This is a genomic window from Alistipes sp. (genome assembly GCF_020026455.1).
In the GTDB taxonomy this organism is placed as follows: Bacteria; Bacteroidota; Bacteroidia; order Bacteroidales; family Rikenellaceae; genus Alistipes.
The window spans coordinates 1-101,316 of record NZ_JAHHQJ010000009.1 but is presented as its reverse complement, the minus strand read 5'-3'; the positions used below and the strand labels follow the sequence as shown (position 1 = coordinate 101,316).

The 101,316-nt window shown below is 56.6% G+C and carries 79 protein-coding genes, 2 tRNA genes, 1 other RNA gene, 3 pseudogenes, 1 CRISPR repeat array and 1 riboswitch; of the genes and pseudogenes, 57 read left to right on the top strand and 28 right to left on the bottom strand.

Going from position 1 to position 101,316, the window contains the following annotated elements:
• Positions 1-648 precede the first annotated feature (648 nt).
• From QZ460_RS06850 to QZ460_RS06735, 24 genes and pseudogenes are all read left to right on the top strand, one after another.
• Positions 649-969, top strand: coding sequence for a hypothetical protein (locus tag QZ460_RS06850; RefSeq protein WP_290540831.1), 321 nt, complete (start codon positions 649-651; stop codon positions 967-969).
• Positions 970-1,122: 153 nt separating this feature from the next.
• On the top strand, positions 1,123-2,046 hold the full coding sequence (locus QZ460_RS06845; RefSeq protein WP_290540830.1) for a YWFCY domain-containing protein: 924 nt from the start codon (positions 1,123-1,125) through the stop codon (positions 2,044-2,046).
• A 636-nt stretch (positions 2,047-2,682) separates the two neighbouring features.
• Positions 2,683-4,335: a group II intron reverse transcriptase/maturase gene (gene ltrA / locus QZ460_RS06840; protein ID WP_290540829.1), complete on the top strand. Its 1,653-nt coding sequence runs from the start codon at positions 2,683-2,685 to the stop codon at positions 4,333-4,335.
• A 4-nt stretch (positions 4,336-4,339) separates the two neighbouring features.
• Positions 4,340-5,551, top strand: coding sequence for a TraM recognition domain-containing protein (locus QZ460_RS06835; protein ID WP_290540828.1), 1,212 nt, complete (start codon positions 4,340-4,342; stop codon positions 5,549-5,551).
• A gap of 126 nt (positions 5,552-5,677) precedes the next feature.
• Positions 5,678-6,964 (top strand): DUF3945 domain-containing protein, encoded by a 1,287-nt coding sequence (locus QZ460_RS06830; protein ID WP_290540827.1) that lies wholly within the window; start codon positions 5,678-5,680, stop codon positions 6,962-6,964.
• A gap of 12 nt (positions 6,965-6,976) precedes the next feature.
• Positions 6,977-7,453: a DUF1896 family protein gene (locus QZ460_RS06825; protein WP_290540826.1), complete on the top strand. Its 477-nt coding sequence runs from the start codon at positions 6,977-6,979 to the stop codon at positions 7,451-7,453.
• Between the two features lie 36 nt (positions 7,454-7,489).
• On the top strand, positions 7,490-8,521 hold the full coding sequence (locus QZ460_RS06820; protein ID WP_290540825.1) for a fimbrial protein: 1,032 nt from the start codon (positions 7,490-7,492) through the stop codon (positions 8,519-8,521).
• A gap of 76 nt (positions 8,522-8,597) precedes the next feature.
• Positions 8,598-11,177 (top strand): DUF4906 domain-containing protein, encoded by a 2,580-nt coding sequence (locus QZ460_RS06815; RefSeq protein ID WP_290540824.1) that lies wholly within the window; start codon positions 8,598-8,600, stop codon positions 11,175-11,177.
• Between the two features lie 12 nt (positions 11,178-11,189).
• On the top strand, positions 11,190-11,747 hold the full coding sequence (locus QZ460_RS06810) for a DUF3575 domain-containing protein (protein ID WP_290540823.1): 558 nt from the start codon (positions 11,190-11,192) through the stop codon (positions 11,745-11,747).
• Between the two features lie 2 nt (positions 11,748-11,749).
• Positions 11,750-13,405: a hypothetical protein gene (locus tag QZ460_RS06805; protein WP_290540822.1), complete on the top strand. Its 1,656-nt coding sequence runs from the start codon at positions 11,750-11,752 to the stop codon at positions 13,403-13,405.
• Between the two features lie 4 nt (positions 13,406-13,409).
• The gene (locus QZ460_RS06800) at positions 13,410-13,589 is read left to right on the top strand and encodes a hypothetical protein (RefSeq protein WP_290540821.1); all 180 of its coding nucleotides are present in this window, start codon (positions 13,410-13,412) and stop codon (positions 13,587-13,589) included.
• 132 nt (positions 13,590-13,721) lie between these two features.
• A pseudogene (locus QZ460_RS06795) lies at positions 13,722-14,858 on the top strand (transposase).
• A 66-nt stretch (positions 14,859-14,924) separates the two neighbouring features.
• Entirely contained in the window at positions 14,925-16,223 is a 1,299-nt protein-coding gene (locus QZ460_RS06790; protein WP_290540820.1) for a DNA cytosine methyltransferase, read from the top strand.
• Positions 16,224-16,270: 47 nt separating this feature from the next.
• A complete protein-coding gene (locus QZ460_RS06785) occupies positions 16,271-17,740 on the top strand; it encodes an ATP-binding protein (RefSeq protein ID WP_290540819.1) in 1,470 nt (489 codons plus the stop codon).
• A complete protein-coding gene (locus QZ460_RS06780; protein WP_290540818.1) occupies positions 17,737-20,541 on the top strand; it encodes a Z1 domain-containing protein in 2,805 nt (934 codons plus the stop codon). Before QZ460_RS06785 ends, QZ460_RS06780 begins: the two co-directional genes overlap by 4 nt.
• Positions 20,528-21,544, top strand: coding sequence for a PD-(D/E)XK motif protein (locus tag QZ460_RS06775; protein WP_290540817.1), 1,017 nt, complete (start codon positions 20,528-20,530; stop codon positions 21,542-21,544). Before QZ460_RS06780 ends, QZ460_RS06775 begins: the two co-directional genes overlap by 14 nt.
• Positions 21,531-23,891, top strand: coding sequence for an AIPR family protein (locus QZ460_RS06770; protein ID WP_290540816.1), 2,361 nt, complete (start codon positions 21,531-21,533; stop codon positions 23,889-23,891). Before QZ460_RS06775 ends, QZ460_RS06770 begins: the two co-directional genes overlap by 14 nt.
• Before the next feature lie 8 nt (positions 23,892-23,899).
• A complete protein-coding gene (gene vsr, locus QZ460_RS06765) occupies positions 23,900-24,316 on the top strand; it encodes a very short patch repair endonuclease (protein ID WP_290540815.1) in 417 nt (138 codons plus the stop codon).
• Between the two features lie 77 nt (positions 24,317-24,393).
• Positions 24,394-24,732, top strand: a pseudogene (locus QZ460_RS06760) (ATP-binding protein); the annotation flags it as partial.
• A gap of 596 nt (positions 24,733-25,328) precedes the next feature.
• Entirely contained in the window at positions 25,329-26,417 is a 1,089-nt protein-coding gene (locus tag QZ460_RS06755; protein ID WP_290540814.1) for a Fic family protein, read from the top strand.
• Between the two features lie 61 nt (positions 26,418-26,478).
• Positions 26,479-26,613 (top strand): annotated as a pseudogene (locus QZ460_RS06750) (IS5/IS1182 family transposase); the annotation flags it as partial.
• A gap of 202 nt (positions 26,614-26,815) precedes the next feature.
• Positions 26,816-27,157, top strand: a complete 342-nt coding sequence (locus QZ460_RS06745) for a DUF2958 domain-containing protein (protein WP_290540813.1) — start codon at positions 26,816-26,818, stop codon at positions 27,155-27,157.
• Between the two features lie 298 nt (positions 27,158-27,455).
• Positions 27,456-27,896 carry a translesion error-prone DNA polymerase V autoproteolytic subunit gene (gene umuD / locus QZ460_RS06740; RefSeq protein WP_290540812.1) on the top strand — a complete coding sequence of 147 codons (441 nt, stop codon included), beginning with the start codon at positions 27,456-27,458 and terminating at the stop codon, positions 27,894-27,896.
• A gap of 6 nt (positions 27,897-27,902) precedes the next feature.
• On the top strand, positions 27,903-29,162 hold the full coding sequence (locus QZ460_RS06735) for a Y-family DNA polymerase (RefSeq protein ID WP_290540833.1): 1,260 nt from the start codon (positions 27,903-27,905) through the stop codon (positions 29,160-29,162).
• Between the two features lie 150 nt (positions 29,163-29,312).
• Here the strand turns inward: QZ460_RS06735 and QZ460_RS06730 are convergent, their stop codons facing one another.
• The 4 genes from QZ460_RS06730 to QZ460_RS06715 all read right to left on the bottom strand — a co-directional run bounded on the left by QZ460_RS06730 (position 29,313) and on the right by QZ460_RS06715 (position 31,570).
• On the bottom strand, positions 29,313-29,609 hold the full coding sequence (locus QZ460_RS06730; protein ID WP_290540811.1) for a helix-turn-helix domain-containing protein: 297 nt from the start codon (positions 29,607-29,609) through the stop codon (positions 29,313-29,315).
• Positions 29,609-29,896 (bottom strand): helix-turn-helix domain-containing protein, encoded by a 288-nt coding sequence (locus QZ460_RS06725; protein WP_290540810.1) that lies wholly within the window; start codon positions 29,894-29,896, stop codon positions 29,609-29,611. Before QZ460_RS06725 ends, QZ460_RS06730 begins: the two co-directional genes overlap by 1 nt.
• Positions 29,897-30,013: 117 nt before the next feature.
• A complete protein-coding gene (locus tag QZ460_RS06720) occupies positions 30,014-31,231 on the bottom strand; it encodes a site-specific integrase (protein WP_290540809.1) in 1,218 nt (405 codons plus the stop codon).
• Positions 31,232-31,478: 247 nt separating this feature from the next.
• A tRNA-Ser gene (locus QZ460_RS06715) sits at positions 31,479-31,570 on the bottom strand.
• Between the two features lie 394 nt (positions 31,571-31,964).
• Between QZ460_RS06715 and sufB the strand changes: the two genes are divergently transcribed.
• The 9 genes from sufB (at position 31,965) to QZ460_RS06670 (ending at position 43,710) form a co-directional block, all read left to right on the top strand.
• Entirely contained in the window at positions 31,965-33,410 is a 1,446-nt protein-coding gene (gene sufB / locus QZ460_RS06710) for a Fe-S cluster assembly protein SufB (RefSeq protein WP_290540808.1), read from the top strand.
• A 207-nt stretch (positions 33,411-33,617) separates the two neighbouring features.
• Positions 33,618-34,370 (top strand): Fe-S cluster assembly ATPase SufC, encoded by a 753-nt coding sequence (sufC, locus tag QZ460_RS06705; RefSeq protein WP_290540807.1) that lies wholly within the window; start codon positions 33,618-33,620, stop codon positions 34,368-34,370.
• On the top strand, positions 34,370-35,191 hold the full coding sequence (locus QZ460_RS06700; RefSeq protein ID WP_290540806.1) for a SufD family Fe-S cluster assembly protein: 822 nt from the start codon (positions 34,370-34,372) through the stop codon (positions 35,189-35,191). The genes sufC and QZ460_RS06700 overlap by 1 nt, the downstream gene beginning before the upstream one ends.
• Positions 35,192-35,194: 3 nt before the next feature.
• Entirely contained in the window at positions 35,195-36,421 is a 1,227-nt protein-coding gene (locus QZ460_RS06695; RefSeq protein WP_290540805.1) for a cysteine desulfurase, read from the top strand.
• 133 nt (positions 36,422-36,554) lie between these two features.
• A complete protein-coding gene (tmk, locus tag QZ460_RS06690) occupies positions 36,555-37,241 on the top strand; it encodes a dTMP kinase (protein ID WP_290540804.1) in 687 nt (228 codons plus the stop codon).
• A complete protein-coding gene (locus tag QZ460_RS06685) occupies positions 37,238-38,344 on the top strand; it encodes a BT_3928 family protein (RefSeq protein WP_290540803.1) in 1,107 nt (368 codons plus the stop codon). The genes tmk and QZ460_RS06685 overlap by 4 nt, the downstream gene beginning before the upstream one ends.
• Before the next feature lie 62 nt (positions 38,345-38,406).
• Entirely contained in the window at positions 38,407-39,435 is a 1,029-nt protein-coding gene (locus QZ460_RS06680; protein WP_290540802.1) for an efflux RND transporter periplasmic adaptor subunit, read from the top strand.
• A gap of 7 nt (positions 39,436-39,442) precedes the next feature.
• Positions 39,443-42,475: an efflux RND transporter permease subunit gene (locus QZ460_RS06675; RefSeq protein WP_290540801.1), complete on the top strand. Its 3,033-nt coding sequence runs from the start codon at positions 39,443-39,445 to the stop codon at positions 42,473-42,475.
• On the top strand, positions 42,472-43,710 hold the full coding sequence (locus QZ460_RS06670; RefSeq protein ID WP_290540800.1) for a TolC family protein: 1,239 nt from the start codon (positions 42,472-42,474) through the stop codon (positions 43,708-43,710). The genes QZ460_RS06675 and QZ460_RS06670 overlap by 4 nt, the downstream gene beginning before the upstream one ends.
• 49 nt (positions 43,711-43,759) lie before the next feature.
• Here QZ460_RS06670 and QZ460_RS06665 read toward each other — a convergent pair whose 3' ends face one another.
• Positions 43,760-44,167: an OsmC family protein gene (locus QZ460_RS06665; protein WP_290540799.1), complete on the bottom strand. Its 408-nt coding sequence runs from the start codon at positions 44,165-44,167 to the stop codon at positions 43,760-43,762.
• A gap of 111 nt (positions 44,168-44,278) precedes the next feature.
• Here QZ460_RS06665 and QZ460_RS06660 point away from each other — a divergent pair, with 111 nt between their 5' ends.
• From QZ460_RS06660 to QZ460_RS06650, 3 genes are all read left to right on the top strand, one after another.
• The gene (locus tag QZ460_RS06660) at positions 44,279-47,257 is read left to right on the top strand and encodes a tetratricopeptide repeat protein (protein ID WP_290540798.1); all 2,979 of its coding nucleotides are present in this window, start codon (positions 44,279-44,281) and stop codon (positions 47,255-47,257) included.
• Positions 47,258-47,259: 2 nt separating this feature from the next.
• Positions 47,260-48,999, top strand: coding sequence for a hypothetical protein (locus QZ460_RS06655; protein WP_290540797.1), 1,740 nt, complete (start codon positions 47,260-47,262; stop codon positions 48,997-48,999).
• A 171-nt stretch (positions 49,000-49,170) separates the two neighbouring features.
• Positions 49,171-49,908, top strand: coding sequence for a Fe-Mn family superoxide dismutase (locus QZ460_RS06650; RefSeq protein ID WP_290540796.1), 738 nt, complete (start codon positions 49,171-49,173; stop codon positions 49,906-49,908).
• A 67-nt stretch (positions 49,909-49,975) separates the two neighbouring features.
• Here QZ460_RS06650 and QZ460_RS06645 read toward each other — a convergent pair whose 3' ends face one another.
• The 3 genes from QZ460_RS06645 to ffs form a co-directional block, all read right to left on the bottom strand.
• Positions 49,976-50,251, bottom strand: a complete 276-nt coding sequence (locus QZ460_RS06645) for a putative quinol monooxygenase (protein WP_290540795.1) — start codon at positions 50,249-50,251, stop codon at positions 49,976-49,978.
• A gap of 177 nt (positions 50,252-50,428) precedes the next feature.
• Complete coding sequence (locus tag QZ460_RS06640; RefSeq protein WP_290540794.1) at positions 50,429-51,370, bottom strand: nitronate monooxygenase; 942 nt, start codon at positions 51,368-51,370, stop codon at positions 50,429-50,431.
• Positions 51,371-51,491: 121 nt separating this feature from the next.
• Positions 51,492-51,590, bottom strand: an RNA gene (gene ffs / locus QZ460_RS06635) — signal recognition particle sRNA small type.
• Positions 51,591-51,638: 48 nt separating this feature from the next.
• On the opposite strand from ffs, the gene mltG reads away from it, so the two are divergent.
• From mltG to QZ460_RS06580, 11 genes are all read left to right on the top strand, one after another.
• Entirely contained in the window at positions 51,639-52,652 is a 1,014-nt protein-coding gene (gene mltG, locus QZ460_RS06630; RefSeq protein ID WP_290540793.1) for an endolytic transglycosylase MltG, read from the top strand.
• A gap of 48 nt (positions 52,653-52,700) precedes the next feature.
• On the top strand, positions 52,701-54,185 hold the full coding sequence (gene proS, locus QZ460_RS06625) for a proline--tRNA ligase (protein ID WP_290540792.1): 1,485 nt from the start codon (positions 52,701-52,703) through the stop codon (positions 54,183-54,185).
• A 196-nt stretch (positions 54,186-54,381) separates the two neighbouring features.
• Positions 54,382-54,984, top strand: a complete 603-nt coding sequence (locus tag QZ460_RS06620; protein WP_290540791.1) for an L-threonylcarbamoyladenylate synthase — start codon at positions 54,382-54,384, stop codon at positions 54,982-54,984.
• A gap of 103 nt (positions 54,985-55,087) precedes the next feature.
• On the top strand, positions 55,088-55,603 hold the full coding sequence (locus QZ460_RS06615) for a DUF4199 domain-containing protein (protein WP_290540790.1): 516 nt from the start codon (positions 55,088-55,090) through the stop codon (positions 55,601-55,603).
• A gap of 2 nt (positions 55,604-55,605) precedes the next feature.
• The gene (locus tag QZ460_RS06610; RefSeq protein WP_290540789.1) at positions 55,606-56,565 is read left to right on the top strand and encodes a glycosyltransferase family 2 protein; all 960 of its coding nucleotides are present in this window, start codon (positions 55,606-55,608) and stop codon (positions 56,563-56,565) included.
• Positions 56,566-57,033, top strand: coding sequence for a DUF4293 domain-containing protein (locus tag QZ460_RS06605; protein ID WP_290540788.1), 468 nt, complete (start codon positions 56,566-56,568; stop codon positions 57,031-57,033).
• A 246-nt stretch (positions 57,034-57,279) separates the two neighbouring features.
• Positions 57,280-59,604, top strand: coding sequence for a DUF5689 domain-containing protein (locus QZ460_RS06600; RefSeq protein ID WP_290540787.1), 2,325 nt, complete (start codon positions 57,280-57,282; stop codon positions 59,602-59,604).
• 134 nt (positions 59,605-59,738) lie between these two features.
• A complete protein-coding gene (locus tag QZ460_RS06595; protein ID WP_290540786.1) occupies positions 59,739-60,950 on the top strand; it encodes a DNA/RNA non-specific endonuclease in 1,212 nt (403 codons plus the stop codon).
• 34 nt (positions 60,951-60,984) lie between these two features.
• The gene (locus tag QZ460_RS06590; protein ID WP_290540785.1) at positions 60,985-62,019 is read left to right on the top strand and encodes an endonuclease/exonuclease/phosphatase family protein; all 1,035 of its coding nucleotides are present in this window, start codon (positions 60,985-60,987) and stop codon (positions 62,017-62,019) included.
• Positions 62,020-62,037: 18 nt separating this feature from the next.
• Positions 62,038-64,875 (top strand): TonB-dependent receptor, encoded by a 2,838-nt coding sequence (locus tag QZ460_RS06585; RefSeq protein ID WP_290540784.1) that lies wholly within the window; start codon positions 62,038-62,040, stop codon positions 64,873-64,875.
• Positions 64,876-64,893: 18 nt separating this feature from the next.
• The gene (locus QZ460_RS06580) at positions 64,894-66,126 is read left to right on the top strand and encodes a DUF5689 domain-containing protein (protein ID WP_290540783.1); all 1,233 of its coding nucleotides are present in this window, start codon (positions 64,894-64,896) and stop codon (positions 66,124-66,126) included.
• Positions 66,127-66,207: 81 nt separating this feature from the next.
• On the opposite strand, the gene QZ460_RS06575 is transcribed toward QZ460_RS06580, so the two are convergent.
• The 5 genes from QZ460_RS06575 to QZ460_RS06555 all read right to left on the bottom strand — a co-directional run bounded on the left by QZ460_RS06575 (position 66,208) and on the right by QZ460_RS06555 (position 72,949).
• Positions 66,208-68,253, bottom strand: coding sequence for an LTA synthase family protein (locus QZ460_RS06575; RefSeq protein WP_290540782.1), 2,046 nt, complete (start codon positions 68,251-68,253; stop codon positions 66,208-66,210).
• Between the two features lie 120 nt (positions 68,254-68,373).
• Positions 68,374-71,172, bottom strand: a complete 2,799-nt coding sequence (locus QZ460_RS06570) for a pitrilysin family protein (protein ID WP_290540832.1) — start codon at positions 71,170-71,172, stop codon at positions 68,374-68,376.
• 34 nt (positions 71,173-71,206) lie between these two features.
• Positions 71,207-71,428 (bottom strand): helix-turn-helix transcriptional regulator, encoded by a 222-nt coding sequence (locus QZ460_RS06565; RefSeq protein WP_290540781.1) that lies wholly within the window; start codon positions 71,426-71,428, stop codon positions 71,207-71,209.
• Between the two features lie 51 nt (positions 71,429-71,479).
• On the bottom strand, positions 71,480-72,193 hold the full coding sequence (locus QZ460_RS06560; RefSeq protein ID WP_290540780.1) for a DUF2975 domain-containing protein: 714 nt from the start codon (positions 72,191-72,193) through the stop codon (positions 71,480-71,482).
• A gap of 144 nt (positions 72,194-72,337) precedes the next feature.
• Positions 72,338-72,949, bottom strand: a complete 612-nt coding sequence (locus tag QZ460_RS06555) for a hypothetical protein (protein WP_290540779.1) — start codon at positions 72,947-72,949, stop codon at positions 72,338-72,340.
• Between the two features lie 85 nt (positions 72,950-73,034).
• On the opposite strand from QZ460_RS06555, the gene QZ460_RS06550 reads away from it, so the two are divergent.
• The 3 genes from QZ460_RS06550 to QZ460_RS06540 all read left to right on the top strand — a co-directional run bounded on the left by QZ460_RS06550 (position 73,035) and on the right by QZ460_RS06540 (position 75,913).
• A complete protein-coding gene (locus tag QZ460_RS06550) occupies positions 73,035-73,763 on the top strand; it encodes an acyl-ACP thioesterase domain-containing protein (protein WP_290540778.1) in 729 nt (242 codons plus the stop codon).
• Between the two features lie 72 nt (positions 73,764-73,835).
• Positions 73,836-74,375 carry a ferritin-like domain-containing protein gene (locus tag QZ460_RS06545; RefSeq protein WP_290540777.1) on the top strand — a complete coding sequence of 180 codons (540 nt, stop codon included), beginning with the start codon at positions 73,836-73,838 and terminating at the stop codon, positions 74,373-74,375.
• A gap of 395 nt (positions 74,376-74,770) precedes the next feature.
• Positions 74,771-75,913 carry a glycosyltransferase gene (locus QZ460_RS06540; RefSeq protein ID WP_290540776.1) on the top strand — a complete coding sequence of 381 codons (1,143 nt, stop codon included), beginning with the start codon at positions 74,771-74,773 and terminating at the stop codon, positions 75,911-75,913.
• 87 nt (positions 75,914-76,000) lie between these two features.
• Here QZ460_RS06540 and QZ460_RS06535 read toward each other — a convergent pair whose 3' ends face one another.
• The 5 genes from QZ460_RS06535 to QZ460_RS06515 form a co-directional block, all read right to left on the bottom strand.
• Positions 76,001-77,389: an MFS transporter gene (locus QZ460_RS06535; RefSeq protein ID WP_290540775.1), complete on the bottom strand. Its 1,389-nt coding sequence runs from the start codon at positions 77,387-77,389 to the stop codon at positions 76,001-76,003.
• 16 nt (positions 77,390-77,405) lie between these two features.
• Entirely contained in the window at positions 77,406-79,394 is a 1,989-nt protein-coding gene (locus QZ460_RS06530; protein WP_290540774.1) for a tetratricopeptide repeat protein, read from the bottom strand.
• A 42-nt stretch (positions 79,395-79,436) separates the two neighbouring features.
• Positions 79,437-80,318: a GTPase Era gene (era, locus tag QZ460_RS06525; protein ID WP_290540773.1), complete on the bottom strand. Its 882-nt coding sequence runs from the start codon at positions 80,316-80,318 to the stop codon at positions 79,437-79,439.
• 657 nt (positions 80,319-80,975) lie between these two features.
• A complete protein-coding gene (gene ffh / locus QZ460_RS06520) occupies positions 80,976-82,307 on the bottom strand; it encodes a signal recognition particle protein (protein WP_290540772.1) in 1,332 nt (443 codons plus the stop codon).
• 97 nt (positions 82,308-82,404) lie between these two features.
• Entirely contained in the window at positions 82,405-82,980 is a 576-nt protein-coding gene (locus QZ460_RS06515) for a DUF4294 domain-containing protein (RefSeq protein ID WP_290540771.1), read from the bottom strand.
• Positions 82,981-83,114: 134 nt separating this feature from the next.
• Here QZ460_RS06515 and QZ460_RS06510 point away from each other — a divergent pair, with 134 nt between their 5' ends.
• Positions 83,115-83,489 carry a thioesterase family protein gene (locus QZ460_RS06510; RefSeq protein WP_290540770.1) on the top strand — a complete coding sequence of 125 codons (375 nt, stop codon included), beginning with the start codon at positions 83,115-83,117 and terminating at the stop codon, positions 83,487-83,489.
• 474 nt (positions 83,490-83,963) lie between these two features.
• On the opposite strand, the gene QZ460_RS06505 is transcribed toward QZ460_RS06510, so the two are convergent.
• Genes QZ460_RS06505 through QZ460_RS06485 form a run of 5 tightly spaced genes read right to left on the bottom strand, consistent with a single transcriptional unit; the run spans position 83,964 to position 90,879 of the window.
• Positions 83,964-85,142 carry a DUF1735 and LamG domain-containing protein gene (locus QZ460_RS06505; RefSeq protein WP_290540769.1) on the bottom strand — a complete coding sequence of 393 codons (1,179 nt, stop codon included), beginning with the start codon at positions 85,140-85,142 and terminating at the stop codon, positions 83,964-83,966.
• A gap of 25 nt (positions 85,143-85,167) precedes the next feature.
• On the bottom strand, positions 85,168-86,280 hold the full coding sequence (locus QZ460_RS06500; RefSeq protein ID WP_290540768.1) for a glycoside hydrolase family 18: 1,113 nt from the start codon (positions 86,278-86,280) through the stop codon (positions 85,168-85,170).
• Between the two features lie 30 nt (positions 86,281-86,310).
• Positions 86,311-87,831 (bottom strand): SusD/RagB family nutrient-binding outer membrane lipoprotein, encoded by a 1,521-nt coding sequence (locus QZ460_RS06495; protein ID WP_290540767.1) that lies wholly within the window; start codon positions 87,829-87,831, stop codon positions 86,311-86,313.
• Positions 87,832-87,843: 12 nt separating this feature from the next.
• Entirely contained in the window at positions 87,844-89,598 is a 1,755-nt protein-coding gene (locus QZ460_RS06490) for a hypothetical protein (protein ID WP_290540766.1), read from the bottom strand.
• 30 nt (positions 89,599-89,628) lie between these two features.
• Positions 89,629-90,879, bottom strand: coding sequence for a TonB-dependent receptor plug domain-containing protein (locus QZ460_RS06485; protein ID WP_290540765.1), 1,251 nt, complete (start codon positions 90,877-90,879; stop codon positions 89,629-89,631).
• A 768-nt stretch (positions 90,880-91,647) separates the two neighbouring features.
• Here QZ460_RS06485 and QZ460_RS06480 point away from each other — a divergent pair.
• A tRNA-Gln gene (locus QZ460_RS06480) sits at positions 91,648-91,718 on the top strand.
• 164 nt (positions 91,719-91,882) lie between these two features.
• Here the strand turns inward: QZ460_RS06480 and QZ460_RS06475 are convergent.
• Complete coding sequence (locus QZ460_RS06475) at positions 91,883-92,140, bottom strand: GlsB/YeaQ/YmgE family stress response membrane protein (RefSeq protein ID WP_290540764.1); 258 nt, start codon at positions 92,138-92,140, stop codon at positions 91,883-91,885.
• Between the two features lie 63 nt (positions 92,141-92,203).
• A complete protein-coding gene (locus tag QZ460_RS06470; protein ID WP_290540763.1) occupies positions 92,204-92,452 on the bottom strand; it encodes a TIGR03905 family TSCPD domain-containing protein in 249 nt (82 codons plus the stop codon).
• A gap of 109 nt (positions 92,453-92,561) precedes the next feature.
• A riboswitch (cobalamin riboswitch) is annotated at positions 92,562-92,761 on the top strand.
• A 51-nt stretch (positions 92,762-92,812) separates the two neighbouring features.
• On the opposite strand from QZ460_RS06470, the gene QZ460_RS06465 reads away from it, so the two are divergent.
• Complete coding sequence (locus tag QZ460_RS06465; RefSeq protein ID WP_290540762.1) at positions 92,813-95,200, top strand: anaerobic ribonucleoside triphosphate reductase; 2,388 nt, start codon at positions 92,813-92,815, stop codon at positions 95,198-95,200.
• A 145-nt stretch (positions 95,201-95,345) separates the two neighbouring features.
• Positions 95,346-95,831 carry an anaerobic ribonucleoside-triphosphate reductase activating protein gene (gene nrdG, locus QZ460_RS06460; RefSeq protein WP_290540761.1) on the top strand — a complete coding sequence of 162 codons (486 nt, stop codon included), beginning with the start codon at positions 95,346-95,348 and terminating at the stop codon, positions 95,829-95,831.
• Positions 95,832-96,028: 197 nt separating this feature from the next.
• Here nrdG and yajC read toward each other — a convergent pair whose 3' ends face one another.
• The 3 genes from yajC to QZ460_RS06445 form a co-directional block, all read right to left on the bottom strand.
• On the bottom strand, positions 96,029-96,349 hold the full coding sequence (gene yajC / locus QZ460_RS06455) for a preprotein translocase subunit YajC (RefSeq protein ID WP_290531552.1): 321 nt from the start codon (positions 96,347-96,349) through the stop codon (positions 96,029-96,031).
• A 74-nt stretch (positions 96,350-96,423) separates the two neighbouring features.
• Complete coding sequence (locus tag QZ460_RS06450; RefSeq protein WP_290540760.1) at positions 96,424-96,837, bottom strand: DUF1573 domain-containing protein; 414 nt, start codon at positions 96,835-96,837, stop codon at positions 96,424-96,426.
• A gap of 12 nt (positions 96,838-96,849) precedes the next feature.
• Positions 96,850-97,785 carry a transcription antitermination factor NusB gene (locus QZ460_RS06445; protein WP_290540759.1) on the bottom strand — a complete coding sequence of 312 codons (936 nt, stop codon included), beginning with the start codon at positions 97,783-97,785 and terminating at the stop codon, positions 96,850-96,852.
• A gap of 398 nt (positions 97,786-98,183) precedes the next feature.
• On the opposite strand from QZ460_RS06445, the gene QZ460_RS06440 reads away from it, so the two are divergent.
• From QZ460_RS06440 to QZ460_RS06430, 3 genes are read left to right on the top strand one after another with little or no spacing between them, the layout of a single operon-like run.
• Positions 98,184-99,455: an NAD(P)/FAD-dependent oxidoreductase gene (locus QZ460_RS06440; protein WP_290540758.1), complete on the top strand. Its 1,272-nt coding sequence runs from the start codon at positions 98,184-98,186 to the stop codon at positions 99,453-99,455.
• A gap of 5 nt (positions 99,456-99,460) precedes the next feature.
• Positions 99,461-99,973: a hypothetical protein gene (locus QZ460_RS06435; protein ID WP_290540757.1), complete on the top strand. Its 513-nt coding sequence runs from the start codon at positions 99,461-99,463 to the stop codon at positions 99,971-99,973.
• Complete coding sequence (locus tag QZ460_RS06430; protein WP_290540756.1) at positions 99,970-100,521, top strand: cob(I)yrinic acid a,c-diamide adenosyltransferase; 552 nt, start codon at positions 99,970-99,972, stop codon at positions 100,519-100,521. Before QZ460_RS06435 ends, QZ460_RS06430 begins: the two co-directional genes overlap by 4 nt.
• Before the next feature lie 151 nt (positions 100,522-100,672).
• A CRISPR array of direct repeats spans positions 100,673-101,300; the repeat unit is 37 nt; unit sequence GTTGTATCTTATTCGTGTTCTACATCAAACCACAACT.
• Between the last annotated feature and the right edge of the window lie 16 nt (positions 101,301-101,316).

Here is a 101,316-nt window from a genome sequence, read left to right as displayed (position 1 = left end):
GGCATAGTGGCAGAAGCCGCTTAGCCAATATGTTGAATTTTTAACGGACTATTATCATATAAAAAGCAATCCTAAGTAATATGAGTAACTCTAATAAATCCTCAGAACGGGGTAATCTCCTTTACAAGGATTATCCTTTTATTGCCCTGCAAGATAGAATCACATGCATTTACTCATAGCATTTTAATAGGATTACATGAAATGTGTAATGCATCGTAATAACATAGTTGTTGGAATTTTTTCCAACATGTCGTGATCCGTAGCATCTACAGTTTTTTATTCGAATCAAAGAACGGGTGATGGGTGGGTCTGTGATCAGGCCTTCCCTTTCATTTAATCCAAAAAGAATATGCTATGAATAATATGGCAAAAAGATTCAGCCGTAGCGAATTCATTAAACTTCTCCATACAACGAATGAGAATCCGAATAACATAGATAATCAACGTCTTAGTTTGGCTTATACCCGTTTTATCAATCGTGTTCAGACCGTATCCAAACTGGACTCCTGTTCCAAACTGGAGGCTCTGCAAGCATTGGCGAGGACGAGTGAAATTCTTTTTCGACTTCAGTCACAACATAAGGATTCGGAGTCTCTCAGCTATCAATTTATTCGCTCCTCACTCTCGCTGATCAAATTTGAGAAACAAATGATCTGTCTGCAGCTCAAATATCCGGGGATCCGGAATGTGCATACTTCACGTCCTCATTCGCCGCTGAAAATCTCGAAGCGATTCACCAATTCCGACCTGATGGAGGTAATTGCCGCCTTGTCGGCCGTGGGGTTCTTCTGCCAGCAGGATGACTCTCCGGCCACCTTCATGCAGATTACGCGCGAGTTTGAGACGCTCTGCAATACGAGTTTCAAGAATCCGGACAACTGCCGCTGGGCCGTCCTGAACCGCAAGAACCGCCTGACCCACTTCCTCGATACGCTGCGGGGTACGTTAATCGAGTTAAGCCAGAAGTAAACCTATTCATCCCGAATGGCCGTTGATCCGTTCGGGATTTTTGCAGGAGCGGGGTAGTGAGCACCACACTACCGGCCATTCTCGGCCTCGGAAGGTCGGCTGGAACAGACGGCCTCATTCCTCCGCTATCTTGCCGTCCTTAAACCGACAAGCATGCAGCAGGAGGATGATTTGCGGGCATTGGAGAAGATTGTCCAGTTTGCCCGGGCCCTTGGAATCGTGTTTCTGGGGCTGAACAGTTACTGGTTCTGTTACGACTGGTTTGCGCTCCATGCGTTGACCACTCCCGTCGTGGACCGAATCTTCTGGAACCTTCAACAGTCGACCGGGATCTTCGCCTGGTCTTCTATTACAAAACTCTGCTCCCTTTTCTTTTTGGTGCTGGGGTGCTACGGCACACGTAGCGTACGGGACGGGAAACCCTCGAAGCGGCAGATTCTCCTCCTGGCTCTGGCCGGTTTCTTCCTGCTCTTCGGCAACGATCGGCTGCGAAGCCTTCCCGTGGGGCTGGAGGTTCGCTTTTGGAGCTATGTGCTGACTCTGCTGGGCGGCTACCTTGCGCTGCTGACCGCCGGGGTGTGGGTTCGCCGCCTGCTGCATACGACCCTTGTCCGTGATCCCTTCAACGAGGACAACGAGAGCTTCGAACAGGAGGCGCGTCTGCTCGAAAACGAATACTCGGTCAACCTTCCGACCCGCTACTACTACCGGGGCGAGTGGCGGTCGGGGATGATTAACGTCATCAACCCCTTCCGGGCGACGATGGTGCTGGGAACTCCCGGATCGGGCAAGTCCTACGCCGTGGTGAACAGCTACATCCGCCAGCAGATCGAGAAGGGCTTCGCGATGTATATCTACGACTTCAAGTTCGACGACCTGTCGCTGCTGGCCTACAACCACCTGCTGCGTCATCTGGATGCCTACCCGACGCGGCCGCGCTTTTGCGTCATCAACTTCGACGACCCCCGCCGCTCGAACCGTTGCAATCCCATCGCCCCGGAGTTTATGACCGACATCTCGGACGCCTACGAGTCGGCCTATACCATCATGCTGAACCTGAACAAGACGTGGGTGTGACCTGGAAAGTCACGTAATTGATTGTTAGACAACAATGTATATTGTAAGATTTAACCCGCTGTTCCGTCAGCGGTAGCCTACTATAAGGTGCATCTCCAGTGATGGGTTGTGCCAAGCTTATAGGACAAAGTACACTTTCCGAAAGGACAAGACTGAACCGTGAGGGAAAGTCAAGGGTGGTTAGTATCATACTGCCAAGTGGCGAGGCTGGATAGCATGGTTAACGTAAGTGAACTGACTTTAGCCGTCGTAAGGTTTGAAGGAGCGCAAGATACTTTAGCTCTCACCAAAAGGTAAGCAGTCGGATAACCCTTGCCCATGTTAGGGTTACACGGACACAGAACTGCCGGCGGACTTGGCAGAACCTAAACTATCCGTTTGTCAATTACGTGGAACAGGGCAAGCCTGTATCTCTCTCGTAAGAAAGCGAGTAAGCAAACCGCAAGGCAAGCCGAATGGGGTGCAGGTATGAGATAACGGAAAAAGCGAACGCCATCCTGTAATGGGGTGGATACGGATTGAATCGACATCACGGGTTGCTGTTGGTGACATCATCCGACACGAAAGTGGGCAGACTTCCGTATATGGTAACTCTTTACAAGATAACTTATAGAACTTTCAAAAGGAGGAAAGCAAATGAACGAAACTAAAACATCGTGTGCGCCTGCTGACAACAGGAATCAGACTTGGGACGGTATGGACTGGTCCAAGTGTGAAACCTATGTCCGAAAGCTACAAGCGCGTATTGTAAAGGCTCAGAAAGAAGGCAGACATAATAAGGTAAAAGCCTTACAATGGATGCTTACTCACTCTTTTTACGCCAAGGCATTGGCGGTAAAGAGGGTTACTTCCAACAAAGGGAAGAATACGTCTGGAGTAGATAAACAGCTTTGGGATTCTCCCAAGCGCAAGTACAAAGCAATTGATGAACTCAAACGCCGTGGTTATAAACCTCAACCGCTCCGTAGGGTTCATATCAAGAAAAAGAACGGCAAACTTCGACCGTTGGGAATACCGACAATGAAAGACAGAGCGATGCAAGCATTATACCTAATGGCTTTAGAACCGATAGCCGAAACGACAGGCGACCGCTTTTCATATGGTTTCCGCAAGAAACGCAGGACAATGGACGCTATCCGTCAGATTGACACGGTTCTAAACCGCCAACATTCCCCCGAATGGATTTTGGAGGGAGATATTAAAGGCTGCTTCGACCACATCAGCCACGACTGGCTTCTTAATCACATTCCTATGGATAAGACGATACTCAGAAAATGGCTGAAATGTGGAGCTGTATTCAATGGCAAACTGTTCCCGACAGAAGAAGGTACACCACAAGGAGGTATCATATCACCGACACTTGCAAATATGGCACTTGACGGACTTCAACCACTCTTGGCTGAAAGATTCAAAAGACGTTTCATCAACTATAAGACATTCCACTATAAAGTGAATCTTATCAGATATGCGGACGATTTTATAATCACTGGTCGGGATAAGGAGCTTTTGGAAAACGAGGTCAAACCTATAGTAATAGAATTTCTCAAAGAAAGAGGTCTTACTTTATCTGAAGAGAAAACTACCATTACAAACATATACAACGGTTTTGATTTCTTAGGTTTCAATATAAGGAAGTTTGGCAAAAGGCTATACACGTCACCGTCAAAAGAGGCACAGAAACGCTTTAGAGCTAAAATCAGTGACATCGTTAAAGGACATAAAACGTGTAAGCAGGAATCGCTGATACGAATGCTCAATCCTGTAATTACAGGCTGGGGAAATTACTACCGATATGGTGCATCAACCGCTGCTTTTCATGATTGCGACTACCACATTTATAACCTCACGAAGCAATGGGCTTTACGCCGTCATCCGAAGAAACGCATAACCTGGGTGGCAGACAAGTATTGGCACGAAATTCGGGGGCGTAAATGGACATTTGCATGGAAATATGAATCAAAGAACAAGAAAGTAAATTACTTGACTCTTAAAAGGTTGTCGGATATACATTATACTCCGTACAAACAAATCAAGGGTGAAGCAAATCCTTTCGACCCTGAATATGATGATTATTTCTCTCAGCGAAAGGAACAACAAATGCTGGAATCTCTCAAAGGACGTAAGTCTCTCTTATATTTATGGAACAAGCAGAATCGGACATGTCCGTTATGTGGAAAAGTTATAGATTGTACAAAAGCATGGAACGTCAACAAAATACATGTTAACGGTTCGATTGTACGACAACTTGTCCACAACAACTGCTACAAGCAAAATAAACGAAAATGTTGAAAGTATGAGCCGATTTCTAATAACAAATAGGAATATTGAGTTGCTTGAGCCGTATGAGGGGAAACTCTCACGTACGGTTCTTAGGGGAGGAAGAGGCAGCAATGCCTCTGACTTACCCGATATCCAGAAGCAGGGCGACTTCTTCGTCGATTCGCCGATCATCCTGCTGGCAGCGATCATCTGGTACCTGAAGATCTACGACGGAGGCCGCTGCTGCACCTTCCCGCACGCCGTGGAGTTTCTGAACCAGCCCTATGAGAAGATCTTCCCGGTGCTGACCTCCTATCCCGAACTCGAAAATTACCTCTCGCCCTTCATGGACGCCTGGCGTGGCAATGCGCAGGACCAGTTGCAGGGGCAGATCGCCTCGGCAAAGATTCCTCTCTCACGGATGATCTCGCCGCAGCTCTACTGGGTGATGACGGGCAACGACTTCTCGCTGGACATCAACAACCCGGTCTCACCCAAGATTCTCTGCGTGGGAAACAACCCCGACCGACAGAACATCTACTCGGCAGCCCTGGGACTTTACAATTCACGCATCGTGCGGCTTATCAACAAGAAGGGGCGGCTGAAATCCTCGATCATAATCGACGAGCTTCCGACGATCTACTTCCGGGGGTTGGATAACCTCATTGCCACGGCCCGTTCGAACCGTGTGGCCGTCTGCCTGGGCTTTCAGGACTTCTCGCAGTTGGAGCGCGACTATGGTGACAAGGAGGCGAAGGTGATCTTTAACACCGTGGGTAACATCTTCTCGGGGCAGGTGGTGGGCGACACGGCCCGCACGCTCTCCGACCGCTTCGGCAAGATCGTCCAGCTGCGTGAGTCGCAGTCCGTCTCGAACGAGAATATCACCCATTCGACAAACACGCAGCTCGACGCACTGATCCCGCCGTCGAAGATCTCGAACCTGACTCAAGGGATGTTCGTCGGTTCGGTGGCCGACAACGTCGACCAGCCCCTGCCGCAGAAAATTTTCCATGCCCGCATCGAGCAGGACGGCGCGGCAATCCAAGCCGAGGAGCGGCGCTTCGTTCCCATCCCGCAGATCTCCTCGTTTCTCGACGAGGAGGGTACGGACCGCATGGAGGAGATCATCCGCGAGAACTATTACCGCATCAAGGAGGAGGTGGTCCAAATTGTCGATCGGGAGATCCGTCGCATCGAGAGCGACCCCGACCTTGCGGGACTCCTGCCGAAGAAAAAGAAGTAAACCGCCGTGCGGAAAACCCACCTCTGACGGCCATGTGCGGCCTGTGCAGGACGATTGGAAGCGACGGACATTCAGCTCTTTATATTCGCGGCATCAATCTTTTGTTTCACTTAAAACAGTTGCATTATGCCCGAAGAGAATCTGAATCAACCGATCAACCAGGCCCCGGAGCAGGCCGATCCCTCCTACAAGGAGACGCTGCTGCTCTACAACGAGCAGAACGGTGCCGTGGAAGCCGTCTCGGAGCTCAAGCAGGAGGGACGGCAGTACAAGGCCATCACCACCTCGCCGCTCACGGCCAACAAACCTGCCTTTTTCGACTTGCGGAACAGCTCGGCCGTGGGCGCCTTCATCAAGGGCTTCCTCTCGCAGGAGAATGCCAAGCCGTTCCATTTCCTGAAGGTTGCGGCGGACAAGGCCAGCGAGGTGGCGCAGTCGCTGCTGCGGCTGGCCGACAACCCGAAGGACCCCGAGGGGCTGAAGGCCTTGAACGACCACCGCGTTACCTCGTACCAGCTCGAACGGGTCAAGTTCGACACGCGGGACCTGCACCTGCAGGAGCTGAAGGAGATGGGCGCCGTCGTTACGCCGAAGGAACTGGAGGCGATGAAGCTGGGTCTTCCCACGACGGAGCTCCACAACATCAGTCTGAAGGTCGGCGACCTTTCCGTAGCCGGAGAGTTTGCCCTGCATCCTTTCCGGGATCAGAACGGCGACGTGCAGGTCGGGCTCGAAAGCGCCCTGGCCCGCCCGGAGTTCGAACGCGAGGAGTTTCGGCTGATGTTCACGGCCAGTGACAAGGAGCAGATGCTGTCGGGAAAGACCCCGGATCGCCTCTACGAGATGCCCAACCCGCATACGGGTGAAAAGGAGTGGTGCTACGTGACGCTGAACCCGGCGACCAACCGCTTCGTAACGGTTCCCCGACGCGAAGTCCCGGACTTGCGCTTCTTCAACGGTGTGCGTCTGACCGAAGCCCAGCAGGAGAACCTCGCTTCGGGAAGCCGTGTGCAGGTCGAGGGGTGCACGATGCGTAACGGCGACATCACCTATTCGGGAAAGGTCGGCTTCGATGCTTTGACACGCGAATACCGGATGACGGACTACCGTTACAGCAAACCCTACATCCCCGAGTCGCTTGCCAAGCAACTTGACGAACGGCAGCTTGCCGCCGTGAAAAGCCCCGGAGGGCTCGACTGTTCGAAGGAGAAGGCCCGCCCGATTCTCGGACGCAACGGTAAGCCGCTCTCGTGCATCATCCGGCTCAACTCCCGGACCAACGGCGTGGACTACGACTTCACGAACCTGCGCCGCCAGGAGCAGCAGGCCTCCCAAACGAAACAGCAAGAGCAGAAACAACCCCAAAAACAGGAACCTGCGTCCGAGGCGCCGAGCCGGGGCCGGAAACGCTAATGCCGCACGACGATGGAACGACCCGATCAAACGTGGTTCAGCGAGCGCCTCCGGCAGTTTCTTGAGGAGCGGCACCCTTCGCAGCCCCGTTACCGACGGATGATCGAACGGCGCAGCCGGTTGGCATTCGAGGGCTACAGCCAAAGCCTTGAAGCCGGTGTTCCGGTCGACCAGGCGATCCGTGTTGCCGATCGGATTCTATTCCGGGGGCTGCTCTTCTCGCCCTACGATACGGTCCATCTGATCCTCGAGACCGACTACCCGGCCATTCCCCCAAACCAGCGTCAGGCGGTGGCGCTGAAGCTGACCCGGATCTGTTCGCCGATCTTCGAGCGCACACCGCTGGGGGATGACTTTGCCCAGCGTCCCGAGTTCCGGCTTCTCAAGGAGCGGCTTCGACGGGCCATCCGCCGGTGGATCGACGAAAACGGAGTGCCGGGCTACCAGAGTCCCGAAAGCTCGGCATCCCTCGCGCAACACTTCAAATAACCCATCTTTCAATCACCTTTTCAAATCATTACAACTATGAAAAACCGATTTTTTGCGATGGTGGCTCTCGCCGTTGCGCTGTTTGCCTCTTGCAACAAGGAACCCGAGATGATGAATTCCGCCCCGGAGGCACGCCCCGATGGCGCGTCGGTAACGATCACCCTCTCTGCGGGCGATGATGCGCAGAGCCGTGCCTTCTTCGATGCCACGGCTACGGCCGAGGCGTGGGAGAAGAGCCTCTCGTCGCTCTCGGTCTTTACGTTCAACACCTCGGGCGAGCTGCTCCTGCGACGTGATTTCACCGCTTCGGAACTCGCCTCGAAATCGGCGATCTTCTCGCTTCCGAAGTCCGCGGCCGGCACTGAATGCTCGTTCTATGCCGTTGCGAACTACGACGCCTCGCCGGTCAAGACCAAGTCGGCACTTATGGCTCTCGTGGAGCAGTCGGCCGGAGCCTACAACGGCACCTTCGCGGATGTCTCGACCAAGGCGCTGCGCTCGGGCGGCTTCGTGATGTCGGGCTCGACGACTAAGACCGTCGGTGCGGTGAACACCTCGACGCAGATAGGCATCTCTCTGAAGCGCACGGTGGCGAAGGTCGCCCTGCAGACCACGATCGCCCCGGAGTTTTCGGAGAAGTATCCCGGCTCGATCACGATCAACTCGGTGAAGCTCTCTCGCGCCGCTTCGCAGTCGCTTGTCGTGGCCGGCGAGCCCTCGACGGGAGCCATGACCTACACCCATACCCAGACCCCGGGAACGGCTTCGTCGAAGTACAACAACCTCTTCTACCTCTACGAGACAGGAACACTCGATACCGGAAGCCGCGTGCTGCTGGAGATCAACACGACCTACGATGGTGACGGCAGCAGCTCGACGAGTGACGACCGTTCGGAGGTGACCTATTCGGTTGAGCTGACGGGTAAGGCTGCGGGTCGGATCTTCCGCAACGGCTACTACCGTGTCGCGGCCAATATCACGGGCCTTGTGGGCCAGGATTGCCAGGTGTCGGTGACGGTTGCCGATTGGGAGACTCCCGTCACTCAGTCGGTTGATCTGGGCGCCTAATCCATGTGTTGCGGGTCCCGCCTTGCCCCGAGGGGTCGGACGGGACCCTTTTTCTAACCTTTCAAAACAAACTGTTATGAAACGAATCCAGCAATTGGCGCACCTGCTGTCGGTCCTCCTTGTGACGTTGACCGGATGCCGGGAGAGCCTGACGGAGGAGGCCGTGGCGCCTCGCGGTGTGGCGGTCGAGATTGCCATCCGTCCCGACGGGATGCAGGAGCAGACCCGCTCGACGGCCGAGGATGCGATCGACGATCTGAACTTCTACCTCTATGACGACAAAGGCGAACTGCTCCTGCATCGCTACCAGCAGGCGACGCCCCTTCGCTTCGAGGTCGTCCCCGGACATTATCGGATGCGCATCGCCGCCAACCTCGGCCGCGACCTTGGGGAGAACCCCTCGGAAGAGGAACTCCGAATCTCGGACCCCGAAAGTTACGAGCGTCTTCCGATGGCTGCCGAGGAGGAGTTTGACGTTACGGCTGCCGGGGCAAGCCTCTCGACCATTGAGGTACGGCGGTGCGTAGCCAAAGTCTCCTACGAGATCGACGTCAAGGACTCCAATATCGTGCTTCGCTCCGTGCAGCTGATCTCACTCCCGCGCACGGCGGCGCTCTTCGACCCGGAGGCGGCTCCGTCGTCCGATCCGGCCGATTATACGGACAGCCCCGAGACGATGCTCACGGGAACTACGGTCTCGGGTACCTGCTACCTGCTTCCGAATCTGCAAGGCACCGTTCCCTTGATCACGGACCAGCGGCAGAAGAGCCCCAAGAATGCCCCGGAACACGCCTCGTACCTGTTGATCCGCGCCACGAACGGCAGCCGGAACCTCCTCTATACGGTCTACCTGGGCGGCAACAACACCTCGGATTTCAACGTCCGGGCCAATGTCCACTACACCTTCCGCATCTCGATTCTGGGCGACGATGAGATCGACACGCGCGTCTATTCCTACTCGATTCAGGTGTGGGATGACTTCGATGACTACCGCTTTGGCGACTACTGCATCTACGAGGGGACGCCCCTGCTGCATATCGATGTGGAGAACAACGACGGGGAGCTGCCGCTGAACGGGACGTTTGCCGTTGTGTCGGGCGAGAGCTCGAAGGTGTTTTTCGACGACTTCCACGGCGAATCGGGCCCGGATTTCAAGGTGTATAATCCAAACAGCACCAATCTCTTCGGTGTGCAGTACAGCCCGACGGTTTACACCTCAACGAACTCCCGCTTCGCCTACCGCATCACGCTGCGGGATCCCTATGGGGTCTGCGGGACCTACGACTTCGAACATCGGATGGCCAACGTTGTCTATGCCAAACCCTCGGCCGGCGGCACGATCTCGGCCTCGGGCGCCTTATGGAGCGGAGAGACCGGCTCGGGCAGTAGTCTTCGGAGCGTGGCGCTGTGCTACGAGCAGGGCTGCAACCTGACGGCATGCGCCGGTGCGGGGTATCAGTTCGAGGGATGGTACTCGGACGGCGGCTATACGCAATGCCTCTCCACCTCGGCGACCTATGCGTTCCGTCCGCAGCAGGCCCGCACGGAACTCTACGCCCGCTTTAAGGCCGAAGCCATCCCGCTGGATGAAGACGGCACGGCAAACTGTTATATCGCCCGCAAGCTCAATACGACCTACTCGTTCGACGCTACGGTGCAGGGCAACGGAAAAACGACGACGAACATCCGTCCGCAGCGACTGAACGGGACCTCCGCCATTCTGATCTGGGAAACCGGAACCGAACGCAATGCAATCATCTCGGATGTCTCTTTTGCCGACGGACGAATCACCTTTACCACGGGATCCAAGCGCGGAAATGCTGTCATTGGGCTGCTCGACAGCCGTGGCGATTGCATCTGGTCGTGGCATATCTGGTCCGTGGATTACGATATGGAGAACTCGGTCCAGACCTATGCCTCCGGTGCGGTATTCATGGATCGGAATCTCGGCGCCGAGACGACGGACTATACCCAACCCGCCTCTCGTGGGTTGTTCTACCAGTGGGGCCGCAAAGACCCGATGGTCTACTCCTCGCTGCTTCGTGAAGCCGTCTGGGATGAGCCGTGTCGTGCCGATGTTATTTATGCTCCCGGATATGACTATAAGCTCTGTGATCCGCGGGAATATGCTGTTCCCTACGACGTGATGACGATCAAGTGGTCGATTCAGCATCCGACGTGGTATATGTATGACGCCACTTTTGAAGATTGGGAGCCGTGGGAATCGGTTTCGGACTGGCTTTATGATTCCAATTCGAATTTGTGGGGCAACCGAACCTCCGGTTCGGAGATCATTATGATTACGGATAAGACGATCTATGATCCCTGTCCCCCGGGCTGGCGGGTTCCCGATCTGGAGGATTTCAAGGATATTAGCGTTGCTTCGGCCTCCGTGCCATATTATGCCATGATCTACTGCAACGGCTCACAGACGGCCAAGTACCCGCTGGGCGGATTTCTGAACGGCTCACGTTACGAAAATAACGGAGAGAACGCCTGTGTCTATACGGCGTCGCCGTACACCTGGAATGGCTCGAAACTCAACCATTTCGGGGTTGGTTGCTCTTCGATCAACATCTCCGGAGCGTATCAAAGCATCTATGCGACCTCCTATTTCCGTTACGGAGCACATCCCGTCCGTTGTGTCCGCGAATAAAATGCAAAGACGATGAAACGACGACAAATCATACCGATTCTGACGGTGCTGCTCATGGCCTTGTGGGGCGAACCCCACAAGGCTGCGGCACAGATCTTCGCCGTGCGTGCCAATGCGTTGGCAGCCTGTACGGCGACGCTGAACCTCGGCGTCGAGGTGGCCCTGACGGACCGCTGGTCGTTGGGGGGAGCGCTGTTCTGGAATCCCGTGCGCACGGAGGATCTTGCCACCTCGTTTCGTGCTGCGCAACTTGGCGCCCGCTACTGGTTCTACGAAACGCAGGTCGGCCCCTTTGTGGGTGCGCAACTCTCGCATGTCAATTACCTTGTCGGCCGCCGCACGCGCCGCTACGACGGCCGGGCATGGGGCGCGGGCCTCTCCTGCGGCTATTCGTGGATGCTCTCCAAACGGTGGAGCGTGGCCGTAGAGGGGGGCCTCGGGCTCTTCCATACGAAGGATACCCGACGTGACCCTACGGTCTCGGACTGGGACGACGAATATATCTACCACTCGCGACGCTGGACCTTGGCCCCTTCCCGCCTGGAGGTGTCGTTTGCCTATCTGTTTTAGCCATGAGAAAGCAACGAATGATTCTGGGCGGCATGCTCGCCGCTGCAATATGCGCCGCGACGGGCTGCTCGGTGGCCACACGCCTGGAGCGTCAACGCGCCTCGGCGCACCTCTCGCAACTTACGCGCGCGGAACGTCAGGCCCAACAGCAGGACTACCGGCCGCAGGTCGTGCGGCTCCAGCGCGACAGCAATACCTTCTTCCTGGCTCCGGTCGATACGCTGCCCGACGGCGAGCGGGTCATGTCGCTTCAGATCGAGCAGGTGACGGTCGTGGCGAAGATCCGCTCGGTTCCCGAACGCAACGGACGGGTACACCTCGACTTTGTGGTTACGCTTCCGAAGCAGCTGCTGGGCAGCAGCCGCAGCGTGGTCATTACGCCCCTGCTGCACAAGCCCGACGGGACCGTTCCGCTGGAGGATCTGGTGATCCGCGGAGGGCGCTTCTCGCTGTTGCAGGAGCGCGACTATTGGCAGTACGAGACCTATGTCCGACGCTTCCGGCCCGATACGCTGGGCCGCGAGGCGGCCTTCCAGCGCTTCGTGAAGTTTCCCTACCCGGAGGATGCCCGGCTCGATTCGCTGGTCGAGAGCCGCAGCACGATCACTTGCTACTATTCGCAGGAGGTACCGACGGACGAGACCTCGAAGAAGATGCTCATCACGCTCACGGGGAAGGTGCAGGCCGTGGACGACAGCGCCTACCGGCTGCCGCCCTCGGATACGCTGGCCTACCTTGTCTCGTCGATGCTCTCCTTTGTCGATACGCTGCCGCGCTACAGCATCCGTGTGATCGACAAGTATGTTACGGTGGAGGATCGCAACTACATCCGCTTCTTTGTGGGTGACACCCGTGTGGTGGATACGCTGGGCGACAACGGTCGTGAGCTGGAGAAGATCTCACGCCTGATGCGCCGGATCATTGAGCAGGAGGAGTTCTACGTCGATACGATCACCCTCACGGCCTCCTCCTCACCGGAGGGCCGCTACGCCTTCAACGAACGCCTCTCGCGGGGACGAGCCGAGGCGCTGAAACGCTACCTGGTGCGTCGTTACGGCTGGGATATCGACACGCTGCTGACCGTGCGGTGGGTCGCCGAGGCGTGGCCCGAACTAATGAACCGCATCCGCACGGACCCTGGGCTGACGAACCGCGAGGCGATGCTGGAGCTCCTCTCCGCGGAGCGAAATCCGGACCGGCGCGAGCGGCTGCTGCGCGAACGTTTTCCCCGGGAGTATGCCTACCTGAAGGAGGAGATCTACCCGCAGCTCCGCACCGTGGACTTCCGCTACAACCTCCGCCGCAAGGGGATGGTCAAGGATACGATCCATACCACGGAACTCGACACGACCTATGCCCGGGGTGTGGAGCTGCTGCAGAGACGTCAGTATGCCCGGGCGCTCTATATTCTCAACGACTATAACGACCGCAATACGGTGGTGGCGCACCTCTCGATGGACCACAACGAGCGGGCGCTGGAGCTGCTCTCGACGATGCCGACAGATGCCGAGACGGAGTACCTGCGGGCCATTGCCTGCTCGCGGCTGGGGCGTAAGGCCGAGGGGCGCGAACACTTCCTCGAAGCCTGCCGTCGGGAAGAACGCATGGAGTACCGGGGGAATCTGGATCCCGAAATTTCGGAACTGTTAAAAGACTAAACACATGAAACGCAAACGCATAATAACGATTCTGACCTGCGTTCTTCTGGCCGCAGCCTGGGGCGCGATCTTCGTCTCGCTTTTCACGGCCTGCAACGTCTACGAGGATACGACGGTCGAGGTGATCCGATGTCCCGAGATCCGGGACACCATCCAACTCCCGGAGTGGAAACCCATGGAATAAAGGTTAGTAATAATATATTTAGTCATCTCTTAAAAACATCTTTATTTGCAGGTATTCATTAATTTAATCAATAAAAATGTTTGATAAATCTGCAAGTTTCTTAACCTAAAGATAAGAAAACTTGCAGATTTTATGATTATAAAGACAAATAATATCCCTTCTTTATTTAATCACCTATCTGAAATGCTGAACCAATCGCACCCTCTTTACCTGTTGGCCGACAAAATAGATTGGAAAAAATTGAAACAGCTTTTCAACCTTTGTTTTTCCAGGACAACTGCCGTCCCGGCAAGCCCATCCGGTTAATGTGTGGTTTACTCATTCTGAAGCATCTTCGTAATCCGTCAGATGAGTCTTTGGTAGAACAATGAAGCGAGAACGTTTATTATTCGTATTTCTGTGGCATGCAGGAGTTCACTCCGTCTATGCCGTGTGCCTCTTCAGAACCGGATCATTTCCGCAAACGTATCGGTGAAGCGGGAATTGAACTTCTCTTTCAGGAAAGCATTCGTGTGAATAACGAGGATGATGAAAATAACCATCATGATACGGCCTTTATTGATTCTGGCGTTCAGGAAAAGAATATCACTTACCCCACGGATGTAAAGTTGCATAAGAAGTCCGTGAAAAAGTTCTTGGTATTGTGGAAAAACTGGGCCTTCCTCTTCGTCAAAGCTACACCTTTGTGTTGATTTTCCAAAGGCGGAGTAGCCGGAAAAAGATCTATTCCATTCATGAGCCTGAGGTCTAATGCATCAGCAAGGGCAAAGAACATAAGAAATACGAATTCGGCAACAAGTTGTCCATCATCCGTTCTGCGTCCTGCATTATTCATGGAGCCATGTCCTTTCGCAATGAATATGACGATCATACCATCGAGTCTTCCTTGGGGCAGGTAAAACACAGTTAACCGGAAGAAAGATCAAAGTACAGGCCGGTGATAGAGGACGCAAAGGCCGGAAGGAAATTAACGGGACTAAGATTATGATTCCCTATGTATCCAGGAAATCAGACAGCCGGTATCAGAGGCTGAAAAAACATAAACTCTTCTGTAAACATGCAGGTATAGAACCAACAATAGGTCACTTAAAGTCTGATTGCCGATTGGGCCGCAACTTTGATAAGGGTGTGGTAGGAGATATTGTGAACGTACTGCTGGCGGCTGCGGCCTATAACTTCAAAAGAGCCATGAAAGCTCTTTGGTGCGTGCTTCAAAAAATCTGCGAGATACTGTATCTGAACAATATCTCGCAAAAATGGGCTTTTTAAGGGGCAACTAATTAAAAACAAATACACGTATCATCAATTAAATCTGTTAACTTTGTAACAGATATTATGGCCAAATTAATGAAAAAAACAAAATCATATACATTCATAGACTTGTTTGCCGGAGCAGGAGGACTTTCAGAGGGCTTCATCAGAGCCGGATATACGCCAATTGCGCATATCGAGATGAACAAGGATGCCTGCAACACGCTGAAAACACGATCGGCATTTCATTATCTTCAGAAAAATGGCATGCTTTCTATTTATGAAGATTACCTCAGGCACAAGGAAGAAGGGACTGACGGGCGAAAACTCTGGAACCAGGTCCCGAAAAGCGTAATCAATACCACGATCTGCGCGACAATAGGAGAAAATACGATTGATGATATTTTCAGGAACGTGGACGAACTCAAAGGCAAACGCAAGGTGGATATCATCATCGGTGGTCCTCCCTGTCAGGCCTATTCCGTCGCCGGCAGAGCTCGTATGGGCAAGGAGGTCGAGAATGATCCTCGAAACGAGCTGTACAAATACTACGTTCGATTTATCGAACACTATGATCCCGATATGTTTGTATTCGAGAACGTATTGGGCTTGTTGACGGCCAAACGGGGAGAACCCTTTGCGGATCTCAAAAGACTGGTTGACAAACTTGGCTATGATATGGACTGCAGGGTTCAGGTTGCCTCTCAACACGGAGTTCTGCAAAATCGACAGAGAGTCATTATCGTAGGCTGGAAGCGCGCCGTAAAAGGGTCGAAAAGCCCGTACCATTATCCGGAACTGCCCGTGGAAAAGTGTCCCTATCAGGTATTAAGAGATCTGTTCTCGGATCTGCCAGCGCGAAAGGCTGGTGAAGGGAAATTCTGCGAAGCCGTTTCTTACGTCAAGCCCTTGTCCGAAATGCCGTATCTTGACCGGTCTGGGATACGTGGCGAGCTTGATTTTACAACTCAGCATGTAGCCAGACCAACCAACGAGAATGATCGAAAAATATACAAGATAGCCGTCGAGAGGTGGTTGTATGAGCGCCACCGGCTGAACTATGCACAACTGTCGACTGAACTGCAGACTCATCGGAACAAGGAGGCCTTTCTCAATCGTTTCAATGTCGTCGATCCTTACGGATGCAGTCACACTGTAGTTGCTCACATCGCCATGGACGGTCATTACTATATCTATCCGACATTAAAGCCGACATTGGAAACGGTACGCTCCATTACGGTTCGGGAGGCGGCCCGTCTTCAGTCATTTCCGGACGATTACTATTTTGAAGGGAGTCGGACATCCGCCTTCAAACAGATTGGCAATGCCGTACCGGTCGTACTCGCCCAAAGAATTGCCGAAGCTATCAAGAAAATGTTGTAAAATCATACAGACTTTATTTTATCCAGCAATAAATCTCATTTACAACCATGGACTTCTCCTCTCTGAAAACCGCATCAGCCATTCCGGGGGCTGCAGCGATGATCGAAACGTTCCGAGCCATCGGCTACAGTCTGGAAACGGCAGTTGCCGATATTGTGGACAATTCGATATCGGCATCGGCCAAAAATGTATGGATCAACCGGATCTGGAAGGGAGGAGATTCCATCGTAACAATCAGGGACGATGGACACGGCATGTCCGGAGACGAGATTATTCAGGCCATGCGGCCCGGAGCACAGAATCCGCTGGAAGAGCGTTCGGCAAAGGATCTGGGACGATTTGGCCTGGGTTTGAAAACTGCATCCTTTTCCCAATGTCGGACACTGACCGTCATGAGTAAGATGCAGGGACGGTCTCCCGAATTCTGGACATGGAGTCTGGATCATGTTGCTCGATGCGATCGATGGGAACTGGTTCATTGGTGTCCGGAAGGCTTCGAACATGAACTGGATGACCTTGCATCAGGCACCATCGTTATCTGGACGGATCCGGACCGGATTATCCCGGCCGCGACAAAAGCCGATAACGAGAATGCCAAAAGAAAGTTCTCGGAGGCGTTCGATCGGATCAAGAAACATCTTTCAATGACCTTTCACCGGTTTCTGGAGGCCAAATCCGTCGCAATACACTGGGGCGGACATGAAATCGCCCCGTGGAATCCCTTCTGCCCAAAGGAGAGCAAGATACAGATCATGCCGTCCGAACAAATCGGAGAACAGGTAACCGTAAAGGGATATATCCTGCCCCACAAGAACAACTTCTCTTCGGAAACCGCATACAGACAGGCCGAAGGAATCTTCGGATTTTCAGCCCATCAGGGATTCTATGTCTATCGCGGAGATCGCCTGCTGCTGGCCGGAGACTGGCTGGGACTGATTCGCAAGGAAGAGGCTTACAAACTGGTCCGAATACAGATCAATCTGCCCAATAGTGTGGATTCCGACTGGCAAATTGACATCAGAAAAGCCAAGGCGGCGCCCCCCGTCGGATGCAGGCAGCAGCTTGAATCCTATGCCAGACAGGCCTGCAACAAAGGATCCGAGGTTTACAGACACCGCGGGCGAATCCTCAGACAACGTGCCGGACAGGATTTCCAAAGTCTTTGGCTGGAAAAGAAAAAGGACAACAAATGGTCTTTTGTCGTTAATCGGGAACATGCGCTTGTCCGTAATATTCGAGAGCTTGCCAAAGAGAACCCGGACCAGGCTATTGACATGCTGCTGAAATTCGTGGAGGAATCCATACCCGCCAAAACCATCTATGTACGGGAGGCCAACGATGACGACAGCCAGAAACAGCCCTATTCGGACATGGATCCCAGGTTACTCCGCACAATGATAAAACAAATCCATGAAAGGCAACTGGATCGGGGATTGACTCCTGAACAGTCAAGACTGGCCCTGAAACAAATGGAGCCTTTCAACGAATACGAAGACCTGATAGACGAACTGCAATGAATGAACTGAACGAAAAGGCAATCAACATGTGCCAGGCCATGATTGGATTCAAACCCGGAGTAAGTGACGGCGATATGGATACAGCCATTTCCACCGTTACGAGCCTGCCCATGTTTGCCGGGTTGGACAAAATTGAGCTGAAGAAAAGTCTGTTGTCCATCTATAATGTAAAGGTAGGTACCTGCCAGATTCTGGAAGGACGAGATGCCCGTATTCCTTGGTTGAAGGAATTCAAGGCTGAATGTCGTTCGGAATGGCTGTTCTGGACCCGGTACAAGAAATACCTGGCCGAACAGAAGCATTTTGCCCCCGAGGTTATCTTCCAACTGGATGATCTGACCGACCGTATTCTGGACAAGCTGTTTAATCCACAGCGCAGCGACATCATCATCAACAAGAAAGGACTTGTCGTCGGACAGGTCCAGTCCGGCAAAACCGCCAACTATACGGGGCTGATCTGCAAGGCTGCCGATGCCGGATTCAACCTGATCATCATTCTGGCCGGCATACACAACAATTTAAGAAGTCAGACACAGACCCGCATTGACGAAGGTTTTCTGGGATTCGACACGCAAAATACCAGAGCCTACAACATGAACCAAACCATACGTATCGGAGTAGGTCTGATTCCCGGTTTTGACAAAGCCATCGCAAACTCCTACACGACCAGCACCGAACGGGGTGATTTTACAAAACAGGCGGCAAATACGGCCGGTTTCAACTTCAACAATCCACAGCCGATCATTCTCGTGATCAAAAAAAACGTTTCCGTACTCAAGCGGCTGTACAGTTGGTTAGAATCGCAGTCCACTGATAATGTCATAGCCAACAAGTCCCTGCTGCTTGTTGATGACGAAGCGGACAATGCCTCCATAAATACCAGTCGGGCCGGTGATGACCCGACCGCCATAAACGGAAATATCTGCAAGATCATCAAACTGTTCAATCGGTCCGCCTATGTCGGCTATACGGCTACTCCGTTTGCCAACATCTTTATTCCTCTCGACAAGGACGATCTTTTCCCCAAGGATTTCATCATCAACCTTCCGACTCCGGACAACTACGTCGGCCCCGAAAAGGTCTTCGGCACTTCGGCTGATCCCGATGGGAACGAGGATCTTCTGCCCATTGTTTTCCCGGTTACTGACAACGACAGCTTTGTGTCTGCAGGTCACAAAAGAGACGATCCCAAACCGACGATAGATGATATTCCGCAATCGTTAAGAACAGCCATCAAGTGTTTTATCGTTACTTGTGCCATTCGCATTGCCCGCGGTCAGGAAAACAAGCACAACTCCATGCTGATTCACGTCTCACGTTTTCAGGCATGGCAGAATCATCTCAAGGAGATTATCGACCATCTGTTCAAATACTACAAGAGCGAAATCGAGGCAAATGATTCGACCATGCTGGAAGAACTCCGCATGATTTTCGAGGAGGATACACCAGACTACCGTTCTTATCGTACCATTACAAGAGAAATCATGGATTCACCGGTTCTTTCTTGCATCGACAACAGAATAAGGCGTCATACATGGGAGGAGATCAAGCCTCTGCTCTATCGAGCCGTGCAGAAGATAGAAGTCAAGTCCATCAACGGAACATCCGGAGACAATCTGACCTATTACGAAAATGAAAAGAACGGCATATCGGTCATTGCCATCGGCGGAGACAAGCTGTCACGAGGGTTGACGCTCGAAGGTTTGTCCGTAAGCTATTTCCTGCGTGCATCGAAAATGTACGATACGCTGATGCAGATGGGACGATGGTTCGGATATCGTCCCGGATATATGGATCTTTGCAGACTCTTCACCAGTAATGAACTGAACGAATGGTACCGCCACATAACGCTTGCCAGCGACGAACTTCGAGAAGAGTTCAGATATCTGGCCGAATCAGGCGGGACGCCGGAGAACTATGCCCTGAAGGTTCGCACGCATCCCGGACAGTTGCAGATAACGTCCATATCCAAGATGCGTCACACGAAGAACATTCAGGTCTCGTGGGCCGGTCGTCTGGTAGAGACCTACCAGCTGCTCCGGGATCCGGCCTCCAAACGGAACAATCTGGCGACAACGGACAGTCTGCTTTCAGAACTCGGGACTCCCGACAGAATCAAAAGCGATTATCTGTGGACCGGCATATCTTCCGATACCGTCTGCGACTACCTGTCTCGGTTCCAATTGCCGGAGTCCCTGACCAAGGTCAATCTTGACCTCATATGCGACTATGTCCGGGAACTGAACGATGTGGGAGAACTTGTTTCCTGGAATATCGCACTGATGAGCAAGAATGCAGATGGCAACACATGCGTCCATACCTTTTCGAACGGCGTACAGGCAGGATGCTTCATACGCCGGCAGGCACAGGATGCACAAAATGCCGGAACATACTACATCCGCAAGAACCATATCGTGGGTAATCCGGCCGATGAATTCATAGATCTTCCTGAAGGTATGTTGGCGAAAGCCCTTGATGAGACCAGAATCCGAAAGACCACGGCTAAAGAAGAGTGGAAACACGAATATCCTTCACCGCAGCTCGTCAGACAGGAATTCCGATCGAAAGAGACGCCCCTGCTCATGATTTATCCACTGAATCCGGAATATTCCAATATGTCTGGAGTAAAGAATGCTGTCTCCTATACGAAAGACGACGAGCCGTTCATCGGATTTGCCATCGCATTTCCGCACAGTGATACCAACAAGGCCGTCTCCTATGTAGCCAGCCTGGCAGTCGACTTTGCAATTACCGAGGAGAACTTTGACAGCACCAACGACAACACTTATGATGAACAGTAACTCGATAACGGACATATGGAACGATCTGGCCTCGGCAGAGGAAGCCGGACTCACCAAACGCAGAATTCCGGTTGAGTCTCCCTTGTACGTATACGGCACATACCGATATCCGGACAACCTGTACGGTATCGCTTTCTCATATGACAGTAGCCTGACCATTCCGGTTGACCGGTTCAAAAGTTTGAAGGAACTTGGAATCCTGCAAATGCCGGACACGAGTTTCGAGCACAGAAACTTGTTGCTGATACAGCTGCATCACACGGACTGTCTCGGCGTGTTCGCCACCCTATGCTCGGATTTGACAAGTGCCATAACCCGTGAATTCTCCGAAAAATCCGCACTTCGGATTGTCCTGAATCAGCTTGAAAAGTGGAGAACTCTTTTCGATCGAGGACTTGCGGCCGGGCTTTCTCCGGCCGAACAACAAGGTTTGTATGGAGAGCTTCATCTGTTGTCTCGCATGATACGTCGAAATACCTCCGACATGACGGAAACGGTCGGATATTGGGTCGGTTGCGACAAGGCCATGAGAGACTTTCAGGGTGAGGACTGGGCCATCGAGGTAAAGACAACCGCGACCAACGGTTCGGATCGACTTACGATAAACGGGGAACGCCAACTGGATGATGCATTGCTTGACGGGCTTTTCTTGTATCATCTTTCCGTAGAAGTATCCCGGAAAAACGGTCAGACTCTGAACCGGGCAATCGAAGACCTGCGAAAAGCTTTGGTGACTGACACGATTGCGCTGCACCGGTTCAATACCGGGCTGACTCATGCGGGATATTTCGATGAACACGCGCCCATGTATCAGGATCGCTGCTATAAGATTCGCAGGGAGCAGGCCTATCGCATATCGGGGGATTTTCCCCGTATCATGGAACGGGATCTGCGCAATGGAGTCAGCAACATCACATACACCATCAACACGTCGGCCTGCGAAGAATACGCAGTAACTGACACGGAACTCTTCAAATCGACAGTTGATCATGAAAGAGATTGAAAAATTCTACCAATCCCTTATGCAGGACGTTGTCGCCATGCAGTCGGGTGATGAAGATGGAAATACCCAGGAACAGATATTTACCCGAATCTGTCTGGACATGCTGTCCGATGCAGCCGAAACGGAGAATGTATCGGTTGCCTATGACGAACGCGATTTGAAGAAAAAGGGTCAGCACAAGATAAACGGATATGCGATCTCGGACAACTACGAAACCGTGGATCTGTTCATCACCCTTTATGCCAACACCTCGGAGATCCGTACGATTCCCAAGAACGAGGTTGATACGGCTTCAAAGATGATTACTAACTTTTTCCGACGGGCGGTATACAACGATTATGTCAATGAGATTGCAGAATCTTCCGAGATCTTTGAATTCGCCAATACGCTGGCCAACTATGCCGAATTGCGAGACAATCTGATTCGCGTAAATGCCTTCATCCTGACAAACGGCACATACAAGGGTGAACTGCCAGCCAGCCAGGTCATCTGCGGATACAATATCTACTACAAGGTTATAGACGTGGAGTATCTTTACAAGATTTCCGAACAGGCCGGAGTTCCCATAGAACTGGATTTTGAGAATCTTGACGGACACAAATATGAAATTCCATGCCTTGCCGCAAATCTGAGCAATCCCGATTACGAAGCATACGTTGCCATTATATCCGGAGAATGTCTGGCAAAACTTTATGAATGTTACGGATCCCGTCTGCTGGAACAGAACGTGCGTTCGTTTCTTCAGTTCACGGGAAAGATCAACAAGGGCATAAGGGAAACCATCAAGAGTGAACCTCACATGTTCCTGGCCTACAACAACGGTATCGCTGCAACAGCCGATCACATCGAACTGGATGAGACAAGGCATTTCATCAGACATATCAGCAATCTCCAGATTGTAAATGGTGGTCAGACTACGGCCTCCATCTACAATACGGCCAAGAAGGATAAGGCCGACATTTCAGATATTCTTGTTCAGGTAAAGTTGTCCGTCATCAAGGACAAGGATCAATACGCGGAAATTGTTTCACGCATATCACGCTATGCCAATACTCAGAACAAGGTCAATGATGCCGACTTCTCGGCCAACAATCCGGCTCTTGTAGAAATCGAGCGCATCTCAAGATACATATTTGCACCCGCGACTCCGACCAACAATTTGCAGACGGCTTGGTTCTTTGAGCGTGCTCGCGGACAATACAAGACCCTGCGGGCCAAGGAAGGATTCACGAAATCACGGCAAAAGGCCTTTGATTTGAAATACCCGAAGAAGCAGGTCGTTATGAAAGTAGAACTTGCCAAATATGTTAATGCCTGGCAGGAAACGTACAATGGCAGAAATCTGGCTATCGGACCTCACATCGTAGTACGAGGAAATGAAAAGAACTATGCCCGTTTCATAAACTACAATCTCCCGGACGTCAAACATATCGACGTTGCATGGTTTGAAGACATGATCGCCAAGGCCATTCTCTTCAAGGCTGCCGACAAACGATACGGAACCAAACTTACGGGAGATCATATCGGTGAATTGAAACAGGTTGTCGTTCCGTATACATTGTCTCTTCTGAATATCATTACTGAGGGACGACTGGATTTGTATCGAATCTGGAAAAACCAGTCGATATCGTCAGCCTTGTCGGATTTCATATACAATCTGATGAAGCAGGTCAACGAATTTATTCTCAAAGAGTCTCCCGTCTCGCACTATATCGAATGGGCCAAAAAGGAAGAGTGCTGGTTAAAAGTCCGCTCAAATGAATGGGCTTACAATCTCAATGAGATTTGTCAGGATTTCATTGATGAGAAGAATCCCCCCAAACGCAAGCACAAAAGCGATGTTGGCGATGAAGAGTCGGACAGACGGCACAAGGAGGGTATCATACGGGCAATCCCGTTCTCTCTTTGGAAAAAGATAGAGACGTGGGGGCGCGACACGGGGATGCTGCAGCCGATCCTGACCTCCCTGGCCAGCGATATCGCATATAAAATCAAAAATAACCGCAAGCTGAACGACAGCGACATCTCCAGAGGATATCTGATTTACGAGAATGTCTGGCAACACAATCCGGAACTTCTTGAGGAAGCCGACAGTCTGGCCGAGCAGGATCGTGCAAAAGCAGCCGAGACCTCCGATACCATTTCTCCAGTAAACGGTCAAGACGAGATTACATTGGTACTGATACAGGCCATGGTAGAATGGGACAAACGTCGACGGATTCTTGAAGACTGGAAATGGAAAGCCATGAAAGATGTCGTCGATGGAATAAAGCCGCTGACAGACAGAATGAAATACGCCTTCTACTTCAACCTGCAAAAGCTTAAAAAGGCAGGATTCCCCAATTGACGAGTGCCATGGATATCTGGAGCAGCGAAAAAAGATCGGAGGTCATGTCCCGAATCAGGAGCAAGGGTACGAAGCCGGAAGTTGCGCTTCGCAAGGCCCTTTTTGCCCGCGGATTTCGCTATCGTGTCAATGTCAAGGCTCTTCCCGGGAAACCGGACATCGTTCTGCCTCGATACAAGACGGTCTTTTTCGTTCATGGATGTTTCTGGCACGGACATCCCGGCTGCAAATATGCCTACACCCCCAGGAGCAATACGGAATTTTGGGTTAACAAGATATCAGGCAACCGGGAACGGGATGCAGTCGTAAAACGCGAACTTGAAGAAGCTGGTTGGAGGGTAATCATCGTTTGGGAATGCAAGATCAGGCACGGGAAGGATTTGGCAGGTTTGATAGAACGGTTATCAGTAGATATCCGTAAATGATCGGAACTGTAAATATTCCTTCAAACGACTAATAGTCATTTCATTCAGAGTATTTGATTTAAGGCTCTGACGAAGTCGGGAAAAGCTTCATCGCTTTTGCTTTGGTATATCAGGCTTGCTTCGCCGGATGCAAAGTCAGATATGCTAATATGCAGAAACTCCTGGAAGATATGTATATGGAGAGAATAGAATCCAAGGCAGCCAAGTTCTTTGACAAGATGGCTACACTAGACCTACTCGCTATCGATGACTTCAGAATGGAGATACTTGACGGGGAACAGTTGCTTGACTTTATGGAGCTTATAGAAGACAGACATGAGAGAAAGTCAACAATCATAGCCAATCAACTTCCTGTTAAGAACTGGTATGATATACTTGCAAAGAATCCGACAATAGCAGATGCCGTACTTGACTGAGTCGTTAAATCTGCCTATAGAATAGAACTCAACGGTGTGAGTCTGAGAAAATAGATATATCTTTGCCATATATCCATAGAGACAGGGAATCTTAGTGGGTGGTTATGACTGAAATCCCTGGGTGGCTATCGAGCGAAATACGCAATTGGAAGGGTGAAAAATTATAAATGCAGGAACGAACTATTTAAATAAATTATACAATGAAAAACGATAAGATTCTATATATTATTTTATTGTCAGTAATTGCATTTTTTATATGTGAAAAATGGTTCTAATGGACTAAAGAACTTAAATATCAATAGTTTGATGAGAAGAGAATTATTCGTTATTCCACCCAAAGAAATAATATCAAGGTTTAAATAAAAGAAATAGCTCTGATTTTAACATCTTGACAGTGAATATCAATGATGGTAAAAGGATACGCATCTATTCAATAGATGCACAACACCTTTTTCCTCAGAAAGATTCAATCTATTTCTATCCAGAGATAAAGAACGGCATGGTTGCAATAAAGTGGAATCGTGAAATTGAAAAATACGTAAACGAAGTACAATAGGCTACGATTATTTGTGGTTAAACTGCTATATTTATATATTATGAATGACTTTGAAGAATATATAAGACAGGGAGAGCCTCAGAAAAGAGAAAAAGGCTATGCTTGGCAAACAGCCATCGGATTGCAGGCAGTGGACGATTTGAAGCCTTCAGAGTATCTGATACAAACGGCACGCCAGCATATTGAGGGCGATATAACTATTGAAGAAGCCAAACAGCTTATAGATCGTTATTATCAATCAAAGACCGTTAGTGCAGGCATTGAAGACAGAACGGAAGAAGCCGATAAGGTTTCAGCTCGTATTGCCGAGATATTATCGGAGAAGACATTCTCTTTTTCGCCGGTTGAGTATATTACTATTCATCGCCGCCTATTCCAAGGCATCTATAAATTTGCAGGAAGGATCAGAGATTATAATATCACCAAAAAGGAATGGGTACTGAAAGGTGAAACCGTGCTTTATGCCAGTGCTGACAGCATACGGGAAACGCTCGATTACGATTTCATGCAGGAGAAGAATTTCAGCTATAAGGATTTGAACATCAACGATGCTGTCACTCACGTCGCCAGGTTTATTTCCGGGGTTTGGCAGATTCACGCTTTCGGTGAGGGGAATACCCGTACCACGGCAGTGTTTACAATTAAATACCTGCGCACGTTTGGCTTCGACATCAGCAATGAGGCGTTTGCCAATCATTCTTGGTATTTCCGTAACGCTTTGGTTCGAGCAAATTATAACAACTTGAGTAAGGGAATTTTCGCTACCACCGAATATATCGAAGCGTTCTTTAGAAACCTTATTCTTTCCGAACACAACGAACTGAAGAACCGGGCAATGCTTGTGCAAGAATCTTCTGCGCAAGGTATCCAAAGTGCAGACACGGCAAAAGAAACCTTTCTAAAGTGCAATATTTGCACTTTGGATTGCACTTTGGAAGAAATTGCCGTGCTGAACTTCTTGCGAGAACAGCCTAAAGCTACGCAAAAAGAAATTGCAGCGCATATAGGCAAATCCGAGAGAACAGTTAAGACCATTACCGTAAATTTGACCGAAAAAGGCATCATAGAACGCAAAAATGGCAAAAGGAACGGTTTTTGGGAATTGAAAACGAACGATTTAAACAGCTAAATTCTCATTTATGGAACGGATTAACAACAGCATAAAACTTCTATCTACAAAATAAAAGAATATGCAGGAGTTCACTCCGTCTATGCCGTGTGCCTCTTCAGAACCGGTTCATTCCCGCAAACGTATCGGTGAAGCGGGAATTGAACTTCTCTTTCAGAAAAGCATTCGTGTGAATAACGAGGATGATGAAAACCACTCATGAGTCTGAGGTATATCTCGCAAAAATGGACTTTTTAAGGGGCAACTAAATAAGAGACCTCACCACCGCCGCCCGGTCCAGCAAGATAGCCACCCTGTGCAAAGATGCCAAGAGAACTGCTCTTGTCCTCGTTTGCGCAGGGTGGCTTTGTCTCTTTTGCTGTCCGGGCGTTCCGGGCAGTTTCTAAAATCTTACCATTATGAAACTGTTGACCGAGGAGATCATCTCCCAATTCGAGGCCCATCCCATCGGGTCCCAGGACGGAAAAGGGCTTCATGCCGAAGTTCTTGTCAAATACTTCAACCCCTGCGGCAGCGGGACGTGGCTCATCACCGAGGCCGAGCGCGAAGGCGACGACTGGCGCCTCTACGGTTATTGCCACATTTTCGAGTGGGAGTGGGGCTATCTGCTCCTCTCGGAGCTGGAGTCGTTGCGACTGCCCTTTGGATTAGGCGTCGAACGCGACCTTTATACCGACGGGAAATACCTCCGTAATTTTCTCTCCGAAGAGGAGATTCGGCAACTGGAGACGTTGGGCTGAAAAAACAGGAGCAACGGGCTGCCCGTTGCTCCTTGTCTTTTGCCTAGGTTTCGGAAATGATCTGGAGTTTCAATCTTGTGCAGAATTTCATTAATCATGGATTCTACATTGTTTGGTGCCGGACCTGAAATAAACATCACGCAAAGAGACGAGATTCAGAGGCTTGCCGGAAATGTTCATTATTTTGGCGAACCTTATTGACTTTTCAGCAATCGGTATTTTGCCCTTTTTTTATGTTGAAAAAATGCAAAATGATCTTTTTTTCGTACTTTCAAACCTTGATTTGCGTTATTGGAACATGGAAAAGACGAAAGACCAGTTGACATTTCATGCGCCGGACCTTACGACCCGTCAGGAACTCCCTGTTGCCGGGGGAGATGTCAAGGCGGGGTTCCCGTCGCCGGCCGACGACTTTCTCGATTCTCCGCTCGACCTGAACCGCGAACTGGTCCACAACCCGGCCTCGACCTTCTTCGTGCGGGTCTCGGGCGACAGCATGGCCGGCGATGGCATCGGCGACGGCGACCTGCTCGTCGTCGATCGTTCGGTGGCCCCTTGTGACGGCTGCATCGCCGTCTGCTACGTTGACGGCGAATTCACGGTCAAGCGCGTGCGGCTCGAAAAGGGTTGCGCCTGGCTGATGCCCTCGAATCCGAAATATCAACCGATTCGCGTGGATGCCGCCAACGACTTCCAGATCTGGGGCATCGTTCGCCACGTCATCAAAACCTTCAAATAGGTGACCATGTACGGGCTCTGCGACTGTAACAATTTCTATACCTCCTGCGAGCGGCTCTTTCGGCCCGATCTGGAGGAGCGTCCTGTCGTGGTGCTCTCGAACAACGACGGCTGCATCATCGCCCGTTCGAACGAGGCCAAGGCCCTCGGCATCGGCATGGGACAGCCCTTCTTCCAGATCCGGCCGCTTGTCGACCGCGGGCTGGTCACGGTCTTTTCGGCCAACTTCGCCCTGTATGGCGACCTGTCGCGCCGCGTGATGGCGACGCTCCGCTCGCTGGTTCCCGGCATCGAGGTCTACTCGATCGACGAGGCCTTCTTCGACCTGCGAGGTATGGCCGAGCCTCTCGATGAACTGGGACGTTCGATCGGTCGCACGATCCGCCGCAATGTCGGGATTCCGGTCAGCATCGGCATCGCACCGACCAAGACGCTGGCCAAGATCGCCTCGAAACTGGCCAAGCAGTACCCCAAGCTCAATGGCTGCTGCTACATGCACCGCCGGGAGGACATCACGAAGGTGTTGCGGAAATTCCCGCTGATGGATGTCTGGGGCATCGGTCGCCGCTACGGGAAGATGTTCGACCGCATGGGATTGCGCACGGCGCAGCAGTTCGTTGAGTTGCCGCAGGAGTGGGTGCGAGCCCGCATGGGGGTCGTGGGACTACGGACGTGGAACGAGTTGCAGGGGATGGAGTGCATCAGTTTCGAACATATGCCGCCCCGCAAGCAGCAGATCACCATCTCGCGCTCCTTTCCGAAGGAGATCTATACGCTGGAGGAACTGGACCCGATCATTGCGGAGTTTGCCTCGATGTGCGCCGAGAAGCTGCGGGGCCAAGGATCGGTTTGCGGCGAGGTACAAAGCTACCTCTTCACGAACCGCCACCGCGAAGACCAGCCCCAGCGTTACGAAACAAGTTTGCAGCTGCTGCCCGAACCGACCGACAGCACGCTGGAGATCGTTCACCAGGCGAGAATTGCCCTGCGGCAGGTCTTCCGGCCGGGCTATGGATACAAGAAGGCCGGCGTGATCCTTTCGCAGATCACCCCGGCCTCCGAACAGCAGGGGGCGCTGTTTTCGCCGCTGGACCGGGAAAAGCACGCCCGGCTGATGGAGGCGCTCGACTCGGTCAACAAGCTCCACGGCAAGGGGACGCTCGTCGTCGCGGCACAGGGGACGGAGCCCTTCCGCATGAACCGCGAGCACCTTTCGCCCCGCTATACGACCGACTGGAATGAACTGTTGACCATAAAATTGCGATAGCTGTAACGATCGGTTTTCGGCCGGGAGGCAACTATAACTTTTATACCGACGGAAAATACCTCCGTGATTTCCTCACCGAAGAGGAGATTCGGCAACTGGAGACGTTGGGCTGAAAAAACAGGAGCAACGGGCCGCCCGTTGCTCCTTGTCTTATCGCTGAATCGGTTTGACGAGATTCTTTTCGAGAATCTTCGCAATCTCGGACATCGGGTAGAGAAACTTTCCGCCGAGGGCCGTGTAGGGGATAATCCGCTCGTCGCGGTAGGTCTGCAGCGACCGTTGGCTCAACCCGAAGAGGTTCCGCACCTCCTCGCCGGTCAGATAGGTCTCCGCATGGAGCTGTGAGGGCAGGGTCTCGATCATCGCCTCGATCCTCTCGATCGCTGCCAGCGCCTTCTCCTGAAGCTCCCTGTACTCCGGAGATTTCCGCGTAATCCACTCTTCCATCATGCCCGGGATTTGATCAGATTGGCATCGAGGATGCGCTTGATGTCGCTCTCTCGGAAATAGACCTTGTTGCCGATCATCGAGTAGGGGATCTTCCGCTGCCGCCGATAGTATTGCAGCACCCGTTTCGAGACGCGCAGCATGCCGCATACCTCCTCCTGGGTCAGCCATCCTCCGGGTTTGCGGGGCATGGTCTTCGTGGCCAGATGGGCCGTCCGGCTCTGCATCCGGTTGACGATCGCCTTCAGTTCCTCGAAGGCGGCCGCCTCAATGAGTTTGCATTCCATGGTATACCATTTTTAGTTCGCAGGGGCCCCGATTCCCGGAACCCGCCCGCAAAATAGGGCGGAATTCCGGAAAAGATGCCGGGTGTCCTTTGCAGACCTTGCATGTCCGACATCGGGCTACAACGCCATATTTTCGGCGACGACCTCCATGTCGCGCATGATCGACGAGTCGAGAACCTTCGCATAGCGGCGCGTCATGTTGACGTTGGCATGGCCGAGCATCTTGGCAACGTTGTCGATCGTGGCGCCGCTGGCCAGCGTCAGGGTTGCGAACGTATGGCGCGCGCAATGCGTCGAGAGATTCTTGCGGATGCCGCAGATGTCGGCCAGCTCCTTCAAGTAGGAGTTCATCTTCTGGTTGCTGCATACGGGAAGCAACACGCCGTGCGTCTGGCAGTAGGGGTGATCCCTGTAACGGTCGATAATCTTTTGCGCCTCGTCGAGCAGCGGAATGTTGCACATGTTCTTGGTCTTCTGCCGCGCCTTGCGGATCCAGATCTTGCCGTGGATGTCCGCCACCAGATGCTCGGGTTTGAGCTGTTGCACGTCCGTAAAGGCCAGCCCCGTCAGACAGCAGAAACAGAAGATGTCGCGAACCTGCGCCAGTCGGGTGATGGTGATCTCCTTGTTGAGCATGGCTTTCAGCTCCTGTTTCTCAAGAAACTCCCGTTCGACAGGATCCAGATGAAACCGAATGTGGGCAAACGGATCCTTCTTCATCCATCCTTTGGCCAGCGCAATGCGAACAATCTTCTTGAAGTTTAGCAGGTACTTTGAGGTCGTGTTGTGGCAGCACCGCCGGACTGTCTTGAGAAAAAACTCGAAGTCTTCGATAAACTGATTTGTGACCTCATCCAGATAGCAGTCCTCCTTTTTGTAGGTCGTGCGCAGGAACTCCTCGGTCAGCCGCAGCGTGGTTTCGTAGCGGATCACCGTTCCCGGGGCGAGGCTGATGCCCGACAGCGCCCTGCACTTTTCGTTGTGGGCTCGGAAAACCTCCATCAACGTGTGACGGTCCGACTGTTCCTTGCCCAGATAGCGGTTCAGAATGATTTGGGCGGAGACCTCTTTCTTGTCGAGTTCGAGGTCCCTTTGTATCCGCAAAATGTTGGCGGAAATGGCGTCCAGGTACAGGTTCAAATCCTTTCCGCCGCGGCATTTTTCGTTGGCTTTTCCTTTTTCCGAGTTCCAGGCGTGCGGCTCGATGAAGCGTTTGATCGAGGCGTCAGCGCGTTCTCCGTTGATTGTCAGACGCATAAACACGGGAGCTTCACCTTTTTTGTTGGTCTTGTCCCGTCGAATGTAAAACAACAGTCCGAATGTTGTCCTTTCCATAAGTACACCGAATTAAGGGTTACAAAATTAGTTTCCCAAGTGTCTCGTGTCAAGAGGAAGACCGCTGCAAACGGATGCAAACCAATCTGTTACGAGCAATTCGGTGTACTTTTTCGGCCCGGAAAAAAGTACACCGAATAGGCCACAGATAACCTGCTTTTCGGTGCTTTTTTCTGCATTTGGACCAAAATAAAAATCCCTGTAAATTCGTGATTTACAGGGATTTGCAATCTTTTGCGTTGTTTCTTGGCGGAGAGGACGAGATTCGAACTCGTGGTACAGGTTGCCCCGTACGTCGGTTTAGCAAACCGGTGGTTTCAGCCACTCACCCACCTCTCCGGACACGCCTTCCGGCTGTTAACTCCGAAAGGGTGTGCAAATATAGAATCTTTTTGGGGAAATACAAAGAAATGAGGTCGAAATTTGTATTTTTACCTAAATCTCCGTCCTTTTGGGACGCTGTCCGTTCGTTGCATATTATATATGGTGCGCAATTTTGCCGGGGTTTCTGCCGCAGCATGGCCTGCATCCGAAAACTGCTTTGTAGCCCCGTGAGGCACGGTCTGCCCGAAATTATGCCGTGACTTTTTCGGGGGCATTGCCCGCCGACTGCTCCGCTGGAGGCCGTTTCACACCTCTTTCATGCCGTTTGACCGCTGCGGAACCGGATTTGCAGGGGAGATGGTACGAATGTAAATGGAATTTTATATCTTTGCATGATATTTCGCTTGTGATGGCAGAGAACGAGAAAAACATACTGGAGAATATCGGAGAGCAGGAATACAAGTACGGCTTCACGACGGACATCGAAACCGAAACCATCGGCAAGGGTCTTTCGGAGGAGGTCGTGCGGCTGATCTCCGCCAAAAAAGGCGAGCCGGAGTGGATGACCGAGCGGCGCGTGGCGGCCTACCGCCATTGGGTGACGCTCGAACCGCCGACCTGGGCCCACCTGACAATCCCCCCGATCGACTTTCAGGAGATCATCTACTATGCAGCTCCCAGGCCGAAGAAAAAACTCGGCTCGATGGACGAAGTCGATCCCGAGCTGAAACGAACCTTCGACAAACTGGGCATTCCGCTCGAGGAGCAGATGGCGCTGGCGGGCGTTGCGGTCGATGCCGTGATGGACTCCGTGTCGGTCAAGACCACCTTCAGGGAGGTGCTGGCCGAGAAGGGTATTCTCTTCTGCTCGATCTCCGAGGCGCTGCGCGACTTCCCCGATCTGGTGAAAAAATACCTCGGGAGCGTCGTGCCTTATACCGACAACTACTACGCTGCGCTGAACGCCGCGGTCTTCTCCGACGGTTCGTTCTGCTACATCCCCAAGGGGGTGCGCTGTCCGATGGAGCTGTCGACCTATTTCCGCATCAACGCCGCCGGCACGGGTCAGTTCGAGCGCACGCTGATCGTGGCCGACGAGGGCGCCTATGTGAGCTACCTCGAAGGCTGCACCGCGCCGCAGCGCGACGAGAACCAGCTCCACGCCGCCGTGGTCGAGATCGTTGTCGAGCGGGATGCCGAGGTGAAATATTCCACCGTCCAGAACTGGTATCCCGGCGACAAGCAGGGCCGGGGCGGCATTTATAACTTCGTCACCAAGCGCGGCATCTGCCGCGAGGGGGCGCGTCTGTCGTGGACGCAGGTCGAGACCGGGTCGGCCATCACGTGGAAATACCCGAGCTGCATCCTCGCGGGCGACAACTCCGTGGGCGAGTTCTACTCGGTGGCCATGACCAACAATTTCCAGCAGGCCGACACGGGAACGAAGATGATCCACGTAGGCCGCAACACCCGCAGCCGCATCGTGTCGAAAGGTATTTCGGCGGGGCGGAGCGAGAACTCCTACCGGGGAATGGTTCGCGTGGCAAAGGGTGCCGAGAACGCTCGCAACTACTCGCAGTGCGATTCGCTGCTCATCGGTGACAAATGCGGGGCGCATACGTTCCCCGTGATCGACGTGCGCAATCCGACGGGAGTGGTCGAGCACGAGGCCACGACCTCGAAAATCTCCGACGACCAGCTGTTCTACTGCAACCAGCGGGGTCTCTCGACGGAGGATGCCGTGGGGCTGATCGTCAACGGCTATGCCCGCGAGGTGCTGTCGAAACTGCCGATGGAATTCGCCGTCGAGGCGCAGAAACTGCTGGCCCTGCAGTTGGAAGGATCGGTCGGGTAGGGTGCAACCTCGGGAGGCGCTGAACTGGGAGCCAAACTCGGGAGGCTCGGACTGGGGAGGCAACTTGTGTGGCGTTGGTCTGGGAGCCAAACTCGGGTGGCGCTGGACTTGGGGCGCCGGGTGCAACTTGGGCCGCCGGACTGGGTCCGCAATCTCGGGGCGAGGAGCTCCGGGAGATTGGAACATGTAAAAACAGGTAAAAAAGATATGTTAAAGGTAAAAAATCTGCATGCCTCGGTCGACGGCAAGGAGATTCTCCGGGGAATCGACCTGGAGGTGAAGGCCGGCGAGGTGCATGCCATCATGGGGCCCAACGGCTCGGGCAAGTCGACGCTGGCGTCGGTGCTGGCCGGCAATGAGAAGTTCACCGTCACCGAAGGGTCGGCCGAATTTCTGGGTTGCGACCTGCTGTCGATGTCCATCGAGGACCGGGCACGGCTGGGACTGTTTCTGGGCTTTCAGTATCCGGTGGAGATTCCGGGCGTGACGATGGCCAATTTCATGAAGCTGGCCGTCAACGAACAGCGCAAGTTCCGCGGAGAGGAGCCGCTTTCGGCCTCCAAATTCCTGCACCTGATGCGCGAGAAGAGCGCTGTGGTGGAACTCTCGGAAAAACTCACCTCGCGTGCCGTGAACGAAGGCTTCTCGGGCGGCGAGAAGAAGAAGAACGAGATTTTCCAGATGGCGATGCTCGACCCGAAACTGGCGATCCTGGACGAGACCGACTCGGGCCTCGACATCGACGCCCTGCGCATCGTTGCCACGGGTGTCACCAAACTTCACCGGGCGGACAACGCAACGGTGGTCATCACTCACTACCAGCGTCTGCTGGATTATATCGTGCCCGACGTGGTGCATGTGCTCTACAAGGGCCGCATCATCCATTCGGGCGACAAGTCGCTGGCCCTCAAGCTCGAAAAGGAGGGCTACGACTGGCTGATCAACGAATACGACAAGTGATGGAGACTCTTCGCGACATCATCCGCGGATTCCGTCCGGCGGGCGGCGAGGTGCTCCGCATCGCCGGCTCCGAGACCGAACCCTTTGCGGCGGTCGATCCCCGACACCTGCATGTCGAGGCTGCGGCGGGAGCTTCGGCGCGCATCGTCGTGCTGTATACGGCGCCCGACGTGTCGTCGCTGACGCTGACGCTGGCCGAAGGGGCGCAGCTGGAACTGATCGAACTCTTCACGGCCGAGGCCTTTGCCGAGGTCGCGGTGAAGCAGGCCGCACACAGCCGCTGCCGCCTGACGACGGTGCTGCTGTCGAGCGCCAACGCTTCGTACCGCATCGACCTCGACGGCGCGGAGGCCGAAAGTGCTCTGGGCGGGGTGTTCCTCGTCGCGGGTGAAGAGCATTGCGTGCTGAAACTGCATACGGCGCACAACGTCGCCGACTGCCGCAGCGACTCCTGCATCAAGGGAGTTGCCGGGGGGCAGGCCGTGGGGGAGTTCTGCGGCATGGTCTATGTGGCTCCCGATGCCCAGCGCACCGATGCCCGCCAGCAGAGCCGCAACATCCTGCTGAGCCGGACGGCCCGCATCGCGACCCAGCCGCAGCTGGAAATCTACGCCGACGACGTGAAGTGCTCGCACGGCGCGACGGTGGGGCAGATGGATGCCGAGGCGATACTTTACATGCGGCAGCGCGGTCTGAGCGAAGCCCAGGCCCGGCGGTTGCAGATCGAAGGATTCGTCGGCGATGTGGTGACCCGCTGCGGCATCGAACCGTTGTGCGGGGCGATTCTGGAACGGGCCGCGGCGAAAATCGAAACCTTGTGATCCATGTTCGACGTTGAAAAAATACGGGAGGAGTTCCCGATCCTGCACCGCGAAGTCTATGGCAAGCCGCTGGTTTACCTCGACAGCGGGGCTACGGCACAGAAACCCCGGGCGGTGATCGATGCGGTCGATCGCTTCCACCGGGAGCTGAATGCCAACATTCACCGCGGGGTGCATTTCCTTTCGGAGGAGGCGACGGCGCTCTATGAAGCCGCCCGGGAACGGATCGCCTCATTCGTCGGCGCGGCCGCGAAGGAGGAGATCGTCTTCACGGCGGGCGCCACGGCGTCGCTCAATACGGTGGCCTATGCCTGGGGCGATGCCTTCGTCGGGGCGGGGGACAACATCCTCGTCAGCGAGATGGAGCACCACTCGAACATCGTGCCGTGGCAGATGCTGGCCGAACGCAGGGGGGCCGAACTCCGCGTGCTTCCGTTCGACGAGGCGGGAGCCTTGCGCACGGATCTCCTGCCGACGCTTGTGGATGCCCGCACGCGCGTGGTGGCCGTCACGCAGGCGTCGAATACGCTCGGCACACGGCCCGACCTGCGGCCTGTCGTCGAGGCGGCGCATGCCGTGGGAGCCATTGTCGTTGTCGACGGCTGCCAGGGTGTGGTCCACGGCGGGGTCGATGTCCGTGCCATGGACTGCGACTTCTACGCCTTCTCGGGCCACAAGCTCTACGGGCCGACGGGCATCGGCGTGCTGTACGGCAAGCGCGAACTGCTGGAACGCATGCCGCCGTTCCTGGGCGGCGGCGACATGGTCGACAGGGTCACGTTTGCAAAGACCACCTATGCCCCCGTACCGCTGAAATTCGAGGCCGGAACGGCCAATTTCGTGGGCGCCATCGGGCTGGGAGAGGCCGTGAAGTTCGTGCAGCAGTTCGACCCTGCGGAGATCGAGGCCCACGAGGAGGCGCTGCTGCGTCGTGCCGCGGAGCGGCTGGAGGCGATCGACGGACTGCGTATTTACGGCACGGTGCCCGGCAAGTGCGCCATCCTCTCGTTCAATGTCGCGGGCGTGCACCCCTATGATATGGGGATGATTCTCGATAAGCTGGGCATTGCGGTCCGCACGGGGCAGCACTGCGCCGAACCCGTCATGGACCACTACGCGACGACGGGCATGTGTCGGGCCTCGTTCGCCTTGTACAATACGCTCTCCGAGGTCGATGCGCTGGCTGCGGGGGTCGAACGGGCTGTGAAAATGCTTCGAAGTCAGCGTTGAGCGTTCAGAAGCTCTTCCGGTTGCGATGCGACCGGCCTCCGTCGTCCGACGGACCGGTTTGCACAGGAGGGCGACGGCGAAAGGACGCACGATGCTCCGATAATGATTGTGAGATATTAAAAATTACTGACCGATGTTCATCGTACTCGAAGGCTTGGACGGAGCGGGCAAGTCGACCCAGATCCGTCTGTTGCGCCAGATGTTTGCGGAGCGTGGCGTGGAGAGCGCCTACGTGCATTTTCCGCGTTTCGACGCGCCGGTGTACGGCGAGCTGATCGCCCGCTTTCTGCGGGGCGAATTCGGTGGTGTGAACGAGGTCGACCCCTATCTGGTGGCCCTGCTCTTCGCGGGTGACCGTGCGGCGGCCGGCCCGCAGATCCGGGAGTGGATCGCCTCAGGCAAAGCCGTCATCCTCGACCGTTACGTCTATTCGAACGTGGGTTACCAATGTGCGAAACTTCCCGCCGGCGAGGGCCGCGACCGCCTGTCGCAGTGGATTCTGGATCTGGAATTCGGATCCAACAACCTGCCGCGCCCCGACCTGTCGCTGTTCCTCGACGTGCCGTTCGCCTTCACCGAGCGCAAGCTCACGGAGGTCCGCCGGGGAGACGACCGCGACTACCTGCAGGGCAGCCGGGACATCCACGAAGACGCTCTCGACCTGCAACGTCGCGTGCGGGAGGTCTACCTCGCCGCGGCGGCGAAGGACGCTTCGCTGCGGGTGGTCGACTGTCGCGATGCGTCGGGGGCGATGGCTTCGCCCGAAGAGATTTTCGAAAAAATACGGGCCGTGCTGGCCCCGATACTCGACGCGCGATGAGAAAAACCCGGATTTTCAAAATTACGGCTAATATCTGCCGGCTGATCCTCGCCTGCACGTTCATCGTCTCGGGATTCACGAAGGTGATCGACCCGTGGGGCACGGCGCTGAAGGTCAACGAGTACCTTTCGATCTACGGGCTCGACTACCTGCAGCCCGGAGCGATGGCCTTTTCGATCTGGCTGTGCGGTGCCGAGCTGATGATGGGCTGCATGCTGCTGTTCAAGGTCCGCATCCGGCTGATTTCGATCTTCGCCGTGCTGTCGATGGTTTTCTTCACGCTGCTGACACTGTTGAGCGCCACGCTCATCCCGGTCGAGGACTGCGGCTGCTTCGGCGAGGCGCTGAAACTCTCCCCGTGGGAGACTTTCGCCAAGAATGTCGTGCTGCTGCCGATGGCCTTCGTGGTGTGGTGGCGTTACCGTCCCGACAAGATTTTTGCCTTCAAGCCGTTGGAAATCGTGCTGACGGGCACGTTCTTCTTTTTGTCGATGTACCTCGGCTATTACTGTTACATCCACCTGCCGCTGATCGACTTTTTGCCCTATAAGGTCGGGGTGAATATCCGCCAGGCGATGCAGGCTCCCGTCGTCGAACCGGGGGAGTCGGAGACCGTGCTGATCTACCGCAACCGGCAGACGGGCCGCGAGCGCGAGTTCTCGCTGGAGGAGACCGAGTGGCAGGATACGGCAAAGTGGGAGTGGGTCGACACCCGCACCACGAGCGAAGTCCCGGCCGTGAGGCCCCTTGTGAGCGAATTTGCCCTGCGCGATGCCGAGGGCGACGCCACGGAGACGGTGCTGACGATGCCGGGGCGGGTCTACCTGCTTTGCGTCACGGATTTCGACCACCTTCCGCGTTCGTGCGCCCGACGTATGGGGCGGCTTGCGGAGCGGGCCCGCGAGGAGGGAGCGCACGTGATCTGCCTGACGCCCGATCCGCTTTACGGCGTCACGTGGTATGAGTTCGGCTCGGAGGAGGTGCGGTGCTACAACATCGATGCCTCGACGATGAAAACCATGCTCCGTGCCAATAACGGACTTGTCGTGCTGGACGACGGAACCATCACCTCTAAAAAGAACTGTCGCGATATTCGTCCGTAGGGGTACCCTGCGGGCCGCTGGTATGAAAGTTGACACCGGAAAAGGGTGTCAACTTTTTTCGTATGCGCATCGTCCCCATTTTAGCGATCGCCCTGCTTGCCGGGGCGTGTTCCCGCAGGACGCCCGCTCCTGCGGTGGTCCGTCCCGTGAAGGTCGCGACAGCTGCCGGCGCGGGTCTTATCGACAAGGATTTCGCCGGCATGGCCACTCCCGACGAGGCCGTGAACCTCGCCTTCAAGGTGGCGGGACAGGTCCTTGACGTTCCCGTTTCGCAGGGCGCGGGGGTGAAGAAGGGCGAACTGCTGGCCGAACTCGATCCCCGGGACATCGAGTTGCAGGTCGCTGCGACCCGCTCGGCCTTCGAGCAGGCCCGCTCGCAGCAGCAGCGCATGCAGCGGCTTCTGGCGCACGAGGCGGTGTCGCGGCAGGATGCCGAAGCGGCCGCTACGCGCTATGCGCAGGCCCGCTCGACCTATGAGAACACCCTCGACCTGCTGAAGGACACCCGCCTGAAAGCCCCGTTCGCCGGGATCGTCGAGCGGAAGTATGTCGATAATTTCGAGCGCGTGCAGGCCGGACAGCCGATCCTCCGGCTGGTCAATCCCGTCACCCGTACCGTCCAGTTCACGTTGCCCGAAAATGCGCTGTCGCTGCTGCGCGACAGTTCGACACACTTTAGCGTTGCGTTCGACAACTACCGGGGCGAGGCCATTCCGGCCCGCTTGAAAGAGTATGTCAAAACCTCGTCCGATGCCTCGGGATTCCCCGTGTCGCTGACCCTCGAAAATCTCGATCCGACCCGTTACCGCATTTCGCCCGGCATGTCGTGCACGATCACCATGTCGAGCCCCGATCCCGTTCCCGATGCCGTGTCGTTGCCCGTTTCGGCCGTCTATGCCCCGGCCGAGGGCGGGACCTACGTCTGGGTCATCGGCGCGGGCGATCGGGTCATGCGGCGCGCGGTGACGCTCGGGGAGCTGTTCGGCCGCGACCGGGTGGTCGTCGACGGCGGCGTTGCGCCCGGCGAACGGGTCGTCACGGCGGGAGTCTACCAGTTGCGCGAGGGCGAACGGGTCCGCATCTTAAAATGACACAGCCATGAACCTGCCCGAATATTCGTTGCGTAGCGCCAAGGTCATCTGGTTCTTCCTCGCCGTGTTGGTGGCGGGCGGGATCCTGGGCTTCGCCACACTGGGCAAGAAGGAGGATGCGGTCTTCGTCATCAAGTCGGCATCGCTCGTCTGCTCCTACCCGGGCGCCACGCCGCAGCAGGTCGAGGCGCTCATCACCGAACCCATCGAACGCGAGGTGCAGTCGATGCGCCGCGTGCACCAAATCACCTCCGAATCCTACTACGGGCTTTCGAAAATCCAGGTCGAACTGGACCCTGCCACGCGTGCCGGTGAGATCCCGCAGCTGTGGGACGAACTGCGCCGCAAGGTGCTCAATATCCAGCCGCGCCTGCCCGCGGGGGCTTCGGCGGTGACCGTTGCCGACGATTTCGGCGATGTCTACGGCATCTACTACGGGCTTTCGGTCGACGGGGGCTTCAGCTGGAGCGAACTGCGCGACTGGGCGCAGCGGCTCAAAACGGCGCTCGTGGCGGTCGACGGCGTGCAGAAGGTGACCCTCTACGGCGAACAGACGCCCGTGGTGAACGTCTGGGTCAACATGGCGACACTGGCCAATTTCTCCATCCGTCCCGAAGCCATCGTCGCGACCATCGGCCAGCAGAATTCCATCGTCGACAGCGGCGAGAAGCAGGCCGGGAAACTCCGGATCCGGATTCTTGAAGACGGGACCTACAAGAGGCTCGACGACCTCTCGGATCAGCTGCTGATCTCCTCCTCGGGGCGGCAGTACCGCCTGGGCGACATCGCCCGCATCGAGCGGGGCTACGCCGATCCGCTGCAGACGATGATGCGCGTCGACGGGCGCCGCGCCGTGGGCATCGGCATCTCGACCGAGGCGGGTGTCGACGTGGTGAAGACCGGAGCGAAGATCGAGTCCCTGCTGGCTCAGCTCACGCGGCAGATGCCTCTGGGCATGGAGCTGACGGTGCTCTATCCCGAGAACCGCATCGCCCGGGAGGCCAATTCCCGCTTCCTGCTCAACCTGGCCGAGTCGGTAGCCATCGTCATTCTGATCATCATGCTCGTCATGGGGTTCCGCGCCGGGGTGCTGATCGGCAGTTCGCTGCTCTTCTCGATCGGCGGCACGCTGCTCCTGATGCAGTTTCTGGGCGAGGGACTGAATCGCACCTCGCTGGCCGGCTTCATCATCGCGATGGGCATGCTCGTCGATAATGCCATCGTCGTCACCGACAATGCACAACAGGCCATGCTGCGGGGCGTGGCACGCCGCAGCGCCGTCGTCGACGGAGCCAACGCCCCGCGGTGGAGCCTGTTGGGAGCCACCCTGATCGCCATTTTCTCGTTTCTGCCGCTCTACCTGGCGCCCTCGGCGGTGGCTGAGATCGTCAAACCGCTGTTCGTCGTGCTGGCCCTCTCGCTGCTGCTGAGTTGGGTGCTGGCCCTGACGCAGACGCCGCTGTTCGGCAATTTCATGCTCGCGGTGAAACCCCTTGCCGGCGATCCCTACGACACGCGTTTCTACCGTGCCTTCGATGTTTTTCTGGCCGCCCTGCTGCGGTGGCGGTGGCTCGTCGTGGCGACGGTCGCCGGGCTGTTCGTCCTGTCGCTGGTCGTCATGGGGCTGATGCCCGGCAACTTCTTTCCGTCGCTCGACAAACCCTATTTCCGGGCCGACGTGCTACTGCCCGAGGGCTATGACATCCGCGACACGGAGCGCAACCTGCTCGCCATGGAGGAGTGGCTGCGCGCACAGCCCGAGGTGAAGCGGGTTTCGATGACACTCGGGTCGACGCCTCCGCGTTACTATCTGGCCAGCAGCAGCATTTCGTTGCGCCCCAATTTCGGCAACATCCTCGTCGAACTGCACGACAAGCGGCAGACTGCGGCCGTCGAAGAGCGTTTCAACGCCCATGTTGCCGGGAATTTCCCCGACGTGTGGCTGCGCTCGTCGCTGTTCAAGCTCTCGCCCGTGCCCGATGCGGCCATCGAATTTGGCTTCATCGGCGATAACATCGATACCCTGTGCCGCCTGACGGCCCGGGCCGAGCGGGCGATGCGCAATACGCCCGGGGCTGAGAACATCCGCAACGGCTGGGGCAACCGCGTGCCGATGTGGCAGCCGCTCTATTCGCAGATGAAGGGCCAGCGTATCGGCATCACCCGCAGCCAGATGGCCCGCGGCATCACCATCGCCACGCAGGGCTATCCCTTGGGGGAATACCGCGAGGGCGACCAGTTTCTGCCGATCTTGTTGAAGGACGAGAACATCGGGTCGTACAACCTGACCAATTTGCAGGCCCTGCCGATCTTCACTCCTTCGGGCCGGGTTTTCTCGATCGAGCAGGCGACCGACGGATTCCGCTTCGACTTCCGGCCGGGTGTCATCAAGCGCTTCAACCGCCAGCGGGTGATGAAGGCCCAATGCGACCCGGGCCGCGGGGTCAACACCATGCGGCTCTTCGCCGCGCTGCGCGATTCGGTGGAGCGTACGGTCGCGCTTCCCGAGGGCTACTCGATGAAGGTCTTCGGCGAGCAGGAGAGCCAACAGGAGTCCAACGAGGCGCTGGCCAAATACATGCCGCTGACGCTGGTGCTCATCCTCATTGTCCTGCTGCTGCTCTTCCGCAACTACCGCGAACCGGTCGTCATTCTGCTGATGATCCCCCTGATCTTCATCGGCGTGGTGCTGGGTTTGGCCGTCACGGGCAAGGTGTTCAACTTTTTCTCCCTGCTGGGACTCCTGGGACTTGTCGGCATGAACATCAAGAATGCCGTGGTGCTCGTCGAGCAGATCGGAGTGCTGCGGGCCGCGGGCAAATCCCCCTACGAGGCCCTGCTCTCTGCGACGCGCAGCCGTATCGTTCCGGTGGCGATGGCCTCGGGGACGACCATTCTGGGCATGCTGCCGCTGTTGTTCGACTCGATGTTCGGTGCTATGGCCGCCACGATCATGGGCGGACTTCTGGTCGCCACGCTGCTGACGATCTGCGTCCTCCCGGTGGTCTACGCGCTGTTCTACAATATCCGCAAGCCATGAAGATCACAGTTTCGCTAATCGTCCTATGCCTTTGCGCCCCGGCCTTCGGGCAGACCTCGCTGGCTGACTACCGCACCGCCGTTGCCGATTACAGCTGGCAGCTGAAGGTCGCCGTCTCGAAGAGCGCTGCGGCGGCCGAGACGGCCGGACTGGCCCGCACGGGCTACTTGCCGCGGTTGTCGATGGACGGCAGTTTCACGGCTACCGTGCGCCATTTCGAAGGTGTGGAACACTGGACGTTCAGCCTCCTGCCGCAGCTGGTACAGACCGTCTACGGCGGCGGTGCGGTGCGGGCCGCGGTCCGGCAGGCCCGGCTGGGTTACGACATCGCGCTGTGCGACGAGGAGTTCTCGCGCCTCGACGTGCGCTATGCCGCCGACTACGCCTACTGGAACCTCTCGGCCGTGGAACTCTATGTCACCTCGATGCGCCGTTACGTTGCGATCATCCGTTCGCTCAAGGAGGTCGTCGACCGCCGTTTTGCGGAGGGCTATATCGCCAAGGGCGACGTGCTGATGATCGACGCACGGCTGAGCGAGGCCGAATATTCGCTCGTGAGTGCCGAGCGGAGCTATGAGGTGGCGCTCCACAACTTCAACATCCTCCGCGGAACCGACGCCGCGCTCGGCGTCCAGCTTGCTCAGGGCATCCGCGACTCGCTGCCGATGCCCGCACGGGTCGTGACGGCCGAGGTCCTGGAGCGGCGTCCCGACTATGCCGCCGCACGGTTGCGCTCGGAGCAGGCCGAGACGGGAATCCGGGCCGCCCGCGCGCCGTTCAATCCGCAGGTGAGCGTCGGTATCGGCGGCATGTGGCAACCCTATCTCCCCAACAGCACGGGCGCGACCTACGTCAACGGATCGGCCTTCGTGAAACTCTCCGTGCCGATTTTCCACTGGGGCGAACGCCGCCGTGCCGTGGGGACGGCGCGCGCCGTGCAGTTGCAGCAGGAGTGGAACGCCGCGCTCGTGCACGATGACATCGTGCGCGAGGAGATGAACGGCTGGACGGCCCTCGTGCAGAGCCATGCGCAGGTCGACGCCTCGGAGCAGAGTCTCCGCATCGCGGGCGAGAACCTCTCCATCAGCACCTATTCCTACGGTGAGGGCCTGGCCACCATCCTCGACGTCCTGCAGGCCCAGCTGAGCTGGATCCAGCTCTATTCGAACGCCATAAAGGCGCATTACAACTACGCCGTGGCGGTTTCCGACTACCAGCGCATCACGGCACAGTAGAAAAACGGCGGAGAATCCCTCCGCCGTTTTTCTCTTGCCTCCGCGCGTTTCACGCCTTTGCGGGCTGGGTGCTGACCACTGCTATTTCGCGCGACACGGGAGCGATCCGGCGCAGCATCCGCACCATGGCGCAATACTTTTCGTGAGTCAGTTCCAGTGCGCGTCCGACCTTCGCCTGATCCTCTTCGGAGGCGCATTCCACGTTGTAAACCACGTGAAACGAGGTGTAGACGCTTTCGGATGGGGGCGTTTCGGCGGATAAATCGCCCGAATAGCTGATTTCGAAGCCTTTGGGCGTGATGCGCTCCCTGTGCATGATCTTCAGCGCCGTCTGCGCGGCACATTGCGCCGCGGCGTAGAGCATCAGGGTCCGGGGATTCATCGCGTCGCATCCGACGCCGTTTTCGGTCCGGAATTTCCCGTTCTCGGACATCTGTAAAGTTACTTTTTCAATCATGAATCTCGTTTTTTGTGTTCAACAATAGTCCGGGGGCAAATTCCGTTCCTTTGGTAGTGTGCAGATGGGCAAAAATTCGTATATTTGCCCGTATTTAGTGAAATAATGCGTATGAGAAAATTCCGGATTTCATTGCTGACCCTTGCCCTTGCGGCGTGCGCCTTCGGAGCGCAGGCTGCTGGGCCCGAGATAGAGACCCTCGCGGCGCGTGCCCGCGATTTGTTCGATTACGGCCGCTGGAGCGATGCCCGGCAGGAGTTTCTGCGTCTCAGGGCATCGCTGACGCCTTCGGACCGTCTGCTGGCCCAGGAGGCGGAGTTTTACCTGGCGGCCTGTGCCGTGGAGCTGGGCAGCCCCGATGCCGAAGGAGCCTTGCGTGCATTCGCGGAGCGTTATCCCGAATCGGTCTATGCCAACGACGTGCGTTTCGCTCTCGGCTCGTTCTACTGCGCCGCAGGGAACCTGGAAAAGGCCCGCGAGGCCTTCGCGCAGACCGATTACAAGGCGCTGAGCACGCCGCGCCGCGAGCAGTACGACATCCGCATGGGCTATGTGGCATTTGCCGGTGGCGACTACCGACAGGCATACGACTATTTCGACCGCATCGGCAGCCGCAGCGAATATGCCGATCATGCCCGTTACTACAAGGCCTATATCGACTACGCCGAGGGGCGTTACGGCCGTGCGAAGCAGGCCTTCACGGCGCTTCAGCGCAGCGACGCCTACCGCGACGTGGTTCCCTACTACCTCATGCAGATCGAGTTCCGCGAGGGTAACTACCGCTATGTGGTCGACAACGGCGAGGCCCTGGCCCGCCGGGCCGTTCCCGAGCGGCGTGCCGAGCTGGAGCGCGTGGTGGCCGAGTCGTGGTTCCGGCTGGAGGATTTCAACAGAACGCTGGATCACCTTGCGGCTTTCCGGCAGGCGGGGGGCGAGATGGACCGCGATGCCTGCTACCTGGAGGGCTTCTCGCTCTACCGCACGGCCCGCTATGCGGAGGCTGCGGAGTGGCTGCGCAAGGCATGCGGAGCCGAAGACACGCTGACGCAGAACGCCTCCTACCATTTGGCCGACTGTTATCTGCGCGCCGGGGACAAGGAGTCGGCCATGCAGGCTTTCGCGATGGCTTCCGACGAGTCGCTCGACGCGACGGTGGCCGAGGACGCGCTGTTCAACTACGCCAAATTGCAGTACGAACTGGGCGGCGGCGCCTTCAACGGAGCGATCAACGTGCTGACGCGCTATGTCGAACGTTATCCTTCGTCGCCGCGTGTGGGGGAGGCGCGCACGCTGCTGATCGCCGCTTACTACAACTCCCGCGACTACGATGCCGCCTACCGGGCCATCAAGTCGATGCCCTCGGGTGATGCCGACATCCGTGCGGCGCTGCAGAAGATCACCTATTTCCGCGCTTTGGAAGCCTACGGGGCGGGCGACATGCGTGCGGCGCAGCGTTACCTTGCGGAATCCGCCGCGGTGAACGTCAGCCCCAAGTACACTGCTCTGAATGCCTTCTGGCAGGGTGAAATCGCCTTTGCGCAGGGCGACTACCCGGTGGCCGCGGCCAAATACAACGCCTACCTGAAGCGTGCTCCCCGCACCGAGCGGGAGTATGCCCTGGCGTGGTACAACCTGGGTTACTGCGCCTTCGACCGCAACGATCTGGCGCAGGCGCAGACTTCGTTCCGGACGTTCCTCTCCGCCTGGGCGCCGCACGACCGTTACCGTGCCGACGCCTACAACCGGCTGGGCGATGCGGCCTATTCCGACCGCCGCTTCGAGGAGGCCGTGGCGCGCTACGACGAGGCCATCGCCCTGGCGACCCCCGAACAGCAGTATGCCCGTTACAAACGGGCCGTGACGCTCGGCATCCTGGGCCGCACGGACCAGAAGCAGCAGGCCCTGCGGCAGATCGCCGCTTCGGGGGGCGACTATGCCGACGAAGCCTCTTACGAACTGGGTCGCAGCTATATCGCACAGGAGAAGTACGCCGAGGGTGCCGCGCAGCTCGAAAAGTTCGTGGCCGCCTATCCCTCGTCGCCCCGTTGCACGCAGGCGCTGTCCGACCTCGGTCTGGCCTACCTGAATCTGGGCGACAAGGAGAAGTCGCTCAAGTATTACGATCGGGTTGTCGGGACATCGCCCCACTCCTCGGAAGGCAGGGGGGCGATGCAGTCGATCCGCGAGATCTACGTTTCGCAGGGCGACGCCGATGCCTATTTCGACTATGCGGCCAAAGCCGGCCTGGAGAGCGACCTGACGGCCCTTTCGCGGGATTCGCTGTCGTTCGCCGCGGCACAGAAACTCTACCTCGACGGACAGCAGGAGGCAGCTGCGAAGTCGCTGCGCAGCTATGTGCAGAGCTATCCGAAGGGCTCTTACCTGACCGACGCGCTCTACTATTTGAGCGACTGCTACCTCCGCTCGGGCGAGCGTGGGGAGGCCATCGAGACACTGACGGCACTGGCCGACCGGGGGACTACCCGGTACACGGTCGCCGTGCTGGAGAAGCTCTCCGAGATGACCTATGCCGACTCCCGCTGGGACGAGGCCGCCTCGGCCTACCGCCGGCTCTACGACGCCGCGCCGACCAAAACGGGCCGTGAGGATGCCATGAAGGGCTATGTGCGTGCCACGGTGGCCGGGGGCGACGGGGCGAAGATCGCCGTGATGGCCGCCGATGTCTGCAGCCGCGACGATGCGGGGACCGTGGCGCTCCGCGAGGCGAAATACGCCTGGGCCGGGCAGCTGCGCACCGAAGGACGGAGCGACGAAGCCGTCAGACTCTACCGCGACCTGGCGAAGGACGTGCGCACGAAGGAGGGCTCCGAGGCTGCCTATTACGTGATCGAATCCACGTTCGGGAGCGGAGACATGGACAAGACCGAAAAGGAGGTCTTCGCCTTCTCCGAGCGCGAGCCGCAGGCCTACTGGCTGGCTAAAGCCTTTATCCTGCTGGGCGACGTATATGTGAAGAAGGGGGATAATTTCCAGGCCCGGGCAACGTGGCAGAGTGTCGCCGACGGTTATTCGCCTGCCGATGACGGCATTGTGGACGAAGCGAAGGCGCGAATCGCAAAACTCAACTGACAATGAAGAAGATGCTGATAATAGCCGCCCTTGGGGCGGTGTTGCCGCAGTTGGCTGCGGCACAGGTCGAAAAGCAGGTCGAAGTGACCAAGGCCTATGTCCCGAAGGTGGAGAGCGCCTCGAAACTGGCCATCCAGCCCGACATGACCGACACGGCGCGCATGCGCCCCGAAATCGACTATTCGATCACGCCGCTGTCGCTGCGCACGACGCTTTCGCCGCGTCCGATCCGCCCTGCGACGGTGACCTACTGGGAGTTCAACCGCCCGCTGCCCTTCTACCTGAAGGTCGGGGCGGGGTATCCGCTCAACTCGGTGCTGGACTTCTACGCCTCGACGCAGAATCCCTCGACGGGCTATGTCATGGGCTACATCAACCACGAGGGTCAGTATGCCGAGATCCGCAACAACTTCGGCCTGAAGCACAATTCGACGCGGATGTTCAACCGCATCGGAGCCGCAGCGGGCAAGTATTTCGGGCGGCATGTCCTCGAAGGCGACCTTTACTACGACAACCGGATGTATCACCGCTACGGAGCCTATGCCCGGGGGGAGGCCCCGTCATTCAGCCCCGGGGGCATGAACGACTACGGCGATGCGAACGTTGCGGTGCGTTTCGGGGATAATTTCCAGGATTTGAGCCGCACGAACTTTGAGATCGCTTTGTGCGGAGGGATGTTTTTCGACCACTCCGAGTGGCCGGATTACGGCGACAAGGCCCGGCAGACAGCTTTCCGGGCTCGGGCGAAGATCGCCCGGGGATTCGGCCGCAGCAACTTCTCGCTCGAGGCGGGATACGAACTGCGCTCGGGGCAGAAATCCCTGGAGGGACACAGCCAGCAGCTGATCCACGCCGCCCTGCGCTATGGTTTTGCAGGCGGGGTCGTGCGCTTCGACGTGGGTGCCGACTACTACCACGACCGGATCGAGAGTCCCGCAGATCCCGAGCCGTTCGTGAAAAAGGAGAATTACATCATTCCCTATGCGCGTCTCGATTTCAACCTCGGAACCCCGGGGCTGAAACCCTTCTTCGAGGCCGATGGCGCGGTGAGACCGAACGACTTCCGGGCACTGACGCAGGAAAATCCCTATGTCGCCTCCCTGACATGGCTCGACAAAAGCTCCGTGGATTACAGCTTCCGCCTCGGACTGGGCGGCAGCCTCTGGCGCAGCCGCTTCGACTACCGGATCTACGCCGGAGTGTCGATCCGCGACAACCATCTTTTCTGGACCGGATTGCGGATTTTGTCGGACGATCCGGCCTCTTCGGAGGTTTTCCCGGGGATCCTGATCCCCGAGATGGCGCGTCAGACCGTCACTTCGTTCAACGGCGAGATCGAGTTCCGGCCCGTGAGCGCCCTGAAATTCGACCTGGGCGTGCACGGCTACCTCTATAACGACGAGACGGAGCTGAAAAACGGAGCTCCGTCGTTCGCCGGAAACGTGGGCGTCGCCTACGAGGGCCGCAAGGTCTCGTTCGGGGTGAAGGCGCTGATGCAGGACGTGCGCCGCTGGACGCTGATCGATTTTTTGGCGGCTCCCGATGCTTCGGGACCGGTCTGTGGACCCTCCTTCGAAGCCCCCTTCGGCGTGGACCTGCGTGTGAATTTCGACTGGAAGGTTTCGGGCCGCGTGACGCTCTTTGCCGAGGGCCGCAACCTCATCAACCGCCGTCTGTACGAATACCCTTGGTATCCCGAACTGGGAGCCGGTTTCACGGTGGGTATCAAGGCCAATTTCTGATTCCGTTTCCATCGGGAGCGGTTTTCCGCAACGGGGGCTTTTCGAAGAAGCCCCCGTTTTTTTTGCCCCTTGCCCGGGATGACAATTCGGTTAATTGATGATTATTTTCGGCCGGAAGAGAGAACCGACCGGAAATTTCGCTATCTTGAAGCGAATTTAATTTGCACGACCATGAAACATACAATGCCCGAGCTTCCCTATGCACCGGAAGCGCTTGCTCCGAAGATGAGCAAAGAGACCTTCGACTACCACTACGGAAAGCATTTGCAGACTTATGTGAACAATCTGAACAACTTGATCGTCGGAACGCCTTACGAGGAGATGCCGCTTGACGAGATCGTTCGCAAGGCCGACGGGGGCATTTTCAACAATGCCGCCCAGGCCTGGAACCATACCTTCTTTTTCCGGATGCTGACCCCCGCGCAGCAGCCGATGCCGGCGACGCTGGCCGCCAAACTCACCGCGGCGTTCGGTTCGGTGGAGGCCTTCAAGGAGCAGTTCACCAAGGCCGCCGTGGGCCTGTTCGGTTCCGGATGGGCGTGGCTGGCGATGGACAGGTCCGGGAATCTGTCGATCGTCGCCAAGCCGAATGCCGGCAACCCGATGACCGACGGACTGTATCCGGTGATGACCGTCGACGTCTGGGAACACGCCTATTATATCGACTACCGCAACCGCCGTCCCGATTTTCTGGCGGCGTTCTGGGACCTGATCGACTGGCAAAAGGTCGCCGACCGTTGCATCCCGAAGCGCTACAAGTGCACGGCCTGCGACTATGTCTACGACCCGGCAAAGGGCGATCCCGAGACGGGTATCGCCCCGGGAACCCCCTTCGAGGCGATTCCCGACGACTGGACCTGCCCGATCTGCGGACTCTACAAGAGCGACTTCGCACCTGTCGGGGAGTAAGGGAGTAAACGAAAAACCTCCGCGCTTCAGCGCGGAGGTTTTTTTGTCCCCGGATTGCGGGATCGGATCAGAAGATGAACTTCTCGATTTTCAGTTCTCCCAGCTGCTCCAGACGCGGCACGAGGGTCGTGAAATGCGATGCCTGTTCGTGGGCCGCGAGGGCCTTTGCGTCGCTCCAGGTTTCGCAGATCATCAGCACGTCGCTGCGCGTGGCGCTTTCGAACAGGTCGTAGGCCACGCATCCTTCGTCCTTGAGCGAAGCGGTTGTCAGCTCCTTGGCCGTGCGCACCAGTTCTTCGCGGTTGCTTTCCGTTGTGCGGATAAATACATTGAGACGTATCATTGTTTTCCGTATTTTGGTTTTGTCGTTTTGCAAATATAACGAATTTTTCGGTGACGGAGCGTCGTTGGCGGAAACAAATTGTCGACTTTTTCCCGAAATCCCGCCGGGAGTCCCGTTCCTGCGGCATCGGGTTCCCGTCCGGCGACGGGTGGGGTAGGGCCCCGTGCCGGGGCGGGATCAGAGCGGGGCGAGGCTCCCGCGGGCGGCTTCGTATTCGGCGACGAGACGGCTGAGGATCTCGCCGGCCGGCGGCAGATCTCCGATGAGGGCGGCTATCTGCCCGATCTCCAGCTCCCCTTTGGCCAGATCTCCTTCGAAAATCCCCCGCTTCGGGCGTCCGCGACCGATCAGGGACGCCAATTCTTCGGCCCCGGCGCCGCGCGCTTCGGCCTCCTCGACCGTGCGGCAGAACTCGTTGCGGACGAGACGTGTCGGGATCACCTTTTTGAGCGTCAGGATCGTGTCACCTTCCTGCACCTCCACACACCGGCGTTTGAAGGCCTCGCAGGCCGAACTCTCCTGCGAGAGCGCAAAGCGCGTTCCCAGCTGACACCCCTCGGCACCCAGGGCGAAAGCGGCCAGCATGCCGGCTCCCGTGGCGATGCCTCCCGCGGCGATGAGCGGCAGATCGACGGCCTGCCGCACCTGCGGGACGAGGGCCATGGTCGTCGTCTCCTCGCGGCCGTTGTGGCCTCCGGCCTCGAAACCTTCGGCCACCACGGCGTCCACACCCGCTTCGCGGCTCTTGAGCGCGAATTTCGAACTCGACACCACATGCGCCACGCGGCAGCCTGCATCGTGCAGACGTGCGGTCCAGGTTGCGGGATTGCCCGCTGAGGTGAAGACCACCGGGACGCGCTCCTCCATGATGATCTCCATGAGTTGGGACGCATAGCGGTAGGCCAGCGGCACGTTGACGCCGAACGGCCGGGAGGTTGCCGCGCGGCATTTGCGGATGTGCTCGCGCAGCAGTTCGGGACTCATCGAGCCCGAGCCGATCAACCCCAGTCCGCCGGCCTGGCTGACGGCTGCGGCCAGCCGCCAGCCGCTGCACCAGACCATCCCGCCGGCGATGACGGGATAGCGGATGCCGAAAAGTTTCGTGATTCTGTTTTCCATTGTTTTCCGGTTTTTTCGCGGGATCAAGATACAATTATTTTTCCAAAACGGGAGCGGATGTCGGGTGACGGACATAAAAAAGCGGCGCTCCGACCCGCCGGGTCAAAGCGCCGTTATGAAAAAAGGGTGAGCTACTTGCATCGCACCGCTACAACCACATACCCTTGCTCGATTCCTCGCCTGGGGGATTCTGCAGGAGCTGGTCGTGTAAGACTCACCCGGGCACAAAAGTAGGAAAATTTTATATCTTTGCAAAAAAAAACCTGAAATGCGTAAGAAAATATTAGTCTGGAGCCTGCTGGCGGCCTTTGCCCTGGCGGCCGGCACGGGTCTTGTCCTGCAGCGGCAATTCTATGGAAATGCGGTTGTTGCGGATCGGAACCTCTACGTGAGCAGGGGGGCCGGATACGGACAGGTCGTCGATTCGCTGCTGACGCAGATCAAACACCGCCGGGCTTTCGAGGCCTATGCCCGGAGGATAGACCTGGCTGCGAGCTTCAAACCCGGTCATTACGTGCTCCGGCGCGGCATGAGTGTCATCCAAATCGCGCGCATGCTCAAACTGGGGATGCAGACTCCGGTGCGGGTTACGATCAACAACGTGCGCATCCCGGCCCAGCTGGCGCAGAAACTCGCGCGGCAGATCGATGCCGATTCCACGGCGATCATGCAGGCGTTGACCTCGAAGGAGCTGGCCGCGGAGGTCGGCTTCGACAGCGTGACGCTCTTTTCGATGTTCATCCCCGACAGCTACGAATTCTACTGGACGGTGACGCCCGAGGAGTTCGTCAAGCGCATGAAGCGCGAATACGACCGTTTCTGGACCCGGGATCGCGACGCCCGACGCCAGCGCAGCGGGCTGAGCCGTCTGGAGGTGATGACGCTGGCCTCGATCGTCAGCGAGGAGACCCGCAAGGGCGACGAGATGGCGCGCGTGGCCGGGGTCTACATCAACCGCCTGAACCGGGGCATCAAACTGCAGGCCGACCCGACGGTGAAGTACGCCATGCAGGATTTCGGCCTGCGGCGCATCCTCTACCGCCATCTGAAATACGATTCGCCCTACAATACGTATGTGAACAAGGGGTTGCCGCCCTCGCCGATCTGCATGCCCGGGAAGAATGCCATCGATGCCGTGCTGAACTACGAGGAGCACGACTACATTTTCTTCTGTGCACGCCTCGAGTTCGACGGCTACCACAACTTTGCCACAACCCTTCGCGAGCACAACAGGAACGCCCGGGCATACAGCGACGAACTCAACCGGCGCAAGATTAAATAAATTTCGTATATTTGCACTCCGAAATAAAAGTAAAAAACACAATACGACATGGCAAAGGAACTGAAAGATCTCACGAAGTCCGACGAGAACTACTCGCAGTGGTATAACGACCTGGTCGTGAAGGCGGGCCTTGCGGAGAACTCCGCCGTTCGCGGATGTATGGTCATCAAACCTTACGGCTACGCCATCTGGGAGAAGATGCAGGCCGCTCTGGACAAGATGTTCAAGGATACGGGGCACCAGAACGCCTATTTTCCGCTCTTCATCCCCAAATCCTTCTTCTCGAAGGAGGCCCATCACGTCGAGGGGTTTGCCAAGGAGTGTGCCGTGGTGACGCACTACCGCCTGAAGAACGATCCCGAGGGCAAGGGTGTCGTGGTCGATCCCGACGCCAAACTGGAGGAGGAACTGATCGTGCGCCCGACGTCGGAGACGATCATCTGGAACACCTATAAGAACTGGATCCAGTCCTACCGCGACCTGCCGATCCTGTGCAACCAGTGGGCCAATGTCGTGCGCTGGGAGATGCGCACGCGCCTGTTCCTGCGCACGGCCGAGTTCCTGTGGCAGGAGGGCCACACGGCGCACGCCACACGCGAGGAGGCCGTCGAGGAGGCCGAAAAGATGATCCGCGTCTATCAGCAGTTCGTCGAGGAGTGGATGGCGCTGCCCGTGGTTGTGGGCCACAAGTCGCCCAACGAGCGTTTCGCGGGCGCCGAGGATACGCTCACCATCGAGGCGCTGATGCAGGACGGCAAGGCGCTGCAGAGCGGAACGTCGCACTTCCTGGGCCAGAACTTCGCCAAGGCCTTCGACGTGCAGTATGTCAACAAGGAGGGCAAACTGGAATACGTGTGGGCTACCTCGTGGGGCGTCTCGACCCGTCTGATGGGTGCGCTGATCATGGCCCATTCGGACAATAACGGTCTGGTTTTGCCTCCGAAACTCGCTCCGATACAGGTGGTCATGGTTCCGATCTACAAGACTTCCGAGCAACTCGCCGAGATCTGCTCGCGCTTCGAGGCTGTTGCCGCCGAGCTGCGCGCCAAGGGCTTCAGCGTGAAGATCGACGACCGGGACAACGTGCGCCCGGGATTCAAGTTCGCCGAGTACGAACTCAAGGGCGTTCCCGTGCGACTGGCCATGGGCGGCCGCGATCTGGAGAACGGCACGATCGAACTGGTGCGCCGCGACACGCTTGAGAAGCAGACCGTTTCGCAGGAGGGCCTCGTGGAACTTATCGGGGGGCTGATGACCGAGATTCAGGAAAACATCTACAAAAAGGCGCTTGCCTACCGCGAGTCGATGATTACGAAGGTCGATACGTGGGAGGAGTTCAAGCGGGTGCTCGACGAAAAGGGCGGCTTCCTTCTGGCCCACTGGGACGGCACGGTGGAGACCGAGGTGGCGATCAAGGAGGCCACGAAGGCCACGATCCGCTGCATTCCGGTCGATGCGGTCGACGAAGAAGGTGTCTGCATCTTCTCCGGCAAGCCGTCGCACCGACGGGTACTGTTTGCCCGCAGCTATTAGTCTCCGATCTGGGGCGGCCTTTTCCGCAGGCCGTTCAAACGCAACCGAACGGGACGAACGGGACGTATAGACATACGTCCCGTTCGTCCCGTTTGTGCGACAGACCGGGCCGTCCTCGCGCTTCGGGAAATAAACCCGCGGAAAAAGTGGGATATCCTGGCTTTAGTCTCATATTTTTTGGTATCTTTGTAATCCCATGCTTGCGAAGATATACGAACAGAATCCTTCGGAGAAGGAGTTGCAGCGCGTCGTCGATGCTCTGGAGCGGGATGAAATCATCATTTATCCCACCGACAGCGTCTATGCCTTCGGTTGTTCGCTGCGCTCGCCGAAGGCCATCGAACGCCTGCGCCGCATCCGGGACAAGAGCGAGCAGAGGTTCACCGTGGTTTTCGAAAACATCGCCCAGGTCGCGGAGTATTGCCGGGTGGACAATGCCGTTTTCCGGATCCTGAAACGCAATCTGCCCGGTCCGTTCACCTTTGTGCTGACGGCTTCGGCGCGCATCCCGGACAAGGCGCTCGAACGGCGCCGCACGATCGGCATCCGCATTCCGGCCAGTCCCGTAGCGCGAGCCGTTGTCGCGGCCTTGGGCTGCCCGATGATCACCACGTCGGTCAAGGACGACGACGAGGTGGTGGAGTATACGACCGATCCCGAACTGATCCACGAGCGTTACGGGCGCCAGGTTGCGCTGGTCATCGACGGAGGCATCGGCGACAACGTCCCCACGACGGTCGTGGACCTGACGGGCGACGGGCCGGAGATCCTGCGCGAAGGCAAGGGGGAGCTGCAGTGAAAAAGCGAGGGAGAGCTGCCGGGAGATGAAACTTGATGCCGTCGCGCGGCAAGACTGGCGCCTTGGAGGGTTACAACAAGAAAATTAAACACAAGATAGAAAAATGAAGAAGACTAATTTCTGGAACGATGCCGCAAAAGCCGGCGTGATCATGGCGCTGGTCGCTATTCTTTTCAATGTGCTGGGCCTTTACGTGCAGCACATGCTGCTGAGCCTGCTGTCGCTCGTTGTTTTCGTGCTGCTGCTGAGCTACCTCACCCGGCGCCGCGTGGAGCGCTTCGGGGCCGAGGGATACAGCTATGGACAGTGCCTGGGGTATATGGTCGGCGTGATGCTCTGCGCCGGGTTTATCGAGGGCGCCTTCATGGCCGTCGCCTCCAACTGGCTCTTTGTGGAGAGATACCAGGCGCTGATCGCTCCGTCGATCTCCTTTCTCGAAAACTCCGGTTTCTACACGGGCGAGCAGATCGAGATGATGATGAAACTGATGCGTTCGCCGCTGACACTGATCTTCAGTGGAATGCTCGCCTCGGCAATCAAGGGCGGTTTTTTCGGTCTGTTTATTGCAGCTTTCACCAAGCGTGATCCCGATGTATTCTCGGACGATGCAACCCGGTAAGGATGGATAAACGGATGGATATATCGGTCGTAGTGCCGCTCTACAACGAGGCGGAGTCCCTGCCCGAGTTGGCGGCGTGGATCGACCGCGTGATGCACGGAAAGGGGTTTTCATACGAGCTTATTCTGGTCGACGACGGTTCGTCGGACGGCTCGTGGGAGGAGGTCGAACGGCTCAAGACGCTCTATCCGGCCATCCGCGGCATCGGATTTGCGCGCAACTACGGCAAGTCCGCGGCCCTCTACTGCGGATTTGCGGCAGCTGAAGGCGAGGTCGTCGTCACGATGGACGCCGACCTGCAGGATTCGCCCGACGAAATCCCCGAACTGCGGCGCATGATCCTCGAGGAGGGCTACGATCTGGTCTCGGGGTGGAAGAAGAAGCGCCACGACCCGATCGGCAAACGCTGGCCCAGCAAATTTTTCAACTGGACGGCCCGGGCAGCATCGGGCATCCGGCTCCACGATTTCAACTGCGGGCTGAAAGCCTACCGCCGCAAGGTGGTGAAGTCCATCGAGGTCTACGGCGAGATGCACCGCTTCATTCCGTTTCTGGCCAAACAGGCCGGCTTCGGCCGCATCGGCGAGAAGGTCGTCGACCATCGCGCCCGCAAGTACGGCAGTTCGAAATTCGGGCTCGAACGCACGGTGAAAGGGTATCTGGACCTGATCACGGTGCTGTTCATGACACATTTCGGGCGCTCTCCGATGTACTTTTTCGGCAGCCTCGGAACACTGATGTTCCTGCTCGGCGGCGGCACGACGGTGTGGATCATTGCCGAGAAGCTCTGGAAGCAGAGCCACGCCCTGTCGCTGCGCCCCGTTGCCGACCAGCCGCTGTTCTATCTGGCGATCCTGGCCGTGATTCTCGGAGTTCAGCTGTTTTTGGCCGGATTTTTGGGCGAGCTGATCAACCGAGGGTCTTCCGAGCGGAACAAATACCTGATCGACAAAACTTTGTAAATGATGATACAACGAATCCAAACGCTCTATTTGCTGCTTGTTGCGGCGCTTATGGCCGTGACGCTCTTTTCGGGGCTGGCGTGGTTTGCCGGCGACGCCGGCGAGTTCGGCCTTTACGCCTTCGGGTTGAAAACCTCCGAAGGGGAACTTGTCCAGTCTACCATATATATGGGTATTCTCCTGGCTCTGGCCTGCGTGCTGCCTGTGGCGACCATCTTTCTGTTCCGGCGCCGTTTGCTGCAGATCCGCCTCTGTGTGGTGGAAATGGTGTTGCTGTTGGGCTCCCTGGCTATGGAGGGCGTCTATTACTTTTTGAGCTGGCGGGTCTTTTCCGACCTGACGTTCCATACCCAGGGCTTCAAACCCGCCATTGTGCTGCCGCTGATCTGCCTGCTGTTTGCCTATTTGGCGGCCCGGGCTATTTTCCGCGACGAACTGCTGGTGCGTGCCGCCGACCGGATTCGCTGATCGGGCGGATACTACTGACCCGGAGTGTGCCCGAAGGCATGTTCCGGGGCTTCTGTCTTCGCGTGTGAGCAGCGCTCCGGCCGCAACGGATCGGGGGATTCGGCCCGATTGGGTTATTAAAAGAATGTTACAAACCTTTGTAGAATCGGAAAATAATTTTAACTTTGGAGCAAATATTGTTTTTATATCATTAATTTAAAGAAATTTGGCAGCAAAAAATACTTTTTTTAACTAATACTCAACTCTATGAAAGTAGTAAATTTTTGGAAAACATTGCTCTTTGCAGCGCTGGCCGTGACGGCTTTCAGTGCCTGCTCGGACGATGATGAGGACGGATATTCGGGGATGCCCGAAATTACGGTCAATGGCGCAGAATCGGCTGCAGTTGCCGCAACCCTTGAGGGTGGCAAGGCTGATCCTGTGATCGAGGTAGTTTCGAACGGGAAATGGATATTGACCTTTAACAATCCGGATGATTCGCAGTGGTGTACACCGAGCGCCATGTCGGGAAAAGCCGGAACGACGCAGTTGAGTTTTACGCTGGCTAAGGCCACGGCCGAGCGTACGGCCAATATTACGTTGACCGTATCCTCTACGTTTGAAGGGATTCCTTTGAACAAGACGGCGTCCATTGCCGTGAAGCAGAATGCCGGTGGTTCGACTGTTGTTGAGACCAACGTGAAGAGCATCCGTGAGAAACTGAAAACTCTTGCTACCAAGGAGGGTGTGGTGATTACCGATGATTTGACACTTACCGGTATCGTTGTTTCGGATGTCAAGGCCGGAGGCTTTGCCGGTAACCGCAACTGCGCGCTGGTTGACAATACGACTGAGCCGGGAGCCGGTATCATTGTCCGTTTTGGCAATCCGTATGAATTCGGAGTGGGCAAGGTGATCACCGCTTCGATCAAGGGAGCCAAGGCTCAGCTCAACTTTGATGTGCTTCAGGTGAATCTAGAGGGTTCGTCTGTTCAGTTCTCCGAGGTGGAGGGTGCTGCTGTCGATGTAGAGCCTATCCCCGTGGCTGTTGCCGATCTGTCCAAATACGAGTCGCAGCTGGTGCGCGTGAACGATGTTCAGCCTGCGGCGGAATTCCGTGGTAAAAAGTTCTCCGAAGGCAAAGGGTATACCTCTACCAAGATGGAGGTCAAGACGGGCGGGTCGTTCGATCTCTCGATCTATGGGACCAACAACTGGGCCAAGGAGACGGTTGTCCCCGAGAAATCCGGTTATGTATGCGGTCTGGTTTCGATTTTCAAAGGTGCCGGTCAGGTAGCTCCCCGCAATGCGAAGGATGTAGCCGGTTTGACGAACGAGTTGTTTGTGGAGGCCGGTCCTGTGACCTCGACGATCGCGAATATTACCAAGGCTGGAAAATACAAGGTTGAGAATGCGGTTGTGGCGGCTAACTACCAGAGTGGCTTCGTGATGGAGGATGCAACGGGTCAGATGCTTGTTTATCAGTTCATCAAAGGTGCTACCATTACCATTCCTGCCGTAGGTACAAAAGTTACGGTGACCGGTACGGTTGAACAGAAGAACGGCATGATGCAGTTCTCGCCCGAAGGCCTGACTGTTGCTGAGAATGGTAACGGTACGGTGAAGTCCCAGACGGCAACGGTGCTCGAAGGCGAGGCAGTAACGGCTCTGTTCAATACTCCCGTTATGAAGTATGTGAAATATACGGGAAAACTGACCGTTGACGGCAACTATTACAATGTGGCTATTGATGGTACGGAGGTTGTTGGTTCGATTTCCTATCCGAATGCAAACCTGAACGTCGCTTCGTTCAACGGGCAGACGATTGATGTCGAAGGCTGGTTTATCGGCGCAACGACGGCCAAGAACGGCTCGAAATATTTGACGACGCTGGCTGTCAAGGTTTCGGCAAATGCAACCACTCCTTCCGTTGTTTTCACGGATCAGCCGACGCAGTTTGCTGCTACAAACCCTGCAGAACAGACTCTCAAATATACGGCAAATGCAGCCGCAGGCGCGGTAACATTTGAAATCACCGGCACGGATAAGGATAAATTCAAGGTTGTCAGCAATACTGCTACCGAGGTTGTTGTCAATGCTGTTGGTAATAATGCAAGTACTGCTGTTTATACGGCTACATTGAATGCCAAAGGTTCTGCTGGAGCTGTATTGGCATCGGTTGAGTTGAAACAGGCTGCACCTTCTTCCGGTAATGAAGGCACGGTAGAAATAGATTTCTCGACCAAGGGATATGCTAATGGGGAAGATGTTACCACTGTTACAGAATCTCCTCTGACACTGACTTTCGCTCAATCTACTGGTAAGAATGCTACGAAGTATTATAATTCCGGAACGGCTGTCAGAATGTATGCCGCCAATACGCTTACGATTACAGGTGCTACGATTACCAAAGTAGAGTATACGATGGCTTCAGGAAATTACAATAACCTGTTGGTGACCGAAGGTGTGTATACCGATACAACGTGGACCGGCAGTTCGAGCAATCTTGTATTCACTTCCAATCCGGACCCGGATAATGGCAAGTATCTCCAGACCCGTATCCAAAGGATGAAGATTACCTATACGAAATAGTCGAGGAAACCGACTTGCAAAACCAACCACTCTTGGCGGGGATAACTCCCCGTCAAGAGTTTGGTTTCTAAATAGGTCAGCGAACCAAATGTTATATTTTGATCTAAATGATGTTAAAAATTAAACAGATAGGCATGCTACTCGTAACGATGTCGGCAATGCTTGTCCTGTTTGCGGGATGCGGCGGCAAGGACGATGGGGGCGACAAAAACTCCCTCGCAAAGCTCGTTGCAGAGACCGTGAGCAGTTCAACCACAACGAACAAGATTTTGACCCAGGGCCCGGCGGGCGTCACCTTCGAGGCGGCGATCATCTCGCAGGGCGAGGAGACGGAGTGGTGTTCGTTCGATTTGAATAAGCAGGTATCCTCCACCGCCGGAAACGTCGGGGATGTGGTGTACCTCTATTTGGACAAAAACAATTCCGACGGCGACCGCACGGCGCGGATCGACGTAACCTATACCAACGGTTATTCCACCTCTCTGACACTGACGCAGCAGGCCGCGGGCGTCATTAACTACGATCGTTCGTGGGGCGAGCAGCCCGAATACCGTTCCGACGACACCTATATTTATAAGACCTATTATGCGACCTTTGAGAGCAATCAGTTCTTCTCGGGCGGAAAGCTGCGCAACTATTCGATCTGCTACGATATCAAACGGCATGTTTCGCACTGGGTGGCTTATCCGATCTTCAAGAAGGTCTACGAAACGCCCGTCTTGAGCCGGGTCGACGATTTCAATTACGACCCCAATGACCAGTTGCCCGAGATTCCGATCAGCGACCAGCAATACATCGGGACCGGCGGTAGCGGCCGCGGTTACGGTGCGAAGGGTTACGACCGCGGGCACATGCTTCCCCAGGCCTCGCGCTACAATAATTACGAGCCGAACCGGATGACCTACTACGGCACCAACATGATGCCCCAGGACAGCAAGCTGAATCGGAATACTTGGGCCTCGTTGGAGGGCAAAGTCCGGGTTTGGGGCGGCTTGCAGACCTACGATACGCTCTATGTGGTGACGGGAACGGCTTTCAAGAACTCGAAGACCATCAGCAATCTCAACGGGCCGATTTCCGTGCCGTCGCATTGCTGGAAAGTGCTGTTGCGCCAGCGGGGCAACGAGAACCGTCAGATCTCCCAGTTCAAGGCGGATGAACTGAAAGCCATCGGCTTCGTGTTCACCAACGACAGCGACGGAGCCCGCACGACGCTTAGATCCGCAGTGCGCTCGGTGAAGGAGATCGAGGAGCTAACGGGCTTCACCTTTTTCCGCAACCTCGACCCGGCTGTGGCCGAAGCGGTGAAGAGCCAGAAAAACCCTGCCGACTGGGAGGGATTGTAAAACGATGAATTGAACCTTAACACAAAAACCATTTATGAAGAGAATCTTTTTGACAGGACTGTTTGCCTCGCTGATTGCTGTGGCATGCTTTGCGCAGAAGCCCTACAAAGTGGTCTTCTACAACTTCGAGAACCTGTTCGACACCATCCACGACCCCGGAGTCCTCGATGAGGAGTTCACGCCCGAGGGCCCCAAGAAGTGGAATACGTCCAAGTACACCAAAAAACTCGGGAATCTCGAACGGGTGTTGTTCGACATTGCCGCCGATGATAAGGATTATCCCGTGGTGATCGGCATGTCGGAGATCGAGAACCGCTCGGTGCTGGAGGATGTGATCGCGCAGCCGAAACTGGCGCCCGGCAACTACCGCATCGTGCATTACGATTCGCCCGATGCCCGCGGTGTCGACGTGGGGTTCTTCTACCGTCCCGATGTTTTCAAACTGGAGGGCAGCGCCGCCATTCCGTTCCGGATGCCCGATCAGCCGAACTTCAAGACGCGTGATTTCGTCACGATGTGGGGCACGATCGACAGCGAGCCGTTCTTCTTTCTGGTGAGCCACTGGCCCTCGCGTCTGGGCGGCAAGGAGGCTTCGGCTCCCAAGCGTCTGGCTGCCGCCGAGCAGGTGAAGCACATCGTCGACTCGGTGACCGCGGCCAATCCGGCAACGAAGGTGGTCGTCATGGGCGACCTGAACGACGATGCCACGGATGACAGCATCGTCGAGGGCCTGCGCGCCAAGGGCAAGATCAAGGAGGTCGGCAAGGGCGACATGTTCAACCCCTTCATCGGTCTGCTGAAAGCGGGTCACGGCACGCTGGCTTACCGTGACGAGTGGAATCTGTTCGACAATATCATCGTTTCGGAGAACCTCGCCACGGGTTCCACGGGCAGCCTGAAGATTCGTCCGGCGGGCAACTCGAAGTTCTACGGCGGCATTTTCCGCCGTCCCTACATGATCCAGAAGGAGGGCCAGTACAAGGGTTATCCGCTGCGTACGTTCGTGGGCAACAATTTCCAGGGCGGTTTCAGCGACCACTTCCCCGTATATATCTACATTGCCAAATAAACTCTCTAAAATATTTGTATGAAACTCAAAGTTCTACTTATTCTGATGCTCGCCGCCGTGACCTTCACGTCCTATGCGCAGGACGGAGGCATCCGCGGTAAGGTTGTTTCGCGCAACGGTCGCGAGGCCTTGAGCAACGTACAGGTGAAGATCGAATCGCTGGGTCTGACGGCCACGACCGACAAGGACGGCAACTTCATCTTCGAGAATCTCCCTGCGGGCAGCTATATGCTGCTCTTCTCCACGCCCGACTTCGAGGACCTCAACCTGACGGTCCGCGTGGGCGACCAGCATGTGCAGGACCTCAAGTCGGTGGTCATCGTGCCGTCGGGTCAGAGTGCCGTTCTGGACGACGCCGTTTTCGCCGAATTCGACAACGACTCCTCGTCGTCGGACACGCAGGCGCTGCCTTCGTCGCTCTCCTCGTCGAAGGACCTCTTCAACAACATCGCATCGTACCGTTTCAGCGAGATGCGCTTCAACGTCCGCGGCTACGATTCGCAATATTCGGACATCTACCTGAACGGCATCCGCTTCAACGACGCCATGACGGGCTACGGCCCCTGGTCGCTGTGGAGCGGTCTGAACGACGCGACGCGTAACCAGGAGAACTATACGGGTCTTGAAACGTCGGATTTCGGTGTCGGCGGCATCGGCGGCATGACCAACGTCAACGCCCGCGCCTCGCAGATGCGCAAGGGATTCCGCGTGAGCGTTTCGAACGGTAACCAGATGTACCGTTTCCGTGCGATGGTATCCTACGGCTCGGGACAGCTCGACAACGGCTGGTCGTATGCCCTTTCGGTGGGCACCCGCCAGGGCGGCAACGGCTATGTGGACGGTGTTTACTACAACTCCTATTCCTATTTTGCTTCGGTCGAGAAACTCTTCGGCCAGGACCACCGCCTTGCGCTGACGCTGTTGGCTTCGCCTTCGGAGCGCGGAGCGCAGCAGGCATCGACCGACGAGGCCTACGCCCTGTTCGGCAACAACTACTACAACCCCAATGTGGGTTACCAGGCCGGCAAGCTCCGCAACTCGCGCGTGCGTAACACCCACGAGCCGATCGTGATGCTCAACTACACGTGGGACATGTCGGAGAACACGCGTCTGAACGCAGCCACGTCGCTTCGTTTCGGCCGTAACGGCTATTCGGCCTTGACGTGGAATGCCGGAGCGGATCCGCGCGGCGACTACTACCGCTATATGCCGAATTCGGATCTGACGCAGGTCGTGCCGGGGGTAACCACCGACGAGACGATCTATTTTTACCTGAAGGACGGCCTCATCGCGAAAAACGTGTGGGACGGCATGCTCGACTACGACGATTTCTTCCGGACGAACATGCGTAACGTCGAAGTGACGGACGCCGTTCTGTCGAAGCTCATGGGCAACAAGAGCCGTTCGAACTACATGATCGAGGAGCGTCACACCGACCAGCTGGACTACAACCTGGCGGTCAACGTGCAGCATAACATGCGCCACAACATGCGCATCGTGGGCGGAGCCAACCTGCGCGTCAACCGCACGAATTACTACTCGGAGGTCAAGGACCTGCTGGGCGGCGACTATTGGTATGACATCGACAAGTTCGCCGAGCGCGACATGGCCAGCACCGAGGCCTATCAGAACGACCTGGATTACTACTGGGCTACGGGGCACGCGCGCATTGCCCGTGTCGGAGACAAGTACGGTTACTACTACCGTGCCCATCTGCTCGAAACCAATGCCTGGGCCAACTATACGTGGGGCATCGGCGGTTTCTCGTTGGGAGTTGCCGGTTCGGTCGGCTACTCGAACATGTACCGCGAGGGCATGTGGCGCAAGGGGCTCTTCCCCAACGATTCGAAGGGAGATTCGAAGAAACTCGACTACCTGACCTACGATGCGAAACTTTCGCTGGGTTACAGGTTCTCGGGAGCGCATTCGATCGAGGCCAATGTTACCTGCATGCAGCAGGCTCCCCGGTTTGCTACGGCCTTCGTGTCGCCCCGTACGCGCAACACGACCACCCCGGGCCTGAAAGCCGAGAAGGTGTTCGGTGCCGACCTCACCTATAACCTCAGCCTGCCCTACATCAAGGCGCGCCTTTCGGGATACTATACGACGATCGAGGACCAGTCGAAGGTCATCTCCTTCTACGACGACACCCGCAGTTCGTTCACCAACTTTGCCATGAGCGGCATCGACAAACGCCACTACGGCGTCGAGCTGGGTCTTTCGGTTCCCGTGTGGAACGGTCTTTCGGTTGTGGGTGCCTTGAGCTGGGGCGACTATACCTATACGTCGAATCCCAATTTCGTGCAAACGGTTGACAACGTGAACAAGATCGTCCTGAAGGACAAGGTCAGCTGGGACGGTTATCATGTGGAAAGTTCGCCGCAGCTGGCTTTCAACGTCGGTCTCGACTACCGCGGACCGCGCAACTGGTTCGCCGGGGTGAACTTCAACTACTACGACAACCTCTATCTTTCGATGAACCCGATATACCGTACGGCCTCCGCTATCAAGTATTATACGAATGTGCTGACCTCCAATACGGCTACCAACCTGCAGAAGGCCTCGGCCATTTCGTCGATCAAGACCATCCGCAGGCAGGAGAAATTCGACAACGCCTATACGCTGAGTGCCAATATCGGCAAGAACTGGTACATCCGCCGGATCTACATGCTGGGCTTCAGCCTCGAGGTGAAGAACATCCTCAACGACCAGAATATCCGCACGGGCGGTTACGAGCAGATGCGTATGAGCAAGGTCCGCGGCGAGGGCGGCGAGCAGATTTACGGCCGCTTCCCCTCGAAGTACTTCTACCTGTTCGGTACGACCTATTATCTGAATGTCTATTTCCGTTTCTAATCGCGCAAAGCATAATTTATGAAAAGTCTTAAAATAGCATTGGCGGCTCTCGTCGGTCTGCTGTCCGTGAGCTGCTACAACGATTTCGACACTCCGGCTCCGCAGAAGCTCTATACGGCCGACGATATGGCCGCAATGGGGCTTACTCGGATTACCATTGCCGAGGTGAAGAAAAAATTCGGCCCGATCTCCAATACGGGAACTAACGACAATTTTGCCACAACCAAGACCCTCAAGTTCGGAACCCTCACCCCCGATGAGACCAAGTTCGAAGGTCTTTCGTCCTGGCCCGAGGCTGCGAACTACTACATCAAGGGTAAGGTGATCAGCAGCGACCGTCAGGGCAACATCTACAAGTCGCTCTATATCTACGACGGTACGGCCGGTATCGAGCTGAAGCTCTACAACGGTCTTTACCTCGACTTCCTGTTCGATCTGGGAGCGGAACCGATCAAGAGCCAGTGGGTTTACGTGCGTCTCGACGGGCTTTATCTGGGCAACTACCGCATGATGCTTTCGATCGGAGGCGCACCCTCGGACGGCATCAATACGGCCGGCAGCCACAAGTTCTACGCCAACTCGAACCTCGACAACCCGAAGGTCGCCGCACTGAACATCTTCCGCGGCGAATACACGACGCTCGAAGCCTCGGACATCAAGGAGGTCGATGGATCGACCTATAAGACGCTTGGCGAGGGGGATCTGGGACGTCTGGTGCGTTTCAACAATATTAAGATCCGTTATGCGGGCGTGAAGAACCAGAACGGCGATACGCCTCCGGGAATTAAGAGCGGCCAGAATTCGAATCCTTATCCGAGCTGGATCGTGACCGACTGGGGAACGCCTATCTTCGGCGCGTGGTACCGCTGGGCCTACAACAACAGCGAGCAGAATATCCGCCTCTACGGTTCGGTGCTGATGAGCTACGACGATAAGGCGCAGTATACTTCGGATCCGGGTGTTTACAGCATCCGCACGAGCGGTTACAGCCAGTTCGCCATGAAACCCATCCCGAAGGACGGCACGGAAGGTACGGTGCTGGGCATCTACGGCATCTATGCGAAGCGCAGCGATTTCACGGGCGGAGCGAACGACTGGGCGCAGTACCAGATTTCGGTGAGCCGCATCGAGGACCTCGACTTCCCGGCAGAGTCGCTGCTTTCCGAGGAGTGGATCAAGGCTAATACGCCCGCCTCGTCGCTGAATCCTCCCGTGAAGAACGGCGGCGATGATTACGATGGAAACAACTGATCCCGCTTTTGGACAATGAAAAACTGCGACCCGATGGGGCCGCAGTTTTTTTGTGCCGGGGGGGGCAGATGCTCCCGGACCTTATTTGCAGGAGGTCTGGTAGTATCCGATTGCGCGGTCGACCTGCTCGGCATCCTTCTGCTCCATCGCTTCGAGGTGATGGGGATTCTCCTCGGTGGGGACCACGCGGTACTGCTCGAAGCGGCGCACGGGCGACAGAATCGTGAAGGTATCGCCTTCGAGATAGCCGAGGTCCTGATAGGTGGCTATGAATGCGCGGTTTACGTATGCTGGGTCGAAGATGCTGCGGCCGTAGAAATGCGAGTCGTAGCTCATGTTGAGCAGCGACAGCAGGGTAGGCATCAGGTCGATCTGCGAGACGATACCGTCGACCACCTGGGGCTCGATCAGCCCGGGGGCGAGGATCAGTGCCGGGATGTGGTATTTCTGCAGCGGAATCTCGGTGCGTCCGGCGCTCGACGCGCAGTGGTCGGCCGTGACGAGGAAGATTGTGTTTTCGAACCACGGCTGCCTGGCCGCTTCGGCGAAGAACTGCCCCAGCGAATAGTCGCTGTAGAGCACGCCTCCGGCACGGCTCTTCGAGTCGTTGGGTATGCGGATCCGTCCGGCGGGGTAGGTGAAGGGACGGTGGTTGCTGACGGTCATCACATGGGCAAAGAACGGCTTGCCGCTGCGGGTCTCCCTGTTGAGCGTGCGGATGACCTTCCGGTAGGCGTCTTCGTCGCAGACGCCCCAGATGTTGGCGAAGGTGATCTCCTCGGGCTCGTAGTCTTTCTGGTCGACGATCTCATACCCGTTTCCGGAGAAGAAGGTCTCCATGTTGTCGAAATAGCTGTTGCCGCCGTAGAAATAGGTCACATTATAGCCCTTGTCGCGCAGCAAGGCCCCCGTGGAGTGCATCCCGGCGTTGTTCGGACGCTTGATGATGCTCTGTCCCGGGCAGGGCGGGCGCGAAAGCGTCACGGCCTCCAGACCGCGCACCGTGCGGTTGCCCGTGGCGTAGACGCGATCGAAGGCCAACCCTAATTTGTAGAGCGAGTCGAGCACGGGAGTGATTTTTTCCGTGTTGCCGAACCGCTCCATGTACGAGGCGCTCATGCTCTCCATGGTGATCAGCACGATGTTGCGGTGCATCTCCTCCCCTTCGGCGCACACGGTGTGCAGATTGTCGCCCGTGCTCTGGTAAACCCCGTGCACGAAGGCTTCGGCCTCGGCCTGGGGACGTGTGAGGTAGAACTGTTCGTAGTCGAGCGAGTTCTTGACGAATGCGTCGTAGAATTTGTAGAGCCCGTTGGCCTGCAGTTCGTTGACGTATACGTTGGCGCTGTCCTGGAAGCGGGTGTTGAAGTTCAGCAGCCCGATTGCGGCGAACAGCGCTGCGATGTAGGCCGGTACGCTTAGGGCTTTCCATTGCCAGCCTTTCAGGTATTCGGTCTGCACGAGTTCGCGGCGGAAGCAGTACCACGTCACGAGCAGCGTCACGATGATGATGCCCAGCGTCATCGGCACAACGGGATAGGACTCCATGATGTTGCCCACCACTTCGTTGGTGTAGACCAGATAGTCGACGGCGATGAAGTTGTAGCGGACGCCGAATTCGCTCCAGAAGAAATATTCGCTGATGCCGTTGAAGATGATGGCGCCTGCATAGATGACGACGAAGAGGGCGAACCAGACCGTGGTCCAGATATTGCGGAATCCGGGCAGGAAGAGGCGCAGGGCGAAACTTCCGGCCCAGTATCCCAGCACATAGAGGGCGATCCGCGGGGCGACGCTTCCGTATTCGTCGAAGATCGTGTTGAAGAACGCCACGTAGCAGAACGCCGCCACGAGCAGGGCGAGGAGGATGTATCCCCACGGTTTTTTGTATTTGGTGTTCGATACGCTCAACATGAAGAGCCACAGGAAGACGAATCCCACCGTTGCGGCGCAGAAATCGTTCACGGCTCCCAGCAGGAAGACTTTGCACCATTCGCCGAATGAGAAGGCGAGAGAGGTGGTCTGCTCGTTGAAAAGCAGCACGACGCGCAAGACGAGACCGACGGCGACGGTCAGCAGCGACAGTTTGAGATAGAGGCCGGAGACCAGCCGGATACTTTTTTGCATGACGAGTTTGTTGATTAACGTTGCAAAGTTAACGATTTTCAGCCCGTTCGGGAAGCGAAAAGGCAGCCACCGGAGTGACTGCCTTGTTCAAACGGATTGAGAAACTGTTCGTTTTGTCGCTTACTTCGTCGGACGCATCACGACCTTCACGAGGTTTCCGTCAGCGAGGATCTTCTTGGCCAGAGCCTGCACGTCGTCGCCGGTCAGATCGAGGATCGCCTGTTCGTAGTCGGCGATGTAGTTCAGTCCCGATCCGTATTTGCTCTGGATGTAGCCCATCCATGATCCGTTCTGTTCGAGACTGTTCTTCCAGCTCTTGAGCATGAATTCGCGGTGTTTCTCGATGTCCTCGTTCTTGGGGCCGTTGGCTGCGATCTGCTCGAGCTCCTTCATCACGATCTCGCTCAGTTCGTCGGCCATCTTCTCATTGGTGTCGAACGCAATGGTCATGCCGTAGGTTTCGCGGGGGATGTAGTCCGTCGAACCCTGAACGTGTACGCCGTAGGTTCCGCCCTTCTCCTCGCGGATCGAAACGAGATAGCGCGAATTGAGAGCCTGCGTCAGGAACGACATCGCCATTTTGTTCTTGAGCGAGTAGGGCATGTCTCCCGAGAAGTAGTAGTTGATCGAGACCTTCGGCTGCTGCATCGGGGTCGTGAACTCCTCCTCGACCTGGCCTTTCACGGGATAGGCCTTGTCGTCGACGTAATCGATCGGTTTGCGGGCGGCGGGAATCGATCCGATGTATTTCTCCACGAGGGGCTTGAGCGTTTCGGGGTCTATGTTGCCCACGAACGTGAAGACGAATCCTTTGGCTCCGGGGTAGAGCTTCGCGTAGATGCCGGGCAGCTGGTCGAAGTCGAACTTCTCGACGATTTCGGTCGATATGATCCGACGACGGGGATTGTGGTCGAAGATCACGTCGGAGACCTTCTCCTGCATCAGGAAGTCGGGGTTCGACTTGGCATTGGCGAGCTGGGCGATGAGCATCTTCGTGAGATTGTCCATGTCGTCCTTGTTGAACCGGGGCTGGGTGAAGTTGAGGTAGAGCAGCTGGAGCATCGTTTCGATATCCTTGGGCGAGCAGATGCCGCCCATGGCGCTGGCGTAGTTCTCCACCGAGGGCTGTACCGACGCGGTTTTACCCGAAAGCTGCTTCTTGAGTTCCGTGGCCGAGAATTTGCCGACACCCGACATCGAGTTCACGGCGGGCATTACCTGGCCCATGTAGAACTCCTCGTCCGAGAGCAGCGACAGGCCTCCCTTGCCGGTTACGCCCAGACGTACTTCGTCGGCCTTGAAGGTCGTGGGTTTCACGACGACCTTCGCGCCGTTGGCCAGCGTCCACTCCGTCGTTCCGAGCACTTTGTCTTCGACCGTCTTCTTCACGTGCGATCCTTTGAGCTCGGTTCCTTCTGCGATCAGCGGTTCCTTGACCACATTGTCCTCATAGGCCGTTACCTCCGATGCGGTCACCTTGTCGCGGATGGCGAGCATCTCCTCTGCCGTGGGGGCCGCGATGCCCTCCTTCTCGGGAGCTGTGATCACAATCACCTGATTCGTCGGGAGAATGGTCTGCTTTGCGAAGGCATTGACGGCCTCCACGTTGAGCATCTTGATCAGCATGCTGTCGATCTGCCATTCGGTCTTGGCGTCGGGCATGGGGTGATTCTTCTGGTAGTTGTTCAGATAGGTCTGCACGAATTCGGCGTTGCGTCGGTCGTTGCGGTTGGCATATGAACGTTCGGCCTGACGCATCAGGTTCTCCTGGGCGCGTTCGAACTCGCCCTGCGTGAATCCGTAGCGACGCACCTTCTCCATTTCGGTGTAGAGGGTCTCGAAGCCGCGGGCGAGCTTCCCGTCCTCGGTCATGGCCACGAATACCGTGGCGTTGAGCGTCGGGATCACGCCGATAACGTCACCCGAGCTCATGCCGGCACCGAGGAACGGAGCGTCGGGCTGCATGGCGATCTCCTGCAGACGTGCGTTCTCCATCGTGACCATGTAGGCCTCGATCACGTTGTTGGCCTCGGCCAGCACCGTGTTGGCGAGCTGTTTGGGGAGTGCCGGGCGCTTGATGAAGAGCTGTACCTTCGTGCCCTGCATCTCCGGATCGGTGTAGATGCTGACGATCGGCTCTTGGTTGTCGGGGACCACGATGGTCTCCTTCTGCGAAGCCCCTGCGTCGGGAGCCGGGATGTCGGCCATCAGCGACTTGATCTTGGACTCCACGGCGTCTACATCGATGTCACCCGCAACAATAACGGCCTGGTAATTGGGACGGTACCATTGTTTGTAGAAATCCTCCAGTTCCTTGTGTTGGAAGTTCTTCAGCCCGTCGAGATAGCCGATCAGGTTGCGGTGCTCGTATTTCGAGCCTTTTCCCAGGGCCTGCAGCATCTTCATCAACGAACGCCACTCGGCGCCGTCGCGCGTGCGCAGCTCCTCCATGATCACGCCGCGCTCCGAGTCTATTTCTGAGGGCTCCAGCGCGATGAAGTGCGACCAGTCGTGCAGGACCAGCAGCGCCGAGTCGATGATTCCCTCGCGCGAGGTTGGGACGTCCTTCATGTTGTAGCACGTGTAATCCCAGCTGGTTCCTGCGTTGAGGTTGGCTCCGAATTTCACGCCTACGGTCTCCAGATACTCCGTGAGCATTTTTCCCGGGAGGTTCTTGGTTCCGTTGAATGCCATGTGCTCCAGGAAATGGGCGAGACCCTGCTGCGAGTCGCTTTCCTGAATGGCACCCACATTGTGGAGGATGTAAAAGTCGGCCTGTCCTTTTGGTTTTTCGTTGTGGCGGATGTAATAGGTCATCCCGTTTTCCAGTTTTCCGGTTCGGAGCTCCGGATCGGCGGGAATCGGCTGATTCATCTGTGCCACGGCACTGCTGGCGGCGAAAGCCGCGACGGCCAGCATCAATAATTTTTTCATGGGCATATTGGTATAAAGGTTATTGTTCCTGTTTCTCTTCGGGGCGGTATTCGATGATATCCCCGGGCTGGCATTCCAGCTCGCGGCAGATTGCTTCGAGCGTGGAAAACCGGATGGCCCTGGCCTTTCCGTTCTTGAGGATCGAGAGGTTTGCGGGCGTGATGTCGACCCGTTCGGCCAGTTCTCCGAGCGACATCTTGCGTTTGGCCATCATTACGTCTATGTTTATGATTATCGCCATAAAGCCGTCCCCCCCCCTTTTATCGGTTGCATTACTTTCATGTCGTCTGTCTTAGATGGTCAGTTTCTGCTCTTCGCTCAAGTTCTGTCCGATGGCGAAAACCTCGGCGGCGAAAAGGATCAGGATTCCCATGATGATCATCGCATAGGAGACGTGAAATCCGGCGTCGACGGTGTATCCGCTTTCAGCGAGCAGTTCGGCCGCTCGGCGGTTCATCGCCCAGTCCACGGTGTCGCTGATCAGTTCGGTGAGGATCGTCAGCACTCCTATTGCGCGCAGATAGCAGACGTTGCGTTTGTCGAGCGCGCGTTCTTCGCGGATCGATTGGCGCAGCGAGTGGATGATCACGAACATCAGTACGATGATGGCCAGATAGAGGATCGGGCATAGCATGACCAGGGCATAGAGCCAGATGCTGCCGCCGATCGATCGGAATGCCAGTCCCAGCAGGGATGCGTCCGGAGCGTTCTGCTCGACGACGAGGCCGAGTTTGCGGATGTTGGCCTTGATTTCCATGCCCGGAGCCGGGGTTATGTCGACGGCTGTTTCGGGCTGTTGCGTCACCCGGATGTCATCCAGCATGTAGATCATGCGCGGGCTGCCGGCCTTCTGCTTTTCGGCTATGTTGTTGCCGAGTTCCACGCCTTCCGCCGCACCCCGCGAGAAGTTGGGCAGGATTCCGTGGGCGATGCTTGCCGCGAGTACGATGAAAAACGTAATGTAGATGACCAGCAGGCGTTGCAGGAGCGATTTTTTGTTCTGCATGTGTTCCTATTTTGGTTTTACAGTTGCAAAGATAGGATTAATTTTCGAAAAACAAATAATATTTATCGTTTTTCGATAATCTTCTTCTTCGGAGCCAAAAAAAGGACGATACGGGGTATCGTCCTTGCGCGGAGTCTGGAGGCTTTATTCCACGTTGTCTTTGAGTTGTTTCCAGAATGATGCGCTGATTGCCATCGAGATCGAGATGGTCAGCACGACGATGGTGAACATGACGATGAAGCTGATGAAGGCGACGTCGATCATGTTGCAGATCGTCATGGCGATGGAGAATACGAAGCTGAACAGGATGATGGCGCTCAGTACTACGAAGAATATGGTCCATTTGCTGCCGTAGGTGGCTTCGTTCGAAGCCTTGATGGCCTCTATCGGATTTTTGCCCTTTTCGAAGAGGAAATAGTAGGAGAGCGTCCATGCGATCGAGATGACGATGGCCGGGACGAAGGCGAAGAGCACGCCGACGAGTGTCGAGAAGGTCATCAGCCCCATCGTGATGAAGTATTCGCCCATGTAGCGGCGGTACTTGCTGTCGAAAATGCCCAGGGGGTTGACAATATCACCTTTTGCCAGCTGTGTGGGCAGTAGGGTGATGGCGATCGTGGTTCCCACGTTGAGATAGGGTATCCAGATCGTGACGAGCCATAGCGCCACCGCGGCGATCACCGAAGGGGCATTCTTTATGCCGATGGTGATGGCGTCTCTGAGGGTTTCTCCGAAGTTGAGTGTTTTCGTTTCCATGACAGAATGGTTTAAGGGTTAATATCAAAAACAAATATAATAAAAAAAAGCGTATCTTTGCCCTACGATTGTAAAATTCAATACAATGGCCGAAAAATCTCGCTATAATTATCGGGTTGAACCGCAGGATGTCGATTTCACCCTGCGGGCGACAATCCCCTCGCTGGGCAGATCGATACTCAATACCGCGGGCGTCGATGCCTACGGGAAAGGCTTCGGAGTCGATGTGCTGAATGCCGACAACCATTCGTGGGTGCTTTCGCGCATGGCCGTCGAATGCGACAGCCAGCCCATGCAATATACCGATTACACCGTGGCGACATGGATCAGCGACTACGGCCGGGTGCTCTCGACGCGAAACTTCACGCTGACCGATGGTGCCGGCCGCGAATTCGGCCGGGCCGTGACGCAGTGGGCGATGATCGACCTGCAGAGCCGTTCGGCGGTCGACCTCTCGTGGGTCGGCGAGGCTCATGCCGACGCCCTCGTCGATGCCGCACCCCCGACGGACAAGCCGCGCAAGATCCGTTCGGTAAGCCCCACTGCTACGGTTGAACACCGGGTGGTTTACAGCGACATCGACTTCAACCGCCACGTCAACACGATGCGCTATATCGAAATGATGCTCGACATGCTGCCCGTCGACATGCTGGCTTGGGAGGCGCCCGTGCGGCTGGACATCCATTTCCTGAAGGAGTGCCGTTTCGGGCAGATGCTGACGGTGGGGTGCGAACTGCGCGAGCGTTCGGCGCTGTTCGAAATTTCGGGCGACGGGGCTGCGGCCGCCGTGCGGGCCTCCATCGAGTGGAAATAGGCGCGGGGAGGGTTTTCCCAGGGCGTTTGTGGAACGGGTTTTGCAGTTACGGCTGCAAAACCTTTTTTCATCATGGAGCATATGACCGAAACACACGTGAAAAACAAGTACCAGGTAAGCATCGACCTGCTGAACGATGCCGTGGGCAAGGAGATCGCCACTTCGTTGCAGTACATGTATTTCCACACCCATCTCGAAGACAAGCGCTACCGATACCTTTCGAAGATCCTGCGCGAGATTTCGATTGCCGAGATGCGCCATATCGAGGAGTTCTCCGACCGCATCCTGTTTCTGCAGGGCGACGTGGACATGAACGCCGCGTTCCGCACCCGGCAGGTCACCGACGTGCGGGAGATGCTGCGCATGGCCATGCAGCTGGAGCAGAGTACGATCGAGGGCTACAACGAAGCCTCGCGCACCGCCGCGGAGCATGAGGACGCCGTGACGCACAAGATGTTCCAGGAGATTCTCGCCGAGGAGGAGGAGCACCTCGACACCTTCCGCACCGAGTTGCAGCACGTGCTCGACTACGGCGAGAAGTACCTCGCGCTGCAGTCGGTCGCCGGCAGCAAGCAGACGTCGAAGCGCCTCGGCCATCCCGGCGGCGAGTAGCGCTCCGTGCGGCGTGAAGCCCTCCTGACGCAAAAAACGGAATCCTTTTGCCGGGGTCCCGTTTTTTCGGTTATCTTTGTACCTGAATCATTCGCGGAAACCCGTGCAAACCCCGGCCGACGCACGAGTCCCTCCCGGGGCGGAAGTCGTGGCGTGGCAGCCTGCCGATCGATCGACTTGCCGGCCTGCCGGCCTGCCGGTCAGTTGACCGGTCAGTTGACCTGCCAGTCTGCCAGTCTGCCAGCCCGCCAGTCTTCCGGTCTTCCGGTCTTCCGGCCTGCCAGCCTGCCGATCTGCTCGCCAGCCGGTCGGCCGGTCGGCCGGTCGATGCGGTTTCGGACTCCGGGTCGGCGGATCGAATGAATGGTAAGAAATAGCCGGAATGCTCTGATACGATGAAAATAACGATTTTAGGACCGGCCCATCCCTACCGCGGGGGCCTGGCCTCGATCATGGAGATCATGGCCCGCACATTCCAGCGGCGTGGTGACGAGGTCGACATCAAGACTTTCACGCTGCAATATCCCTCGCTGCTGTTTCCCGGCGCGAGCCAGACGGTTGCGACGCCTCCGCCTGCGGACCTTCGCATCTGCCGCTGCGTCAATACGATGAATCCGCTGAACTGGGTGCGCGTCGGTCGTCGTATCCGCCGCGAGCGTCCCGATTTCGTGCTGATGAAGTACTGGACTCCTTTCATGGCCCCCTGCTTCGGGACCATTGCCCGCATCGCACGCAGCAACGGCCATACGAAGCTGCTGTGTCAGATCGACAATGTCGAGCCGCACGAGCATCATCTGACCGACAAACCCTTCAACCGCTACTTCCTGCGTTCGGTGGACGGTTTCGTCTACATGTCCGAGCAGGTCCACCGCGAACTCCGCGCATACAGCGACGCTCCGGCCCTGTTTTCGCCGCATCCGCTCTTCGAGAACTTCGGCGAGCGGGTCGACCGCTTGGAGGCGTGCATGCGCCTGGGGCTGGATCCCGCGAACAGCTACGTGCTTTTCTTCGGGCTGATCCGCGATTACAAGGGTCTTGACCTGTTGCTCGATGCCTGGGCGCAGCTCCGGCGCGCAGGCCGCACCGGCCGCCGCCGGCTGATCGTGGCGGGGGAGTTCTATACCGCCCGGGAACCCTATCTGAAGCGGATTGCCGACAACGGATTGCAGGATGAGGTGCTGCTCCACGACCGGTTTATCCCCGATGACGACGTGAAGTATTATTTCTCGGCGGCGGATTTCGTCGTCCAGCCCTACAAGACCGCCACGCAGAGCGGCGTGACACAGATCGCCTATCAGTTCTGTGTGCCGATGGTCGTGACGGCGGTCGGCGGACTGCCCGAGGTTGTCCCCGACGGGCGCGTGGGCTACGTCGCCGCACCGACGGCCGAAGGGGTTGCCGCGGCGATGGACCGCATGTACGCGGGCGATGCGCTGACCCGTTTCCGGGAGAACTGCATCACGGAGCGTCGGCGATTTTCGTGGGAGGAGATGTGCAGCCGCATTGCGGAACTCTACGGACTTGTGGCGCCGAAATAGGCCCTCCCCCTCCTCCCTTCTGAAAAACAGGCCCGGAAGTGCATTGCACTCCCGGGCCTTTCTTCATTTATTCGGGTGTAGCTTGGGCTACTTCTTGATATTGGGCTGTTCCAGTCCGTATTTCTTTTTGCGGTCTTCCGCCTTGAGCCACAGTCCCAGCAGCATGGCCAGCACGCCGCATGCGACGAAAATCAGCATCGGACGGGTGTAGTCGTAGGGCATTCCCTCAGTGCGTCCGGCGTTGAAATATTTGAGTGCGAAGCCGAAGAGCATCGGGAACAGACACAGACCGATGTTCTGGATCCAGAATATCAGCGAATAGGCGGAACCCAGATAGCGCGTCTCCACGATCTTGGGCACCGAGGGCCAGAGAGCCGCCGGGACCAGCGAGAACGAGATGCCGAGCAGGACGATCGATCCGTAGGCGACGGGTTTGCTCGGGAATTCCGGGAGTACGAAGGCGAAGGTCAGGTGGCATGCGATCATCAGGATTGCTCCCAGGATGAGCATCGTGGCGCCCTTGCCCTTGTGGTCGAGGTAGCGGCCCAGGAAGGGGGTGATGGCGGCCGCGCCCATCGGGAACCAGCGGAAAATGTCGGCTGCGGTCTGGGCCGATACGCCGAGGTTGCTCTCCAGCATGTTGGTGGCGAAGCGCTGGAAGGGGAAGATGGCTGAGTAGTAGAGCACGCAGAGGACGGCGATGATCCAGAACACCTTGCTGCTCAGGATGTATTTCAGGTCGCTGATCTTGAATTCCTCCTCGCTGCCGGCTTCTCCGCGGCTGTCGAGGCCCAGTTGTTTGTCCAGCTTGCGGTCCATGAAGGAGAAGATCACGAACGTCAGCAGTCCGATCAGCAGCAGCACCGTGCAGAAAGCCACGGGTCTGACGACCGTTGCGGGAGCCATGTCGGCGAGCCAGGGCGAAATGGAGAATATGGCGAAGACACCGACTCGGGCAATGGCCATTTCCAGTCCCATTGCCAGAGCTATCTCCTTTCCTTCGAACCATTTGGCGATGGCTTTTGATACGGTGATTCCGGCCATTTCCATGCCGCATCCGAAGATCATGAATCCCAGCGAGGCCAGTTTTGCCGAGGCGGGGAAGGAGGTCCACCACGCGCCGAGCCACGTTTCTACGGGCGAACCCACGAAAGCGTCGCTCACGGCGTAGTATTTCAGACAGGCGCCGATGAACATCAGCGAAGCCGACAGTTGGCCGGTGAAGCGCACGCCCATCTTGTCGAGGATGATGCCTGCGAGGATCAGAAATCCGAAGACGTTGAGAATGAACTCCGAACTTCCGTACATGCCGAATACGTCGGGAGTCCATCCGCGCTGTGTCTCGATCATGCTTTGCAGCGGGGACATCAGGTCGACGAACATGTACCCGAAAAACATCGTGGACGCGATGAGCAACAACGCCGTCCATCGGGCCGCGGGCGAGTCGTTGAGTTTACGTTGGATAGTTTCTGACATATTTTTATGTGTTGAGTTAGTTGTCCCGTGATGCGTATCGTTTCAGCACCTCATAGGCTTCGGTTACCCCCAGTTCTCCGGCTTTCGAGAGGTCGAGACATCCCTTGCGGGTGTCTTTCATGAACAGCTGGATGATTCCTCGGTTGTAGTATGCCTCGGCGAATGCGGGGTTGAGTGAGATGGCCTTGGTGTAGTCCTCGAAAGCCTCGGGCAGCCTTCCCGAGAGGGCCCGCAGGTTGGCGCGGTTGTAGTAGGCATAGGCGAAGTCGGGGAAGAGCTTCACGGCCTTGTTCAGGTCGGCCACCGCCTCGTCGTAGTTGTACGTCCGTTTCGAGTTGTTGTTCAGGCGGTTTGCCGGATCCGAGTCGATCGTGATCCGCTGGTAGGAGTTGTCGATCGACGAGATGAAGTCGATCATCTCGGCGCGTGTTGTCGAACGGTTCAGGTAGAGGAACGGGTTCGAGGGGTTCAACTCGATGGCCGATGAATAGGTTCCCACCGAATTGGTGTACTGCTTGATGAGCGACTGCGTGACGGCGCGTTCGAAGAGCACGGTCCACGAAGGATCGTTCGTCTTGAGTTCCTGCACGTAGTGCTTGTCGAGCATCACCAGCGTGTCGGGGGCGATGTTGCTCTCGCGGCACGAGAGGGTGAGGTATTGGTTGTCGATGCGCTTCTTGAAATCGTCGACGCGCTGCAGGTGATAGGGTTTCGCTGCGGGAACCGAGTCGGGTCGCATCAGCGTAAACTTGAACAGGGGCAGCAGACGCATCTCCTCGTGGCCGCCGTTGTGGCCCGTGATGCGGTCGAAGCTGCCTCCGGCAAACTTGCTGTCGAACGAGAGCAGGCGGTCGAAGCGCTGTGTGGTGTCGGCGTAGATCGAATAGGTGCTGTCGTTGAGCCGCGAGCGGTATTCCGCGATTTTCCGCTGTGCGATCGAGCGGTCCTCTTTGGCTCCCTGGGGGTCGCGGAGCAGTTCGCGCAGACGTCCGCGGTAGATGTAGGCGTTGGCGAAGTCGGGATACAGCTTGATGGCCGAGGAGTAGTCCTCCACGGCGCGCTCGATCTCACCTAGCTGGGCGTATACGCCCGCACGGTTGTAGTAGACCAGCACATTGTTGGGTGCGTAGAGCGCCACCTTGTCGTAATCCTCCAGCGCGCGGTTGTAGTCTCCGATCTGCGTACGCAGCATCGCGCGGTTGAAATAGGTCAGCGAGTTGGTCGAATCGAGCTGTATGACCTTGTCGAAATCGGCCAGTGCCTGCATCGGGCGGTTGGTGGCGTTGTAGACCAGCGCGCGGTTGAAATAGGAGAGCAGGTAGGCCGAATCGCACTCGATGGCCTTGTTGAAGTCCGCCTCGGCCTCCTTGTACTGTTCCTGCTGGAGGTACAGCCCGCCGCGGCGGTTGTAGCCGTTGGGGTTCTCGCGGTTGGTGATAATCGCGGTATTGAAATTCCGGTAGGCGTTCGTGGTGTCTTTCAGGTGGAGGTAGCTCAACCCCCGGCAGATGAAGGCGTCGGCCACCTTGTTTTCCTGACGGATGAACTTGTCGAAATCGTCGATGGCCTCCCTGAACTGCTGGTTCAGCAGGCGCGTCACGCCGCGGCTGTAATAGGGTCCGGGCAGGTCGGGGCGCAGCTCGATGGCTTCGCGGAAATCCTGCAGGGCGTCGTCGTAGTTTCCCAGCCGCGAGCGGGTGATGGCGCGGTAGGTGTAGGCCTGCGTGTAGACGGGATTGAGGCGTATGGCCGTCGAGAAATCGTCTTCGGCACCCAGCAGGTCGTCGAGGTTGTATTTGGCGATGCCGCGCAGGAAGTAGCCTTCGAATGCGTCCTCGTCGAAGCGCAGCAGGGTGTTGAGCGTGCGTATGGCCTCCTGATAGTCGTTGTTCATCATGCACGAACGCCCGACCCAGAAAAAATATTCCCGGTTGTACTGTGCGAGGGCTTTCGTTCCGCACAGCAGGGCTGTTCCCAATATGATTCCGGCTATGAGTTTCCGCATGCTGACTTATTTTGCTTTTTTAACGGGCTTCCGTGCGATTTATTATTCCTGCTCGTATCCGAACCTGCGTAATTGCCTCTCGTTGTTGCGCCAGTCGTCGCTGACCTTGACGAAGAGCTGGAGGAAAACCTTCTTTCCGAGGAACTGTTCCATGTCTTCGCGCGCCTTCTGCCCGACTCTCTTCAGCTTCTCGCCCTTGTGACCGATCAGAATGCCCTTCTGCGAGTCGCGGGAGACGTAGATCGTCGCCGCTATTCGGTCGATCGTCGGCTCCTCCTTGTAGCTTTCGATTTCGATCTCGCAGCAGTAGGGGATCTCCTTGTCGTAGAATTTGAGGATCTTCTCGCGGATGATCTCCGACGCGAAGAAGCGCAGTGTCTTGTCCGTGAGCGTCTCCTTGGGGTAGAACGCCGGACCTTCGGGCAGCAGTGAGAGAATGGTCTGAAACAGCCCTTCGATGTTGAAATTCTCCTTGGCCGAAGCGGGTACGACCTGTGCTCCGGGTATTTCGGCCTGCCATTTGTCGACCAGAACTTCGAGAGCCTCGGGTGTCGTGAGGTCGATCTTGTTGATGACGACGATGGTCGGGATACCGCTCCGGCGGATGTTGTCGACGATTTCGGCCGATCGTTCACTCTGCTCCACGGTGTCGGTGACGTAGAGAATCACGTCGGCATCTGTCAGGGCGTTCGTCACGAACTTCATCATCGACTCCTGCAACTTGTACGAGGGTTTCAGAATACCGGGCGTGTCGGAGTATACGATCTGGAAATCCTCGCCCGACACGATGCCCATGATACGGTGACGAGTTGTCTGCGCCTTGGCGGTTATGATCGAGAGTTTTTCGCCCACGAGGGCGTTCATCAGCGTCGATTTTCCCACGTTGGGATTGCCGATGATATTTACGAAGCCGGAACGGTGCATTTCTTTAGCTTTATTCGCAGACAAAGGTAGGGATTTATTCGAATTTATCCTATATTTGTCCTACAATATGTAACCCCACCTGGGCTTTTCTTCGGATGCGGATGAACGGAGTTTACCCGCATGTTGTGTGTTTTGCCATTGGACGGATGCAAAATTCCGCTTTGATCAATTCTCCCCGTTTGGCTTGCGCCTGCCTGCCGGAAATCCATGCCCTCTTGGCATTCGGTAAAACCTCCCTCTTTGCTTTTCCTCCCGGAGAATTCTCCGCCTGTTATCCACGGCCTCTCCGCTTGCTGTTTCGAGCGGGGAAGGCTGCCTCTTCTCCGCTTGCTGTTTCGAACGGGGGCCGCCTTCTGCCACCCACTGCGCTAACGCTTGCTTTTCCTCCCGGAGAAGTCTCCGCCTCCTGCCCGCCGCTTGTCATCTCGACCGGGGGCCACCTCCTGCCTCCCTGCCTCGCCGCCACTTGTCATCTCGACCGGGAGACCTGCCGGCTCCCCTGTTCCGCGCCGCTCGCCTGCCTCCTCCTGTCAGCCCCTCCCGATCGCGGCAGGAGCCTCGACGGAAAGCGTCGTTGTGTTGTCTGAAGGCCCATTTTGCAAAAAGGCTCCCGAAAACGAGAGCCTTTTTGTTATGAAGTCTTGTGTGCCATACAGCCTATCGGCGCATCATTCCGCCGGGCATTTTGGGGATCTTCATGCCGCCGCCGGCCACGGCCTTCATCATCTTGCGCGTGTCGTCGAACTGTTTCATCAGTCGGTTGACATCTGCCATCGTCGTTCCCGAACCCTTGGCGATGCGTTCACGCCGACGTGCGTTGATGATCTCGGGATGCTCGCGCTCGGCGGGGGTCATCGACGAGATGATCGCCTCGGTCTGCTTGAAGACATCGTCCGGAATCTCCACATTCTTGAGCATCTTGCCCATGCCGGGGAGCATCGACGCAAGGTCCTTGAGGTTGCCCATCTTCTTGATCTGCTGAATCTGCGTGATGAAGTCGTTGAAGTTGAACTGGTTCTTCACCAGTTTTTTCTTCAGTTTCCGGGCCTCCTCCTCGTCGAACTGCTCCTGTGCGCGCTCCACGAGCGACACCACGTCGCCCATGCCCAGAATCCGGTCGGCCATGCGCTCGGGGTGGAACACCTGCAGGGCGTCCATCTTCTCGCCGCTCGAAATGAACTTGAGGGGTTTGTTGACCACCGAACGGATCGAAATGGCCGCACCGCCGCGCGTGTCGCCGTCGAGTTTGGTGAGGACCACGCCGTCGAAGTCCAGCCGCTCGTTGAACTCCCGAGCGGTGTTCACGGCGTCCTGACCCGTCATGGCGTCGACTACGAACAGCGTTTCCGAGGGCTTCACAGCGGCCTTGATGGCCGTGATCTCCTGCATCATGGCCTCGTCCACGGCCAGACGGCCCGCGGTATCGACAATCACCACGTTGCAGTTGTTCTGACGGGCATATCGGATACCGTTTTCGGCAATCTCTACGGGATTTCGGTTACCCTCCTCGGTGTAGACCTCCACGCCGATCTGCCCGCCGAGCACTTTCAGCTGGTCGATGGCCGCGGGACGGTAGACGTCGCCAGCCACCAGCAGCACCTGACGGCCCTTCTTCGACTTGAGCATCGAAGCCAGCTTGCCCGAGAAGGTCGTCTTGCCCGATCCCTGCAAACCTGCGATGAGGATCACCGCCGGAGTGCCCTCCAGGCGGATGTCCGTGGCTGTTCCGCCCATCAGTTCGGCCAGCTCGTCGCGGACGATCTTGGTCATCATCTGTCCCGGCTTGACGGCTTTCAACACGTCCTGCCCCAAGGCCTTCTGCTTCACTTCGTCGGTAAATGTCTTGGCGACCTTGTAGTTGACGTCGGCGTCGATCAGCGCTCGGCGGATCTCCTTGAGCGTCTCCGCGACGTTGATTTCGGTGATGCGTCCCTCGCCTTTGAGGATTTTGAACGACCGTTCGAGTTTATCTGTTAAGTTTTCAAACATGACTTCTGAAATTATCCGAGCACAAAGATAATCAATAATTCACAAAGCACAATCCGCCGTATGAATTTTGTTGCGCCGAGAGGCGTTGCCGTCGCCGCTACCGGAGCAGCCCGGCCTCGTAATAGATCACGATCTGCTCGATCATCCGATCCTCGCCCTCCTTGTCGTATTGCGACTTGAGGTCCTGACCGAAGATTTTGGAAATTCCCTGCCAGAATCCCGCCACGAATCCGCCGCGGAACTCCTTGAGTACCTCGTAGGCGGTGTATTCGGTTTCGCGGTCGATGAGCTTCAGCAGCACGCGGCCCTGCGTGCGGGTCATGCGCTTCAGCACGGGGGTGTATTCGGCCTTGATCTCGTGGTAGATTTGTCGGATATACTCCTTCTGTGCCTTTTTGGTCGGCAGGCGGCACAATTCCTCTTCCATCGTGGCCATCTTTGCCCGGGCGATTTTGGCAATGGGGTAGACCTTTTTCACGGCCTCCACCAGCCGGCGGTAGCGGCGCAGGTCGACCGGGCGGCTGAAGACGTAGACGGGCAGGACGTGGACCAGCGGGATCGAATCGCCCTGTTCGACCGCCCACTCCTGATGCCAGAAGCCGCGACCTCCCTGCGCCTGCACTTCGAAGAGTGCGGCGACGGACAGAGCGATGAGGAGGATCCACTTTTTCAACGGCAGCAAATTTTTTCGTATCTTTGTGTCGGATTCCGGATGCAATCCCGTGCGGTTTAGCATCCGGTTGGCCGGGGTGTCTCCGGCAAAGATACGAATTCATTGCAACAAACGAATTACGAACAACGAATATTATGCTTGAAAAAGGACTTTCCGCCCGCAGCGCCGCAACCGTCGCTGCCGACAATACGGCCGCCGCGATGGGTTCGGGCGACCTTTCGGTTTTTGCCACCCCCGCGATGGTGGCTCTGATGGAGCATGCGGCCATGACGGCCGTTGCCGGCGAGCTTCCCGAGGGTGCGACGACCGTCGGCGCCGAGATGAACGTCACGCACATCAAGCCGTCGGGCCTGGGTACCGAGATCACCGCTACGGCCGTGCTTACCGAGGTCGAGGGGCGCAAACTGACCTTCAACGTCGGTGCCCGCGATGCCGAGGGGATGATCGGCGAAGGCGTCCACATCCGCTACATCGTCGACCGGGAAAAATTCATGGCCAAGGTAAAATAACGTCCGCCGCCGCCGCCCTCCTCCCTCCGCGTCTCGTCTCCTTCTGCCGCTTCCTTCTGCCGCCGAAGCGCTTTTTGAGGACTCCCGATCGGGACGGGTTGGGGGCGCTATGGCTGTGATTGCCCGCCGCTCCGCCGCCCCGCCGCAATGCCTGCCGGGTGCCCGGATTTCCGCCGGCCCCCCCCTCCTCGGATGCCCGGAGCCGTGCCGGCCGCTATCGAATCCCCGCTCCAAGGACCGGGGTATTCGTCGGTGTCGGTCGCTTTGGCATACCCCTTTCCGTTTTGCCGTATGGGATTCTTGCCCGACGGTTGCCGGGTCATCAGGGCCGCGCGTCCGTTCCTCGGGCGGAGGATCTCCTTTGTGTCCGATGCCTGCCGCCGGGGGCACGCTTCGTCGCGTTTGACCTGGCCGGGCGGGTATAAAAAAACAGGTGTACGAGAGCGTACACCTGTTCGAATTTGATCGTTTAATTTAGAAAGGCCAAGGGGTAGCTTCAGCCGTCGAAGGCACGTTCTTCACCCAGGTCACTTTTTCCGAAGTCTTCATGGTGTGACCGTTTCCGGTATAGTCCTTGAATTCCTGACCCTTGCCGTCGTTGCAGCGCCAGTAACCGACCAGCCCCTCGGATTTCGCCGATGTTCCGGTCATGTTGTTGACAATCTGCGACTCGGTGCGGCATACCGACCAGATGCGGGCCTCGGCCAGCATGATCTTGCATCCTGTCCACCAGCTGCCGCCGGTTCCGTGGCCGCCTCCGGATTCGCCGCCGAACCACCAGGCCGAGCCGAAGGTCGGCTTGCAATGACCGTCCTTCGATCCGGCAAATGCGCCGTTGACATAAAGACGAGTCGTAGTACCGTCGTATGTCATGGCCAGATGCTGCCATTTGTTGGGAGCAAACGACTTGTCGGGATTCAGATACCACCCCTCGCCCTGGAACTGCACCAGCGAGTGGGCCTGGAACTGAGCGTTGGCACTCTGGGGATCCTCGAAACGCAGCAGCACGCTGCCGCCGTTGGTGAATACCGCACGGTTGCGGTTGCTGGTGTTGCTAATCTGGAACCGCACCTCGACGGTGAACTGGGGAAGCTCCATGGGGAAGCCGTCGCAATGCAAATTGGCTCCGCCGTTGAAGCAGGGGAGATCCGAGATGATAATCTCCTCCAGCGGAATCACGAAAGTCGAAGTGGTATTCGTCACGGGAACGACCTTGTCCTCGCTCACCAGACGCAATGCGATTGCGTAAGGCTCGCCCGACAACTCGGTGGGAATCTTCTTGACATGAATTTTCGTCGAGGGGGCATTGAACTCGCCCTTCTTGATGAGGGCTTCGCGCTCGAACTCCACGATTTCGGCGGGAGCCATCACATAGCTCGAAGCCTGCTTTCGGTTGTAGTTGTCGAGCACCTCCTGGTCGAATTCCAGACGGAATTTGGCATCATCGGGAGCGACGTTGCTCAGACAGACATTCACTTCGGCATCCCCACCGTTGGCTCCCACGGTGATTTTGACATTCTTGTTCGTCGAACTCTCGTTCAGAAAAGCGTGGACCCCCATGTCGCTGGTCGCGTAGTCGGCGTCGTCGCAGGCAACAAAGCCGAAAGCCGCGCAAGCCAGACCGAGAGTCAGCAGTTTGATATTGTTTTTCATGATTTTGTCGATATTTTGGATTCAACTATTTGCTGGCAGGATTCTGCGCCTGAATGCCGCGACGCATCCACTTGTAACGAGGATTGTTTACCGACTCGTTGTTGAACTTGTAGGCCCCGAAACCGCCCTTGCGGAATCCGTTGAACGGCTCCCACATCGCCATGCCGAGCATCGAGGGAATCTCATTGATGTCGCAGGCTCCATTTCGGTCAGTGAACCGATACCCTCCGTTCAAAGCCTCCAATGCCGGCTCGAGGTTCTCGGTCATCACCGTGCGGTTGGTTACCGTCTCCTCGCCTACGGTTGAGCCAAATGTGCTGATCAGACCTGAAAGCCGACTGTCGAGGTTTCGGACGCTGTTGCTCCAGCCAGCCGGATTGCCGCCCGTGCCCGAATAGGCCTGAATCACGAAGTACGAGATGTAGGGACCGGTCTCGGCATTCAAAGACTGCGGTTCGCCGTCGACGATAAGCAGCTTCTCGGGGTTCTCCGACTTGGGACCGATATACTTGCCCAGCTCCGAAATTAGGATGTGCATTTTGCCGTTGTCGCTGGCCAGAGGACCTCCATAGCCGTAGTGAGGCTCGAAGTCGATGTCGAATCCGTCGTAGTTATACTTGTTCAAGGTGTCGATGATGGCCTTCGCATATTTCTTGATGGAGGCCTCGATTGCGGCATCGTCGCCATTGACCCAACCCCAGAACTCGTTGCGTTTCTCCGGGGTGTCGTATTCGGCGGGGGTGAAGCCCTGACCGACATATCTGGTGAACGAACAGGGAACAACCTTGGTTCCTTTCTTCTCCTGCACCATCTTGAGATCCATCTTCTGCCAATCCTTCAGGTTCGAAGAACCGCTCCACAGCGATACGACGTCCATCGAGTCGGGCACACCCATCAGCGAACCGCTGTAATCGGCTCCCGGCTCGGTCCAGTTGTCAAACCAACCGAACGAAATCGAGTGGGGCGATTTCTTGTAGTCGCGCAGCGCCTGATAGTAGGTCTCGGGGAAGGCGCTGTTGTTGGGATCGTATTCGTTTTTCCGCAAAGCCTCTGCATCGGTCCAGTCGCTGCAACCTGCAACGGTTGCCGAAAGGAGCAACGACGCTGCCACTGTGCTCTTTAAACTCTTGATATTCATAATTTGTTCGTTTCTAAAGATTTGACACTATTATTTCTTCGCCCAGAACAAATCCACCGATTCGTTGTCGACGCCGCCCATGGCCGTTACGGCAGCATCGTAGTTGGCCTTGTTCAAGTTCTTCTCGGTGAAGGGGTAGCGCAGACGGCGCATGCCTTTGAAGTTGTCGGTGATAACCCCGTTGCTGAGGTTGTCGATGGCGGGATTCAGCTCGGGGTAGCCCGTGCGACGGAACTCGGCCCATGCCTCGAGCCCCATCATGTAGTTGGCAATCCACTTCTGGGTGATGATCCGCTCAAGCATCTGGTCTTTTGTTGCACTGTCATCCCACTTCACGGTAATCTTGGTCTCGCGCGTGTAATTCTGCGAAGGACCTCGGGGATCCTTCTCGTGATTTGCAGGAGTACTCTTGTCGTCGTTGAGGTAGGCATTTGCGGCCTCGGCCGAAATACCGTACTGCTCCATCGACAGGCGAATACCTGCCTCGTAATACTCCTTGGCAGGCTTGTCCACATTCCAGCCTCTAACGGCCATCTCTGCCCGGAGGAAATTGGTCTCCGCGGCCAGGAATACGGGAATAGGATCGGTCGAAACCAGATTCAGACTCGAATACTTGGCGGTCACGTCTCCCTTGTTGAAGTTGGCGGTACCTGCACGCATACCTACATACTTGTTGTCTACCTTCTGGAAGTACTTCTCGCGGCGGGGATCGTTGTAACCGGTCATGTAGTCCACAATCGAAGCGTTGACACGCAGGTCGCCCCACGATGTGCAAGCCAGCTGGAAGGGGTTGCCCTGTACGCCGGGATTCATCATGGCATTCTGGGCGTTGGTCTCGATCAGACCGCCGGGACGCTGGCAGGCCTCTTCGGCTGCCTGCTTGTCCCCGATGCGGATCGCCAGACGAAGAATCAGCGAGTTGGCGTAGCGTACCCAGCCGGCATAGTCGCCGCCGAAGAGGGCATCGCCGTTGCCCAGAGGCATCGAGCCGGGGAACTGCGTGGCGTAGTCGTTCAAAACCGAAGACGCAGCCTTCATATCATCGAGCAGGTGCTTGTAAACCTCCTCGCAAGTATCGTAGGCCACATAGAACGAACCCTCCTTGACCTGCGAATAGGGAATTGCGCCGTACATGTCGGCCACACGCATCATCACGGCCGCACGCACCAGACTGGCAACGGCATAGAAGTGGCCGGAAGCGTTGGTCGACTTCGAGATGTCGAAGAAGTTGGCGTATATATCCTCATACATGGTGTTGTAGGGTGTGGCGTTCCAGCCGTCCGAGGCGTTGAAGGTATCGAAGTTCTGTCCGCCCCAGCGGTTCGACAGGGTGTAGTACCCGCCCAGCGATCCGACCATCTGGTCGATCATCTGTGAGTCGTTCTGCTGGATATATGAGATACCGTCGATCATGGTAGGGAGCAGGATTGCCGGGTCAGCCTTGTAGATGGCATAGGGATCTTTGTTGTAGTCCTCGTAATTCCCCGTGCAATTTACCAAACCGCAAGCTGCCAGGAGCAGGCAAGTCGTTTTAAAAAAGTTTCTTTTCATCGTTCTAAACGGTTAGAATTGCAGTTTTACGTTGAAACCAAAGTTGCGGGTGTTGGGCTGCATGAAGTAGTCCACGCCCTGATAGAAAGAGCTGCTGGTCGATGCCGAAACCTCGGGATCGAATGGAGCCTTGCAGTAGATCATCCAGAGGTTCTTGGCGATGAATCCTACGGTGAGCCGGGCCTTGTTGTTGAACCACTTTCTGGGGAGTGTGTAGTTCAGACTCAGCTCCTGAAGGCGGATGTTCGAAGCGCTGTAAAGATAGTATGCGCCGTGTCCGCCGTCGGCACTCGAAATGGTGCTGTAATACTTTTCGGTATCGATGCGGCCGAAGTTGATGGGCACGCCGCCCTGGTTGCGGAAGTCGGCCGAAGCCTGCGAAGTACCGTAGTAGTCGAGAATACCCTGGGTTGCGGAGTAAGCCAGACCACCCACGCGTGCCGTGAAGACCATCCCCAGCTCGATTCCCTTGAATCCGAACGAGTTTGCCCAACCCATGTTGTAGCGGGGCGAGAGCGAACCCACCTTGCGCATTTCGGTCTCCTCCATGGCGAGGTTGCCCTTGTCGACCAATACGTAGCCCTGATCGTCACGCTTCAGTTCGTGGTTGACATAGATGTCGCTCATCGAACCGCCGGGACGCAGGATAACCTGGGGTGCCACGTTCGAAGCTCCCAGCCAGTCCTTCTTGATTTCGTCGGTCGAGAAGGTCTCTCCCGTTGCTTCGATGTATACATTGTCGGCCAGTTCGTTGATTCGGTTCCGGTTCAGCGTCAGCGTGAAGGAGCTGTTCCAGGTGAAGTCGCCCCACTTGTTGTTGTAGCCCAAGGCCAACTCCATACCCTGGTTCTGCACGTCTCCGGTCTGGACAATCATGTCCTTGTAGCCCGACGACGAAGGCATGGGCGCGTAGATGGTCTGGTGATAGGTATTCGAACGGTAGTAGGTCACGTCCAGAGACAAGTGGTTGAAGAACCGGGCGTTGATACCGATTTCCCACGACTTGGTATCCTCGGGTTTGAGGTTCGACGCGGGGAATGTGGTCGGCTTCTGCCAGTTATGGGTCTGCTCGTCGAACTTGTAGGCGGGGTTCGAGATGAACCGGCTGAATGCCGACGCCACCTTCGAGTAGGATCCGCGCACCTTGAGGAACGAGAGCCACTCGGGCATGTTGACCATGTTGGAGACAATGGCCGAGAGACCTACCGAGGGATAGAAGAACGAACTGTGCCTGGTGAAGGCCAGCTGCGACGCCCAGTCGTTACGGCCGGTCACGGTCAGGTAGAGCATTGACTTCCAGCCTACCTCGACCGATGCGAAAATGGCCTGGTTCTGGTCGTGCCATCCGTTCTGAATCGGCTTGTACTTCTCTGCATAGTTGAGGTTCTTCATCGAGAACTGATTGACCAGCAGCAGGTCGCCTCCACCTCCGGCCTCTTCGAAACGCTGGTCGTTGATCGAAGCACCGATGTTTGCGTTCAGGGTCCAGTCGTCGCCGAACTGCTTGTCGATGTTGAGCATCAGGTCGCCGTAGAAGTTCCGGTCGTGCTGGGTCACATCCTCATACCCGCCGTTCATTCCTGCGAAGGTCGTCAGGGTCGAAGCATAATACATCTTCTTGAGGCGATACTCCGAGTTGTCGACGCGCACACGGCCGGTGACATTCATCCAGTCGGTGATGTTCCACTTGAGCGACGCGTTGAGCATGTAGCGACGCTTGTCGGTCTCGCGCTTGTTTCGTTTCTGCAGCCAGTAGGGGTTCTGCATCGAGTGGTTCCCCTCGCCATAGGGCCAGTACTAGGCCATGTAGCCGCGCACGGGGTCCCACCGCTCGAAGAGCCGCACCTCGTCGAAGTCCTCGCCGCGGGGGAAGAGGTAGACGGCCGGCAGGGGGTTGTAATACTTGCCCTGCGAGACCATGTTGCGGTCCTTCTGGATCACGAAGTTGGCCCCGAGGTCGAGGACGAGCTTGTCCTTGGCAAACGAGGTGGTGTTGCGGGTCGTGAAGTTGTAACGGTCGTAAGAGTTTTCGGGGATGATACCCGTCGTGTTGGTGGTCGACGCCGAGATATAGGTCTGGTTCTTCTGGTTGCCGGTCGAGAGCGACACCGAGTTGATGATGTTTGTTCCGGTCTGGAAGAACTTCTCGGGGTCGTAGGAGATGTCGTCTCTCTTCTCTCCCCAGTTCATGTACCCGCTCGATGAAGCGTAGGAACGCTGCATTTCGGGCAGCATATATACCTTCGAGAAGGTGGTGCTGTTGCTCACGGTCACGTTGGTGCGGTCCTTGGTACCGCGTTTGGTGTTGATGATGACCACACCGTTGGCGGCATCCGAACCGTAGAGGGCAGCCGCCGAGGGGCCGGTCAGCATGTTGATGGACTCGATGTCCTCGGGGTTGATGTCCGCCGCGCTCTCCGAACCGGCCGGGGTTCCGTAGGCTCCGCTGCCGCCGGAGATGCTGTGGTTGTACATGGGGATACCGTCGATCACATAGAGGGCGTTGTTTCCCTTCTCGATCGATTTATCGCCGCGCATCACGACACGGGTTGTGGCACCGGGGCCGCCCGAACCGCTGTTGATGGTCACGCCGGCCACCTTTCCGACCAGCGAGTTCATGAAGTTTGCATCCTTCACGGTGGTCAGCTCTTCGGCCTTGATCTGCTGGACTCTGTACGACAGGGCCTTCTCCGAGCGCTTGATACCCAGTGCGGTAACGACTACCGCATCGAGCGTGGCGTTCTCCTCCTCGAGTTTCACCTTCAGGAAGGTCTGTCCGGTGAATGCGATTTTCTGGCTTTTGTAGCCCATGAACGAGATGGTGATCTCCTCACCGTTCCCGACCTTCAGTTCGAAAGTTCCATCGATGCCGGTGGTTGTTCCTGCACCGCTGGTGGTGATAACCGTAGCTCCGGTAACCGGACCTATAGCATCCTCGACGACACCTTTGAGGGTTGTCTGCTGTGCGAAAGCTGACTGAATGGCGAAAGTCATCAACACAAAAACCGAGAGGAATGCTCCAAGTTTGGACTTGAATGATTTAAGCATAATTAGTAGATTTAAATTTTTAGCGCATAAGCAACAATTTGAGCGAATGGTAAATAGCCGGGGATAACCGGTTGGTTGGGTTTGTTTTTCAGGTTTTAAAAAAAATGTTTTGTTTTAGTTAGTAATCAGTCTGTTGTCAGGATGAAATTTCTCTTTTCCGATTCCGCATTTCCCAGCCACCTGAACCGCGGAAAATCGGCGCGGAATTCCATCGCTTCACGCATTCTCAAATGTGAATATAGTAATAAGTCGTGTAATTTCTAAATTTTGGCCGGATATTTTGCGCTCTTTTTTGCAAATATTATTATCGTGTTGATAATAAGCCACGAAGGGAGGTATTCGTCTAATAGTCAGTCTATTTCGTTGTGAAATAATTTTTATTTCGTTTGGAATTCACTTTGAAAACAGGAGTTTCGCGGCCGGAATTTTTGATTAAATGCCAGCTTTCTTTTGTTGTTTTTGTCAAAATAGCGGCACGTACGGTTATACATATATTAATTAGATTAAGTAGGGTAGGGTGCCGCCGCCCGTTCCCCGTCCCTCGTCGTCTTCCCCGTCCCTCGTCATCTTCCCCGTCCCTCGTCATCTTCCCCGTCCCTCCCCGTTGCCGCCGCTTCGCCGCCCCTCCTTATCGGCCGAATTCAGATTCAAACTCTTCATTTTGAAAGCGATAAGCTTTATTATTTCCCATTCCGTCAAAATTGTGCGAAATCATGCTGTAATATGATAATTTATCGCTATCTTTGCCGTCGCTTTCGAGCAAATGTTTGAGCTGTGGTGTAATGGTAACACAGCAGATTTTGGTTCTGTCGTTCTGGGTTCGAGTCCCGGCAGCTCAACACGAAAAAGGCGGTCGCATGACCGCCTTTTTCGTTGACCGGAGCCCCCTCGCCGGGCTCCTTCTGGACTTTTCCCGGGAAAGTCCGCTATTTTCGGCTGTACGCCGTGCCGCCATTCCGGGATTGTTGGCTTCAGGATGCTTCCCCGGGGTTGGATGCAAGCCTCACGTTTCGCGGATCTTGCGGTGTGAGATGAACGCAGCGATCCACAACAGGACGACCGAGCCGATGACGGCCATCGCCAGACTGCCCAGCGTGCCGACGGGCACCCATCCGAACAGCGAAAAGAGCCAACCTCCCAGTACGCCGCCGATGAGTCCGACGATCAGGTTGACGAAGAGTCCCGAACCTCCTCCCTTGACGATCAGGTTGGCAATCCATCCGGCTGCCAGTCCGATCAGCAGATACCATAGAAAATACATAATCTTGCATTTTGGAACGCTTTTCGGGGAGCAAAATCCGTACCCGATCCGACCGGGTCTATCTTATAAGGTCTTTTTCAGCGCTTTTGCCAACTGATCGGGACACGACGTTCCCCGTCCGCGGCAGTCGATACCTTCGAGCCGGTCCGCGACCTGCGCCGCCGTCATTCCGCACACGAGGGCCGCTATTCCCTGCAAATTGCCGTGGCATCCGCCGGTGAAGACGACGCTCCGCACGATCCCCTCTTCGACTTCGATGTCGATTTGCCGGGAGCAGGTTCCCTGGCAGACGTGTGTTATTTTCTGTATCATGGAGTTATCCTTTTTCGGTTTGCGGGTGCGAAGATACGAAATTCGGGATCTTTCACAAAATGTTGAAAACTTCCTGCTCCGGAATTTTGAAAGTCGGGGAATAATGGAGAATTTTGTGCATCGCAAAGGTATCCTTCATCCCGCCGGGGCGGAGGATAAGAGGGAATCGGGTGCGAATCCCGAACAGTTCCCGCTGCTGTAAGCACTTTATGCCGCAGGCGAATCGTCGAGCCACTGTCCCGCGGGGACGGGAAGGCCGTCTGCGTGTCGGTGCGAGTCAGAAGACCTGCCTTTGCGCAAGCAATGTCGGCCCTGCGGGGAAACGGGGCCTGTTGTGAAACTTATATACTCAATATTACAATGGATTACACGCAGATTTCCATCATCAAACGTGATGGTAAAACCGAACCTTTTTCTCTGGAAAAAATCATCCGTGCCATCACGAAGGCCTTCCGTGCTGGCGGCATAACGGACGAGGGACAGGCCGTCGAGCAGATCGCCACCGACGTTGCGGCGTCCATCACCAAGGGCGAGATTTCGGTCGAGGAGATCCAGGACATGGTCGAGGAGCGGCTGATGAAACGCAACCCTACGATCGCCAAACGTTATATCATCTACCGCGAGTGGCGCAACGTCGAGCGCCACCGCCGGTCGTCGATCAAGAGCGTCATGGACGGCATCGTGACCGTCGAGAAGAATGACATCAACCTCTCGAACGCCAACATGTCGTCGCACACGCCGGCCGGACAGATGATGACCTTCGCCTCGGAGATCACCAAGGACTATGCCCTGAAATACCTCGTGGGCGTCCGCCACGGCCGTGCCCACCGCGACGGGGACATCCACATCCACGATCTGGACTACTATCCCACGAAGACCACGACCTGCATCCAGTACGATCTGGACGACATCTACGGGCGGGGATTCGCCACCAAGAACGGCTCGGTGCGTACGCCGCAGTCGATCCAGAGCTACGCCACGCTGGCCACGATCGTCTTCCAGACCAACCAGAACGAGCAGCACGGCGGACAGTCGATCCCGGCATTCGACCATTTCATGGCCCCGGGAGTGCTGAAGACCTTCCGCAAGCACCTGGGCGACATGACGCTGTTCCTGTGCCAGGTGACCGGCGTGCAGGTGCCCGAACGTGCGGAGCTGAAGGCGCTGATCGCCGAACATGTGCCGACGATCGAACCCTGCGAGGCGTCTGTGGATCGGCTGTTCGCCGCCCTGCGCCAGTCGGGCGTGGAGGTGGCCGACGAGGACATCCGACGCATCTGGCGGCAGGCCTACGACACGACGCGCCGGGAGACGCACCAGGCGATGGAGGGCTTTATCCACAACCTCAATACGATGCATTCGCGCGGCGGCAACCAGGTGGTCTTCAGCTCGGTGAACTACGGCACGGACTTTTCGCCCGAGGGGCGCATGGTCATCCGCGAGTTGTTGTCCGCCACGGTCGAGGGGCTGGGCCACGGCGAGGTGCCGGTCTTCCCGATCCAGATTTTCAAGATCAAGGAGGGCGTTTCGTGGTGCGAGGAGGACTATGCCGCTGCGGTGAAGGACTTCGACAAGGCGCTGGCCGGAGAGATCCGGTTCAAAACCCCGAACTTCGACCTGCTCATCGAGGCGTGCCGCACCACATCGGTGGCTCTGTTCCCCAACTTCATGTTCCTCGACGCACCGTTCAACCGCCACGAGAAGTGGCGCATCGACGATCCCGACCGGTTCCGCTACGAGGTGGCGACGATGGGATGCCGTACGCGCGTCTTCGAGAATCTGCACGGCGAGAAGTCATCGTGGGGCCGCGGCAACCTTTCGTTCACGTCGATGAACCTGCCGCGTCTGGCCATCGAGGCGATGCGCGAGGCCGAGGACATGATTCCCGACGGCAACAAACATGCGATCCGCAAGGAGGCGCGTGAAATTTTCCTCGAGTCGGTGCACAAGAGCGCCACGATGATCGCCGAGCAGCTCTACGAACGCTACTGCTTCCAGCGCACGGCCCTTGCGCGTCAGTTCCCCTTCATGATGGCGAACGACGTCTGGAAGGGCGGCGGGCGGCTGCAGCCCAACGAGGAGGTGGGCGACGTGCTCAAGCACGGCACGCTGGGCATCGGCTTCATCGGCGGCCACAACGCGATGGTGGCAATCTACGGCGAGGGTCATGCTACTTCGAAGGAGGCGTGGCAGACGCTCTACGATGCCGTGACGGTGATGAACCGCGTGGTCGAGGAGTACAAGACCAAATACGGGCTGAACTATTCGGTGCTGGCAACCCCGGCTGAGGGCTTGAGCGGGCGCTTCACGCGCATGGACCGCAAGCGCTACGGTGAGATCCCCGGGGTCACCGACCGCGACTACTACGTCAACTCGTTCCATGTCGACGTGCGCGAGCCGGTTTCCATCGTCGAGAAAATCCGTCTTGAGGCTCCGTTCCACGCCATTACGCTCGGCGGTCATATCACCTATGTCGAACTCGACGGCGAGGCCCGGAAGAACCCCGTGGCGATCCTCAAGATCGTGAAGGTGATGCAGGACGAGGGTATCGGCTACGGCTCGATCAACCATCCGATCGACACCTGCCGCAAGTGCGGCCACCGCGGAGTGATCTACTCGAAATGCCCTGTTTGCGATTCGGACGACATCCTGCGCATGCGCCGCATCACGGGTTACCTGACGGGCAGCCTGGAGTCGTGGAACTCGGCGAAGCAGGCCGAAGAGCGCGACCGGGTAAAACATCATTAATCGGCACGGAGCGCGCCGGCAAGGGCAGGGCATGCCTTGGGCATGTGTCCCCCGAGCCGGCGCCGGTACGCGCCGCCGAATCCCGCCGGCGACAGCATGCCGAAATCATCTCCGCCGTAAACTTACGTCTAACCCTGTTTTTTCGATGGAACCACTCCGCATCCTGGGCATCTATCCCGAAACCATCTCCGACGGTTACGGACTGCGCTATGCGATCTATTTCGCAGGGTGCACACACCGTTGTCCCGGGTGCCACAACCCCGAAAGCCACGATCCCCGACAGGGCGAGCCGCTGACGGCGGGGCGTGCCGAAACGATCTGTGCCGCAATTGCCGCGAATCCGATTCTCGACGGCGTGACGCTCAGCGGCGGCGATCCGTTGCTGTATCCCGAAGCCATGGCGGTGTTTCTGCGGCTGCTCAAGGAGCGCACGGGCCAGAACATCTGGTGCTACACGGGTTATACGCTTGAGGAGTGCCTTGCCAATCCGGCCCGCCGGGAGTGTCTTCGGTGGATCGACACGCTGGTCGACGGCCGCTATGTCGAGGCGTTGCGTGATCTGTCGCTCAATTTCCGGGGGAGTTCCAACCAGCGTATCATCGACGTCGGGGCCCTGCATCTGTTCGAATAGGGCCAGTGAGAACTGCATCGTTCGGACAGACCCATGAAAAGGCCCCATGTCTGGTCTGAACAGGCCCATGAAAAAGAGGGAGCTGTGTCTGTTCGAATCTGCTCCTTCCTCCTGAAAAAACCGATCTATCTCTTCGGGCGGGACCATAAAAAAAGAGCTGCAAATCCTTGCAGCTCTTTTTTATGTGTGGGTTACCTCTACTGACGCTGGAGGTCCGAATTGTCGGCCACGACCATGTTTTTGTCGATGCGCAGCGTCACATTGCCGTCGACCTCGATCAGCAGGGTAGTCTCCTTGATCTCCTTCACTACACCGTAGATGCCGCCGGCCGTGATGACTTTGTCGCCTTTTTTGAGTCCGTTGCGGAATTCCTGCATCTGCTTGCGGCGCTTGGCCTCGGGGCGCCACATGAACAACCAGAGCACCAATACCATGAGACCGATCATGATGATGAAACTGTACTGCTGCATGAATCCCGGCTGAGGCTCTATCGGGGCCGTCTGAAGAAAATTAATCATAATTGTATTCGTTTTAAGATTTTATTTCATTGAACGAAGCAAAGATACGAATTTTTGTCGAATATGCAAGCACTTTATTCGACATCGGCCTCGACGAACAAGCGTAGGGGTTTTGCGCCTCCGGCCAGCACAATGTCGAGTGTTTTGAGCTGCCATCCCCATTCGCCGCGCGAATCGAAGGAGAGTGTCACCTGCTGTGCATCTCCCGGTGCAATCGGCTGTGTATCAAATTCGAGCGACGTGCATCCGCAGCTACGCCGGTAGGATGCCACGGCCACGGGACGGCTCGCGTCGTTGGCCAGCCAGAGACGCAGCACGGCGATTTCTCCAGATCCGAGGTGCCCGAACCGCACGGTGTCGGTGCCTCCCGTGGTGAGTATCGAGTCCGTCAGCGAGATAATCCGGCCCTTGCGTTCGACTGCACGTGGAGCCGTGCCGCAGGCTGCGGCGAGAGCTGCTAGGGCGAGGATCGCGAGCATGCGGGTCATGGCCGTCGGGGATCAGATCAGGCCGCGTCCGGCCTTTTTGATGCGTCCTTCCGCGGTCAGCGACTCGACGATCTTGTCCAGCACGCCATTGATGAACGTGCTGCTGCCCGGCGTGGAGTAGTACTTCGAGATTTCGATCCATTCGTCGAGCGTCACCTTGACGGGGACCGACGGAAACGAGGTCAGCTCGGCCATTGCCGTTCCGATGATCAGGTTGTCCATGAAGACGATGCGCTCCACGTCCCAGTTGGAGGTGAATTTCTCGATGTAGTCCTGAAAGGCGGAGTAGTTGACCAGCGATTTTTCGAACAGCGTCTTGATGAATTCGGGATCCTCGCTGCTCTTGAACTTGGAGGGCACCTTCAGCTCGGTGTGCGAGACGCGCAGGTTCGAGAGCGAACGCAGGATCATGATCACGATATAGGGGAGGTCGTCGGACCAGAGGATCGACATCTCCTCCAGCACGTCGTCCAGCGCCTCGCTGTTCTGCAGCTCCTTGAAGAACTCTTCGAGCAGCTTTTTGTCGTCGTCGAACGCGCGCCCCTCGCGTTGCATGTATTCCTTGTAATAGTCGCTCTCGATCAGCTGTGTGTAGAGCGTTCGGATCAGTTCGGGATAGCGTTCCCACCCCAGTTTGCGGGCTGCGATGTGGTCGTTCACGGCGTCGCTGTTGGCGATCGTGCGGATCACGGCGTTGTCCACGAACTTGGTGTTGGGGTTCAGGTCTTCGAATGTCGGCAGTTTCTTCTGCTTGGCCAACTCCTGACGCTGTTCGGCGTAACGCGCGATCTCCACGGGGAGGATCAGTATCTGAAAATAGAGGTCATAGGCCTTGTCGACGGACGCCATCAGTGTTTTTTCCGATGCCATCATGTTGTCTGCGCCCGATTTGAGATGGGCGAACAGAGCCTTGACGACCTTTATACGGAGTAATCTTCTGCTCAACATTTTTTTAGAACGATTTTTAACGGCCGCAAAAGTACAACTAAAAATCAAGATTTGAAAATTAAGCGGCGAGAATTCTTTCTCCGGACGCTTTCCGCGTGGCCGCCGTGGCAAATTTCCCTGCGGCAGACTCCCTTGCGGTCGATTCCCTCGTGACCGATTTCATGGTGGCCCCCCCCCGGCGTGAGATTCCGCTGTGTCCGGAAATCCGGCCGGCCCCGAACCGGATGGCATACGATCGGAGACAGCAACGATTGCCTCTTCCCGCTTCGGGTTTGTGGACGCCAATGCGCCCGTTCGAGGTGCACGGGGGCCCGCCGGCGGGATTCTTTGCCCCCGATTTTTAAATTTTGATCCTTAATTTTCAAATTGCTTTTGCTTTTGCCTATCTTTGTACCCGTATGGAACAACTGGAAGAAAAACAGCCTTTCGACGTCATCGTCATCGGGGCGGGCGCCGCGGGCATGATGGCCGCGGGCACGGCGGCGCGCAGCGGCAAGCGCGTGCTGCTGATCGAAAAGATGGAAAAGTCGGGCCGCAAGGTTCGCATCACGGGTAAGGGCCGCTGCAACGTCACCAACGCGCGCCCGGCCGAGGAGTTCGCCCAGCAGGTGCGCACCAACGCCGCGTTTTTCAAGGTGGCTTTCTCGGAGTTCAACAACCGGGCGACGATCCGCTTTTTCGAACGCGCGGGTGTGAAACTCGACATCGAGCGCGGCGACCGGGTTTTTCCGCGGAGCGGCAAGGCCTGGGACATCGCCAACGCACTGCTGGAGTTCTGTGTCGAAAACGGCGTCAAGATCATCTGCAATACGCGTGTTACGGAGATCCTGACACTCGGGGGCCGGGTCTTCGGCGTGAAATATATCAACAAACGGGGTTTCGAGCGCAAGGAGGAGTGTGCGCAGGTGATCCTCGCCACGGGCGGAGTCTCCTATCCCGCGACCGGATCGACGGGCGACGGCTATGCCTTTGCCGCCGACCTGGGCCATACGGTCGAGCCGCTGCGTCCGTCGCTGACCCCGCTCGTGTCGTCGCACTCCCTGATGAAACACCTCGACCGGGTGCTGCTGCGCAACGTGCGCGCGACGCTTTATGTCGACAACGAACCCGTGCGCGAGGAGTTCGGCGAGATCGGGTTCTCCAACCGGGGCATCGAGGGTGCCGTGGCGCTGCGCATGAGCCGTGACGCGGTGGATGCCCTGATCGACGACAAGCGTGTGAAACTGATCCTCGATCTGAAACCCGCACTCACGGAGGAGGTGCTCCGCGAACGCATCGTGCGTGAAATCGCCGCCCTGAAACCCGACGAATTTTTCGGCGAACTGCTGCGCAAGCTGGTTCCCAAGCCGCTGGTGCTGCCGCTGGCTCAGGAGATGGACATCCGTGCGAACTGCTACGTCGGCAAACTCTCCGAGGAGCAGATCACGCGCCTGGTGCTGACGCTCAAGGGGTTGACTTTCCCGATCACGGACTATGCGCCGTTCGAATACGCTGTGGTGACGGCCGGCGGCGTGCGCTGCGACGAGGTGGATCCCTATACGATGGAGTCGCTGAAGGTCAAAGGCTTGTATTTTGCCGGCGAGGTGCTCGACATCGACGCCAATACGGGCGGTTACAACCTCCAGATTGCCTTTTCGACGGGCCGTCTGGCCGGGATGCTGAAAAAATAGAGGTCATGAAGATTGCCGGCCATCCCATTTTTCTCCGGTTGCCCGGGCGTGTTTCCGAACTGCGCAACCGGCTCTCCCGCGCCCGTTATTTCCGCGGCCACGGGGTTCATTCGCCGTTCGTCTACGACATTGTGCGCAATGTGTTCATGCGCGACAACCTGCTGCCGGGGCGCCGGGACCTGTACGAAGCCCTGCTTGCGGAGGGAGTCTCCCGCCGTCGGGCGGTGCAGCTGCAGAATCTGATGATTCATTGCGGTTATGCGACCTTTGGCCTGAATCGTGCGGATGCGGAGTTCTGTGTTGCCACGTGCGGCCTGCCGCGGTCGGCGACGCTCGCGCTGGTGCGTGCGGCGGCCGAAGCGGGACATACGGTGTCGCTGATGTCGCCCTACGACGGCTGCGAGCGGCAGGCGCTGTGCGGGCAGATTATCGCGGAACACGCCTCGACGACAGTGGATAACCGGGGTTTTCTGCTGATTTTCAACAACCATTTGCCAAAACAACATTTCCGGATATGAAGGTATACACGAAAACAGGGGACAAGGGTACGACCTCGCTGATCGGCGGCGAGCGGGTTTTCAAGACCGACGAACGGGTCGAGGCCTACGGCACGGTCGACGAACTGGCCGCTTTCACGGCCCTGCTGGCCGATCACATGCGCAGCGATGCGGCACTGGCGTCGTCGGTCGACGATCTGAACCGCATTCTTTCGCGGCTGATGTCGGTCGAGGCGCTGCTGGCCACGGGGCAGTCGGGCAGTGACAAGGTCGCCCCGCTGGACCCGAAGTCCGTTTCATGGCTCGAAGAGCGTATCGACGCCATGCAGGAGCTTCTGAAGCCGATCGACAAATTTACGATTCCGGGCGGCAATGCCGTGGTGTCGCTGTGCCATGTGTGCCGCACCGTGTGCCGGCGAGCCGAACGCGCCGCGCTCCGTGCCGACGCCAAATACGGGGTCGACACGACGGTGCTGGCCTGGCTGAACCGGCTTTCGGACTATTTCTACCTGCTGGGGCGGACCCTCACGGCCCACTATGCCGTCGACGAGGTGCTGTGGATCCCCTGATCGTTCCTGAAGGGGGATACAACAGACAAAGCGGCTCCTGTCACTATGCCAAAGAACTCCTTGATAAGTTTAGTATTAAATGTTCTGTTCGGCATTGCCTTTGAATCGACTTTGACAGAGTAGGCCCTTCCTCCTTCAAGGTTTAAGACATGTCGTGTCTTATTGGTGTTCTACATCAAACCACAACTATGTGGACGACATTCTAACATATTCCTCCGTTGTATCTTATTCGTGTTCTACATCAAACCACAACTTCTCGTTGCGGATGGAGATAATCCCGTAGTTGTATCTTATTCGTGTTCTACATCAAACCACAACCCTGTACGAGGAACTCCGCCGCAGCCTCGGTTGTATCTTATTCGTGTTCTACATCAAACCACAACTATGTGCCCAGCAGGGGACAATAGCCGATGTTGTATCTTATTCGTGTTCTACACCAAACCACAACTGTTAATCCGTTCCGCTTGGCACGGCCGGGAGTTGTATCTTATTCGTGTTCTACATCAAACCACAACTTTCGGGGAGCTTCTCGGCAATGTTCGAAGGTTGTATCTTATTCGTGTTCTACATCAAACCACAACTTCTTCGGGCGGCTGTCGGTCGAGGGCGTAGTTGTATCTTATTCGTGTTCTACATCAAACCACAACTGGCCGCCGTCCGTAACGGTATCATCGTGGGTTGTATCTTATTCGTGTTCTACATCAAACCACAACCTTTGAAGTTTTGTTTTGATTGTTGTTAGGTTGTATCTTATTCGTGTTCTACATCAAACCACAACTTCTTCGGGCGGCTGTC

Excerpts from the sequence above, each read along its gene's own strand:
- QZ460_RS06850 (WP_290540831.1), top strand. The coding sequence starts at position 649 with ATGATCTGTCTGCAGCTCAAATATCCGGGGATCCGGAATGTGCATACT.
- QZ460_RS06845 (WP_290540830.1), top strand. The coding sequence starts at position 1,123 with ATGCAGCAGGAGGATGATTTGCGGGCATTGGAGAAGATTGTCCAGTTT.
- ltrA (WP_290540829.1), top strand. The coding sequence starts at position 2,683 with ATGAACGAAACTAAAACATCGTGTGCGCCTGCTGACAACAGGAATCAG.
- QZ460_RS06835 (WP_290540828.1), top strand. The coding sequence starts at position 4,340 with ATGAGCCGATTTCTAATAACAAATAGGAATATTGAGTTGCTTGAGCCG.
- QZ460_RS06830 (WP_290540827.1), top strand. The coding sequence starts at position 5,678 with ATGCCCGAAGAGAATCTGAATCAACCGATCAACCAGGCCCCGGAGCAG.
- QZ460_RS06825 (WP_290540826.1), top strand. The coding sequence starts at position 6,977 with ATGGAACGACCCGATCAAACGTGGTTCAGCGAGCGCCTCCGGCAGTTT.
- QZ460_RS06820 (WP_290540825.1), top strand. The coding sequence starts at position 7,490 with ATGAAAAACCGATTTTTTGCGATGGTGGCTCTCGCCGTTGCGCTGTTT.
- QZ460_RS06815 (WP_290540824.1), top strand. The coding sequence starts at position 8,598 with ATGAAACGAATCCAGCAATTGGCGCACCTGCTGTCGGTCCTCCTTGTG.
- QZ460_RS06810 (WP_290540823.1), top strand. The coding sequence starts at position 11,190 with ATGAAACGACGACAAATCATACCGATTCTGACGGTGCTGCTCATGGCC.
- QZ460_RS06805 (WP_290540822.1), top strand. The coding sequence starts at position 11,750 with ATGAGAAAGCAACGAATGATTCTGGGCGGCATGCTCGCCGCTGCAATA.
- QZ460_RS06800 (WP_290540821.1), top strand. The coding sequence starts at position 13,410 with ATGAAACGCAAACGCATAATAACGATTCTGACCTGCGTTCTTCTGGCC.
- QZ460_RS06790 (WP_290540820.1), top strand. The coding sequence starts at position 14,925 with ATGGCCAAATTAATGAAAAAAACAAAATCATATACATTCATAGACTTG.
- QZ460_RS06785 (WP_290540819.1), top strand. The coding sequence starts at position 16,271 with ATGGACTTCTCCTCTCTGAAAACCGCATCAGCCATTCCGGGGGCTGCA.
- QZ460_RS06780 (WP_290540818.1), top strand. The coding sequence starts at position 17,737 with ATGAATGAACTGAACGAAAAGGCAATCAACATGTGCCAGGCCATGATT.
- QZ460_RS06775 (WP_290540817.1), top strand. The coding sequence starts at position 20,528 with ATGATGAACAGTAACTCGATAACGGACATATGGAACGATCTGGCCTCG.
- QZ460_RS06770 (WP_290540816.1), top strand. The coding sequence starts at position 21,531 with ATGAAAGAGATTGAAAAATTCTACCAATCCCTTATGCAGGACGTTGTC.
- vsr (WP_290540815.1), top strand. The coding sequence starts at position 23,900 with ATGGATATCTGGAGCAGCGAAAAAAGATCGGAGGTCATGTCCCGAATC.
- QZ460_RS06755 (WP_290540814.1), top strand. The coding sequence starts at position 25,329 with ATGAATGACTTTGAAGAATATATAAGACAGGGAGAGCCTCAGAAAAGA.
- QZ460_RS06745 (WP_290540813.1), top strand. The coding sequence starts at position 26,816 with ATGAAACTGTTGACCGAGGAGATCATCTCCCAATTCGAGGCCCATCCC.
- umuD (WP_290540812.1), top strand. The coding sequence starts at position 27,456 with ATGGAAAAGACGAAAGACCAGTTGACATTTCATGCGCCGGACCTTACG.
- QZ460_RS06735 (WP_290540833.1), top strand. The coding sequence starts at position 27,903 with ATGTACGGGCTCTGCGACTGTAACAATTTCTATACCTCCTGCGAGCGG.
- QZ460_RS06730 (WP_290540811.1), bottom strand. The coding sequence starts at position 29,609 with ATGGAAGAGTGGATTACGCGGAAATCTCCGGAGTACAGGGAGCTTCAG.
- QZ460_RS06725 (WP_290540810.1), bottom strand. The coding sequence starts at position 29,896 with ATGGAATGCAAACTCATTGAGGCGGCCGCCTTCGAGGAACTGAAGGCG.
- QZ460_RS06720 (WP_290540809.1), bottom strand. The coding sequence starts at position 31,231 with ATGGAAAGGACAACATTCGGACTGTTGTTTTACATTCGACGGGACAAG.
- sufB (WP_290540808.1), top strand. The coding sequence starts at position 31,965 with ATGGCAGAGAACGAGAAAAACATACTGGAGAATATCGGAGAGCAGGAA.
- sufC (WP_290540807.1), top strand. The coding sequence starts at position 33,618 with ATGTTAAAGGTAAAAAATCTGCATGCCTCGGTCGACGGCAAGGAGATT.
- QZ460_RS06700 (WP_290540806.1), top strand. The coding sequence starts at position 34,370 with ATGGAGACTCTTCGCGACATCATCCGCGGATTCCGTCCGGCGGGCGGC.
- QZ460_RS06695 (WP_290540805.1), top strand. The coding sequence starts at position 35,195 with ATGTTCGACGTTGAAAAAATACGGGAGGAGTTCCCGATCCTGCACCGC.
- tmk (WP_290540804.1), top strand. The coding sequence starts at position 36,555 with ATGTTCATCGTACTCGAAGGCTTGGACGGAGCGGGCAAGTCGACCCAG.
- QZ460_RS06685 (WP_290540803.1), top strand. The coding sequence starts at position 37,238 with ATGAGAAAAACCCGGATTTTCAAAATTACGGCTAATATCTGCCGGCTG.
- QZ460_RS06680 (WP_290540802.1), top strand. The coding sequence starts at position 38,407 with ATGCGCATCGTCCCCATTTTAGCGATCGCCCTGCTTGCCGGGGCGTGT.
- QZ460_RS06675 (WP_290540801.1), top strand. The coding sequence starts at position 39,443 with ATGAACCTGCCCGAATATTCGTTGCGTAGCGCCAAGGTCATCTGGTTC.
- QZ460_RS06670 (WP_290540800.1), top strand. The coding sequence starts at position 42,472 with ATGAAGATCACAGTTTCGCTAATCGTCCTATGCCTTTGCGCCCCGGCC.
- QZ460_RS06665 (WP_290540799.1), bottom strand. The coding sequence starts at position 44,167 with ATGATTGAAAAAGTAACTTTACAGATGTCCGAGAACGGGAAATTCCGG.
- QZ460_RS06660 (WP_290540798.1), top strand. The coding sequence starts at position 44,279 with ATGAGAAAATTCCGGATTTCATTGCTGACCCTTGCCCTTGCGGCGTGC.
- QZ460_RS06655 (WP_290540797.1), top strand. The coding sequence starts at position 47,260 with ATGAAGAAGATGCTGATAATAGCCGCCCTTGGGGCGGTGTTGCCGCAG.
- QZ460_RS06650 (WP_290540796.1), top strand. The coding sequence starts at position 49,171 with ATGAAACATACAATGCCCGAGCTTCCCTATGCACCGGAAGCGCTTGCT.
- QZ460_RS06645 (WP_290540795.1), bottom strand. The coding sequence starts at position 50,251 with ATGATACGTCTCAATGTATTTATCCGCACAACGGAAAGCAACCGCGAA.
- QZ460_RS06640 (WP_290540794.1), bottom strand. The coding sequence starts at position 51,370 with ATGGAAAACAGAATCACGAAACTTTTCGGCATCCGCTATCCCGTCATC.
- mltG (WP_290540793.1), top strand. The coding sequence starts at position 51,639 with ATGCGTAAGAAAATATTAGTCTGGAGCCTGCTGGCGGCCTTTGCCCTG.
- proS (WP_290540792.1), top strand. The coding sequence starts at position 52,701 with ATGGCAAAGGAACTGAAAGATCTCACGAAGTCCGACGAGAACTACTCG.
- QZ460_RS06620 (WP_290540791.1), top strand. The coding sequence starts at position 54,382 with ATGCTTGCGAAGATATACGAACAGAATCCTTCGGAGAAGGAGTTGCAG.
- QZ460_RS06615 (WP_290540790.1), top strand. The coding sequence starts at position 55,088 with ATGAAGAAGACTAATTTCTGGAACGATGCCGCAAAAGCCGGCGTGATC.
- QZ460_RS06610 (WP_290540789.1), top strand. The coding sequence starts at position 55,606 with ATGGATAAACGGATGGATATATCGGTCGTAGTGCCGCTCTACAACGAG.
- QZ460_RS06605 (WP_290540788.1), top strand. The coding sequence starts at position 56,566 with ATGATGATACAACGAATCCAAACGCTCTATTTGCTGCTTGTTGCGGCG.
- QZ460_RS06600 (WP_290540787.1), top strand. The coding sequence starts at position 57,280 with ATGAAAGTAGTAAATTTTTGGAAAACATTGCTCTTTGCAGCGCTGGCC.
- QZ460_RS06595 (WP_290540786.1), top strand. The coding sequence starts at position 59,739 with ATGCTACTCGTAACGATGTCGGCAATGCTTGTCCTGTTTGCGGGATGC.
- QZ460_RS06590 (WP_290540785.1), top strand. The coding sequence starts at position 60,985 with ATGAAGAGAATCTTTTTGACAGGACTGTTTGCCTCGCTGATTGCTGTG.
- QZ460_RS06585 (WP_290540784.1), top strand. The coding sequence starts at position 62,038 with ATGAAACTCAAAGTTCTACTTATTCTGATGCTCGCCGCCGTGACCTTC.
- QZ460_RS06580 (WP_290540783.1), top strand. The coding sequence starts at position 64,894 with ATGAAAAGTCTTAAAATAGCATTGGCGGCTCTCGTCGGTCTGCTGTCC.
- QZ460_RS06575 (WP_290540782.1), bottom strand. The coding sequence starts at position 68,253 with ATGCAAAAAAGTATCCGGCTGGTCTCCGGCCTCTATCTCAAACTGTCG.
- QZ460_RS06570 (WP_290540832.1), bottom strand. The coding sequence starts at position 71,172 with ATGCTGGCCGTCGCGGCTTTCGCCGCCAGCAGTGCCGTGGCACAGATG.
- QZ460_RS06565 (WP_290540781.1), bottom strand. The coding sequence starts at position 71,428 with ATGGCGATAATCATAAACATAGACGTAATGATGGCCAAACGCAAGATG.
- QZ460_RS06560 (WP_290540780.1), bottom strand. The coding sequence starts at position 72,193 with ATGCAGAACAAAAAATCGCTCCTGCAACGCCTGCTGGTCATCTACATT.
- QZ460_RS06555 (WP_290540779.1), bottom strand. The coding sequence starts at position 72,949 with ATGGAAACGAAAACACTCAACTTCGGAGAAACCCTCAGAGACGCCATC.
- QZ460_RS06550 (WP_290540778.1), top strand. The coding sequence starts at position 73,035 with ATGGCCGAAAAATCTCGCTATAATTATCGGGTTGAACCGCAGGATGTC.
- QZ460_RS06545 (WP_290540777.1), top strand. The coding sequence starts at position 73,836 with ATGGAGCATATGACCGAAACACACGTGAAAAACAAGTACCAGGTAAGC.
- QZ460_RS06540 (WP_290540776.1), top strand. The coding sequence starts at position 74,771 with ATGAAAATAACGATTTTAGGACCGGCCCATCCCTACCGCGGGGGCCTG.
- QZ460_RS06535 (WP_290540775.1), bottom strand. The coding sequence starts at position 77,389 with ATGTCAGAAACTATCCAACGTAAACTCAACGACTCGCCCGCGGCCCGA.
- QZ460_RS06530 (WP_290540774.1), bottom strand. The coding sequence starts at position 79,394 with ATGCGGAAACTCATAGCCGGAATCATATTGGGAACAGCCCTGCTGTGC.
- era (WP_290540773.1), bottom strand. The coding sequence starts at position 80,318 with ATGCACCGTTCCGGCTTCGTAAATATCATCGGCAATCCCAACGTGGGA.
- ffh (WP_290540772.1), bottom strand. The coding sequence starts at position 82,307 with ATGTTTGAAAACTTAACAGATAAACTCGAACGGTCGTTCAAAATCCTC.
- QZ460_RS06510 (WP_290540770.1), top strand. The coding sequence starts at position 83,115 with ATGCTTGAAAAAGGACTTTCCGCCCGCAGCGCCGCAACCGTCGCTGCC.
- QZ460_RS06505 (WP_290540769.1), bottom strand. The coding sequence starts at position 85,142 with ATGAAAAACAATATCAAACTGCTGACTCTCGGTCTGGCTTGCGCGGCT.
- QZ460_RS06500 (WP_290540768.1), bottom strand. The coding sequence starts at position 86,280 with ATGAATATCAAGAGTTTAAAGAGCACAGTGGCAGCGTCGTTGCTCCTT.
- QZ460_RS06495 (WP_290540767.1), bottom strand. The coding sequence starts at position 87,831 with ATGAAAAGAAACTTTTTTAAAACGACTTGCCTGCTCCTGGCAGCTTGC.
- QZ460_RS06490 (WP_290540766.1), bottom strand. The coding sequence starts at position 89,598 with ATGCAGAACCCCTACTGGCTGCAGAAACGAAACAAGCGCGAGACCGAC.
- QZ460_RS06485 (WP_290540765.1), bottom strand. The coding sequence starts at position 90,879 with ATGCTTAAATCATTCAAGTCCAAACTTGGAGCATTCCTCTCGGTTTTT.
- QZ460_RS06475 (WP_290540764.1), bottom strand. The coding sequence starts at position 92,140 with ATGTATTTTCTATGGTATCTGCTGATCGGACTGGCAGCCGGATGGATT.
- QZ460_RS06470 (WP_290540763.1), bottom strand. The coding sequence starts at position 92,452 with ATGATACAGAAAATAACACACGTCTGCCAGGGAACCTGCTCCCGGCAA.
- QZ460_RS06465 (WP_290540762.1), top strand. The coding sequence starts at position 92,813 with ATGGATTACACGCAGATTTCCATCATCAAACGTGATGGTAAAACCGAA.
- nrdG (WP_290540761.1), top strand. The coding sequence starts at position 95,346 with ATGGAACCACTCCGCATCCTGGGCATCTATCCCGAAACCATCTCCGAC.
- yajC (WP_290531552.1), bottom strand. The coding sequence starts at position 96,349 with ATGATTAATTTTCTTCAGACGGCCCCGATAGAGCCTCAGCCGGGATTC.
- QZ460_RS06450 (WP_290540760.1), bottom strand. The coding sequence starts at position 96,837 with ATGACCCGCATGCTCGCGATCCTCGCCCTAGCAGCTCTCGCCGCAGCC.
- QZ460_RS06445 (WP_290540759.1), bottom strand. The coding sequence starts at position 97,785 with ATGTTGAGCAGAAGATTACTCCGTATAAAGGTCGTCAAGGCTCTGTTC.
- QZ460_RS06440 (WP_290540758.1), top strand. The coding sequence starts at position 98,184 with ATGGAACAACTGGAAGAAAAACAGCCTTTCGACGTCATCGTCATCGGG.
- QZ460_RS06435 (WP_290540757.1), top strand. The coding sequence starts at position 99,461 with ATGAAGATTGCCGGCCATCCCATTTTTCTCCGGTTGCCCGGGCGTGTT.
- QZ460_RS06430 (WP_290540756.1), top strand. The coding sequence starts at position 99,970 with ATGAAGGTATACACGAAAACAGGGGACAAGGGTACGACCTCGCTGATC.